The sequence below is a fragment of the Aminobacter carboxidus genome (assembly GCF_014863355.1).
GTDB lineage: Bacteria > Pseudomonadota > Alphaproteobacteria > Rhizobiales > Rhizobiaceae > Aminobacter > Aminobacter carboxidus.
Window position 1 is genome coordinate 1 of the sequence record NZ_JACZEP010000011.1, and the last position, 113,806, is coordinate 113,806.

100 protein-coding genes and 13 pseudogenes are annotated in these 113,806 nt (G+C 61.6%); 35 read left to right on the forward strand and 78 right to left on the reverse strand.

Annotation, left to right across the window (positions count from 1 at the left end; genetic code table 11):
- From IHE39_RS24545 to IHE39_RS24555, 3 genes and pseudogenes are all read right to left on the reverse strand, one after another.
- Positions 1-294 (reverse strand): annotated as a pseudogene (locus IHE39_RS24545) (hypothetical protein); the annotation flags it as partial.
- A gap of 247 nt (positions 295-541) precedes the next feature.
- Entirely contained in the window at positions 542-1,600 is a 1,059-nt protein-coding gene (locus IHE39_RS24550; protein ID WP_192568305.1) for a DUF7146 domain-containing protein, read from the reverse strand.
- On the reverse strand, positions 1,597-6,069 hold the full coding sequence (locus tag IHE39_RS24555; RefSeq protein ID WP_192568408.1) for a strawberry notch-like NTP hydrolase domain-containing protein: 4,473 nt from the start codon (positions 6,067-6,069) through the stop codon (positions 1,597-1,599). Before IHE39_RS24555 ends, IHE39_RS24550 begins: the two co-directional genes overlap by 4 nt.
- Positions 6,070-6,420: 351 nt before the next feature.
- Between IHE39_RS24555 and IHE39_RS24560 the strand changes: the two genes are divergently transcribed.
- The gene (locus IHE39_RS24560; RefSeq protein WP_192568306.1) at positions 6,421-6,807 is read left to right on the forward strand and encodes a hypothetical protein; all 387 of its coding nucleotides are present in this window, start codon (positions 6,421-6,423) and stop codon (positions 6,805-6,807) included.
- Positions 6,808-6,877: 70 nt separating this feature from the next.
- Here the strand turns inward: IHE39_RS24560 and IHE39_RS24565 are convergent, their stop codons facing one another.
- The 17 genes and pseudogenes from IHE39_RS24565 to IHE39_RS24635 form a co-directional block, all read right to left on the reverse strand.
- Positions 6,878-7,300, reverse strand: coding sequence for a hypothetical protein (locus IHE39_RS24565; RefSeq protein ID WP_192568307.1), 423 nt, complete (start codon positions 7,298-7,300; stop codon positions 6,878-6,880).
- Between the two features lie 116 nt (positions 7,301-7,416).
- Complete coding sequence (locus IHE39_RS30450; protein ID WP_210327681.1) at positions 7,417-7,812, reverse strand: hypothetical protein; 396 nt, start codon at positions 7,810-7,812, stop codon at positions 7,417-7,419.
- The gene (locus IHE39_RS30455) at positions 7,793-8,188 is read right to left on the reverse strand and encodes a hypothetical protein (protein WP_210327682.1); all 396 of its coding nucleotides are present in this window, start codon (positions 8,186-8,188) and stop codon (positions 7,793-7,795) included. Before IHE39_RS30455 ends, IHE39_RS30450 begins: the two co-directional genes overlap by 20 nt.
- Before the next feature lie 323 nt (positions 8,189-8,511).
- Positions 8,512-8,826, reverse strand: coding sequence for a hypothetical protein (locus tag IHE39_RS24575; protein WP_192568308.1), 315 nt, complete (start codon positions 8,824-8,826; stop codon positions 8,512-8,514).
- Positions 8,827-8,922: 96 nt separating this feature from the next.
- Positions 8,923-9,510: a hypothetical protein gene (locus tag IHE39_RS24580; RefSeq protein WP_192568309.1), complete on the reverse strand. Its 588-nt coding sequence runs from the start codon at positions 9,508-9,510 to the stop codon at positions 8,923-8,925.
- 204 nt (positions 9,511-9,714) lie between these two features.
- Entirely contained in the window at positions 9,715-10,140 is a 426-nt protein-coding gene (locus tag IHE39_RS24585; protein WP_192568310.1) for a hypothetical protein, read from the reverse strand.
- Positions 10,124-10,753 carry a DUF1419 domain-containing protein gene (locus IHE39_RS24590; protein WP_192568409.1) on the reverse strand — a complete coding sequence of 210 codons (630 nt, stop codon included), beginning with the start codon at positions 10,751-10,753 and terminating at the stop codon, positions 10,124-10,126. Before IHE39_RS24590 ends, IHE39_RS24585 begins: the two co-directional genes overlap by 17 nt.
- 85 nt (positions 10,754-10,838) lie before the next feature.
- Positions 10,839-11,219, reverse strand: coding sequence for a hypothetical protein (locus tag IHE39_RS24595; RefSeq protein WP_192568311.1), 381 nt, complete (start codon positions 11,217-11,219; stop codon positions 10,839-10,841).
- Positions 11,220-11,304: 85 nt separating this feature from the next.
- Entirely contained in the window at positions 11,305-11,781 is a 477-nt protein-coding gene (locus IHE39_RS24600) for a UCP036055 family protein (protein WP_192568312.1), read from the reverse strand.
- A 75-nt stretch (positions 11,782-11,856) separates the two neighbouring features.
- Positions 11,857-14,013 (reverse strand): ParB/RepB/Spo0J family partition protein, encoded by a 2,157-nt coding sequence (locus tag IHE39_RS24605; protein ID WP_192568313.1) that lies wholly within the window; start codon positions 14,011-14,013, stop codon positions 11,857-11,859.
- A 117-nt stretch (positions 14,014-14,130) separates the two neighbouring features.
- Entirely contained in the window at positions 14,131-14,331 is a 201-nt protein-coding gene (locus tag IHE39_RS24610; RefSeq protein WP_148914147.1) for a hypothetical protein, read from the reverse strand.
- Entirely contained in the window at positions 14,328-14,732 is a 405-nt protein-coding gene (locus IHE39_RS24615) for a hypothetical protein (protein WP_192568314.1), read from the reverse strand. Before IHE39_RS24615 ends, IHE39_RS24610 begins: the two co-directional genes overlap by 4 nt.
- A 126-nt stretch (positions 14,733-14,858) precedes the next feature.
- Entirely contained in the window at positions 14,859-15,200 is a 342-nt protein-coding gene (locus IHE39_RS24620) for a hypothetical protein (RefSeq protein ID WP_192568315.1), read from the reverse strand.
- Positions 15,184-15,513 (reverse strand): hypothetical protein, encoded by a 330-nt coding sequence (locus IHE39_RS30460; protein WP_210327683.1) that lies wholly within the window; start codon positions 15,511-15,513, stop codon positions 15,184-15,186. Before IHE39_RS30460 ends, IHE39_RS24620 begins: the two co-directional genes overlap by 17 nt.
- 85 nt (positions 15,514-15,598) lie before the next feature.
- Positions 15,599-15,862: a hypothetical protein gene (locus IHE39_RS30465; RefSeq protein ID WP_210327684.1), complete on the reverse strand. Its 264-nt coding sequence runs from the start codon at positions 15,860-15,862 to the stop codon at positions 15,599-15,601.
- A gap of 20 nt (positions 15,863-15,882) precedes the next feature.
- Positions 15,883-16,115, reverse strand: a pseudogene (locus IHE39_RS24630) (DUF2958 domain-containing protein); the annotation flags it as partial.
- A gap of 181 nt (positions 16,116-16,296) precedes the next feature.
- Positions 16,297-17,493 carry a DUF932 domain-containing protein gene (locus IHE39_RS24635; protein WP_192568410.1) on the reverse strand — a complete coding sequence of 399 codons (1,197 nt, stop codon included), beginning with the start codon at positions 17,491-17,493 and terminating at the stop codon, positions 16,297-16,299.
- A gap of 283 nt (positions 17,494-17,776) precedes the next feature.
- Here IHE39_RS24635 and IHE39_RS24640 point away from each other — a divergent pair, with 283 nt between their 5' ends.
- Positions 17,777-18,781, forward strand: a complete 1,005-nt coding sequence (locus IHE39_RS24640) for a DUF1173 domain-containing protein (RefSeq protein WP_192568316.1) — start codon at positions 17,777-17,779, stop codon at positions 18,779-18,781.
- 56 nt (positions 18,782-18,837) lie between these two features.
- Here IHE39_RS24640 and IHE39_RS24645 read toward each other — a convergent pair.
- From IHE39_RS24645 to IHE39_RS24655, 3 genes and pseudogenes are all read right to left on the reverse strand, one after another.
- Positions 18,838-21,612: pseudogene (locus IHE39_RS24645) on the reverse strand (Tn3 family transposase); the annotation flags it as partial.
- Between the two features lie 2 nt (positions 21,613-21,614).
- Positions 21,615-22,760: pseudogene (locus IHE39_RS24650) on the reverse strand (IS701 family transposase); the annotation flags it as partial.
- Positions 22,761-22,889: 129 nt separating this feature from the next.
- A complete protein-coding gene (locus tag IHE39_RS24655; RefSeq protein WP_192568317.1) occupies positions 22,890-23,762 on the reverse strand; it encodes a LysR family transcriptional regulator in 873 nt (290 codons plus the stop codon).
- Positions 23,763-23,921: 159 nt separating this feature from the next.
- On the opposite strand from IHE39_RS24655, the gene IHE39_RS24660 reads away from it, so the two are divergent.
- Positions 23,922-24,641 (forward strand): hypothetical protein, encoded by a 720-nt coding sequence (locus tag IHE39_RS24660; protein ID WP_192568318.1) that lies wholly within the window; start codon positions 23,922-23,924, stop codon positions 24,639-24,641.
- Between the two features lie 278 nt (positions 24,642-24,919).
- Here the strand turns inward: IHE39_RS24660 and IHE39_RS31165 are convergent.
- Positions 24,920-25,105: pseudogene (locus IHE39_RS31165) on the reverse strand (helix-turn-helix domain-containing protein); the annotation flags it as partial.
- A 72-nt stretch (positions 25,106-25,177) separates the two neighbouring features.
- Positions 25,178-25,681 carry a hypothetical protein gene (locus tag IHE39_RS24665; RefSeq protein ID WP_192568319.1) on the reverse strand — a complete coding sequence of 168 codons (504 nt, stop codon included), beginning with the start codon at positions 25,679-25,681 and terminating at the stop codon, positions 25,178-25,180.
- 304 nt (positions 25,682-25,985) lie between these two features.
- On the opposite strand from IHE39_RS24665, the gene IHE39_RS24670 reads away from it, so the two are divergent.
- Positions 25,986-26,240, forward strand: a complete 255-nt coding sequence (locus IHE39_RS24670) for a type II toxin-antitoxin system RelE/ParE family toxin (RefSeq protein ID WP_246485632.1) — start codon at positions 25,986-25,988, stop codon at positions 26,238-26,240.
- Between the two features lie 335 nt (positions 26,241-26,575).
- Here the strand turns inward: IHE39_RS24670 and IHE39_RS24675 are convergent, their stop codons facing one another.
- From IHE39_RS24675 to IHE39_RS24710, 8 genes are all read right to left on the reverse strand, one after another.
- Positions 26,576-27,745 (reverse strand): Gfo/Idh/MocA family protein, encoded by a 1,170-nt coding sequence (locus tag IHE39_RS24675; protein WP_192568321.1) that lies wholly within the window; start codon positions 27,743-27,745, stop codon positions 26,576-26,578.
- 11 nt (positions 27,746-27,756) lie between these two features.
- Positions 27,757-28,809, reverse strand: coding sequence for a sugar phosphate isomerase/epimerase family protein (locus tag IHE39_RS24680; RefSeq protein WP_192568322.1), 1,053 nt, complete (start codon positions 28,807-28,809; stop codon positions 27,757-27,759).
- Positions 28,810-28,867: 58 nt separating this feature from the next.
- Positions 28,868-29,167, reverse strand: a complete 300-nt coding sequence (locus tag IHE39_RS24685; RefSeq protein WP_133036892.1) for a putative quinol monooxygenase — start codon at positions 29,165-29,167, stop codon at positions 28,868-28,870.
- A 4-nt stretch (positions 29,168-29,171) separates the two neighbouring features.
- A complete protein-coding gene (locus IHE39_RS24690) occupies positions 29,172-30,107 on the reverse strand; it encodes an ABC transporter permease (RefSeq protein WP_192568323.1) in 936 nt (311 codons plus the stop codon).
- On the reverse strand, positions 30,100-31,674 hold the full coding sequence (locus IHE39_RS24695) for a sugar ABC transporter ATP-binding protein (RefSeq protein ID WP_192568324.1): 1,575 nt from the start codon (positions 31,672-31,674) through the stop codon (positions 30,100-30,102). Before IHE39_RS24695 ends, IHE39_RS24690 begins: the two co-directional genes overlap by 8 nt.
- Entirely contained in the window at positions 31,671-32,837 is a 1,167-nt protein-coding gene (locus IHE39_RS24700) for a levoglucosan dehydrogenase (RefSeq protein ID WP_192568325.1), read from the reverse strand. Before IHE39_RS24700 ends, IHE39_RS24695 begins: the two co-directional genes overlap by 4 nt.
- Before the next feature lie 107 nt (positions 32,838-32,944).
- Positions 32,945-34,066 (reverse strand): substrate-binding domain-containing protein, encoded by a 1,122-nt coding sequence (locus IHE39_RS24705; RefSeq protein WP_192568326.1) that lies wholly within the window; start codon positions 34,064-34,066, stop codon positions 32,945-32,947.
- A 45-nt stretch (positions 34,067-34,111) separates the two neighbouring features.
- A complete protein-coding gene (locus IHE39_RS24710) occupies positions 34,112-34,924 on the reverse strand; it encodes a sugar phosphate isomerase/epimerase family protein (RefSeq protein ID WP_192568327.1) in 813 nt (270 codons plus the stop codon).
- A 187-nt stretch (positions 34,925-35,111) separates the two neighbouring features.
- On the opposite strand from IHE39_RS24710, the gene IHE39_RS24715 reads away from it, so the two are divergent.
- The 9 genes from IHE39_RS24715 to IHE39_RS24755 all read left to right on the forward strand — a co-directional run bounded on the left by IHE39_RS24715 (position 35,112) and on the right by IHE39_RS24755 (position 46,514).
- Positions 35,112-36,464 (forward strand): ROK family protein, encoded by a 1,353-nt coding sequence (locus tag IHE39_RS24715; RefSeq protein ID WP_192568328.1) that lies wholly within the window; start codon positions 35,112-35,114, stop codon positions 36,462-36,464.
- Between the two features lie 10 nt (positions 36,465-36,474).
- Complete coding sequence (locus IHE39_RS24720) at positions 36,475-37,506, forward strand: substrate-binding domain-containing protein (protein ID WP_192568329.1); 1,032 nt, start codon at positions 36,475-36,477, stop codon at positions 37,504-37,506.
- 55 nt (positions 37,507-37,561) lie between these two features.
- On the forward strand, positions 37,562-38,428 hold the full coding sequence (locus IHE39_RS24725; RefSeq protein WP_192568330.1) for a helix-turn-helix transcriptional regulator: 867 nt from the start codon (positions 37,562-37,564) through the stop codon (positions 38,426-38,428).
- Positions 38,429-38,519: 91 nt separating this feature from the next.
- Positions 38,520-41,495, forward strand: a complete 2,976-nt coding sequence (locus IHE39_RS24730; RefSeq protein WP_192568331.1) for a xanthine dehydrogenase family protein molybdopterin-binding subunit — start codon at positions 38,520-38,522, stop codon at positions 41,493-41,495.
- Positions 41,492-42,319: an FAD binding domain-containing protein gene (locus IHE39_RS24735; protein ID WP_192568332.1), complete on the forward strand. Its 828-nt coding sequence runs from the start codon at positions 41,492-41,494 to the stop codon at positions 42,317-42,319. The genes IHE39_RS24730 and IHE39_RS24735 overlap by 4 nt, the downstream gene beginning before the upstream one ends.
- The gene (locus IHE39_RS24740) at positions 42,307-42,819 is read left to right on the forward strand and encodes a (2Fe-2S)-binding protein (protein ID WP_192568333.1); all 513 of its coding nucleotides are present in this window, start codon (positions 42,307-42,309) and stop codon (positions 42,817-42,819) included. Before IHE39_RS24735 ends, IHE39_RS24740 begins: the two co-directional genes overlap by 13 nt.
- Positions 42,812-44,329 carry an AMP-binding protein gene (locus tag IHE39_RS24745; RefSeq protein WP_192568334.1) on the forward strand — a complete coding sequence of 506 codons (1,518 nt, stop codon included), beginning with the start codon at positions 42,812-42,814 and terminating at the stop codon, positions 44,327-44,329. The genes IHE39_RS24740 and IHE39_RS24745 overlap by 8 nt, the downstream gene beginning before the upstream one ends.
- Positions 44,330-44,367: 38 nt before the next feature.
- Positions 44,368-45,174, forward strand: a complete 807-nt coding sequence (locus IHE39_RS24750; RefSeq protein WP_192568335.1) for an enoyl-CoA hydratase/isomerase family protein — start codon at positions 44,368-44,370, stop codon at positions 45,172-45,174.
- A 77-nt stretch (positions 45,175-45,251) separates the two neighbouring features.
- Complete coding sequence (locus tag IHE39_RS24755) at positions 45,252-46,514, forward strand: benzoate/H(+) symporter BenE family transporter (RefSeq protein WP_192568336.1); 1,263 nt, start codon at positions 45,252-45,254, stop codon at positions 46,512-46,514.
- Between the two features lie 626 nt (positions 46,515-47,140).
- Here IHE39_RS24755 and IHE39_RS24760 read toward each other — a convergent pair.
- Positions 47,141-48,034: an IS110 family RNA-guided transposase gene (locus tag IHE39_RS24760; protein ID WP_343070129.1), complete on the reverse strand. Its 894-nt coding sequence runs from the start codon at positions 48,032-48,034 to the stop codon at positions 47,141-47,143.
- Between the two features lie 153 nt (positions 48,035-48,187).
- On the opposite strand from IHE39_RS24760, the pseudogene istA reads away from it, so the two are divergent.
- From istA to IHE39_RS24775, 3 genes and pseudogenes are all read left to right on the forward strand, one after another.
- Positions 48,188-49,713: pseudogene (istA, locus tag IHE39_RS24765) on the forward strand (IS21 family transposase).
- A gap of 12 nt (positions 49,714-49,725) precedes the next feature.
- Positions 49,726-50,463 carry an IS21-like element helper ATPase IstB gene (gene istB, locus IHE39_RS24770; protein WP_056567484.1) on the forward strand — a complete coding sequence of 246 codons (738 nt, stop codon included), beginning with the start codon at positions 49,726-49,728 and terminating at the stop codon, positions 50,461-50,463.
- Positions 50,464-50,596: 133 nt separating this feature from the next.
- Positions 50,597-51,259 (forward strand): annotated as a pseudogene (locus IHE39_RS24775) (IS1380 family transposase); the annotation flags it as partial.
- Positions 51,260-51,474: 215 nt separating this feature from the next.
- On the opposite strand, the gene IHE39_RS24780 reads toward IHE39_RS24775, so the two are convergent.
- The 19 genes and pseudogenes from IHE39_RS24780 to IHE39_RS24860 all read right to left on the reverse strand — a co-directional run bounded on the left by IHE39_RS24780 (position 51,475) and on the right by IHE39_RS24860 (position 68,948).
- Complete coding sequence (locus IHE39_RS24780; RefSeq protein WP_192568337.1) at positions 51,475-53,085, reverse strand: NTP transferase domain-containing protein; 1,611 nt, start codon at positions 53,083-53,085, stop codon at positions 51,475-51,477.
- On the reverse strand, positions 53,082-53,792 hold the full coding sequence (locus IHE39_RS24785) for an XdhC family protein (protein WP_192568338.1): 711 nt from the start codon (positions 53,790-53,792) through the stop codon (positions 53,082-53,084). Before IHE39_RS24785 ends, IHE39_RS24780 begins: the two co-directional genes overlap by 4 nt.
- Positions 53,793-53,797: 5 nt before the next feature.
- On the reverse strand, positions 53,798-54,136 hold the full coding sequence (locus IHE39_RS24790; protein WP_192568339.1) for an XdhC family protein: 339 nt from the start codon (positions 54,134-54,136) through the stop codon (positions 53,798-53,800).
- Positions 54,137-54,198: 62 nt separating this feature from the next.
- Positions 54,199-54,663 (reverse strand): SRPBCC family protein, encoded by a 465-nt coding sequence (locus IHE39_RS24795; protein WP_192568340.1) that lies wholly within the window; start codon positions 54,661-54,663, stop codon positions 54,199-54,201.
- 2 nt (positions 54,664-54,665) lie between these two features.
- The gene (locus tag IHE39_RS24800; protein ID WP_192568341.1) at positions 54,666-55,514 is read right to left on the reverse strand and encodes an XdhC family protein; all 849 of its coding nucleotides are present in this window, start codon (positions 55,512-55,514) and stop codon (positions 54,666-54,668) included.
- Between the two features lie 11 nt (positions 55,515-55,525).
- Positions 55,526-56,734 carry a vWA domain-containing protein gene (locus IHE39_RS24805; RefSeq protein ID WP_192568342.1) on the reverse strand — a complete coding sequence of 403 codons (1,209 nt, stop codon included), beginning with the start codon at positions 56,732-56,734 and terminating at the stop codon, positions 55,526-55,528.
- The gene (locus IHE39_RS24810) at positions 56,734-57,612 is read right to left on the reverse strand and encodes an AAA family ATPase (protein WP_148914114.1); all 879 of its coding nucleotides are present in this window, start codon (positions 57,610-57,612) and stop codon (positions 56,734-56,736) included. The genes IHE39_RS24805 and IHE39_RS24810 overlap by 1 nt, the downstream gene beginning before the upstream one ends.
- Positions 57,613-57,621: 9 nt before the next feature.
- Complete coding sequence (locus tag IHE39_RS24815; protein WP_192568343.1) at positions 57,622-60,042, reverse strand: aerobic carbon-monoxide dehydrogenase large subunit; 2,421 nt, start codon at positions 60,040-60,042, stop codon at positions 57,622-57,624.
- Positions 60,039-60,551 carry a (2Fe-2S)-binding protein gene (locus tag IHE39_RS24820; RefSeq protein ID WP_192568344.1) on the reverse strand — a complete coding sequence of 171 codons (513 nt, stop codon included), beginning with the start codon at positions 60,549-60,551 and terminating at the stop codon, positions 60,039-60,041. Before IHE39_RS24820 ends, IHE39_RS24815 begins: the two co-directional genes overlap by 4 nt.
- Positions 60,552-60,564: 13 nt before the next feature.
- A complete protein-coding gene (locus tag IHE39_RS24825) occupies positions 60,565-61,428 on the reverse strand; it encodes an FAD binding domain-containing protein (protein WP_192568345.1) in 864 nt (287 codons plus the stop codon).
- 172 nt (positions 61,429-61,600) lie between these two features.
- Positions 61,601-62,830, reverse strand: coding sequence for an MHYT domain-containing protein (locus IHE39_RS24830; protein ID WP_192568412.1), 1,230 nt, complete (start codon positions 62,828-62,830; stop codon positions 61,601-61,603).
- Between the two features lie 298 nt (positions 62,831-63,128).
- Positions 63,129-63,884 (reverse strand): HAD family hydrolase, encoded by a 756-nt coding sequence (locus IHE39_RS24835; protein WP_192568346.1) that lies wholly within the window; start codon positions 63,882-63,884, stop codon positions 63,129-63,131.
- Positions 63,881-64,438, reverse strand: a complete 558-nt coding sequence (locus tag IHE39_RS24840) for a thioredoxin family protein (protein WP_192568347.1) — start codon at positions 64,436-64,438, stop codon at positions 63,881-63,883. Before IHE39_RS24840 ends, IHE39_RS24835 begins: the two co-directional genes overlap by 4 nt.
- Before the next feature lie 23 nt (positions 64,439-64,461).
- A pseudogene (locus IHE39_RS24845) lies at positions 64,462-64,722 on the reverse strand (ribulose-phosphate 3-epimerase); the annotation flags it as partial.
- Positions 64,723-64,891: 169 nt separating this feature from the next.
- Positions 64,892-65,152, reverse strand: a pseudogene (locus IHE39_RS31170) (GIY-YIG nuclease family protein); the annotation flags it as partial.
- Positions 65,153-65,242: 90 nt separating this feature from the next.
- Positions 65,243-66,112: a nucleotidyl transferase AbiEii/AbiGii toxin family protein gene (locus IHE39_RS24850; RefSeq protein WP_192568348.1), complete on the reverse strand. Its 870-nt coding sequence runs from the start codon at positions 66,110-66,112 to the stop codon at positions 65,243-65,245.
- Positions 66,100-67,161 (reverse strand): type IV toxin-antitoxin system AbiEi family antitoxin, encoded by a 1,062-nt coding sequence (locus IHE39_RS24855; RefSeq protein ID WP_246485626.1) that lies wholly within the window; start codon positions 67,159-67,161, stop codon positions 66,100-66,102. Before IHE39_RS24855 ends, IHE39_RS24850 begins: the two co-directional genes overlap by 13 nt.
- 232 nt (positions 67,162-67,393) lie before the next feature.
- Positions 67,394-67,882, reverse strand: coding sequence for a PIN domain-containing protein (locus IHE39_RS31285; protein WP_491844520.1), 489 nt, complete (start codon positions 67,880-67,882; stop codon positions 67,394-67,396).
- A 4-nt stretch (positions 67,883-67,886) separates the two neighbouring features.
- Positions 67,887-68,948, reverse strand: a complete 1,062-nt coding sequence (locus tag IHE39_RS24860; protein WP_192568350.1) for a helix-turn-helix domain-containing protein — start codon at positions 68,946-68,948, stop codon at positions 67,887-67,889.
- Between the two features lie 172 nt (positions 68,949-69,120).
- On the opposite strand from IHE39_RS24860, the gene mblB reads away from it, so the two are divergent.
- The 3 genes from mblB to IHE39_RS24875 are packed head-to-tail and all read left to right on the forward strand — an operon-like array spanning position 69,121 to position 73,251.
- Positions 69,121-70,308, forward strand: coding sequence for an anti-phage 6A-MBL system MBL-fold protein (gene mblB / locus IHE39_RS24865; RefSeq protein ID WP_192568351.1), 1,188 nt, complete (start codon positions 69,121-69,123; stop codon positions 70,306-70,308).
- Between the two features lie 10 nt (positions 70,309-70,318).
- Positions 70,319-72,589, forward strand: a complete 2,271-nt coding sequence (gene cap2-3 / locus IHE39_RS24870; protein WP_192568352.1) for an anti-phage 6A-MBL system cap2_3 protein — start codon at positions 70,319-70,321, stop codon at positions 72,587-72,589.
- Positions 72,586-73,251 carry a hypothetical protein gene (locus tag IHE39_RS24875; protein ID WP_192568353.1) on the forward strand — a complete coding sequence of 222 codons (666 nt, stop codon included), beginning with the start codon at positions 72,586-72,588 and terminating at the stop codon, positions 73,249-73,251. Before cap2-3 ends, IHE39_RS24875 begins: the two co-directional genes overlap by 4 nt.
- Before the next feature lie 69 nt (positions 73,252-73,320).
- Here IHE39_RS24875 and IHE39_RS24880 read toward each other — a convergent pair whose 3' ends face one another.
- Entirely contained in the window at positions 73,321-73,563 is a 243-nt protein-coding gene (locus tag IHE39_RS24880; protein ID WP_343070127.1) for a helix-turn-helix domain-containing protein, read from the reverse strand.
- A gap of 159 nt (positions 73,564-73,722) precedes the next feature.
- On the opposite strand from IHE39_RS24880, the gene IHE39_RS24885 reads away from it, so the two are divergent.
- Together IHE39_RS24885 and IHE39_RS24890 are read left to right on the forward strand one after the other, a co-directional pair.
- Complete coding sequence (locus tag IHE39_RS24885) at positions 73,723-75,324, forward strand: TnsB C-terminal domain-containing protein (protein ID WP_192568354.1); 1,602 nt, start codon at positions 73,723-73,725, stop codon at positions 75,322-75,324.
- A complete protein-coding gene (locus IHE39_RS24890; protein ID WP_192568355.1) occupies positions 75,321-76,199 on the forward strand; it encodes a TniB family NTP-binding protein in 879 nt (292 codons plus the stop codon). Before IHE39_RS24885 ends, IHE39_RS24890 begins: the two co-directional genes overlap by 4 nt.
- 11 nt (positions 76,200-76,210) lie before the next feature.
- Here the strand turns inward: IHE39_RS24890 and IHE39_RS24895 are convergent, their stop codons facing one another.
- From IHE39_RS24895 to IHE39_RS24955, 13 genes are all read right to left on the reverse strand, one after another.
- Positions 76,211-76,807 (reverse strand): response regulator, encoded by a 597-nt coding sequence (locus IHE39_RS24895; protein WP_192568356.1) that lies wholly within the window; start codon positions 76,805-76,807, stop codon positions 76,211-76,213.
- Positions 76,808-76,999: 192 nt separating this feature from the next.
- Complete coding sequence (locus tag IHE39_RS24900; RefSeq protein WP_192568357.1) at positions 77,000-77,740, reverse strand: HAD-IA family hydrolase; 741 nt, start codon at positions 77,738-77,740, stop codon at positions 77,000-77,002.
- Entirely contained in the window at positions 77,737-78,438 is a 702-nt protein-coding gene (gene gph / locus IHE39_RS24905; protein ID WP_192568358.1) for a phosphoglycolate phosphatase, read from the reverse strand. The genes IHE39_RS24900 and gph overlap by 4 nt, the downstream gene beginning before the upstream one ends.
- On the reverse strand, positions 78,435-79,124 hold the full coding sequence (rpe, locus tag IHE39_RS24910) for a ribulose-phosphate 3-epimerase (protein ID WP_192568359.1): 690 nt from the start codon (positions 79,122-79,124) through the stop codon (positions 78,435-78,437). The genes gph and rpe overlap by 4 nt, the downstream gene beginning before the upstream one ends.
- 29 nt (positions 79,125-79,153) lie before the next feature.
- Entirely contained in the window at positions 79,154-80,083 is a 930-nt protein-coding gene (gene cbbX, locus IHE39_RS24915) for a CbbX protein (RefSeq protein ID WP_192568360.1), read from the reverse strand.
- Positions 80,084-80,165: 82 nt separating this feature from the next.
- Positions 80,166-80,600 carry a ribulose bisphosphate carboxylase small subunit gene (locus IHE39_RS24920; RefSeq protein WP_192568361.1) on the reverse strand — a complete coding sequence of 145 codons (435 nt, stop codon included), beginning with the start codon at positions 80,598-80,600 and terminating at the stop codon, positions 80,166-80,168.
- Positions 80,601-80,611: 11 nt separating this feature from the next.
- Positions 80,612-82,090, reverse strand: coding sequence for a ribulose-bisphosphate carboxylase large subunit (locus IHE39_RS24925; RefSeq protein WP_192568362.1), 1,479 nt, complete (start codon positions 82,088-82,090; stop codon positions 80,612-80,614).
- Between the two features lie 32 nt (positions 82,091-82,122).
- Positions 82,123-83,202: a class II fructose-bisphosphate aldolase gene (gene fba / locus IHE39_RS24930; RefSeq protein WP_192568363.1), complete on the reverse strand. Its 1,080-nt coding sequence runs from the start codon at positions 83,200-83,202 to the stop codon at positions 82,123-82,125.
- Between the two features lies 1 nt (position 83,203).
- Positions 83,204-84,421: a phosphoglycerate kinase gene (locus IHE39_RS24935; protein ID WP_192568364.1), complete on the reverse strand. Its 1,218-nt coding sequence runs from the start codon at positions 84,419-84,421 to the stop codon at positions 83,204-83,206.
- The gene (gene gap, locus IHE39_RS24940) at positions 84,418-85,428 is read right to left on the reverse strand and encodes a type I glyceraldehyde-3-phosphate dehydrogenase (protein ID WP_192568365.1); all 1,011 of its coding nucleotides are present in this window, start codon (positions 85,426-85,428) and stop codon (positions 84,418-84,420) included. The genes IHE39_RS24935 and gap overlap by 4 nt, the downstream gene beginning before the upstream one ends.
- A gap of 4 nt (positions 85,429-85,432) precedes the next feature.
- On the reverse strand, positions 85,433-87,448 hold the full coding sequence (gene tkt, locus IHE39_RS24945) for a transketolase (RefSeq protein WP_192568366.1): 2,016 nt from the start codon (positions 87,446-87,448) through the stop codon (positions 85,433-85,435).
- Between the two features lie 12 nt (positions 87,449-87,460).
- Positions 87,461-88,336 carry a phosphoribulokinase gene (locus IHE39_RS24950; protein ID WP_192568367.1) on the reverse strand — a complete coding sequence of 292 codons (876 nt, stop codon included), beginning with the start codon at positions 88,334-88,336 and terminating at the stop codon, positions 87,461-87,463.
- A gap of 12 nt (positions 88,337-88,348) precedes the next feature.
- Positions 88,349-89,392 carry a class 1 fructose-bisphosphatase gene (locus IHE39_RS24955; protein ID WP_192568368.1) on the reverse strand — a complete coding sequence of 348 codons (1,044 nt, stop codon included), beginning with the start codon at positions 89,390-89,392 and terminating at the stop codon, positions 88,349-88,351.
- Positions 89,393-89,511: 119 nt separating this feature from the next.
- Here IHE39_RS24955 and IHE39_RS24960 point away from each other — a divergent pair, with 119 nt between their 5' ends.
- Complete coding sequence (locus IHE39_RS24960) at positions 89,512-90,447, forward strand: LysR family transcriptional regulator (protein ID WP_192568369.1); 936 nt, start codon at positions 89,512-89,514, stop codon at positions 90,445-90,447.
- A gap of 209 nt (positions 90,448-90,656) precedes the next feature.
- Here IHE39_RS24960 and IHE39_RS24965 read toward each other — a convergent pair.
- Positions 90,657-90,842, reverse strand: a pseudogene (locus tag IHE39_RS24965) (RES domain-containing protein); the annotation flags it as partial.
- A 528-nt stretch (positions 90,843-91,370) separates the two neighbouring features.
- Between IHE39_RS24965 and IHE39_RS24970 the strand changes: the two are divergent.
- The 4 genes and pseudogenes from IHE39_RS24970 to IHE39_RS24985 form a co-directional block, all read left to right on the forward strand.
- Positions 91,371-92,925: pseudogene (locus IHE39_RS24970) on the forward strand (ISL3 family transposase).
- 116 nt (positions 92,926-93,041) lie between these two features.
- On the forward strand, positions 93,042-93,392 hold the full coding sequence (locus IHE39_RS24975; RefSeq protein WP_192568371.1) for a transposase: 351 nt from the start codon (positions 93,042-93,044) through the stop codon (positions 93,390-93,392).
- Positions 93,290-94,186, forward strand: coding sequence for an IS3 family transposase (locus tag IHE39_RS24980; RefSeq protein WP_192568413.1), 897 nt, complete (start codon positions 93,290-93,292; stop codon positions 94,184-94,186). The genes IHE39_RS24975 and IHE39_RS24980 overlap by 103 nt, the downstream gene beginning before the upstream one ends.
- Before the next feature lie 62 nt (positions 94,187-94,248).
- Positions 94,249-94,932: pseudogene (locus tag IHE39_RS24985) on the forward strand (AAA family ATPase); the annotation flags it as partial.
- 124 nt (positions 94,933-95,056) lie between these two features.
- Here the strand turns inward: IHE39_RS24985 and IHE39_RS24990 are convergent.
- A complete protein-coding gene (locus IHE39_RS24990; RefSeq protein ID WP_192568372.1) occupies positions 95,057-96,181 on the reverse strand; it encodes an RHE_PE00001 family protein in 1,125 nt (374 codons plus the stop codon).
- 285 nt (positions 96,182-96,466) lie between these two features.
- Here IHE39_RS24990 and IHE39_RS24995 point away from each other — a divergent pair, with 285 nt between their 5' ends.
- The gene (locus IHE39_RS24995; protein ID WP_192568373.1) at positions 96,467-97,417 is read left to right on the forward strand and encodes a recombinase family protein; all 951 of its coding nucleotides are present in this window, start codon (positions 96,467-96,469) and stop codon (positions 97,415-97,417) included.
- A gap of 11 nt (positions 97,418-97,428) precedes the next feature.
- Here IHE39_RS24995 and repC read toward each other — a convergent pair whose 3' ends face one another.
- From repC to repA, 3 genes are all read right to left on the reverse strand, one after another.
- Complete coding sequence (gene repC / locus IHE39_RS25000; RefSeq protein ID WP_192568374.1) at positions 97,429-98,769, reverse strand: plasmid replication protein RepC; 1,341 nt, start codon at positions 98,767-98,769, stop codon at positions 97,429-97,431.
- Positions 98,770-98,926: 157 nt separating this feature from the next.
- Positions 98,927-99,937 (reverse strand): plasmid partitioning protein RepB, encoded by a 1,011-nt coding sequence (gene repB, locus IHE39_RS25005; RefSeq protein WP_192568375.1) that lies wholly within the window; start codon positions 99,935-99,937, stop codon positions 98,927-98,929.
- A 179-nt stretch (positions 99,938-100,116) separates the two neighbouring features.
- Entirely contained in the window at positions 100,117-101,301 is a 1,185-nt protein-coding gene (repA, locus tag IHE39_RS25010) for a plasmid partitioning protein RepA (RefSeq protein ID WP_192568376.1), read from the reverse strand.
- A gap of 478 nt (positions 101,302-101,779) precedes the next feature.
- Here repA and IHE39_RS31175 point away from each other — a divergent pair.
- A pseudogene (locus tag IHE39_RS31175) lies at positions 101,780-102,025 on the forward strand (acyl-homoserine-lactone synthase); the annotation flags it as partial.
- 286 nt (positions 102,026-102,311) lie between these two features.
- Here IHE39_RS31175 and IHE39_RS25015 read toward each other — a convergent pair.
- Together IHE39_RS25015 and IHE39_RS25020 are read right to left on the reverse strand one after the other, a co-directional pair.
- Positions 102,312-103,337, reverse strand: a complete 1,026-nt coding sequence (locus IHE39_RS25015) for an RcgR family putative quorum lactone hydrolase (protein ID WP_192568377.1) — start codon at positions 103,335-103,337, stop codon at positions 102,312-102,314.
- Entirely contained in the window at positions 103,327-104,940 is a 1,614-nt protein-coding gene (locus IHE39_RS25020) for an RcgA family putative transporter (RefSeq protein WP_192568378.1), read from the reverse strand. The genes IHE39_RS25015 and IHE39_RS25020 overlap by 11 nt, the downstream gene beginning before the upstream one ends.
- A gap of 150 nt (positions 104,941-105,090) precedes the next feature.
- Here IHE39_RS25020 and IHE39_RS25025 point away from each other — a divergent pair, with 150 nt between their 5' ends.
- On the forward strand, positions 105,091-105,519 hold the full coding sequence (locus IHE39_RS25025; RefSeq protein WP_192568379.1) for a hypothetical protein: 429 nt from the start codon (positions 105,091-105,093) through the stop codon (positions 105,517-105,519).
- Positions 105,520-105,576: 57 nt separating this feature from the next.
- On the opposite strand, the gene IHE39_RS25030 is transcribed toward IHE39_RS25025, so the two are convergent.
- Genes IHE39_RS25030 through IHE39_RS25045 form a run of 4 tightly spaced genes read right to left on the reverse strand, consistent with a single transcriptional unit; the run spans position 105,577 to position 107,945 of the window.
- On the reverse strand, positions 105,577-106,062 hold the full coding sequence (locus IHE39_RS25030; protein ID WP_192568380.1) for a hypothetical protein: 486 nt from the start codon (positions 106,060-106,062) through the stop codon (positions 105,577-105,579).
- 22 nt (positions 106,063-106,084) lie between these two features.
- The gene (locus tag IHE39_RS25035) at positions 106,085-106,738 is read right to left on the reverse strand and encodes a thermonuclease family protein (RefSeq protein WP_192568381.1); all 654 of its coding nucleotides are present in this window, start codon (positions 106,736-106,738) and stop codon (positions 106,085-106,087) included.
- Between the two features lie 35 nt (positions 106,739-106,773).
- Positions 106,774-107,310, reverse strand: a complete 537-nt coding sequence (locus IHE39_RS25040) for a thermonuclease family protein (protein ID WP_192568382.1) — start codon at positions 107,308-107,310, stop codon at positions 106,774-106,776.
- On the reverse strand, positions 107,307-107,945 hold the full coding sequence (locus IHE39_RS25045) for a hypothetical protein (RefSeq protein ID WP_246485628.1): 639 nt from the start codon (positions 107,943-107,945) through the stop codon (positions 107,307-107,309). The genes IHE39_RS25040 and IHE39_RS25045 overlap by 4 nt, the downstream gene beginning before the upstream one ends.
- Positions 107,946-108,054: 109 nt before the next feature.
- Between IHE39_RS25045 and IHE39_RS25050 the strand changes: the two genes are divergently transcribed.
- From IHE39_RS25050 to IHE39_RS25075, 6 genes are read left to right on the forward strand one after another with little or no spacing between them, the layout of a single operon-like run.
- Positions 108,055-108,936 carry a lytic transglycosylase domain-containing protein gene (locus IHE39_RS25050; RefSeq protein WP_246485629.1) on the forward strand — a complete coding sequence of 294 codons (882 nt, stop codon included), beginning with the start codon at positions 108,055-108,057 and terminating at the stop codon, positions 108,934-108,936.
- Positions 108,937-108,990: 54 nt separating this feature from the next.
- The gene (locus IHE39_RS25055) at positions 108,991-109,284 is read left to right on the forward strand and encodes a TrbC/VirB2 family type IV secretion system protein (RefSeq protein ID WP_246485633.1); all 294 of its coding nucleotides are present in this window, start codon (positions 108,991-108,993) and stop codon (positions 109,282-109,284) included.
- Positions 109,285-109,287: 3 nt separating this feature from the next.
- The gene (locus IHE39_RS25060) at positions 109,288-109,587 is read left to right on the forward strand and encodes a VirB3 family type IV secretion system protein (RefSeq protein WP_106573224.1); all 300 of its coding nucleotides are present in this window, start codon (positions 109,288-109,290) and stop codon (positions 109,585-109,587) included.
- A gap of 2 nt (positions 109,588-109,589) precedes the next feature.
- A complete protein-coding gene (locus IHE39_RS25065) occupies positions 109,590-112,004 on the forward strand; it encodes a VirB4 family type IV secretion/conjugal transfer ATPase (protein WP_192568384.1) in 2,415 nt (804 codons plus the stop codon).
- Entirely contained in the window at positions 112,001-113,065 is a 1,065-nt protein-coding gene (locus IHE39_RS25070; RefSeq protein WP_192568385.1) for a lytic transglycosylase domain-containing protein, read from the forward strand. Before IHE39_RS25065 ends, IHE39_RS25070 begins: the two co-directional genes overlap by 4 nt.
- 11 nt (positions 113,066-113,076) lie before the next feature.
- A complete protein-coding gene (locus IHE39_RS25075) occupies positions 113,077-113,775 on the forward strand; it encodes a type IV secretion system protein (protein ID WP_192568386.1) in 699 nt (232 codons plus the stop codon).
- The last annotated feature ends 31 nt before the right edge of the window (positions 113,776-113,806 follow it).

The following is a 113,806-nucleotide window of genomic DNA, read 5'->3' on the forward strand; positions in this document are numbered from 1 at the left end:
GCGGTCGAGGTTGCGGGCGACACGCTCGGCCGCGCGATGGAAGACGTTCACGAAGGACCAGAGCAGGTCGTCGAGGTCGGGTTCGAGCCTGGTGTTGCCGAGCATGCCGGCGAAGGTCTCGACGATTCCCGCAAGCCCGGCGCGGATCACCTCATCGTCGGGCAGCGGCCGGGGGTCCGGCTCGTCCTGATGCGGTCGGTGGCCGTACATCTGCAGCTCGAGGATGACGCGGTCGATCGGCGAGGAGGCGTGGTAGGGCTCGTAGGCGTCGTCGAAGGGAAGCTCGTAGGTCATGGAGTGTCTCCGTCGGTTGTGGCCGCGCCCATCGCGGCCTGACAGCGCATCCCGGCCGCGCCCCGGGCGCGGCCGCACCGAAGGCCGGAGCGAAGCGGAGGACGGCGCAGCCGTTGCGGCCGAGACCGGGGGGTGGCAGGGATCACCTCTCAGGCAGGCCGCGGGCGCGGCCTCTCCGGCAGACTGCCGCCATGGCCGTGAAGCTTCCGGTGACGCCGGCTCTGCCCGCCTGCCGGCTCGGGGCTGCTCATCCGGACGGCAGGAAGCGGCGGGCATCCCCCGGGACGAGCTGATCGCCGAGCCATGCGGCGAGATGAGTGGCGCCGAGATGGCGCAGATCGTCGTTGAAGTCGCCAAGCTGCGGTCCCAGCGCCAGAGCGAGTATCCCGGCCTCGCCCGCGCGCTGGCTGAGACGCTCGATGCCGTGCCGGCCGGCGGCGTCCGCATCGGCGGCGATGTAGAGGCGACGGCAGCCAGGCGGGAATGTCAGGCCGGCGAGGTGATTGGCCGAGGTGGCCGCGGCGACCGGAAGCGCCGGCATCACCGTGCGCAGCGACGCCATCGTCTCAAAACCCTCGCCGGCTGCCATTACCGGAACGGGCGTGCCGGGATCGAGGCCGAGCCAGATGCCGTTGCCTAGGAGATGACCGAGCGAGTGACGGGGGTCGGCGATCGGCGCCTTGCCAACCTTGCCGCTCGGATCGAGCCCAGAGGACAGATAAGTACGCTGCAGGCCGGTGATGCGTCCGTCCAGACTGGTGACGGCGGCGATCAATGCGGGCAGGGTCTGCATCTCGCCGGTCACGAGATCGCGGTAATAGCAGCCGGGGTGGAAGCGCAGGGCTGGCTCGTGTCCGGCGAGCAGGATGCCGCGACCGGCCAGATAGCGTTCGGCCAGCGTGCCGGCGATCGGCCGCGACATGCCGAACAGGCGACGCGCCGCTTCGGGGGAGCCGCGTGCCGCGGCAGGCTGGCGCTGCGCGCCGGGATCTTGGGCCTGCGGTCGCGGCATGGCGAGGAAACGACGTGCTTCATCGGCGACATCGCGGAACTCGATGAGCCCGCAGCTTTCGCGGATGACATCGAGCAGATCACCATGTTCCCCGCTTTGCTCGTCGACCCACTTCCCCGGCGGGCCCTTGGCATTGGCTTTCAGCCGCACATGCATGGAGCGACCGCGCGTGTTGCGGACATCACCGACGATCCAGTGGTTGCCGGAGCGATGGCCATTGGAGAGATATTCGCGGCACACCGCCTCGGCATGTTCGCCCAGACGGCGCGCCAGCTCGGAGGCCGAGCCGGTCATGGTCGCCTCTGTTCACGCTGCGCCGTGCGGTCGGTGACCCCGACCAGCGTGTGGCGATCGAGAAGCGAGGCGAGCATGGCGCAGCCTTGCCCACCCGTTGGAATGAACAGCCTCAATTTCCAGGAGATGATTTCTGAATTCAGGCCCAGCGCCTTCAGGCGCGGCACCATCGCGTCGGTGAAACCGATCAGCTCGACGCGGTAGTCGTTCATGACGCGACTGCGACGCAGGACCAGGCCTTCGGCCAGCTGCAACCCGATCCGCCCCTCGACCAGGCCGGTCCAAGCCTCGTCCGGCGTGAGGGTCGGCACATTGTCGACCCCGAGATTGCGCAACATGGTCGCGACCAGCGTCGGCGCGATGTGGCGGCCGATAATGCGTTCGCCGGTATCGGTCTGGATGCGGTAGACTTGGCAATCATGGTCAGGCAGACGCCGCCAGATCGGCAGAAGCAGGCCGGTGACGATATGGAAGGTGCTGGTGGTGAATTCCGGAACGGCAGCGACTTCCGTCTGCCACTGCTCGCAGAACAGTTTCCGGTCGGCGGGCTGCCAGTGGGTTTCGGCGAGGGCGTCGAGACCGAAGCGCAGCTCGTCGGTGGGCCGAAGCAGGCGCACGCGGTGCTCTATCGCGCCGTCATCGAGCATCAGGCTGGCGGTCGGCAACTGGATCGCCGCGCGGTTCGATCGCGTGTTGGCCAGCAAGACCGATTGCGGCTCCGCGCGGGCGATGGCCAGAGCGTCGGCCAGGCCGAGCGGGCGTATGCGGTCCTTTCGCGCGACGGTCAGCACATGCGACTGCGCGCCCGACACCGGATGCGTGTAGACGGTGCGACGATCGGTGACGACGATGCTCTCCGCCGTGATTGTCTCCAGACCCTTGTCGTAGCTGCCGGCGGCAATAGCGCCCTCGACCTTCGCCGCCATCAGCTGCTCGAACACTTCGAACAGCAGATTCTGGGTTTCGATGCGTAGCGCCAGCAGCCGGTTGAGCCATGTCGTGATCGGCGGCAACTCGTCGCGCAAACCGCCCTCGTCGGTGGTGAGCGACAGGCCGGTGACCGCCTCGAACGCCGTCAGCGAGCAGCCCTCGATCTTGCCCTGGTGCAGCAGCATGTAGAACTGCCGCAGTGCGGCGCGGGCATAGGGGCTTTCCAGATTGTCCTCGGACCGGAACAGTCCTGCTCCGCCGGTCTGGCGCTGGCCGCGCGTGATCGCACCCAGCGTGTCGAGCCGCCGAGCAATCGTCGACAGGAAGCGTTTTCCCGCTTTGACATTGGCGGCCATGGGTCGAAACAGAGGCGGCTGCGCTTGGTTGGTGCGGTGGGTGCGGCCGAGACCCTGGATGGCGTTGTCGGCGCGCCAGCCGGCTTCCAACAGATAGTGCTTGCGCAGCCTCTGGTTCCTGGCCCCGAGATCGGCGTGATACGAGCGGCCGGTCCCGCCGGCGTCTGAAAAAATCAGCACGCTCTTGTCGTCATCCATGAAGCTTTGAGTCTCGGCAAGATTGGCCGAGCCCGGACGGTTCTCGACGGCGAGCCGGTCGACGCCGTCGCGGCCGGTCTTCCTGACGATGCGGCGCGAGCGGCCGGTCACCTCGGCAACGGTGTCCGTGCCGAAATGATGGAGGATCTGGTCGAGCGCGCTGCCGACCGGCGGCAGCGAGGCCAGCTTTTCGATCATCTCGTCGCGCCGGCGCACGGCCTCCCGGCATTGGACGGGATTGCCGTCGGCGTCATGCACGGGTCGTGAGTAGGTGTTGCCTTCCGCGTCCGAGTACTCCTCGAACAGCTGCGTGGGGAAGGAGTGCATCAGGTAACCACCGACATACTCCCGCGGCGTCACATCGACGTGGAGGTCTGACCATTCCTCTGTCGGGATCTCGGCCAGCCGCCGTTCCATCAGCGCTTCGCCGGTCGAGACGATCTGCACGACGGATGAATAACCGTCGGCGCGGTCCTGCTCGATCGCGCCGATCAAGGTCGGCGTCATCATCGAGGTGATGAGGTGGGAAAAGAACCGCTGCTTGGTGCTCTCGAACGCCGAGCGGGCCGCTGCCTTCGCGTTGCGGTTCAGCGTGCCGGCCTCGCTTGTGATGTTAGCCGCCTCCAGTGCGGCGTTCAGGTTGTTGTGGATCACCTGGAAGGCGTCCGCATACGCGTTGTAGATGCGGATCTGCTCCTCGATCAGTTCGTGCTCGAGCAGATCGTATTCGACGCCGTCATAGGAGAGCGAGCGCGACGTGTAGAGCCCGAGCGACTTGAGGTCGCGGGCGAGCACTTCCATCGCCGCCACACCGCCGTCCTCGATCGCCGCGACAAACTCGGCACGGTTGGCGAACGGAAAATCCTCGCTGCCCCAGATGCCGAGGCGCTGCGCATAGGCGAGGTTCTCGACGGCGGTGGCGCCGGTCGCCGAGACGTAGACGATACGGGCGTCGGGCAGCGCATGCTGCAGGCGCAGGCCCGCCCTGCCCTGCTGCGATGGCGAGACGTCGCCGCGCTCGCTTTTGCCGCCGGCGGCATTGGCCATCGCGTGGGCTTCGTCGAAGACGATCACGCCATCAAAATCCTTCCTCACCCAATCCAGAATCTGGGCGATCCGGGACTTCTTGCCCTCGCGCTCCTGCGAGCGCAACGTCGCGTAGGTGGTGAAGAGGATGCCTTCGGCAAGGCGGATCGGCGTGCCCTGCCGATAGCGCGAGAGCAGCTGGACGAGAAGACGCTCCTGGCCGAGTGCTGCCCAGTCGCGCTGGGCATCTTCGAGCAGCTTGTCCGATTTCGATATCCAGATCGCCCGGCGTCGGCCCTGTAGCCAGTTGTCCAGAATGATACCGGCAACCTGTCGCCCCTTGCCGCAGCCGGTGCCGTCGCCGAGGAACCACCCACGGCGGAAACGAACCGCGTTCTCGGCGCCTTGGGGGGCGGCCGACACGACATCGCAGGTCTCGTCGACCGCCCAAGCTCCGGCGAGATGGCCGGAATGCGCCTCCCCGGCATAGATCACACTTTCGATCTGGGCGTCGGACAGCAGACCCTCGTCGATGATCGCATCCGGCAGCAGGGGCCGGTAGGACGGCTTCGGCGGCGCGACCGCGGCCATGGCGGCTGACTGCACGAGCGGTGTCGGATGCGGTTTGGCCCGCGGAATGTCGATCGACTGCAACGCATAGGGCTCATAGATCGTGTCGGTCAGCCGGCCGCCCTCCTCCGGCATCCAGTCACGCAGCTCGTAGACGAGCGGAACGGCAGGTGTGCTGGCGGCGACGTACGGACGGGCGGGCTTCGCCCGGACAAGGGGAGGGACCGGCCGGATCGTCTTCGCAACCGACGCCTGAGCTACGATGGGCGCAGTTTCCGTCGCTGAGCGTGCAGCCATCTGCGTGGTGGCGTTGCGCACAATCCCGTTCGACAGCGCGCCGATCGAGTCGGGGAAGCTGCCCGGGATCCGCGGCGGTAGGTCGGATATCCAGGAGAGCAGTGTCTCGACATCCGGGGCCTTACCCGGCGAAGCCGCGAATGCGGACGGATGGGACGCTGGCGTCTTGTCGATGATGGTGAGGCGGGTTTCGGCCGTCGTGCCATGGCGAGCATAGACACGGCCGTCAATCGCAGCGGTGAAGACGACCCTGCCCTGCTGCTGAAGCCGCTCGAAGGCGGGCCGCCATTTGGGATTTTCCGGGGAAAGCCCGGTGCCGGTGATGGCGACAAGTCGCCCGCCGGGACGCAGACGGGCAAAGGCCGAAGACACGTGCCGCCATGCCGCATCGGCAACATGGCCGTCGACATAGGCGCCGACGGTGAAGGGTGGATTCATCAGAACGACGGAGGGCTCGATGGCGGCGTCGAGATGATCGTCGATATGAGCGGCGTCGTACCGGAAGACCGGAGCGCGCGGGAACAGCAGGCCGAGCAGATCGGCCCGTGTGGCGGCGAACTCGTTGAGGGCGAGTGAAGCCCGGGCAATTTTGGCATGGACGGCGAGAAAGCCGGTGCCGGCCGAGGGTTCAAGAACGAGATCCGAAGATGAGATCGCGGCGGCGCGGGCGGTGACGAAGGCGAGCGGCAGCGGCGTCGACAGTTGCTGCATGGCCTGGCTCTCTTCGGAGCGCCGTGTGTGGGTGGGAACAAGGTCGGCGATGCGTTTCATCATCGCCAGTGTCCCCTCGGGCGAGGCCGACCGGGACAGGATCGCCGAGCCGAAGCGGTGCAGAAACAGGACCTGGGCGGCTTCGAGCGCCTCATAGGCGGCCTTCCAGAGCCAGAAACCTTGTGCATCGGTTCCGCCGAAGCTGTTGCTCATGGCCGTGCGCAGTGCCGCGGTCGTGATTGGCGTACCCTGTTCGAGAAAGGGCAAGAGCGACGCTGCCCCCTGGTGGATCGCCCGGGCGGTGTCGATGACGTGGGATGCCGGCGCGGTAAGGGGAGCGACCGTCCGGGCGACGGTCGACGTGGTCGTGACAATGTTCATGGAGCTGTCCTTCGAGAAAGAGGGCCGCCCCGCCGGCGCGCTCTCTGCGCCCCGGCAAGGCCGCACTCCTCCCGGCCCCGCTCTCCCTCCAGCGACGTGGACGAAGAGGAGCCAAAGGAATCTCTTGAGGGATTTGTCACATGAGGGCTCGGTCAGGCGAGCTTGTCAGTAGGACATCGCGGTTGATGTCTCGCGCCTCAACCAAGAAGCCATCGAGGTGAGGGCATGAACCATACTCACCTCGAACCCGTTTGACCTGGAGCTGATCGCGAGGTGGACGGTTGCGCGGGACCGAAGTAAACGACCTCTGGATTCCCGCAAACGGATCGATACTTACCGAGGAACGTGACTATGAAGCGGCCCACGCGACCTTTCGTCGTGGAAGTGAAGAAGAAGCGCGGAAGTCCTGCAAAATCGCGGTCGATCTGGGGCGATTTGGACCTTTCGGCTTTGGCGGCCGAACCTTTGGCCGCTACCGGGTTGACCTCTGAGCCGGTCGGGAACGATCCCAATCCGGCTGTCAAGGTCGAGCGCGCGCGCAATGCCGGCTCCGCCATCGAGTCGCCATCGGAAGACCATGATGCGTATGCCATTGCCGATGCAAACCATGCAGAAGCGCAACGCGCTGAGGTCGAGACGGAAGGCGCTGTAGAGGAGCCTACGCGGTCGCCTCGAAACGTGTCGGACGTCGCGACGAACTTTTTTTGCCACGTGGGCAGCGTTGGCAACGTCGACTGACAAAAGCGCTTCGTCGCTGAACTGACGAACTGTTTGCTCCGCAAGGATTCTGGTCCTGCGTTGGTGCTGATCATGACCCTGGCGGCTCTGTCTGCACATCGGGATCGCGGCGTTCCTCGATGATCGCCTTTGCCTTCTCGACCGTCGCAATCGCTTTTGGCAGCCAACGATCGAAGTCCGCCCTGGATAGACCTGCTGGTTGGGCGACATAGACCAACTGATCGAACAGCGCCTGGAAGTGTTCGGCCTTGCGCTGGATCGTCTCATGAAACTGCGATGGCACGGTTGTTGACTCGACGCGGTAAGCGGTATCCGTCCCGGACCAGATGCCGGTGATGTATGTCTCACCAGCCGTTTCGTAGTCGCATTTCCCGGCGGTCCAGTCGTCATCCCCGATGGCCTTGCGACAGGCGTCGGCAGGCGTCGCGGCATCGTAGGTGCGATGCCGATATACGGGCAGACGGTAGGTGGTTTCGACAGTGAATTTGGGCATTGCAATTCCTCCTGGCATAGACGTGCGATATCCGCGCGCTAGAGCGCCGGACGTGGGTGAGATGTGTTGAGGGCGCTCGATCGCGTGGACGACCTGGCTTGCCTTAGCGTCGCTAGTCAGGCGACAGAGCGGACGTCGAGCGCATTGTCTTCGCCCCGAAGTTGATTTGCCATAGCGCGAAAGCGGGCGCGCTCGTCGGCCCCGCGCTTCACGTGGAAGGCATCGTCGACGACGCCATTGACCCGCGCCCACTGGTTCCGTGCAAAGCTGCGTCCGAGACCGACCGTGGTCGAAGAGCTCGGGAAGCGATCGGCAGTGCGGACGAGTTCGTCCCAGGAGCCGCCGAACTCGACTTCATCGAAACGGCTGTGACGTCCGGTTAGCGCATTACGTTCAAGAATCAAGGCGCGCTCGAGGAGATCGGGATGGTGTGCGGCCAGCCCAGGTACAGTTCCCAGATCTTTGATGCCGGGCAAAAAACGCAGGCCGATTTTATCGGACCATGTCGACACCGAGCGCATCGGTGATGGCGCGCACGCAATCTGTGCGGTTCCAGCCTAGAATCTGGAGCGGATAGGCGTAGTCGAAATCCGCAACGGCTTCCGGCAGGTTCCGAGAACGACGCAGATCCGCGCGGCCGCAGTCGTATCCGATCAGCTTGACGATCCGAACGCCGCGCCGCTGTGCCTCTGTCCAGACGGGATGGGGCGGCGCAGCGTTGGGTCCCGATCTGGCGCCCTTGATCGCATGGTCCTGCGGCTTCTGTTTCCATTTGATCGAGCACGATTTGAGGCCGAAGGCCAGTGACGGCAGCGTCTCGTTGGCAATGCAGTTGCCGTAGAGGTCCGAATAGCCTGTTCCGGGAAGCGTCTCTTTCCGGCACCGCACGATGGTAGGGCCATGACCATTCGGCGAGAACACGGTCCATGCGACCGAGATGCCCGAGCGTGGGCGGCTTCTCGGCAGACAAGTCCGCGAAGGTGATGACGTCGGGGCGCAAGCCGGCCTGTTTCAGGGCGACCAGCATCGCGGTGGAATCAACGCCGGCGCCGTAGCAGACGGCCATGAGACGGTCCCCCCAAGTGCGGCCTGCAGCCGATGGCGTTGTCGGCGGGTTAGCGACATAAAGGACCTCGTTACCAGCAGTCGACGCCGACGAGCATCGGATGGGAAGTCTCGGCAGCATCGCGGATCATGGCGCGCTCCCCTCATCAGCGTCGGTTGTGTCGGGAGCGGCGTCGGCGTGCGCGCGTTTGCCGGGCAACTTCCGGCAGCTTCCGCGTGGGAACCTCGGCGAGCCGATCGGCGGCGGCTTCGATGGAGCTGAGACTGAGATAACGCTGGAGATTGGCAGCGAGCCGGGCATTCTTGCGGGAACGTCTCAAGATCACCGTCGCCACCTCGTCGCCATCATGGTTTTCGAAGCAATTGTCGAAGGCGCGGGTCGGGCGTCGTCCGTAGGCGATAACCTTTGCCGCATAGTTGACGCGGCCCTGGAAGTTTTCCGGATCATTCAGGCGTGACATGTGGTTTCTCCCTGTCTGGGGCTGGATATGCAGCCAAAAAATGCAAAAGCCCGGCGAGGCCGGGCGTTGAGAGGCGGGGCGGAGAAGGGCGGGCGGTCAGATCCGCTGATTGTTCGAGGACTGGTTGATCATGTCGTCGAGCCAGTCGGCCACAGACCGTGCCGTCATGTCGACATCGGTATTATTCTGGGCTTGGGTGAGATTCTCCGTCTTGATCGCGTTGCACACCGCAGCGGGAATGGCCAAGATCGCGTTCATCACCTCGTGCGCGGCATCTTTGGAGACAAAATCGCCGATCGCCATGGTGGCGCCTCTGTCGACGCCGTAGAGGGACCAGAAGGCACGAAACTCCCTGCCGGATTTCTGCGCCCTGGCAAGATCGTCGGTAAACTCATCCTCAACGCGGTAGGACCTCACCTGATGATCGGCTTCGATGCAGGGCCTCACCTCGAAATACTCGAAGGCAAGCGTCTCACGCATCGTGGGCGAAAGGTGGTCGCGGAATGATGGGCCGATTGTGGAAGGTGATACCGCCACCTTCGACACGTTGAGATCGGTCCCGCAGTCGTCGCAGATGCCTTGATCGGATTCATCGCCGACCAGATAGTCGACCGTGATCGGATCACGCTGTCGATGATCGGCAATCATATGCTCGGCGGATTCCCAGACGATGAAGTTCGACACGCCGGACTGCTCGCCAAAACTCGATTGTGCGAGATCGGCAACGACAAAGTGGCAATCCACCGGACCGGGTTCGGGCGTGTATGCTTCTTCGTCAATGACGAAGGCGGCGAAGAAGGCTTTCTGGCCATGGTGAGTTCCTTTCGAAGAACGGATGGAGCACAGGCCCGCGGTCGCCGACCTTTCGGCGTCAAGGTCCCTATGTGATCAGTATGGTTCTGGACGATTGGCTGTCGGCCGTCGCATTCGGTCGACCACGAAGACTTCGTCCGAATTTACCTCGAAGAGCACCAGGATACGGTCGCCGACGGCGACGCACTCGTTGATCCAGTGATGATCGCAATCGCGGTATTTTGCAGCGCGATCGGGCGGGACATAGACGATGGTGAAATGCGACATCGTCTCGCCGGTCGGCGCGGCATAAAAGTATTCCTTTACCTCGATCACGACGCCGCCGGTGCTGTAGGAGGTCGACACCATGTCGCCGGGTCTGACCAGATCGGCGACGGTCGGGGAACCCGGTGGCGTGCGCCGGTATCGGCGGCGATCGGGCACACCGAGTTCGGCCGTATAGGTCGAGTGCGCCTCCCAGACGGGCTTGGCCGTCGCGGACTGCTTATGATGGCTCCGCATCGCTCGCCCCTCCCCTTCTCGACCGTGCGCGGACGTCCGGCATGCGGCTGTCGATTTCTTCGTCGGACAGGTCCTCCAGCAGCTTCAGAGCGGTGCCCTGCGCGGCGGCATAAACAAGGATGGTCCGCTTGCCGTGATGTTCGACGGGCCAGGCGTCCGGGTTTGCCTCGCCGGCGATGCCCTTGAAGTCGGCATGGGTCGCGGACCAGATCGCCTCGAGCTTTTCCTCGCGGGTCATGCTGTCGACGGCGTCCGTCTCATGGGCAACGATCGCCGCGCGCATGGCGTCTGGACTGCGTTTGTCTGAGAGGTCGCAAAAGCCGTGGAACCACCGTTCGCGACCGCGGATCCTGATCGCGAAAAACACGCTGGTGACGTTGCCGGCCTTGAATTCCGACATGCCGAACATGCCGGTTCGCTGGAATAGCGGCGGCAGGAGCGCGAGCATGAAGTGGTATTGCTCGGCCGCAATCTCGAAATACTCCCCGGCATAGGGCGTGCCGGCAATTGGATCGATACCCGGGGTGTCTTTGTGCCGGTTGAAGAGCTGGAACATTTGCTCGCGCGTTGCGACGCCGTCGAACACCTTTCGGAATGGGGGATGAGTGGACATGGCTGCTCTCCGGAAATGGCCGGTCGCCGCCACAGCAGCGCTGTGGCGGGCGACTGTTGGCGGTGACGGGATCGGTGGACCGGATTCACGCAGCCCGGCGTTCGGCATCGCGTCCGATGGCGGTGATGGCGCGGACAGCCGCTGCGAGCGCCGGAATGTCGTCGAGCATGGTCAGCGCAACGAAGTGGTTGGGCCCGCCGGTATAGTCCTTGCGGCCCTTGCAGGTCCGGATCAGGATGCCGTGTCCCGAGGACATACCGAACTGCCCGACTTGAATGTATGCTCGGTCATGGTGCAGGGTGACTTCACCGGATACGGCGATGCCCGCCCTGTTCGAGCGGACTTCGAAGCTGCCGGGCGGCAGCGCCAATTCGGCGGCAAGTTTCTTCAGCCGCGAACGGGCTGTGGCGTGAAAACGTCTCTTCTGCTGCTCGTCGTAGGAGCAGCTTCTGTTCCAGTCGAACATGTCGATCTCCATGAAACGGAACAGGCCCGGCGATCGCTTTGCGCGACACCAGGCCCGTCATCGGTTGGTTTATGCAGTGAGGAAGTCAGGCGGCCGTGCGGCCCTCGATGGCGTCGGCGCCGACTTCGTCAGCCGAGACCTCCTCAAGAAAGGCCCGACTGTACGAGTTGCTGGCGAGCCAGCGTTCCGCGGCCCCGCGATCCCTGGCGAGATGCAGGAGTTCCGGGCTGTCGCCGAGATCCTGCAGAACGCGGACCATGCCGATTTTGGGACGCTCGACGATCTCGAAGCGCAGATCACTTTCGACGGACCAGGTGCGCCGGACCGAGACGACGATGATGCCGCCTTGGCCGAAATCACCTTCATGCAAGGTGAAACAGACTGGAGAGCTGTAGGTCGCCCGCGACCGCGGCGACTCCTTCTTGACCAATCGGCCGGTGCCGTTGCGTTTTTCCCAGTCGGCAACCTTCCTCGTGAACCGGGCTGGCGGTTTCGGGGTGCCGTCGAAGTAGCGGATAATGCTCCCCAACGGGGCGGAATCGTAGACGATATGTGCGGACATGCTGTATGTCTCCATGTCGGAAAACTAAAAAGGGCCCGGCGGAGATGCCGGGCCCGGTGCGGAGCGGGAGGCCGATTACTCGGCCGCCTGGAGGTGGTCGGGTTCCTCGCCGGCGTCGGGCGCCAGTTCATCGGAGGAGGTGCCGGTATCGTTGGCGAGGTAGGCAGGCAACTCGGCGGTTTCGCCGTCGAGCGCCGTCTCGTCCGTCACGTCGGGGGCGACCGCTTCGGCGCCTTCACCAACTGCGTCGTCGCCCTCGAGGCGCAACGGCTCGGGCAGCCAGTTCGACCCCTCGAGAAGACGAGCGGCTTCACGTGCCATCAAGTCCTTCTTCATATGGTCGATTAGCTGCGCGGAGTCCTCGCCACGTGCTTCCCGGACTGCCTGAACGATCCGGGCCTTGGTGACGCGGCCAAGATAGTTGTCCACCGTGGGCGACCAGCCAGCCTCGACCATGTCGAAGCCGAGCGTAGCGGCCAGCTCATCGGCATGAGCAAGCGCGCCCGGCCGCTTGTTCCAGGGCTCGACCACGGCGTTGAGCGAGAGCGACGCGCAGTGTGCGAACAGCGCCTTGCGGCTCGCCTCGTCGAGACCGAGCAGGAATTCCCACAGCTTGTCGCTGTCTGGCATATCCCTGTCCCAGGCCTCGTGCCGCTCGGCGATCTCCTTCGCCCAAGGTGTCTCGGCGAGACCCTGGACCTGACCGAAGCTGTTGCTGGTCATGGTGATCTCGAGGCAGCTGTCCTTGGCGAAACGGTAAAACACCTGCAGCACGAGGGCATGGAGAACGGTAACGAAGGCGATGTCCACGTCGTTCGCGAGCGCGTTGCGCAGCGCCAGCGTCTTTTGCGCGGTGAGATCGAAGACGAGCCGTTCCGGCAGAGGCTTGATGCCTTCTTCCTCGGGCTCCTCGGCTGCATCGGATCCGCCGTTCGTCGACCGGCCGTTCACGACGACGGCGTTGGCGCCGCCTTCTTCGGATTGCGATGGGTGGTGATCCTCGCGGTCGGCCCCACCGTCATCATCGACGACCTCGGCCCGGGGCTCGTCCTCGGGACGGACAAAGCCGGCGTCAACCTGAAGCTGGCCATTGGCGCCGAGGGTCACGAACGCTCCGGCGATGGCCTTCTGCCCCGGATCGTAGACCTGGGGACGATCGCTGAACGCGTCGAGTTCGGCGCCAAGTTGATCGAGCTTGTCCTCGATCTCCTGGTCGGCCTCCTCCATCTCCGCATACTTGGCGTCGAGCGCGTCATACTCGGCCTTCGCGGCGTCGTAGCGGGCGATCTCCTCGGCGCTCAGCTCCGCGGGCTCGGCATAGACACGCCGCATGCTGGAGGTGTGGCCATAGGGAAAGCTGATGGCCGCCTCGACCCACTTCCAACCGTCGGCGCGAACGGCCTCGGCATCGACCTTCAGCTTTTCGAAGACCAGTTGCTCGAGGAGAGCGGCGTCCTGGAACCAGCCACCGGAATCCTGCTCGAACAGGTCGCGCAGGATGACGCCGCCGGCAGCCTCATAAGCTTCGGCGCCGACATAGACTGCGCGGCGATCGTCGGCACGCACCGTGGTCTCCGTCAGCAGGCGCCTGATGTAATAGGGCTCCTGCATATTCGGGTTGCCGGTGATGCGATCCCAGACCTGCTCCTGGCGGACATGGTCGTCGGAGATAGAAAACGCCATGATCTGCTCGAGACGGATTTCATCCTGCTCGTAGAGTTCGAGCAGTTGAGGCGACACCGAAGCGAGCCTCAGCCGCTGCTTGACGGTCGCAGCAGACACGAAGAAGCGTGCTGCGATCTCTTCCACGTCAAGACCCTGCTCCTTCAGTGTCTTGAATGCACGGAATTGGTCGAGCGGGTGTAGGTTCTCGCGATGCACGTTCTCGGCGAGCGAGTCCTCTTCGGCCGAGGTCGTTCCGCTGCGATTGACGATGCAGGGGATCGGTTCGTTCTTCGCCAGACGCTTCTGCTTGACGAGAATGCCGAGCGCGAGATAGCGGCGACCGCCAGCGGGCACTTCGTATGTGCCGGTCTCCTCGCCGTTTCCGTCGAGGACGGGACGGACGTTCAGGCTCTGCAAGAGCTTGCGCCGGCCGATGTCGGCGGCGAGCTGCTCGATGGTGATGCCGTCCTTTACCCGGCGGACATTTTCCTGCGACAAGACAAGCTTGTCGTAGGCGATGTTCTCGGCAGCGTTCATTGCGATCTTCTGAATGGCGCTTTTTGCCATGGTCAGGGTCTCCATGACGGGCGGCGCGGGGCCTCTCCCCGAACCTCCAAACCCGTCAGAAACCCTCCCCTCCCCCCTCTGCCTCTCGCCGCGCCGCGCCGGCGCAGGCCGGCGGCCTCAATGCGGTTCGGCGACATCGACCCGACCTGCCTTGCGCAAAGCTTCGAGCATGCGGGCATGGTCCATGAGAATGTGGACGAGTGCTTGTCGGTCTACTGTGACCGTCTTGCTGGTGCTGCGTGTGCGATCGTGCCGCTCATGCAGGGCCTCGAACTCGGCAAAAGTGGTATAGAGTTGCAGGAGAGGCCGACCGCTCATGGCCCAGTCCTCCGCTCGGCGGGCGCGGGCAACTTTTCGACTTCGGGGATGTTCCAGATCTCGGCGCCGGCGGCAGCGTAGCGAATGGCGACCGCGTGCAACGGCGCGTAGGAGAGGCCATGCCAGGGGGCCGGCTCGGGCGCACGGCCGACGGCCACCAACGGGCCGCCCAGCGTCAGTTGCACCACGACATCGAACCCCATACACCGGCTGTCGATCACCGGGAGACCGGCGGCGATAGATTGAGTCTTGATCGAGTCGCAGTCATAGCCCGAAAGCATGGCACCGTAGCCGTAGTGGAGGATGAAGCCGCCGCGGCCGAGGGAGAGGTGACCTCCCGGCGTCTCCAGAGCGGCGGCAATGTCGGCGGAATAGTCTGTGGTGAAGTGCTGTTGCAGCATGAGGAGGTCTCCGCGACGGCTGGCGGGAGAAGTCCCGCCTGGAAAGCCGTCAGGAGGAAAGCCATCCCCTCGACCGAGGGGATGGCGGGAAACCCGTATGGTGGCTGACCATGGCGATGCTGTTGCCTACAGGGGTGTGAAGATTGGCCGTTCGGCATTGACCCTATACTTTCGGCGCAGCGCCTCGATGGCCGTATCCTGGCGTTCGATCTTGCGCCGCAACCGATCGAGATCGGCCGCGGCACTGTCGGTCAGCCGATCAAGGACCTGGAGATAGGCTTCCTCATCCTTGCCGGTCCAGTTGGACATGCGGCGGCTGTAGCGACGCATTTTCGGGCGTGCACGAATGGTCTCCTCTTCGGCATGATCTCGCAGCGATCGTTCGAGTTCGAACAGATTGTGCCGCGTATCTCGCAGGCTTGCTTCCATTCTGGTCAACGCCGTGCAAGCCTCAGGATGGCTCATCATGGCCTGCCTCCTGTCGTCCGGCAGAAGTCAGCTTTGCGACGTGGCGCACCACGACGGGCCGCGTATCCGCCTCCTGGGCGAGGCGGCGGATCAACTCGAGGTCGGTATCCGAGCAGTCGCCGCGTACCTCGAGATCGATCCAATGACCGGCCCGGCCGACATGCGAGTCGCGCAGCCGGTGGCCGGATGAGGTGTAGTAAGTCACGTGTGGATCGTTGAGCCGAACGCTGGTGCGCAGAAACAGGATGCCTGAACCGAGATTGCCGCAGAACAAAAACTCGTCGGCCGGCGTAGTCTTGGGGGCCGCCGCCAATTTTTCGATGACCGATCTGGCGGAAGGCTTCGTCGAATTTTTCGGGGTTCGGCGTCGTGCGCGCCGTGAGCTTGCCGTCGAAAACCTAAGGCGGCCGATGCGGGTCGACCCGACCCACCGCGATCTGGTGCAGCAGGTCGAGCAGATAGACGGGATCCGCCGGATAGGGGCAACCCCGCCAGAGCTGTCGGACCGTGCGACGCAGTTCGGCGGGCAGCGCGAACAGACGATCGCGGGCTTTTCGCCATTGCGCGGTGCGTTGGGCGCGCTGCTCGCGTTCGCGCTCCTCCCACCAGACGTGCCGGCGCGCCATCTCTTCGTCGACGCTGTGCTGACCCTGGGCGATCATGTCCGCGAACAGCGGCAGTGCATGCCGAACGGCAGCTCAAGCGTAGCGAGTTCTTCGAGGCTGAACGACCCGAGTTCCGGAAAGCCTAGGTCGGCGAGGCCGAAGCAAGTGTCGTTGTCTGCGTCAGCTCGGTCGCGAGCCAGGTGCCGATGCAGACTGGATTGAAGAACTTGACCACCGGCACATGGTCGCGGCCGCTCTGGCGGCCATTGGCGCGAAGTTGATCGCGCAGATCAGGTGTCAGCAGCGGCATTGGGGTTTTGGCGGTATCGTGCATGGGTTGAGCTCCATAGCGGGTGACCGAAAGACCATCTTCGATCTTGCAGCCCGTCATGACGAAAAGCGCCACCCTCCTGGCAAGGAGGACGGCGCCTTGAAGTGGCGGTGATCGAAAGCCGCACAGTGCGATGTGCGAAATCGCTGTCAGGGCAGGATCAGTGGACGAGATCGAGAAGCTTCTTTGCCTTGCCTTCCAGCTCGAGCCGGACATCCTGATGCTGCTTGTCGCGGGCGACACGCGTGATGCCCTGAACGAAGTCGAACACCGACTCTGGCGGGTGGCCTTCGTCGATGAGCACGGCGTCGATGATCTTCGTGGTCTCGGCCTTCGAGAAGCCACGCTTGCGCAGGAAGCTGGTTCGATCGTCATCGTCGCGTGCAACGATTCGCTGGCGCGCCGCCTTGATGCCGTTGATGAAGGGCATGGGCGAGGAGTCGGCGAACTGGATCAGCGCCGGCTCGGCTTCGAGAGCAAAGCGTGACGCGGCATATTTGGAGTGGCGGATGGTGATTTCCTGGAAATCCTCGACCCCCCACAGATTCCTATTGCAACACACGGCACGTAGGTAAAAGCTTGCAATCCCAAGGGTTTTCGAGCCGACCTCGCTATTCCAAGCGTAGAATCCGCGGAAGTAAAGATCAGGTTCGCCGTTCGGTAGCCGACCGGCTTCGATCGGGTTGAGATCGTCGACCAGGAAGACAAAGATATCGCGGTCGGAGGCATAAAGTGTCGTCGTGTCCTTCGAGATATCGACGTTCGGGTTGTAGATGTGGGTCGACCAGTCCAGTACGCCCGGTACCTTCCATCGCGTGTCGCCGGTGCCGTTCCCGGCGATCTTCTGTACGGCTTCCACGAGTTCATGGTCGAAAATTCTCCCGTAATCCGGGCCGGTCACGGCTCGGAGCTCGAAACGACCGTTCTCGATTTCAAGCGTCTTCACCTGCTCGGCGCGGTGCGTGGAAAGCCCATACTGCAGATTGATGCCAGCGAGCGCGGCCGGAAGCTGGCGCAGATAGGTCGCTGGCGCGCCGACCAGGCTGGCGAGCTGCCCGAAACTCCAATGCGTCGGGGCGACAGGCGCGTGCGCGTCCGGCAGCATCAACGTCAGCCGTTCAGGGTTGTCGCGAGAGGCTTCCACGCGGATTGCTTCGCTTTCCACGATCCGGGTCTTGCTTCGTGCCGATCGCCTTTTCACCGAGTGGTGGAGATCGGCGAGGGACAGGTAGCGTTCGTCGTCTGGCCGGTTGAACCATTCCGACGACACGCGGCCGATGCGCTGACCTCGGCTGACGTCGACCTTGTAGCCGTTGGGTGCGGCGCGCGTCCGCGCCTGAATTTCCATATGGGTCATGATCGTTCTCCGCGACGGGTGCCGGGAGCCTCTCTCCCGGCCTCCACCCGCCACCGCATCCCGGCCTTCCCTCTGCCTCTAGCCACGCCCAGCCGGCGCGTGAAGCGCGCGGGCGATGCGGCAGCGCGCCCGGGCCAAATATCGTTCGCAGGGAAGGAGGGCAGCTCAGGCCTGGCCGCAGCAAATCAGTGATTGCGCGCGAAGATCCTCAGGGTTGCTTCGCTGGTGAAATCGTGAATCAATGAAATCAGGGGATGCGGCGGCGTCCGGAGCGACGGAGGCGATGCGACGTTTCAGGCTGGGTGACCGGTTTATCGAGGAAACAGAACAGGATCTACAGGATGCGCTTGCCAATGCGTATCGGCATCGCATTCGGCCCTTGTGCCTGTGCAAGGGAACCGGCCTTGCGATGTACATCGCACAGGTCGGCGACCAGTATATCGTCAAACGGATGCCGCTTTCGGGAAGCGAACATGATACCGTCTGCCCGTCTTACGATCCGCCCAGCGAATTGTCCGGGCTCGGCGTGCTCATGGGCAGCGCCATTCAGGTCGATCCAGAGAGCGGCCTGTCGGCACTCAAGGTCGGTTTCAGCCTAACGAAAGTGGGCGCACGCGCAACGCCTGTTGCTGGCGCGATGAGCGAGGAAAGCGTGGCCGGCGACACGAAGAAATTATCGCTGCGCAGCCTGCTGCACTATCTCTGGCATCAGGCCGAATTGACAGCCTGGATGTCTCGATGGGCAGGCAAACGTCATTGGTGGATTGTTCGATGGCACCTTATGGAGGCGGCCCGTCAGATGACCGTAAAGGGCGGGGCATTGGATCACGTCCTTTACGTGCCGGAACCTTTCCGATTATCGGACAAAGCTGCGATCGAGCAGCGGCGGGCCGCCGCGCTCGCGCTAGCCCAGCCGCCGAAGATCGGTGCGAGGAAGCTGATGATCCTGGTTGGAGAGGTCAAGGACTTCGTCGCGACACGCATCGGCTACCGCCTGATCGTCAAGCACATGCCCGACTTCCCGTTCTTGCTCGACGAAGGTCTGTATCGGCGTCTGCAAGAGCGCTTCGACAACGAACTGGCACTGTGGGGCGCGGATGAGACTTCTCACCTGATCGCGATCGCCACGTTCGGGCTCACGCCTGCCGGTCTCGCGGTTGTCGAGGACATGGCGCTGATGGTCGTGGCTGAGAATTGGGTTCCCTACGAGTCTGCATACGAGAAGAAACTGGTCGATGCACTGGCCAAGGTGGGGCGAGAACAAGAACTGTTCCCGCAGACACGCTAAGACGAACAGACCACGAACACTGACTTGGCTCAGCCCGAATGTCGACACGTCCAGCCTTATGCCGCTCGTGCAAACCCCCTCGGCAGGCGTAGCGGCATATATCCATCGACGAGATCGCGAGGTTCGCCCCAGGAATAGATGCCGGTGAGGTTGATATGCTCCCAACCAAGAGGCGAGACGTGTTTCAGCACATTGTCTGGGATAGTTCGTCCCCGTTGGCGGAGATGTTCGACGGCGCGGCTGAGGTACACCGTGTTCCAATGGACGATCGCACTGACCACCAGGTTGAGGCCGGACGCGCGGAAGGCCTGGCTGTCAAAGGAGCGGTCGCGGATCTCGCCGCGTTCGTGGAAGAAGACGGCGCGCTTGAGCTTGTGCGCGGCCTCGCCCTTGTTGAGCCCGGCCTGGCATCGGCGGCGCAAGGCCGGGCTCGAATACCATTCGATCATAAACAGCGTGCGCTCGAGACGGCCGAGTTCCCGCAATGCCTTGGCAAGTTGGCTCGGATTCGGTGACGCGGCCAGCCTCTTGAGGATGGTTGAAGGAGCGACGGTCTTGGCTTTGATAGAAGCCGCCAAGCGTAGCATCTCATCCCAGTATTCGAGAATAAGGCCGGTGTTGATTGGGACCCCGACGTGCTCCTTGAGGACAGGGTAGACATCGGCCTTCTCGAAGGTGTGGAACTTGCGGTCCTTGAGATTGCGCAGCCGCGGCGCAAACCGTCTTCCGATCAGAGCGAACAGGGCAAAGACGTGATCACTGGCGCCGCCAGTGTCCGTAAAGAGCTCCTCGATGTCGAGGATGCTGTCATGATCGAACAATCCGTCGAGCACATAGGCCGCCTCGCTCTCGGTCGGGCTGATAGGCAGGATGCTGAAATACCCGTACTGATCCGAGAGATGGCTGTAGAATTTGGAGCCCGGTTCGCTGCCGTAATGCAGATTTACGTCGCCGAGCTTGGCTGCACGGTCGCTTGCTCGGAAGAACTGCCCATCGGCTGATGCCGTGGTTCCGTCGCCCCACAGGCGGGCGTAGGAGTGAAGGGCATGGGCATTAGTGATGCAGGCCTGCGCCGCCCGGTAGGTCTCCGGCCGTGCGTGAAAAATACGCATCCAGCTGATCTGGTGAGGGGTGATACCCTTGGAGGCGGTGGCCATGCGCTTAGGGCCGAGATTGGTGGCATCCGCGAGAACGCCGGCAAGCATCGCAGGAATATTGCGCGGCGGCTCGGTCGTGCGAACATGGGTAAAGTGATCCGCAAAGCCGCTCCATGCATGCATGTCGGTCAGAAGGTCGGGGACTTCGACCAGCGGATACATGCTGTTCAATTCCCAATTCAACTCCTCGGCTTCCGCGGGCACGCCGCTTAAAAGCGGCGCCACAATGAGCTTTCCGGCGACCAGCCGCACGCCCTCCAGTTTTCCGTTGCGGGCACGGTACGCCAGCCGTTTGAGATTGAAGTCGAGGAATTGCCGGATTTCGGCAAGGTAGGTGGCGCCGTCATTCTGCACGCCGAGATCGAGCCCGTCCGCACCCTTCAGGGCAACGAACTCTGGCTGAGGCATCAGATGCGCGTCGATCGGGCGGAATGCACGACTGCCCTCGACCCAGATGTCGCCGGAGCGCAAGCGATCGCGCAGAACAGCCAGCGTGGCGATTTCATAGAGGCGCCGGTCGGGCCTGCCTTCACTGAAGATCAGTTTGCGGGTCTGCTCGCCGAGGTGAGCGACCGGCACGCGATCAGGAAGCACGCGCCGACCGTCTTCATTCAGCGATTTCAACAACTCGATTGCGGCAAGCAATGGATCGTGCCGTCGTGATGAGCGGAAACTGAAGGTTCGCAGGAAATGGGCAGCGTATTTGCGCACATTGGCATAGCGCTCGGCGGCCAGGATCAGTGGATCGGGATCGGCATCCTTGACCATGGCTTCGATCATCGGCTTTGCCTGCAACAGCTTGTACCAGCCGACTTCCCGATCGAGGACGTCAATCGCATCCTTTCCGGTTTCATTGGCAGCGACCAGGGCACGCAACGTGTCGCGGAAAAGCCGAAGCGCCTTGGCGGTATCACGGCGGGCTTCGCCATGACGCTGCTTTTTCTGATTGTTGGCCTGCGAAAAGAGGCGGCCGATCAGCTTGCTGAACATTGTGACCGCGGCGTCGGTGAGCTCGTGGCCCAGCTTGACAAGTTGCGCGACGATCGTGGCTCTGCGCCGGCCCGCATTGAAGTCCGCCGCCAGCCAGGCAGGCGTCGCATCGCCCTCTCGCACCAACTGGTTCCAGCGCTCAGCGTGGATGCGGCCTTGCAAGCGGGGATCTACCGCCAGGGTACGCAGGAATTCCAGACGGTCCATCAGGCCCAACAGGTTGTCGGCGCCTGGAGCCTCCGGTGCCGATCGCAGCCAGTTGAACCGGGTTTGACCGATGACCGGATCAACTTTCAGGAGGCGATCGAATGTCTCAAGTTGGTCGACCGAAAATCCCGCAAGCAAGGCTGTTTCCGCCTGCCGCCTGGCGATGGCGCGTCCTGCCAGTCCGATTTTTTCGATCGCGTGAACTGATGGCAGCAGCGCGTTGCGCTTGCGGAATTCATTTGTGACAGCGGTTGCGATCGGCAAGCCCTTATCCGCCACCATGGCGGCTTCGATCGCAGCAAGGAGGGCGGCGCGGCGGTCCTCGCGGGTTGCAGCCCTCATACCGAGATATTCCGCCAGATGGCGGCTGTGTTCGAAGCGGGTCTGAGATCGTCGCGAATAAAGGGCAAATTCCCGGGGGTCTATGCCCAATTGCTCGGCCACGTAGGCGAGCACGGCTGCTGGTGGATGCTCGTCTAGGCGATCATCGTCATCAGAGCATGCCGGTGCAGTCCTTGCCACGATCGGCCTTCGAAGTGATCGAGGCCAAGTTCCTCTTTCATCTGCTGATGTGCCTGCTCGCAGACCCATCGCGCCTTGATGGCGGCCGCTAGCACTTTCAATGTCGCATCGGCCGGCAAGTTGGACAGGTAGTATTTGCGCTCGTCATTTGATCGCCATTCGCCGACCAGCCAAGCTTCCTCGCCCGGCATGTGCTGCTGTCCCTTATCAAGAATGCGTTGCGGCGTGCCGTCGGCGATCCGGATGCGCAGTGCGGCGAAGCGTGCGGTCAGACGTCCTTTTGTGCCGCGGCGCCAACTGACCTTATTCCAGCTCGCAGGTGCCAACATCGTTTCGGCGGCAACCGACAGGGTGTTGGGGATCGAATGCTTGCGGGGACGACCATGACCAGAGACGGGAAAGATCAATCCGACATCATCGGGATAGACCTTCTGATGCTTAGGGATACCGACCGCCCAGGTGAGGCCACGTCCACTTAGCCCCTGCCGGAAAGCGGCTGACAGGCCGTAACCTGCGTCAGCCAGCACTGTGCCAAACCGGACACCAGTCACGATCAACCGATCGATCTCGGCAAGGGCAATCTCCGGCTTCGTGCGAGATATCCGCATGCCGTCCGGAACCCCAGCCTTGGCCATGCGCTCCTGATCGCCGATCCAGCTCTCTGGTAGGAACAGACGCAAGCCAACCGGAACAGGAACCTCGTCTCGCGCAAGCGTCACCGACACCAGCGTCTGGCAATTTGCTCTCTTGCCCAGCGTCGAGGCGTATTGCGGCGCGACCCCGACCGAGTGATCGCCCTTCTTCGGAAGGCCGGTATCATCGACCACCAAAAACGCATCGGATGCACCAACAATCCTGTCAGCCTGCAGGGCAAGCTCGGTCTCAAGAGGCGCTGCATCCCAAACGCCATCGGAAATAAAGTGGTGGAGGCGGTCGTACTGGCCTGGAGCGAACCGTTCCGCCATTGGCTCGATGCTCTTGCGGTCACCGGGACCGATGAGCCCCGATACATAAAGCGGGCACATCTGCCGTCGCTTCTTGTGTCCAAGCTTCTCCAAAAATGGCCGCAAAAACTCTGAAAGCTCTGTCTCCCAATCTGTCATGTCGCGCCCTCGCTGAAAGAGAGCTTGGATCATCTCAAACTAGCCTTGCCCGAATCTGCCAAAGTAGTGCTAGTCTGAGCCCTAAGTGCAGAATGATACACGATGGGCGACTGTCGATTGCCGAACTCACTACGCTTGCGTTCGCATCATCTCGCGGATCAGATCGTTTGTTTCTGCTCTCGTCGCTTGGTGCCGATATCGAAGGGCCCAAACAGTTCTAGATATTTCAAGGCCATCGATGGGTTTCGACACCAAGCCGATGTCTGAAGGAATAGCTGTGACTGGCAGGATCACCGCACCCGATCCCTGCCGGGCAAGATCGACTAACCAATCCACGCGATTTGACCGATAGGCCGCGTAAAGTTCGTGACCATGATCCGCGCAGGCTCCATGCAAAGTATCCCGCATTTCGCAATTCAGTCGGTCAAGCATGTCAGTTTCAGCAAGTGTCGAAAGAGAAATCGTCTTTAGTTCAGACAACGGATGCGACTTTGACACGACGACCCTATAGTCCTCTTCATAGAGATGATCTATACGATAGAGGTCTTCACTGACCTTGTCCGAGGTGACGACAACGTCAAGGTCACCATCTCGCAACGCGGCAAGAAGCCCGGAGGATGACGCAACGATCAATTCGATTTCGGCTTGCGGCACTCGCTTGCGCATACGCTCCATAGCTGCCGAAATTCTGCTGTGGCCAATCGTTTCGCCGACACCGACAGAGAGTGGCACCCGCTCCAAACGCATATGACGGACCGCCTCGGCCTTCGCCCGTCGCGTCTCGTCGTATATCTTCTGGAGCCTCGGCCGCATGAGTTTTCCGAGGGCCGTCAGCCTGCAGCCCGCACGGTCTCTGACAAACAGCTCACCTCCAAGTTCGCCTTCAAGTTTCTTGATCGCCGTCGTTAAGGAAGGCTGGGAGACATTGGAAGCACTGGCTGCGTGGGTGAAGTTTCGGTGCTCGCAGACAGCAAGAAAATACCTGATCTGGTTCATTTCCATTGCCGCATTCTCCGTCACATCTCCGGCACTACCTCATACCAACTTCGATAGTCCATGTCTATCGAAGAATAGAATTTCGGAATTGGAATGTGATGTATCCGGCATGGGACAAGAGTGCATCGAGAACAAGCACGATGCACTTCAAAGCAGACGCCGACCATGAAAACGCGAATTCTTCAGGCACTCGGCGCACTGGCTCTAATCACAACTTCTTCAACTGCACAGGACAGCCCAATGGAAAATCATGCTGCCAGCTACATCACCATGCCCGCCGCCGAAGGCCAGACCGGAGCCTTCGCGGAGTTTCTGACTAGCGCCGCGCCCATCGTGGGGGAAACAGAGCCGGGCACTGTACTTTGGTTTGCTTTGCAAGCCGACGATACGCTCGCAATCTTTGACATCTTCGCAGATGAAGAAGCACGCGACGCTCACTTCTCAGGAGCGGTTGCTGCGGCTCTGAACCAAAACGCCGACGCGTTGGTCGACGGAGGATGGGACGACGGTGTTGTCGCGAATATCAACAACTCCGATGTCCTGTCGGCAAAGGCGCCGGTTGATCTCTACACGGCAACGACCGCAACTTACATCAAGCTCGAAGCCGCTCCAGGTAAAGGCCCCGAATTGGCAGCCTTGCTGACCGCCGCCGGCCCCATCGTCGCAGATACCGAACCCAAGACATTGTTCTGGGCGGCGCTGCAGATTGACGAGAGCAACTTTGCCATCTTCGACATCTTTGCCGACAACTCTGGCCGCGAAGCGCACTTTGCCGGACAGGTCGCCGGACTCCTGAATGCAAAGGCTTCAGAGTTGGTCTCAGGCGGATGGGACGACGGTGTGGTGGCAAACGTCCGCAATTTCGACATCCTCGCTGCCAAGTAATCTTGAGTTGCTTTGAGAAAGAAGTACCCGGTGCAACCCATCGGGCGCTTCGCTGTTTTAATTGAGATCACGCCAAAGCTGCCGACTGCGACGGCCTGTCGGGCGGCGATAAAGACCATATCGGCATTTTCTGGTACCGAAAGAGAGGCTGCTGCGTGTTCCGGGATAGAGATCTCGTCACAAAGGAAGGCAAATTCAGTGGCGACATCCGTCTGCCGCTCGAAACCGTTAGACCAACGCAGAACATGAGGACCGACAACGAAAGTCTGGTCTGCCCGCCGGACAAGCAAACCTAGCTGTACCATCGTACCACAGAGGCCGTGCACGGTGCTCTTGGGGAGGTTCGTCTCTCTGGAGAGCTCCGAAACGGTAAGGAACCGCCTTGAGGAACTCACAAGATCCAAAATCTCGGCAGCCCTTTCGACCGCCGGGACCAGCTTTTGCACCGACTTGTCTTGATCCATGTCACACCAGCATCCGTTTTACCCAGCTATAGGTATCAACGGCACTGAACACAACCGGTAGAAATGCTCTGCCTAGGCTGGAAGCAACCATGCTGGCGCTTCGTCTTGAACAAGAAGCGAACGAGGAGCGGAATCGACCGAGCTGCTGTCGGAACTTTCCAGATTTCCGAACAGGTTCTGGGGCAGATAAAGATGGAGCATTTCCAAGGAGCCGGAGTGGATATGGAGATATTTGACTGCCACACCCCGCGGGCAGATGCAGGCGGATCCTGGCCGGGAAAGGAACTTCTGTTCCGGTCCATCCGCCCGCCTTCTGATCTTGGCGAAGCCCGAAAGCGCTATGATGACTTCGTTCACCTGCTGTACGAAGGCGGTGCAGTGGAGATCTTCGTGCCGCCGAACTTCCGCTGTAACCGAACTACCCCACCCCCGGTCAACAGATGAGGCAATCAACCTGCTGCCGCCCAGTTCATATTTGCTGCCGAGCATGACTCCAGTTTTGTTCGCCGACCCGAGAAATCCGGTTTCGCGCGCAGGGTTTGGCGCGATGTAGCTGGTATGGGGGTTAGTCGGCATCTGCAATTATCCTCCCCGCTCGTCTGCCTTCACGGACGGCAACCACTCCTCCCCGAGCGAAACCACTGCCGACGTGCCTGTGTGAAAACTTCGTAACATACCTGCATCGAAGCGTACAGTGACTAGCATTCAGGCGGGGTAGCGGAAGAGAACCGGTTTCCGGCGGGAGGTGAACTGAGGGGTTGTCTAATTGTTGATTTCCACTGAGAGCTGATGGAGTGGATGCTCCCTCCCGACGGCATCGCAATGTGCCAGAGTGATGTTCGCCAAAACGTCACTTAGAGGAGAGAGCATCTACACCGAAATGGGTAAAGTGCAGCCGCGGAGCGCGGAGCGATACTTCGCCAATCTTCGCCGTAAGGCAGAATTGCTGCTCGAGCACCCGGGTATAGGCGAGCGCCACCCTGAAGTATTCCGAACCGCTCGGATGTTGGTCAAAGCACCCTATGTTATCCTCTATGAGACAAGGCCCGACGCAGATGACGGCCCCATTCATACCGTCGAGATCGTCCGAGTGGTAGACGGACGGCGTGACCTCTCCGCGCTGTTTAAGATCTGATGGGTTGAAGGCAAAGTTTCAAACGCACTTGAACGGACACGAGCCTGCGCCCCATTCATCAGCCCCCCCCGAAATAGCTGAAACTGCTAGTACTGGCGTCCAGATCGGTGGTCCGGCGTAAGATTTAATTATGGAACTTTAAACTCTCAGTAGCAAAGACTCAATTTGAGCCCTGAATGAGAATGCGCCCCTGCCGTAGCCGCGGCTTTGATGCGACACAAGCGTAGGAATCCCTCGTCGTCGACTTGCATGACATCGCTCTCGCATATGGATCAAGACGATATGAGTCTAGGGCCGAGCTCCCTAAACGTCTCACACTTTGGGGTTTACTCGAATCAAGCCTTGACCCAGGCGCCATTGCGCTTGGACGAGTCTATGCAGGCCTCGACGAAAGCCACGCCCTTCACGCCGTCCTGGACGCTCGGATAGAGCACGTCCGGTTCCACTTTCTCGCCCTTGCGCTTGGCGATAATGGCGCGGGCGGCTTCGGTGTAGATGGTGGCGAAGCCTTCGAGATAGCCTTCCGGGTGGCCGCCCGGAATGCGGCTGACGCGGCCGGCGGCGGCATTGGCGCCGGCGCCGTTGCGGGTGATCAGTTGCTTCGGCTTGCCGAGTTCGGCGACCCAGAGATAGTTGGGGTCCTGCTGCGACCATTCGATGCCGGCCTTGGTGCCGTAGACGCGGACCTTTAGCGCATTTTCATTGCCTGTCGCCACCTGGCTGCACCAGAGCATACCCTTGGCGCCGCCCTTGAAGCGCATCATCACATGGGCATTGTCGTCGAGCGCGCGGCCGGGCACGAAAGTGTGGACGTCGGCGGCGAGTTCTTCGAGTTCGAGGCCCGAGACGAAGCAGCCGAGATTATAGGCGTGGGTGCCGATATCGCCGGTGGAGCCGCCCGCGCCGGACTGCTTGGGATCCGTGCGCCAGGCCGCCTGCTTCTGGCCGGACTCTTCGATCGGCTCGGCCAGCCAGTCCTGCGGATATTCCATCTGCACCAGCCGGATCTCGCCCAGTTCGCCCGACTTCACCATTTCCCGCGCATGCCGGATCATTGGGTAGCCGGTATAATTGTGGGTGAGGATGAACAGCGCGTCCGATTCCTGGGCGACCTTCAGGAGCTTCTTGGCGTCGGAGAGGTTGGAGGTGAGCGGCTTGTCGCATATCACATGAATGCCGCGGCGCAGGAATTCCTTGGCCGCCGGGTAGTGCAAGTGATTGGGCGTGACGATTGAGACGGCCTCGATGCCCTTCTTGATCTTGGCCTCGCGGATCGCCATCGACCGGAAGTCATCATAGATGCGGTCCGATGCGAGGCCGAGTTCGGCGCCCGACTGGCGGGATTTTTCCGGCGTCGAGGACAGGGCCCCGGCCACCAGTTCGTAATGATCGTCGATGCGGGCGGCGATGCGATGCACCGCGCCGATAAAGGCGCCCGACCCGCCGCCGACCATGCCCAAGCGAATGCGGGCTTTGCGCTTTTCCGTACTTCCTTCGATAGCCATGCCTTATCCCCTCAGATGCCCAGCATGCGGCGGTTAGCGGCATCATCCGTGCCGGCGCCGGCGAAATCGTCGAACGCCTTCTCGGTGACGCGGATGATATGGGCTTTGACGAATTCCGCGCCTTCGCGGGCGCCGTCTTCGGGATGCTTCAGCGCGCATTCCCATTCGACTACCGCCCAGCCGGCGAAATCATTGGCGGCCATCTTGGAGAAGACAGCGCCGAAATCGACCTGGCCATCGCCCAGCGACCGGAAGCGGCCTGCGCGGTTCACCCAGCCCTGATAGCCGCCATAAACACCCTGGCGACCGGTCGGATTGAACTCCGCGTCCTTGACGTGGAACATCCGAATGCGCTCTTTGTAAATGTCGATGTTATCCAGATAGTCCAGGCATTGCAGCACGTAATGCGAGGGATCGTAGAGCATGTTGGCGCGCGCATGGTTCTTCACACGCTCCAGGAACATCTCGAAAGTGATCCCGTCATGCAGGTCTTCGCCGGGATGGATCTCGTAGCAGACATCGACGCCCTGCTCATCGGCAAAATCCAGGATCGGCGTCCAGCGGCGGGCCAGCTCGTCGAAGGCGGTTTCAACCAAGCCGGCCGGGCGCTGCGGCCAGGGATAGAGGAAGGGCCACGCGAGAGCGCCCGAGAAGGTCGCCATCGCGTCGAGGCCGAGATTTCTCGAAGCGGTTAGGCAGAGCTTGACCTGCTCGACGGCCCATTCCTGGCGCGCCTTGGGAGTGCCCCGCACCTCCGGTGCGGCGAAGCCGTCGAAGGGTTCGTCATAAGCGGGATGGACCGCCACCAACTGACCCTGGAGATGCGTGGAGAGTTCGGTGATCTCGACGCCGTTTTCCCGGGCGATGCCTGCGAATTCGTCGCAGTAGTCCTTCGAGGTCGCGGCCTTCTTGAGGTCGATCAGCCGAGCATCCCAGGAGGGAACCTGCACGCCCTGGTAGCCGATGTCGGCTGCCCATTTGGTAATGGACTTCCAGGAATTGTACGGCACCGCGTCGCCGGCGAACTGCGCGAGAAACAGGGCTGGGCCCTTGATCGTCTTCATCTCACTGGTCTCCATACCATGTGTTCAAGTCTATCTCGCACTTCGAGATGCGCGAGGTTCAGCGTCGATCGCTCAACCTGAGCAGTCGCTGTATCTCGATGGGCCTAGATAACAACGTGTCCGATTGACTTAACAACGGCTGCAAATGCGGCATTTGAAGATGTGCTTGAAAAGCATCCTCATCTATCCAGTTCTCGTAGAAAACGAAGATGCAGGGATCGCTGGCATCGATATGCAGGTTGTAGTCCATGCAGCCATGTTCGGCGCGCGTGGGCCCGACCTGATCGGTGAGAAGGCGTAAAAGCTCCTCTCGCATTTCCGGGCGGGCCGTCAGCGTTGCGATGAGAGAGACGACCATGGCCTCAGCTCCGCTTCTGGCTAAGGGCGACGGCCAGGATGATGATGCCACCGCGGGCGATCAGTTGTTGGCTGAATTCGAGCCCCATTAGGATGAGGCCGTTGTTGATGAGGCCGATCATCAAGGCGCCAACGATGGTGCCTATGACGGTCCCCTTCCCGCCGAAGAGGCTGGTGCCGCCAAGCACCGCTGCAGCGATGACCGAGAGTTCATCCCCCTCCCCGAGCTGGAAGCGGCCGGATTGAAGACGCCCCGCATAGAGCATCCCGGCGAGCGCTGCCGCGAGTGAAGAAATGACCAGTACCTTGAACTTGATCGCCTTCGTGTCGATGCCGGAATAGCGTGCGGCCGTCTCGCCTCCGCCGGTTGCCAGCACGCGTCGGCCAAAGCCCGAGCGTCGCAACACGATATGTCCGATACCACCGAGGACTGCCATCCACAGAAGCAGCACAGGGAGAGGGCCAAGGTTGCCGCCGCCAAAGAGCCACGAATAGCCGGGCGACAGGATAGGCACAGCGGCCGTCGCCGATATCCACATGGCGACGCCCTTGGCTATGCCCATCATGGCGAGCGTGGTGAGGAAGGACGGAATACCGATGCGTGTGGTGAGCCAGCCATTGAACATGCCGACGGCAAGCCCCGTGGCGATGCCTGCACCGACGCCTACGATCGGCCCGCCTGCCGCAATGCCCATCGCGACGGTAACCGTGGCAAGACCCGCGACCGCCCCAACCGAAAGATCGATCTCGCCCGCCGAGAGCACGAAGGTCATGGCGATCGCCATGACCGCGATCATCGCGGTCTGCCGCACGATGTTGAGCAGGTTGTTGGGGTTGAGGAACCCCTTGTCTGCCAGTGTTACCGCGAAGACGAGAAAGATGACGACAAAGCCGATATAGATGATGTTCTGGCGCCAGTTGGCGAAGAAGGCGTTAGCCATGGGAAACCTCCTGAACCGCAAGGGCCTTTTGGATTTCGATCTGAAGCCGCTGTTCGGCGGCCTGGAGACGATGGGCAAGGTCATCGGCGGGCACGGATGGATCTTCCAGCGCATCGCGCGGCAGATCCTGGTGCACGCGCCCGTCAGCCATGACGAGAATGCGATCACAGGCGGTCAGCAGTTCGGACAGCTCGGACGAGATCATGATGATGCCTTTGCCGGCGGCGGCGAGTTCCCGCACCAAACGGATAATTTCGGATTTGGAACCGATATCGATGCCTGCGGTCGGCTCGTCGAGGATGAGGATGTCGGGGTCGGTGGCAAGCCACTTGCCGATGACGACCTTCTGCTGGTTGCCGCCCGAAAGCGTCGAGACCGCATGGTCACGGCTCGTCGTCTTGACGCGCAGGCGCTCGATCTGTGCGTCCGTCAGGTCGTTGCCTACCTTGGTGTCGACAAGGCCACCCTTGGACAGCCTGTCGATGACGGCAAGGATCATGTTGGACGCGACCGAATGGTCGGGGATGATGCCCTGAGTGGCGCGCGCTTCCGGCACCAGGGCGACACCGGCGGCAATCGCATCGCCCGGCTTTCGGATTGTGACGGCGCGGCCCTGGATACGGATTTCGCCCCTGGCCACCGGGTCGATCCCGGCCATGACCCGCGCCAGCGACGAGCGGCCCGATCCGAGCAGGCCCGCGAGCCCCAGCACTTCGCCACGATGCAGCGTCAGGGACACGTTCTCCGGCTTGTGGCGGCCACTGACATTGTCGAGTTCCAGCAGCACGTCGCCCTTCACGGCTAAGCCGCGCTCGACGTCCGACAGTCCCTTCGAGCGCCGGCCGACGATGTGCTCGATCATCGTGTCGATCGGCAACTCACTGAGCGGTGCGGTTATGACATGCCGGCCATCGCGCAGGATCGTCGCGCGGTCAGCAATGCGGGCGATCTCGTCCATGCGGTGGCTGACATAGATGATGGCCACGCCCTTTGCCTTCAGCTTGCGCAGGAAGACGAAGAGCCGCTCGACATCGGACACGGCAAGCGCCGTCGATGGTTCGTCCAACACCAGCACGGTCGCATCCTGCGATATGGCCTTGGCGATCTCCGTCAGTTGCTTCTGGCCAGCACCGAGATCGCCAACCAGGGCCTTCGGATCGACAAAGACGTCGAGCATGGCGAATATGCCCGCCGCATGCTTTTCCGCCTCATGATCGTCGATGAGCCCCGTGCCGGCACGGTACTCTCGCGTCAGGAAGATGTTCTGCGCCACCGTCAGCGTCGGGACGAGGCTCATTTCCTGGTAGTTCATGGCGATTCCGGCAGCCCGGGATGCCTCCGGTGAATGGCTCGACAGGGCCACACCGCCGACCTCGATCGTCCCCTTGTCGGGACGATGCACTCCGTTCAGCACCTTGAGGATCGTCGACTTGCCGGCGCCGTTGCCGCCCAGCAGCGCATGGACCTCGCCGGGCATGACCTCGAAGGACACGTCGTCCAGCGCACGCACGCCGCCAAAGGTCTTTGATATGCCGGTCATCCGGACGGCAGCGACGTTGGCAGTCATCCCACCTTCTCCCACAGCCCGGTCTCACCGGAGCGAATGAGGGCGTCGGCGACGAGTTCCGTCAACAAGCCGTCCTCGAAATTGGGGCTCGGCTGCCGGTTCTTCGCGATGGCCGAGAAGAAATCATAGCATTCGACGATCTTCGTTTCCGAATAGCCGATACCGAGGCCGGGAATCGGCCACAAGCCGTTGCCATAGGGATGGGCAGGACCTGTATAGACGGTGCGGAAGCCGCGCGCATCCGCCGGGTCGTCGGCAAACATCACCTGAAGCTCGTCACGGCGTTCGTAGTTAAAGTGGATCGAGCCTTTGGTGCCATGGATTTCCAGGGTGATGAAATTGTTGCGGCCATAGGCGTTGCGGGTGGCTTCCAGGCTGCCGATTGCGCCGCCCTCGAATCTCAGCATCGAGATGACCTCGTCATCGACATCCACCTCGCCGCGTTCGGCATCTGTTGCCTTTTCCGCCGCACCGAGCTTGTCGACGCCGCCCTGCTGCAGGGGTCGGGTCTTGTTGTAGGTCGTCGTGATCGCGTTCACCTCGGCGATCGGGCCCACGAGATAATGGGCGAGATCGACGACATGGGTGGCGATGTCACCGACCGTGCCGGAGCCGGCGATTTTCTTCTGGAAGCGCCAGGAGAGGGGCGAATCCGGGTCGGCCGACCAGTCCTGCAGATAGGTGCCGCGGAAATTCAGGATCCGGCCGATGCGCCCCTCGTCGATATACTTCTTTGCGAGCGCCACGGCCGGCGTGCGGCGATAATTGAAGGCCACCATGTGAATGACGCCGGCGGCTTTCACCGCGTCATGCATCGCCCTCGCTTCCTCAACGGTGCGAGCGAGCGGCTTTTCGCAAATGATGTGCTTGCCGGCCTTGGCGGCTGCAATGGCGATCTCCGCATGCACGTTGTTCGGCGTGCAGATATCGACGACGTCAATATCCGGCCGGTTGACGACGGCGCGCCAGTCAGACGACGCTTCGTCGAAACCGTAGCGAAGGCGCGCCTCCTCGGCCATGCCGTCGGTCACGTCGACGACAACCTTGCGGTGGGGAATGGCCGGTGCGGGCCAAAAGAACATTGGCATGGAGGCATAGGCCATGGCATGCGCCTTGCCCATGAAGCCGCCACCGATCATGGCGACGTTCATCACTTTGGTCATCGGTTTTCTCCTGAAAAACGCTCGCCCCTTGGGCGCCAAGTTCGATTACCGGCAAAAGCCGGATCGTGTCGGATACGGGGCGCGAGAGGCACCCCGTATCCAGCGGATCACTGTCCGAGGCTCGTCTTGATGTTGTCGGTCGCCTCGGTGGAATAGACCGCCTTCCATCCGTCCAGCAGCGTGTCGCGCGTCACCGGAAGGGCGGGCAATGCGACAAAGGCCGGCGCGTCCTTGCCGAGCAGCGCATAGCCGGCCAGCTTGGCTTCGACGACACCGGCATCATAAGGCCGCTGCGCACCGAGCCCCTTGACGAAGCCGCCCTGGGCCATCGAGATCGCCACGTTTTCCCCGAGGTCGATGGTGGTGATGACGAGATCGTCACGGCCCGCGACGCGTGCTGCCGACATCACGCCTTCGGCCGGCACGTCCCAGACTGCCCAGATACCCTTGATGGTCGGATTGGAGGTGAGGATTGCAGATGCCGCTTTTTCCGCATCGCCCGAGAAATCGGGTCCGCCGATGCCCTGCTCTGCCACGATCTTGATATTGGGATAGTCGGAGGCAAGCGTCGCCTTGAAGGCATCATAACGCTGCTTGGTGACGAAGAAGTCAGCGGCATGGAACACGAGACCGATATCACCTTCCCCGTTCAGCGCCTTCGCCATCAGATGCGCCGAGGCCACTCCATTGCCATAGTTGTCGGCAGATACGACCGACACATAGTCCTTGCCGGCTTCAAAGCCTGTCGGCACATTGTCCATGAAGACGAGTTTTGTGCCAGCCTCTGCGGCCGCCTTGTAGGCCGCGGCCGTCGCTGTCGGATCTGTCGGGATCGAGACGATGATATCAGGCTTCTGCGCCATGATGGTCTCAAGGTCGGAGACCTGTTTTTCCGGCTTGAAGCCGGCATCGGTCACCGCAAGCACCTTGATGCCCATCGCGGCGAACTGGGTCTGAAGACCGTTGATCTGGGCGCGGGACCAGTCGTTGCCGCCGTAGTGCATGACGATCGCGGCCGTCGCATTCATGGCCTTGATCTTCGCCAGTTCCTCGTCGGTCAGGGTGACGTCGGCGGCTGGCGAGGGATCTTCGCCCGACGGCCCCTTTGACAGGACCGTCTGCTGGAGCGCGGCCAGGGCGCTGTCAGGATCGGCGAAGGCCGGCGCTGCATAGGTGCAGGCAAGCGCCAACACGGCGGCAGTGCCTAACAGGGTTCTTCTCTTCATCATCACTTTCTCCTCCCGAAAGTGGGGCATTCGCCCCGGTCGCGGCCATCAGGCCGATTTGAGATAGGTCATGCTCGCCTTCGCACCTTCGAGGGGGTCAGACCACGAGTCGAGCTCGGTGCAGACCCAGCCATCGAAGCCAACCTCCCGAAGGGCTGCGATGATGTCGTCCGTCGGCACGTCGCCGCGATCGATCGGTGTGAAGGCGAAGGGCTCCTTCTGGAAACCCTTGAGATGGACATAGGAAATGCGGGCCGCATGCTCGCGGATGAGTGCGGCGGGATCCCCTCCGGCGGCGGCGAGATGGGCCGTGTCCGGGCAGAAATGAATGCCGGTAAGCCCAAAGATCTTGCGAACCTCGGCCGGCCCCTCAACGATTGTCGAAAGATGCGGGTGGTAGTGGGCGGTGAGGCCGCGCGCCTCGGCGATTTCCGTCACGCGGTCGAGCGCGGCTGCGAGCTTGTGATAGTCGGCCTCCCGAATGCCGTCGAAGCGCTTCGCGCCGCCACCGACAACGAGGTGCGGGGCGCCGAGTTCGGCGGCGCGATCCGCTGCGCGGGTCACCCGGGCCAGCTCCTCCGGCAGGATATCGTCGAAGATGAAATTGCCGCCGGCATAGGTGGCCACAAGCGTCAGCCCGTTGTCGCCAAGCAGGGCCCGCATCTCCTTCACGGTGAAATCGAGAAGGTTGCCGTCGAAGAGCTCGACGCCCTCATAACCTGCCGACGCGATATCCGCGAAGGCCCGGCGCATGTCGCCAAAGGTGCGGTAGGCGAGATTGGTGATCGACGTGACGCCGACCGCATCTCCGCCAAGACTGCCCCAGCAGTTCGCATGATAGGCGAGCTTGAAGTTCGACATCGGCGCCTCCTCCCAGTGACCGTGTTGATGTGCGAGCTGTCTTACGTCCAAAAAAAGTGTATGTCAATTATTTAACTGCACAACTATGCATACTTTTGCTGATTTAATGCAAAAGATCGATGTTGCCAGCCGGAAGCCTCAGCCTTAATAAGGATGGAGAGGGCGAATCCGCCGGAAGGAAGAAGTCATGGCGACGATGGCAACTGCGGCGAATGACGCCGCTCCCCGCCGCAAAGGCCGGCCGCGCGTCACCGAGACCGCGGCGCCGAGCCTTGTCGAAATTCTCAATCTGGTGCGGACAGAACAGGCCACCACACGCCAGGAAATCGAGCGCCAGAGTGAACTCGGCCGCGCGGTCGTTGCAGACCGCTTGGGTACGCTTGGCGAACTCGGCCTGGTCGATGAAAGCGAACTCGGGGCCGCATCCGGTGGGCGGGCGCCGCGCCTGGTGCGTTTTGCCGCAGATCGTGGCCGCATCCTCGTTGCCACGCTCGATCAAACCGCGCTCGGCGTCGGGATTGCCGATCTTGGTGGCTCCCTGCTCATGGAGCATCACGAATCGACCGAACTCAGCCAACCGGTGTCCGCCCTCGCCGATCGTCTGATCACGCTTTTTCGCTGGATCCTGGAACGGCATTCGGACATCCAGCTCTACGGCATCTCCATCTCGGTTCCAGGCGCCGTCTCTGATGGTGCCGAGAACCTTTTCCAACGCGCCACGCCCGGCGTCCTGCCGGGCTGGGAGAGTTTTCCGCTGGTCGAAACACTCGTTGCGGCCTTCGATGCACCCGTCTGGCTCCGTTCCAGCGTCGAGACCATGACGATGGGCGAACTGCATGCCGGAGCCGGGCGCAATCAGCGCACCATGATGTTCGTCAAGGTCGGCAAACGCATCGGGGCCGGGCTGGCAAGCGACGGAGTTCTCTTTCGCGGCGCACAGGGGGCCGTCGGCCTCATCGGTTCTGTTCCCGTCACTGTCGGCGACAGGACGGGCACTCTCGAGGCGATGGCGGGGTCGGACCACATTGCCCAGGATGGGAGGCTTGCAGGAGAGAACGGCACCAGCCCGATACTTGCCGAGCTCGTTCGACGCGGCGCCGACATCACGGCGCTGGAAGTTGCCCAGGCCGCACAGATGGGAGATGCCGCTGCCATCGACATCCTGGCTCAGAGCGGCCGGCTGATCGGCCAGGTGGTCGCGACGCTCGCCAACATGCTGAACCCCGCGCTCATCGTGCTGTCCGGCTCGATCGCGCAGACGAATGACATTCTTCTCGCCTCCGCGCGGGAGGCCATCTACGGTGCCTGCCATCCGCTTGTCAGCCGCGACATGCAGATTATCCGCTCCCAGATGGGCAGCTCTTCAGGTCTTGTGGGGGCTGCGATTGTTGCGTCCGAGGGGCTGTTCGCACCACCGATGCTGAAAGACTGGATCATGGCCGGGCACCCTCGAGCGCATCCGCTTTTCCAGGAGATGAAAAAAGAAATTGCCCGGCGAAAGGTCATCAAGGGGGATATGGTCCGGCCGCCGGATATGTGAGGAGGATTGAATGACGATTGCGGGTCTCGGCCCTCATGGGGAGCGGGCATCGGCGCCCGAGCGGGTTCTGCTGCTGCCGGAGGACATGGAGCGGGCGCGAGCCAGCGGCTTGCGGGTCGCGGTAGTGCTGCACACGCTTGAGAGCGACTGGGCCAAACAGCAGCTTTCCGGCATCATCGGCATGCTCGGCAATTGCGGGGTCGCTGTCATTGACGTGATTGACTGCGCCTTCACGCCGGAGGTCCAGATCGAGGCGCTCGGGCGGCTGATCGAAGAAACACCGGATGCCATCATATCCCTGCCCGTCGCCAATTCGGAAGTGGCAGCGGCGCATGCGCGCGTGTCTGCAACGGGCATCAAGCTCATCCTGCTCGACAACGCACCGACCGGGCTTCTTCCAGGAAAGGACTACATCTCCCTCGTCTCGGCAGATAATTTCGGCCTTGGCAAGATCGCGGCTGAAGGCTTGTCGCCGCATCTGCCTGATGGCGCGGAGGTCGGCGTGCTCGGCTACGACGCTGATTTCTTCGCGACCAACGAGCGGGAAATCGCCTTCGTGAAATGGATGCAGATCCACCGTCCGGACGTCACGCTGCGAGTCCAGCGGTTTCCGGCCCTGTCGGCAGTTGCCGCAACCACGCGCACGCTTGCCGAAGCCCATCCGGATCTCGCCGGCCTCTTTGTCGTCTGGGACACGCCGGCAATAATGGCCGCCGGCGTTCTCAAAACGCTCGGGCGCAAGATTCCAATGACGACCGTAGATCTCGGCCATGCGGCGGCGATCGGGCTTGCTGCCAGCGATCCCCTCGTCGCGATTGCCGCCCAGCAGCCGTTCCGCCAGGGTGAGAGCGCAGCCTCCATTACCGTAACCGCGCTTCTCGGCAGGCCGGCCCCCGACTGGGTCGCGCTTCCCGGCCTTGCAGTCACCGCAAGCAATGTAGTGGAGTGCTTCCAGACCGTGTGGCGGGCGCCGGCACCCCAGGAAGTTCTCCGAAGGCTCAGGCTCGTCGGCCTGAAGGCTTCCGATCAACACCCGTCTTGAGCGGGCAAGCTCTTTCAAACTTGTAGTTTCTGCGGAACAACCTAATATTTAAGCAATGTCGAATGCCTTACGCATCGCACGTGGTCGCTTCGGGAGAGTGGCGCTGCTGCATATGGATCGGCCCCTGGTGCGACACGCGCATCCGCATTGCCATGTGCTGTTGAAGGTCGAGGGTGCAGACACGCAGTTTTCGGTGCGCGACCGGCTCGCGCCTCTCACGGACGAAAGCGCCGTTCTGATCAACGCCTGGGAGCCGCATGCCTATGCGCATGACCAGGCGCGACCGAAGACGGTGATCCTCGCGCTCTATATCGAGCCGCAATGGCTCGGCCATTTCCGGCCGAATTGGGCGGCGAGCCACGCCCCCGACTTCTTCGCCTCGAATGTTGGCTCGATCACTCCCGACATCCATTCGCGCACACGCACGCTGGCGGAGGCCATGGTGAAGGACCCGAACAGCGCCGAAGTGCATGAGGTGCTTCTCGGCGAGCTGATGGTCGCCGTCATCGAGCGCTTCGCCGACTGGCGGGCCATGCCCCATTCGATTCGCGATCTCGCAGCACGCCCACTGCTCGACTTTCGTATCCGCAAGGCCGTCGAGCGCATGAAGGCGGCACCTGGCGAGATCGCCGATCTCGATCTTCTTGCGACCGATATCGGCCTGTCACGGGCACATTTCTTCCGGCTGTTCGAGACCTCGATGGGTGTGACGCCTCGGGTCTTTCTCAATGTGCAGCGCCTGGAACGGGCGGTGTCCGCCGTTGCCGACGGAACGGAGAGCTTCGCGGCGATCGGCGACCAGCTCGGTTTTTCCGTGCCGGCCCACTTCTCGCGGTTCTTCCACGATCACGCCGGCTCCTCGCCGAGCAACTTTCGCACCGTAAGCCGCCTCTCAGGCGACGATTTTGAGACTCCTCGGTAAGGTCTGATACGCGACGGTATCGCCCGACTGCGGTCCCTTCTTCACCTTTCTCCCCACGGCACCCCGAAACCAACGGGTGCGGGAGGAGCACATGAAGAGTTTGGAGACGGCGGGCGGCCTGATCGGTCGGACCGTGGAACGTGTCGAGGATGCCGGACTTCTGACCGGCCGCGGCCGCTATATCGACGACCTGCCCGTCCGGCGCGACACCGCCCATCTGGCGATCCTGCGCTCACCGCATGGCCATGCCGAAATCCGTGCGATCAATACGTCTGCTGCCAGTGCCCTGCCCGGCGTCTCCGCCGTGCTGACCGGGGACGACGTTGGGCGGCTCACCCGCAGCATGACCGTGGGGGTCAAGGCGAATGTCGAATGCTGGCCGATCGCCCGGGACCGGGTACGCTATGTCGGCGAACCCGTGGCCCTCGTCGTTGCCGAGAACCGCTATGTCGCAGAGGATGCGCTCGATCTGATCGAGGTCGAGTACGAGACGCTGGCCGCCATTGTCGATCCCGAGAAGGCACTCGCAACAGACGCACCGGTCTTGCATCCCTCGCTCGGCACCAATCTCATCAACGAGCGCAGCTTTCGCTATGGCGATCCGGAAGCAGCGTTTGCGACTGCCGACCACCGCATTGCCATCCGTATAGCCTATCCCCGCAATTCCTGCACGCCGATCGAGACCTACGGTGTCATCGCTGAATACGATCCCGGTGAGGACGCCTATGACGTCACGGCGAATTTTCAGGGACCGTTCTCGATCCATGCCGTGATTTCCCGCGCGCTGAACGTGCCCGGCAACCGCATGCGGCTGCGCACGCCGCCCGATTCCGGCGGCTCCTTCGGCATCAAGCAGGGCGTCTTTCCCTATGTGATCCTCGCGGCCGTCGCCGCCCGCGTTGCAGGACGGCCGGTGAAATGGATCGAGGACCGGCTCGAACACCTGACGGCCTCCGTTTCGGCGACCAACCGTGTCACGACGCTCGAGGCAGCCGTTGCCGCCGACGGCCGCATCACAGCACTTTGCTGGGATCAACTGGAAGATTGCGGCGCGCATCTGCGCGCACCGGAGCCGGCGACCCTCTACCGCATGCATGGCAACATGACCGGCGCCTATGCGATCGAGAACGTCGCCATCCGCAACCGCGTCGTGCTGACCAACAAGACGCCGACCGGGCTCAACCGCGGCTTCGGCGGACCGCAGGTCTATTTCGCGCTCGAGCGGCTCGTGCACAAGATCGCCGACGAACTTGGCCTCGACAGGCTTCAAGTTATCCGCCGCAACCTCGTGCCGGCCGACGCCTTTCCCTATCGCACAGCGACCGGCGGGCTTCTGGATTCGGGCGACTATCAAACCGCAATCGACCGCGCCTGTGCCGAAGGCGGTCTCGATGCTCTGCGGCTGCGAAGGGATCAAGCGCGTGCCGAAGGGCGCCTTTACGGCATCGGCTATGCGACGGTTGTCGAGCCGAGCGTCTCCAACATGGGTTATATCACGACGGTGCTCACGCCGGAGGAAAGAGCGAAAGCGGGTCCGAAGAACGGCGCCCAGTCCGTTGCAACGGTGGCCATCGATCCACTCGGCTCCATCACCGTCAAGGTCGCGTCAGTACCGCAGGGCCAGGGCCATCGCACCGTTCTGGCGCAGGTCGTCGCCGAGCGGCTCGGCCTTCCCCTGGAGGCCGTGCGCGTCAATACCGAACTCGACACGGCGCGCGACGCCTGGTCGATTGCCTCGGGCAACTATGCAAGCCGGTTTGCTGCAGCCGTCGCCGGCGCTGCGGCCCTTGCCGCCGACCGTATCAGGGAGCGTCTTGCAGCGATCGCTGCAAGCCAGCTCAATGTCACGGCGGATCGCATAGACTTCAAAGCCGGAAAGCTTTTCGATCGCGACAATCCGGACAATGCCATCTCCTTCGGGCGTGTGGCGGCTGCAAGCCACTGGGCGCCAGGCACCCTGCCTGATGGAACCGGCCAGACCATCCGCGAGACGGTTTTCTGGACGCCGGAGCAACTCGAGGCGCCGACCGCTACGGACGGCATCAACTCCTCACTTTGCCATGGCTTCATCTTCGACATATGCGGCGCGGAAATCGACAGGACGACCGGCCAGGTGCGCATAGACCGCTACGTGACGATGCACGACTGCGGCCGCATCCTGCATCCCGGCATGGTCGACGGCCAGGTCCGCGGCGGCTTCGCCCAGGCTATAGGCGCCGCACTCTACGAGGAATATGCCTATGGCGGCGACGGCAGTTTCCTGACTGGTACGCTCGCCGACTACCTCATCCCGACCGTCATGGAGACGCCGGAGCCGCTGATCCTTCATCACGAGACGCCATCGCCCTTCACGCCGCTTGGCGCAAAGGGCGTCGGCGAGGGCAATTGCATGTCAACGCCGGTCTGCATCGCCAATGCCGTCGCCGATGCGCTCGGGGTCGAGGACATCCGGCTGCCGCTCTCACCGAGCCAAGTCAGCGAATGGCTCTATGGCGAGGAGCGCCCGCCGTCGAAACCTCAGGATTCGACCCCCGTCGCCACCGGCGCTTCCGGAGAACGTTTGCTGACCGGCTCGGGCTCGGCCGACGTCGTGGCCACGCGTGAGTCCGTCTGGACGATGCTGCTCGACCCGAACACGCTGAAGGCCATCATTCCAGGCGCACATGAGGTCCGAAAGGTCTCCGACACGCATTTTCGCGCCGAGGTCACGCTCGGCATCGGTCCGGTCAAGGGTCGATACCACGCCGACATCCGCCTCTCCGACATGGTGGCACCTCAAGCGGTCACGCTGTCCGGTGGCACGGAGGGCGCACTCGGTTCCGGTCGCGGCACGGGCCGCGTCACGCTGACGGAAACAGCGACCGGCACCCGCATCGACTATCGATATGAGGCCGCGATCGGCGGCAAGGTCGCCTCTGTGGGTGGCCGACTTCTCGACGGCGCGGCGCGCGTGGTGATCGGACAGTTCTTCCAGGCGCTCGCCCGTCATGCCGGCGGCGGAGGGCCTCCCAGCGCCGCCGCCGGCTTCACTCAGCGGCTTTTGAGCCTTTTCAGGAGGCGCAGATGAAGCCCGCATCTTTCGATTTCCTCTGCCCGGACACGCTGGAGGAAGCACTTGCCGCGCTCGCCGAGGGCGGCGGTGAAGCGCGCGTCATCGCCGGTGGGCAGTCTCTGGTGCCGATGCTCAACATGCGGCTCGCCCGTCCTGGCCTGCTGGTCGACATCATGCGGCTCGAGGCATTGCGCCGGATCGAAACGTCAGGCGAAGAGATCACCGTTGGCGCCGGCGTGCGGCAGGCCGAACTGGAAGCCTGGACAAATCTCTCGCGCGACCTGCCGCTTCTGGCCGCCGCCTTCCCCTGGCTCGGCCATGTCCAGACCCGGGCGCGCGGCACGGTCTGCGGCTCTGTTGCCCATGCCGACCCGAGCGCAGAGTTGCCGCTGTCCCTGGTGACGCTTGGCGGTGCCGTGAGCCTGCGCAGCCGCAAGCAGAAGCGCAAGGTCAAGGCGGACGACTTCTTTATCGGCATGATGGCGACCGATCTCGCCGAGGGCGAGATGATTGAAGCCGTGCATTTCCCGAAAGCCCGGCCCGGCAGCGGTTATGCCTTCCGCGAGATTGGCCGGAGGCATGGCGATTTCGCCATCGTCGCCTGCGCTGCCGTCGCCGACGACAAGGGATTGCGGCTCGGCATTGCCGGGGTCGATGACCGGCCGCGCGTCTTCGCCCTGCCCGCGCTCAACGACGACCAGTTCGACGATGCCCTCAACGATATCGCCTGGTCGCTGAACGCCCGCGACGACATTCACGCCAGCGCCCGCTACCGGCGCGAACTGGTCCGCAATCTCGGTCGCGAGACCCTGAAGGAGGCAAGCCGATGCCGCGCATGAACGCTGCCCAGAGGCATGTGGTCGATTTCACGCTGAACGGCCAGAAGATCCGTGCAGAAGCCGAAAACCGCATGCTGCTTTCGGACCTGCTGCGCCACGAAGTCGGGCTGACCGGCACCCATGTCGGCTGCGAGCACGGCGTCTGCGGCGCCTGCACCGTGCAGATCGACGGAAAGCCGGCACGCGCCTGCCTGACGCTTGCCCAGCAGGTGCGCGGCAGCGATGTGCGGACCGTAGAAGCGCTGGCCCCCGGTGCGGCCGAACTTTCCCCGCTTCAGGCGGCCTTTCGCCGCCATCACGGCCTGCAATGCGGCTTCTGTACGCCCGGCATCTTGATGTCGCTCGACGCGCTCTTGCGCGAGCAGCCGGACGCCGGCCGGGAAGAGATACGCGAACACCTCTCCGGCCATCTCTGCCGGTGCACGGGCTACGCGACCATCGTCGAGGCGGCGCTCGCCGCCGCGGAGGAACAACGGAAGGAGGAGACACCCAATGCTTGATCTAGGAACGAGCTTCCTGGCGAGCGTGGAGCGCGACCCGGACGCGCTCGCGATCGTCGATGAGGAGATGCGACTGAGCTATCGCCAATGGTACGACAAGATTTCGGCGCTTGCCGCGGCCCTTGACGAGACTGGCCTGAAGCGCGGAGATCATGTGCTGACTGCCATGCAGAACCGTTGGGAGAACGCGTCGCTGCACTGGGCCTGCCAGTTTCTCGGCCTGGTCGTCACGCCGCTCAATTGGCGGGCGAAGGCCGATGAAATCGATTTCGGCATCGAGGATGCCGACGCGAAGGCCGTGTTCTACGAGGCGTCGACGGAAGAGGCCGTGCGCCTGTCGCGGCTGGCGGAGGACTTGCCACAATTCTCTGCCGACGCGCTCGCCGATATCATGCAAAGAATGGCCCCCGATGTGGTGCCTGTCGCCGACCCTGCCGACTGGTCGCTGATGCTCTACACATCGGGGACGACATCGAAGCCGAAGGGCGTGCCGCGTCGCCACCGTGCCGAACGCGCCGGCGCTGTCGCCCATGTGGCGCAGAACCTTTACCGGCATGGGGAGCGCACGCTCGGCGTCATGCCGCTCTACCACACGATGGGCGTGCGCTCCCTGATCGCATCCTCGCTGATCGGTGGCACCTTCGTCTGCCTGCCGCGCTTCGACGTGGCAAAGGCGCTGGACCTGATCGAAGAGGAGAAGATCACCAATCTGTACCTAGTACCGACGCTCTACCACGACCTCGTGCATCACGAGGCATTCTCGCCTGAGCGCGTCGCCTCCGTGACCAAGCTCGGCTATGCCGGCGCCTCGATGACCGATGGATTGCTGAAGCGGCTGGACCAGACCTTCCGGCCGGACCTCTTCGTCAACCACTATGGCTCGTCGGAAATCTACACCTTCACGATCGAGCAGACGGCGACTGCGAAACCCGGCTCCGCCGGCCGCGCCGGCATCAACCAGACGATCCGCGTCGTGAAGCTCGGCAGTCGCAATCCGGACGAGCGGGCAGCCTTCGGCGAAGAAGGTGAAATCATCGCGCTGATGAAAAGTGACGAGGCCTTTGAGGGCTACTGGAAGCGGCCGGATGCGGACGCCAAGGCACTTCACGGCGGCTGGTACTTCACCGGCGACACCGGTTTCGTCGACCGGGACGGCGATCTCTTCGTCACCGGCCGGGCCGACGACATGATCATCACCGGCGGCGAGAACGTATCGCCGGTCGAGGTGGAAAGCTGCCTGTCGCTGCATGAGGGCGTCGCCGAAGTCGCCGTCGTCGGACTGCCCGACGAGCGCTGGGGCAAGATCGTCGTCGCCTTCGTCAAGCGGCGGGGGGATGTCACGGCCGAGGACCTCGACCGCCATTGCCGCGATTCCGGACTTGCCAATTTCCGCCGCCCGCGTCGCTTCGTCTTCGTCGATGCGATCCCGAAATCCCCCGTCGGCAAGCTGCTGCGCCGCCTTCTGGTGGCCGGAGAATACACCGAAGAACGCATGCCCGAACACCAGTGAGCGGCCAGACCGCCTCAAGACCCATGAAAGGACATTCCATGCCCGAACAGGCCACATTCCAGGACCCGCGTCTCGCAGAACTCGACGGCTTCACCGTCACGATCGATGCGGCTCGCCAGCGCGCTGACATCACGCTCGACCGTCCGCCTTACAACGTCGTCTCCATGCTGGCGCGCGACCAATTGCGTCTCGTCTTCGAGGCCCTCGACGAGGACGACCGCGTGCGCATCATCGTCGTTGCCGGCAAGGGCGAGCACTTCTCGTCCGGCGGCAACATCAAGGGCTTCCTCGAGGCGAGCCCGGAGCATGTCTCGCACCTCGCCTGGAACATCGCGGCTCCCACGCGTTGTTCAAAGCCGGTCATCGCCGCCAATCGCGGCTTTTGCTTCGGCGTCGGCTTCGAACTGTCGCTAGCCTGCGACTTCCGCATCGCGACCGAAACCACCCGCTACGCCTTGCCCGAGCAGAAGCTCGGCCAGATCCCGGGCTCCGGCGGCTCGGCCCGTCTTCAGAAGATGGTCGGCGTCACCCGCACCAAGAACATCGTGATGCGCTCGAAGCGGGTTACCGGCCAGGAAGCCTATGACTGGGGCATCGCATCGGAGATCGTTGCTGATGCCGATCTGGAAAAGGCCGTCGATGCACTGGTCGAGGAACTGATCGGCTTCTCGCCGCTGGCCCAGCGGACGGCGAAGAAGCTTTTGAACGATACCGACGACGCTCCGCTTTCAACGGCCATCGAGCTCGAGGGCCATTGCTACAGCCGGCTTCGCACATCAGAGGATTTCCGCGAAGGCGTGCTCGCCTTCCACGAAAAGCGCGCACCGGCCTTCGTCGGACGCTGACCACTGGCCGGGCGGGAACCCGGCTTCATTTTCCAGGAGGAGGAAGCGGCCTCGTCACCGCTTCGGGAGGATTGAGAATGGATACCACACAGCAGATGACACAGGAAAAGCGCCTTATCGAACGGGGACCCGGCATCGTGTCGGGTCTCCGCGACCTGCCGAAACATCTCGGCATCAAGACGATGAGCGCCGGGCTCGTCGCAGCCATCTTCGGCTGCTCCGGCCCGGCTCTCATCGTCATCGGCGCCGCCGAAGCAGGCAAATTGACCAATGGGCAAACCGTCGCCTGGCTGTTTGCGATCTATGTGCTCGGCGGGTTTATCAGCATGCTGCTGGCACTACACTACAAGCAGCCGATCAACGGCGCCTATTCGATCCCGGGTGCTGCCCTCGTCGCCGGCTCGCTTGCGACCATTCCGTTCAACGAAGCCGTCGGCGCTTTCATCCTGGCGGGGCTGTTGGTTCTGCTGCTCGGCGTCACCGGGCTCATCGGCAAGGTCATGCGCTGGCTGCCGATGCCGATCGTCATGGCGATGATCGCCGGTGCGCTGATCCGTTTTGCAACAGGCGCCGTGACGGCGCTTGGCACGGCACCGCTGATCGCCGGTGCCGCGATCCTGGCCTTCTTCGTCTCGATGCGGCTGACCAGGAGCATTCCGCCGGTACTGGCCGCCCTCGTCGCCGGCCTGATCGCGGCAGTCGTCACCGGTGCGGTCGGAGGCGGAGCCGCCAACATCGCCTTTGCGGCACCGGAATTCACGATGCCGGTATTCACCATTGATGCATTCTTCGCGATCGCCATCCCACTCGCCCTTCTGGTGATCGGCGCCGAGAACGCGCAGGCGACCGGAGTCCTTATGGCCGAAGGCTATCGCCCTCCGGTCAACGCGATGACGATCATTTCCGGCATCGGCGGCGTCGCGGCCGGTTTCCTCGGCGGCCACAATGCCAATATCGCCGGCCCGATGACGGCCATATGCTCGTCCGAACAAGCTGGTGAGAACAAGGAAGGGCGCTATGCCGCGACGGTCGTCAACGGCCTGCTCTTCGCCGCCTTCGGCCTTATTGCGGGTGCTGCCGTTCCGATCGTGCTCAGCCTGCCGCCCGCTCTCATCGGCACGGTCGCGGGTCTCGCCATGATCAGCGTGCTCCTGTCGGCCTTCCAGAACGCCTTCGGCAAGTCGCTCAGCAATCAAACCGGCGCCTTCGTCGCCCTTGCCGTCGCTATGTCGAACGTCTCGCTCCTCGGCATCAGCGCACCCTTCTGGGCCCTGGTTGCCGGCGTGATCGTCTCTGCCCTTGTTGAGGCCGGAAGCTTCGGGAAAAAACAGGCCGCGTAAGCGCGGGTTACCCTTTACCGAGGTAGCGGTCGAAGTCGCTCCCATTGCGGATCTATATGACCTGAATGGGGGCGTCAGTTGTCGCAGCATGCAAGATAGCGCACTTAAAACCGGAGGTTGAGGAGCGGAAATAATTGCCGCTCCTCCCATGTTTATGTCGGCCGAAAACCAGGGCACAAAGATGGCACCCACGGTCGCCCGCGGCGGAAAAACAGAGGAAATTCAAAGAAGATTGCCTACCCCATTGAAGAAATGGGCGAATCCAGGTTCTCCATGCAAGCCATTTTAGGTCGATTTTCGACTGAGAATCAGCGACTATTTCTCACAGAAAAAAAGACGTCTTCTCAACGACTTGAGCCATCGTAGCGATCGTGTCCCAAGAGGTTCTCTAATCGCGGTTGTCAAGCTGGTTGCAGCGGGCATCGCAGGTCAGGCTCATGGTTCTCTTCGAGGTCGGCACTTTGACCGCCTCATCATGGCGTTGGATAGGCTCAGTCGACCAATGTGGTGTTCGCGGTTATCTGGACGAACCAGCACTCGCATTCCCGGGATCGGCCTTGACTGCGCCATCGTCCTGGCCGGACGATTTCGCTGGTATCAGCTCATTATGGGGGTGTTGGCATAAATCATGCCGGCTCACTCGGCTCTTGCAATGACCAGCGGAAGGGTTCCCCGGAGACCCACATCGCGTGAAGGATCACGGCGAGCTTTCGCGCGACCGCCACCTTTGCTTTTCGATAGCCGCCACGCCGGGCGATGCGCAGTCCCCAGCTCTTCAAAGCGGAGAACCGTGGGATACGCGTCAACAGCGCATTGGCTGCCTCGTAAAGGCTGCGTCGAAGAAAGTCGTCGCCTCGTTTAGACACGCGTCCTGATCTCATCGTTTCACCTGAAGCGTAGATGCGCGGTGTCAGTCCAAGATAGGCTCCGGCGCTGGACGATCGTTTGAATCGTCCCGGATCATCAATCGTTGCAACGAAGCCGAGCGCAGTGATAACGCCGACACCAGGGACCGACATCAGCCGTCTGACGACATTGTTCTGCCGCGCTATCGAGCGAACCTTCGCCTCGAGATGACGGATTTGCTCAAGGATGTTGGCACGTGCCCGCATCAGTGCTTCGACGACGGCCTGGATAGTCGGCGACGCATGGAGTTCGCCGTCGATGATTTCCTCGGCACGCTTGGCGAACCCACCAACCCGTTTGCCAAACAGGATGCCGAAGGTGCGAAGGACGCCTCTGATCTGGTTCTCCAGGTCGCAGCGGGTCCGCACGAGTTGGCTACGAGTGGCAAGGAGCGCCCGAGCTTCGTGGCTTGCCGTAGATTTTACATGGACACTCTTGCACCAGCCCGTACGAACGATCTGCGCCAGGCCGATGGCGTCGTTGCGGTCCGTCTTGGCAGGCATCATCTTCAAGGCCGCATTGGCGTGCCGAGCATCCATGCAGACGATGGGAACGCCGCGTTCCTTCAATCCATGCAAATTCCGAGTGATGTCGCCCCCCGATTCCGAAATGATCTCGCCCCCTCGTTCCGAGAATTAGTCGCCCCCTGATTCCGAGATGATGCCGCCCCTTGGAGGCGGTGTTTGGGCCGGGTGCTCTGCTGGTGAATGGTTCCTTCTTTTGGATTGTCCAGGGGAAGGAACGAAATGCCTGCGGAGAGAGTGACCATGCGGCGTGTCCGCGAGATTTTGAGATATCGATTTGAAGAGAGCCTTGGCCACAAGGCGATCTCATACAGGGTCGGGGCTGCGCCCTCGACGGTGCGCGAGACGCTCAGGCGCGTCACGGCCGCTGGGCTGACATGGCCGCTCGGCGAGGCGGTCACGGACACGGTTCTGGAGGCAGCGCTCTACAAGGCTTCCGGAAAGAAGACGGGGCACCGCCGCAGCGTCGAGCCGGATTGGGCGGAGATCCATCGCGAGCTGAAGCGCAAGCATGTGACGCTGCAGATCCTGTGGGACGAATACATCGAGCATCACCCCGATGGTTACCGCTATAGCCGTTTTTGTGATCTCTACAGGGGCTGGGCATCCAACCTGCCGGTGACGATGCGGCAGAACCACGCCGCCGGCGACAAACTCTTCGTCGACTATGCCGGCGACACCGTGACCGTGGTCGTCGACCGGCTCAAGGGCAAGACGCGGCAAGCGCATCTGTTCGTGGCCGTGTTGGGTGCGTCGAGCCTATCTTATGCGGAGGCGCGCTGGACCGAAACGCTGCCGGACTGGCTGGGGTGTCACGTCAATGCGCTGGAAGCGTTCGGCGGCGCGCCGGCTCTGTTGGTTCCCGACAATGCCAAGGTCGCCGTGATCAAGGCCTGCCGCTACGATCCCCAGGTCAACCGCAGCTATGCGGGGATGGCCGACCATTATGGCAGTTCGGTGCTGCCGACCCGACCACGGCGGCCGCGCGACAAGGCGAAAGTCGAGGCGGCGGTGAGGATTGTCGAGCGCTGGCTTCTGGGCCGCCTGCGCTATCGCGTCTTCCATAGCCTGGCCGAGGTCAACACGGCGATCGGTGAATTGCTTGCCGATCTGAACGATCGCCGGATGCTGCGTCGTGTCGGCTGCACGCGGCGGCAACTGTTTGAAGAGATCGATCGTCCAGCACTGCGACCCTTGCCTGCCGATCGCTATGTCTTTGCCGAATGGCGCATTCGGCGCGCCGGCCTCGACTACCATGTCGAGATCGATCGGCACTATTACTCGGTGCCATACCGCTTTGCGCGTGAGCAGGTCGAGACGCGCATCACGGCGACCACCATCGAACTGTTCCGCAAGGGCGAGCGGATCGCCGCCCATATGCGCTCCAGCGGCAATGGCCGGCACACGACGGTGCCGGATCACATGCTTCCGCCCATCGGCCATTTGCCGATTGGACGATCGAGCGGATTACCCGGGAAGCCTCTGCGGTCGGCCCCGATGCGGCCTTGCTGTGCCAGAAGATATTGGCGGACCGGCCGCATCCCGAGCAGGGCTTCCGCGCCTGTCTCGGCGTCATCCGGCTCGTCAAGGGCTTCGGCCGCGAGCGCGTCAATGCCGCTTGCGGCCGGGCGCTGGAGATCGGCGCCCGGACTTATGGCTCCGTCCGCTCAATCCTCGACAACCATCTCGACCGGGCGTCGTCGCCCCAGGCGACGCCTCGCGAGCCCATCGACCACCCCAATATCCGCGGCTCCCGCTATTACCACTGAAAGGAAAACGACATGCTTGCACATCCTACCCTCGACCGGCTCAACGCCATGGGCTTGACCGGTATGGCCAAGGCATTCGATGAACTGGCTACAAATGCCGAGGCCGAACAGTTATCGCATGCCGAATGGCTGGGGCTGCTTCTCGAGCGGGAATGGAGTTCACGCTACGATCGCAAACTCGGTGCGCGCCTGCGCTTTGCAAAGCTGCGCCATCAGGCGACGCCTGAGGACGTGGACTATCGCGGGGAGCGCGGCCTCGATCGAACCCTGTTCCTCAAGCTCATCGCCGGCGACTGGATCGATGCCCACGACAATCTCGCCATTTGCGGCCCATCGGGCGTCGGCAAAAGTTGGCTGGCCTGTGCGCTCGGCCACAAGGCCTGCCGGGATGACCGGTCCGTTCTATACCAACGTGTCCCACGTCTGTTCGCCAATCTGGCCCTCGCCAGAGGCGACGGCCGTTATGCACGCTTGCAGCGAACCCTGGGCCGCGTTCAGCTGCTCATCCTCGATGATTGGGGCCTGGAGCCTCTCGACGATCAGGCCCGCCATGATCTCCTCGAAATCCTCGAGGATCGCTACGGCCGCCGTTCCACCATCATCACCAGTCAGCTTCCCGTGTCGGCATGGCATGACGTCATTGGAAATCCAACCTATGCCGACGCCATCCTGGACCGCCTCGTTCACAATGCTCATCGCGTCGATCTGACGGGGGAAAGCCTGCGGCGAAAACAGACGCAAAAAACTTGACACACGACACATACGAAATGACAACAATCAATGCCAGCAGAGCCCTAGCCCCAGGGGGCGAGATCATCTCGGAATCCGGGGGCGCAATCATGTCGGAACAAAGGGGCGGCTTCGTCGGAATCGGCACATCCGGATCCTGATCCGGGCCGACGGTCACTATTCTAGCCCGCAGATCATCGACTGGTGCCGCGCCAACGATGTCGACTTCATCCTCGGTGTGGCGCCCACCACGACCCTGCGCAAGCATGTCGCGGACCTGGAAGCCCGCACGACGGCGCGCTTTGAAGCGTCACCGAAGACGAACAAGGTCCGCAGGTTCAAGGAGTTCCTGGAGGGGGCCGCCAGTTGGAGCCGCGTCGAGCGCATCATCGCGCGGGTCGAGGTCGGCGCCCAAGGTGCTGACACTCGCTTCATCGTCACCAACCTCGCCGGTGGCAAGGCCAAGGCGCTCTACGAGGATGTCTACTGCCGGCGCGGAGCGGCCGAGAACCACATCAAGTCCTGGAAGACGCATCTCGCCGCCGACCGCACCTCCTGCACAAGAGCGACGGCCAACCAGTTCCGGCTGTTCCTGCATGCCGGCGCCTACTGGCTCATGTGGGGCCTGCGCGCTGCGATGCCGAAACGCTCCAGCTTCGCTGTCGCGCAATTCGACACGCTGCGTTTGCGCCTCATCAAGATCGCTGCGCGGGTGGTCGAGATGAAGACGCAAATCCGCCTGCACCTGCCGACATCCTGCCCCGACCAACGCATCCTGCGCATCGTCCTCGATCGCATTCCGCGGCTCGCTACATAACCATGGGGCGCAGACGCCCCGAAACGAACCCGCCGACCTCAACTCGCAAACCCCCGCCTGCCATCACGACGGATCACCGCCGGCGCCTGATGAGCATTGTGAAAACGCACCCAACGGCGACCACATCGCCGATACAGGCCGCCAAAAAACTCATCGCCGTGCATCAACGCGGCTAGCTGGCGGTACCCTTTTTCTTCAACTCGAACATGTTCGGTTCAGTCGACCAAGACCCCGCCGGCTCGTAGCATCGCTTCCGGCGTATCGACATCGATCCCCGCGCCGGCGCCAATCTCGATATTGACTATATCGACCAGACCAGACTCAACCACGTGACGTGCGCCGATGTCGCCGGTCAGCTTGCGTATCTCGGGGAAGAGGACTCGTGGCAGCAAGACCGGATTTCCTCGCTTGCCGCCATGTGTTGCGCGAACAACCGTCCTGCCTTCATGCTTGTGAAAGCTTGCGATCAGTCGATCGATGTCGGCCGCAGACACGCTCGGCATGTCGGCCAGCATGATCAACACACCATCTGCATCGTCGGGCAACGCGGCAAACCCGGCCTTGATCGAACTGGCAAGCCCATCGGCATGATGCGGATTTTCGACAAGCTCCATGTCCACGCCTTCAAGTGCCTGTCGCACCCTTTCCGACATGTGACCAACAACGCCGAAAACACCCGAAACCTTGCTTGCACATACGAGCGACGCCATGCGGCGGACCAGGGGAACGCCGTCGAAATCCGCGAGCAGCTTGTTCTTCGCTCCCATGCGGCTCGACCGGCCCGCCGCGAGCAGGATCGCATAGACCTTTCTTTGCCGCGACGGCACCGCCGGTTCGCGCGGCTGCGGCCGCGCGGGGATTTCCATGAGAAGACCCCCAACACCCATGCCGGCGATCATGTCATTGTCGACGTCGATGCCGGCTATCAGCCGATCGAGCACCCAGTCGAAGCCGTTGAGCTTGGGGCTTCGCGCGCATCCTGGCGCGCCAAGCACCGGCTTTTCGCCGAGCCGGCCGGTGACGATGAGATTTCCGGGATCGACGGGCATGCCGGCGCGATGCACTTCGCCGCCGGCGAACCGGATGGCGGCGGGAATGACATCGTCGAAATCGCACATCGCGGAAGCGCCGAATACGATGAGCATGTCGCTGTGGACCGAGAGGTTCCCGATCGCTTCCGCCACCGCATGGCTGTTGTGCGGCACGCGCTTCTCGGCAACGATGCGGCTCGCGGAGCGTGCAAGTCGCTCCTGGGTTATCCGTGCCGTCTTGTCGAGCACGCTATCCTTCGTCCCCGGCAGCACGGTCTGCACAAGTGCAACTTTCTTCGGTTGAAACGCATGGACGGCGAAGGCTTCACGGTCTCGTAGCTGCGACCGCGCCTCTCGGATCAATGGCGCGGATACCGCGAAGGGAATGATCTTCACGGTCGCGACCATCCGGCTCTTTTCGACTGCGGTATAGTCGGCCAGCGTCGCGATGGTGATCGACGGGTCGATGCGGTTGAGCGTGTCGATCAGAGTCTTGTCGACGGTGAAGACCCCATCCCGGCTGGCGTGCAGGTTGACGCGGCCCGTCGCCGCGGGTTTGGCCTCGACGCCGGAGGTCTCCAACGCCATGACGATGGCCGACGCGGCTGCGTCTTCGTCGAGGTCATCCCGATCGAGCACCGCGGCGATGACCTCTTCCACACCGGCTTCACCGAGCATGGCGATGTCGCAGGCCGTCAGGCGATGCGCCTTGCGCAGACGGACCGCACCGGCGACGATCGCATGGGCCAGGATCGCGCCCTCGGCGTCGATGACGCAAACCGGGCCGAACTTCACGCCGCTTTCTCCCTTTCCCCGTCGCATCCTCGCGAACGCAACGCCTTGATCACCTGTGCGAGCACCGCGACCGCGATCTCGGCCGGGCTCGCGGCTCCGATATCGAGGCCGATCGGTGCGTGAATCCGCCTTACCTGATCGGATGACGCACCAAGTGTTCGCAGACGCTCGACGCGCCTGGCGTGGGTTTTGGTGCTTCCCAGCGCACCGATGTAGAAGCAGCCCGCGTCCAGCGCCGCCATCAGCGGGAAGTCATCGATCTTGGGATCATGCGTCAGCGCCGCGACTGCGGTGAAGGCGTCCAACGGCTGCGTCTTCACAACGTCCTCCGGCCATTCGGCGTGAAGCGGGACACCGGGAAAACGATCCGGCGTGGCGAAAGCCGTGCGTGGATCGATGATTTCCACGTCATATCCGGCGACCTTGGCGATCGGGGCCAGAGCCTGGCTGATATGCACCGCGCCAATGACGACCAGGCGCGGCGCCGGGACATGGACGTTGAGGAAGTACTTCCGGCCAACGGCCTCAACTACGCCCGACCTGCCGGTCCGAACGGCGGTTTCGATGGCTTCGCCCAGCACATGGTCGGCGACAATGTCGCCGCTGCACACCAGGCGATTGCCTCCATCTCCGAGATCGGTCACAAGGACGACCGCCCGGCGTTGGCGGCGTTCGCGGTTCAGACGCTCGAGGACAAGCTGGTCCATGGCGCTCAGCCCAGTGGCTCCACGTACACCTTGATCCGGCCTCCGCAGGATAGTCCGACCTGCCAGGCCGTCTCATCGGCCACCCCGAATTCCAGCATGCGTGGCTTGCTGCTGGCGATGACGTCGGCCGCCTCGGAAACCACCGTGCCTTCGACGCAACCGCCCGAAACCGAACCGTGGAAATTGCCATCGGCATCGATCACGAGATGGCTGCCGACGGGACGCGGGGCGGAGCCCCACGTTTCGACAACGGTGGCAAGGGCGACGTGCCGCCCTTCCTTCATCCAGCTTTCCGCGATCGACAACGGATCGCGGTGCTGATTGATCAGTTGGGCGTTTTCCATGATGGAACTTTCTCCAAACCGAGTTGCCTGGGTGGCGACGGGTGTCGGTTCGGCGGAAACCTTCAGCTTTCCGGTGCCAGAGTCGGAGAGCGCAATTTCTCGCCGAAATTGTTGAAGAATTGCGTCGCGAGCTTGCGCGCGGTCGAATCGATCAGCCGCCCCCCGAGCTGGGCGATCTTGCCGCCAACGTCCGCCTTGACTGTATAGGACAAGATGGTCGCGTCCGGCCCGTCTTCCGCCAGCGAGACGTCGGCGCCGCCCTTGGCGAAGCCGGCAATCCCGCCCTTGCCCTCGCCTTGGATCGTATAGGAATGCGGCGGATTGAGATTGATCAGCTCCACCGCCCCCTCGAAGCGGGCCTTGATCGGGCCGATCCTCAGCACCACTGTGGCGGCCATCTCAGTATCGGAACTCTTGTCGAGGGTCTCGCATCCCGGTATGGCCTGGCGCAGGATTTCCGCGTCGTTCAGTGCGAGCCAGACTGTTCCGATCGGAGCTTCGATGCGCTCCGTGCCTGTCATGTCCATGATTAGTTCCCCTTTCTGGTGAGTGATTCTGTTCCTTGGGCACGTTGCCCTTGGCGACGGGCAAGCGTGATTTCCGCGAGGATCGAGAGTGCGATCTCCTCCGGCGTAATCGCGCCGAGATCGAGCCCGGCCGGCGCCTTCACGCTATCAACCACCGTTCCGGCGATGCCCTCGCCGAGGAGCTTTTCGCGCAACGAAGCCATCTTGCGGCGGCTGCCGACGAAGCCGCGATAGTCGGCCTCGAACGCGAGGGCCGCTTTCAACGCCGCTTCATCGCCCTTGCCTTGTGTGGAGATGACGACAAAGCGGCGTACAGTCTGCGGTACGTCGAATGCAAAGCCGTCCACCAGCCGATCGACCTCTGGGGCAGTCAACAAGTCGCCAAGCGGCGCTGCAAGCATGACGTGGAAGCCGAGCGGCTTGGCTTGCTCGGCGAGCGCAAGCGCGACGGGGCTGGCTCCTAGCACCAGCAGGGCCGGGCGCGGCATCACCGGCTCGACGAAAATGTCCATGGTTCCCTGGCTCGGGCACATGTTCTTTGCGAACTTCACGCCGTCGCGATCGTCGCCTGGCTTGACGCCAAGCTCTGCGAGAAGATCCTCCGGCTGGATCGAGATCAGTCGCGACTGACCGTCGGCCAGCGCCTCGCGGGCGGCCTTCAGCGTGGCGCCGCGCGCACAGCCGCCGCCGATCCAGCCGGCCTCGATCCTGCCATCCGGCCGGATGATGGCCTTGGCGCCCGCTTTTGCCGCCGTGACCGAGACGGTACGCACCACCGTCGCCAGCGCAAATGGCTCCTCCGCCGCCTTCAGGCGGGAGACGAGGTCAAGAACATCGACATGGGCGTTCATGGTCGCCTCCGTCACAGTTTCGCCAGATAGGGTTCGAGCGCCGCCAGGCTTTTCAGCGTATGCGCCGGCGCGAACAGGTCGACATGAGGCATTGCCGCCTTGATGCCGGCGGCCTCCGGCGCGTAGCCATCCCAGCCCATCATCGGGTTGAGCCAGACGATGCGGCGGCAGCGGCGGCCGAGCTGCTCCATCTCGCGGCCAAGAAGGGCCGCGTCACCGGTCTCGTAGCCGTCCGAGACGATCATCACGCAGGTGCGCGAATGGATGACGCGCGCCGCATGCCAGCGGTTGAAAGTGGCGAGGCTCTCGCCGATCTTCGTGCCGCCGCCGGCACCCTGCGCCATCATCGACAGCCGGTCGAGCGCGCGCTGCGCGTCGCGTTCCTTCATCGCGTCGGAGACATGGACGAGACGCGTGTGGAACAGGAACGCCTCAGCCTCGCGGAATTCGTCGAGCACGCCGTGGATGAAGCGCAGGAAGACGCCCGTATACATGTTCATCGAGCCGGACGCGTCGAGCAGCATGACGAGGCGAAGCGGCTTTTCCTTTCGCTGCCGATGCACCAGCGCGATCGGCACGCCGCCATTGCTGATATTGCTATGAATCGTGCGGCGCAGATCGAGGCGGTATCCCCGGCGCCGGGCCAGATCGCGACGGGTCAATCGCGTGCGCATCGTCTTCGCCAGCCTGGCCGCGATGGCGTGGGCTTCCTCCATCTGTGCGCGGTCGGCGATTTTTCGGAAGTCCGTTTCCGCGAGGTTTTCAGTGCGGGAAGCGCCTTCCGCGCGGCCCTCTCCGGATCGTTCGCTCTCGTCCGCCCCGCCGCCTGAGGGAAGCTGGTCGAGCACAGGACGTCCGTTCGAGTTGGCCGCCTTGCCTTGAAGCTCGGCGACGTTCGGGTCTGCGCCCGCCTTGGCAGAACCAGCGGCCGCCGAGCGCGAGCGGACATGTTTGCCCAGCCAGAACGCATCGAACAGACCGTCAAACTTTTCCCAGTCGGACTTTTGGGTCGAGAAGAGGTGCTTGAATGCGGAGCGCAGCAGTCCCGGCTTTTGCGCGTAGCCGGACGCCATCAACGTGGTGGCGTCCTGCCCTTCACGCAGACCTACCGCGAACGCGTTGTCGCGCAAGGTCTTCAGGAACGCGGCAAGCTTGGTGGAAACGAGACGGGAGACCTCGTTCAGCTCATCGAGAGGGGGAGGCGTGCCGCAGCAGCTCATCAGGCGACCTTTCCCAGCAGGCGGTCGGTGACTTCGCGGGCCATGCGCATCTTGTCTTCATGGGTCTTCAGGAGACACATCAGCGTCGCATGCACGATCTCGGGCCGGTCGTGCAGATCGGCGACGTCGAGACCGACAAGAGCCGCCGCCCAGTCGAGCGTTTCCGCCACGCCCGGCACCTTGCGCAGATCCTCCTTGCGAATCTTCTCTACCATCCTCGCGATCTGCAACGACAGCGAGGCGGTCGCGCCGGGAATCCGCGACGCGACGATGCGCGCCTCGCGGTCGACGTCGGGGTAGTCGACATAGTGGTAGAGGCAGCGACGCCGCAACGCGTCGGAAAGCTCGCGCGTGCCGTTCGAGGTCAGCACCACATGGGGAATGCTCTTCGCCTCCACGGTGCCGAGCTCGGGGATCGACACCTGCCAGTCGGAAAGCAGCTCCAGGAGAAAAGCCTCGAACTCCTCGTCGGCGCGGTCGACCTCGTCGATCAGCAGCACCGGCGGCGTCTTGCGCCGGATGGCAGCCAGCAGCGGCCGCTCCAGCAGGTATTTTTCGGAGAAGATGCGTTCTTCGATGTCGTCCGGCGCGCGGCCCTGATGCGCCTGGATGGCGAGAAGCTGGCGCTGGTAGTTCCACTCATAGAGCGCGGCCGACTGGTCGAGCCCTTCATAGCATTGCAGGCGGATCAACTCCGTGCCGTGGACGGCGGCCAGCGCCTTGGCCACCTCGGTCTTGCCGACGCCTGCTTCGCCTTCCAGCAGAAGCGGGCGCTTCAGCAACTGCATGATCGAGATTGCAGTCGCCAGATCCGGGTCGGCGATGTAGCCGGCATCGGCGAGGCGGGCGGCGATCTCGTCACGGGAAAGAGCGGTCATCGATCGTTCCTATCCTACGACGCCCAGCGCCTTGGCCGCCTGCCAGTTGCGCCAGTAATCGTGCGGCATCTGGATGTGCGTCGAGCCGAGGAAGGAGAAGGCGTCGTTGACGGCGTTGGAGAAGCAGGGCACGCCGCCGACATTCGGGCTCTCGCCGACGCCCTTGGCGCCGATCGGATGGTGCGGCGACGGCGTGACGGTGAAGTCGGTCTCCCATTTCGGCGTCTCCACCGCAGTCGGGATGAAGAAGTCCACGAACGAGCCGGACATCACATTGCCGGTGTCGTCGTAGCGGATTTCCTGCCCCATCGCGATCGCGAAGGCTTCCGTCAACCCGCCATGCACCTGCCCCTCGATGATCATCGGGTTGATGCGGGTCCCGCAATCGTCGAGCGCATAGAAGCGCCGGACCTTGTAGACACCCGTGTCGACGTCGATGTCCATCACGCAGAGATAGGCCCCGAACGGATAGGTCATGTTGGGCGGGTCGTAGTAGCTGACCGCCTCCAGTCCCGGCTCCATGCCGGGCGGCGGCGCGTTGTAGGCGATCCAGCAGATGTCCTTCATGCCGAGGACCTTTTCCGGCAGGCCCTTCACGCGGAAACCGTCGATGTCCCATTCGAGATCGTCCTCGTGAACTTCGAGCTTGTAGGCCGCGATCATCTGCGCCTTGGCCTTGATCTTGCGCGCGGCCATGGCGATGGCCGCACCCGCAACCGGCGTCGAGCGCGAGCCGTAAGTTCCCAAACCATAGGGAGCCGTATCGGTGTTGCCTTCCTCCACCGTGATGTCGTCGGCCGGAATGCCTATCTCGGTGGCGATGATCTGTGCCCAGGTCGTCTCATGGCCCTGGCCCTGGCTCTTGGTGCCGACGCGTGCGACGCCGGACCCGGTCGGATGCAGCCTGATCTCGCAGCTGTCGAACATGGCGATGCCAAGAATGTCGCAGTTCTTCGACGGCCCGGCGCCGACGATCTCGGTGAAGAAGGAGACGCCGAGCCCCATGATCTCCCGCGTCTCGCCGCGCCTGAAGGCCTCGCGCTTCTCGGCCTGCTCTTTCCTCAGCCCGGCATAGTCGACCTTCTCCATCATCTGCTTCATGGCGGTGTGGTAGTCGCCAGAATCATATTCCCAGCCGAGTGCCGACTGGTACGGGAACTGCTCTGCCTTGATGAAGTTCTTCAGCCTGAGTTCGGCCGGGTCCATGCCGAGCTTCTGAGCGAGGATGTCCATCGCCCGCTCGATGCAGTAGGCCGCCTCCGTCACCCGGAACGAGCAGCGATAGGCAACGCCGCCCGGCGCCTTGTTGGTGTAGACGCCGTCGACAGCGAGATGCGCGACGGGGAAATCGTACGAGCCGGTGACGATGTTCATGAAGCCGGCCGGCCATTTCGACGGATCGGCGCAGGCGTCGAACGCGCCGTGGTCGGCCAGCACATGCACACGCAGGCCGGTGACCTTGCCTTCCTTCGTGGCGGCGATCTCGGTCGTCATGTGATAGTCGCGGGCGAACGACGTCGACGTCAGGTTCTCGATGCGGTCCTCGACCCATTTCACAGGCTTGCCGGTAACGATCGAGGCCACCGCCGAACAAACATAACCTGGATAGACCCCAACCTTGTTACCAAAGCCACCGCCGATGTCGGGCGCGATGACATGAATCTTGTGCTCGGGGATCTTGGCGATTAGCGCCACCACGGTGCGCACGACATGTGGCGCCTGGAACGTGCCATAGATGGTCAATTCACCCTTGATCTTGTCGAAGGAGCAGAGGGACTGACAGGTCTCCAGCGGCGACGGATGCGTGCGGTGGTAGGAGATCATCTCCTTGATTGTCACGTCCGCTTTACGGAAGGCGGCGTCGGTCAAGTCCTTATCGCCGACCGTCCACTCGAAGATGTGGTTGTGATGTTTGCGCGGGCCGTGCGCCCCGGTGTTCTTGCCGGTCAGATCCTCGCGCAATACCGGCGCGCCGGGATCCATCGCCGTGAACGGGTCGATCTGCGGCTCCAGCTGTTCGTATTCCACCTCGACGGCGTTGATGCCGTCGTCGGCCGTATAGCGGTCGGTGGCGACGACGAAGGCGACCTCCTGGTTCTGGAACAGCACCTTGCCGTCGGCCAGCACCATCTGCACGTCGCCGGCCAGCGTCGGCATCCAGGCGAGGTTGACGGTCTTCAGGGTCTCGGCCGTGATGACAGCCAGCACGCCCGGTACCTTCAGCGCCTTCTCGGTGTTGATCGATTTCACCCGCGCATGGGCGTAGGGCGAGCGGACGAAGTCGCCGTGCAGCATGCCGGGCAGCTTCACATCATCGACGTATTGGCCCCGCCCTTGCGTGAAGCGGATGTCCTCGACTCGCTTCCTCTTGCAGCCCATGCCTTCCAGTTTTGCTTCGCGCTGTTCCCGCGTGGGAGTCATGTCGTTCATTCCGCTGCCTCCTGGAATTCCGTGCCGTTGATCTTGGCGGCCGCGTACTGGATCGCCCTGACAATGTTCTGGTAGCCGGTGCAGCGGCAGAGATTGCCGGCGATACCGAAGCGGATCTCCTCCTCGGTCGGGTCAGGGTTCTCCTGCAGCAGCCGGTGCGCGCGGGTGATCATGCCTGGCGTGCAGAAGCCGCATTGCAGCCCATGCATCTGCCGGAAGCCCTCCTGCAGCGCCGACAGGGTGCCGTCGGCATTGGCGATGCCCTCGATCGTGGTGATCTCGGAGCCGTCGGCCTGCACGGCGAACATCGTGCAGCTCTTCACTGACAATCCGTCGATGTCGACGGTGCAGGCGCCGCAATGCGTCGTCTCGCAACCGATATGGGTGCCGGTTAGCTGCAAATTCTCGCGGATGAAGTGGACGAGCAGGGTGCGCGGCTCGACAAGGCCGTCGACCTCTACGCCGTTGACCTTCATGCTCACCTGGGTCTTTTTTGCCTGGGTTGCCATCTGGATTTCCTCCTTAGGCCGCTCTGGCCGCGGCACGTTTCAGCGCTCGCTCGACCATGATGCCGCCGACATGTTTGCGGTATTCAACCGGACCTCGCCCGTCGCCTGCCGGCGACATGATCGTGATGGCGGCTTCCGCCGCCCGCTTCAGGGACGCGTCGTCCAGTACCGTACCGATCACGGCCCGCGCAGCGTCCTCGGCGAGTAGCGGCGTTTCGGACAGGTTGGTGAGACCGATCGAGCAGGTGGCCACCTTGCCGCCGCTCATGGTCAGCACGACGGCCGCAGCGGCGGTTGCATAGTCGCCGATCTTGCGCTTCAGTTTTTCATACGCGTAGCCATGGCCGGGAGGCTGCGCTGGCACGGAAACCGCGGTGAGGATTTCGCCCGGCTCCAGCGACGTGAAATAGGCGCCCTGATAGAAGTCGCCTGCAGCCTCCTCTCGCACGCCGTCTGGTCCTTCGAGGCGATAGGTTGCGCCCAGCGTCATCATCAGCGCCGGCATGTCGTTGCCGGGATCGCCATTCGCCACATTGCCACCGATCGTGCCGCGATAGCGCACCTGCGGGTCGGCGATAAGCAGTGCCGTCTCTCGCAGGATGGGCAGGGAGGATGCGATCACGTCGGAGGCAAGCAGTTCGTGCTGTGTGGTCATCGCGCCGATGACGATGTTGTCGCCTTCCTGGCGAATGCCTTTCAGTCCCTCGACGGCGTGAAGGTCGATCAGATGCTCGGGTGTCGCCAGCCGCAGCTTCATCATCGGGATGAGGCTGTGACCGCCCGCGAGCGGACGTGCTTCTTCGCCAAGGTCCGAGAGCAGCTTGATGGCGTCGGCCATCGAAGCCGGACGATGATAGGTAAAGTGTCCCGGTATCATGCTTCCTCCCTTCATCCTTGCGTCTTACAGGCACGGATGTTGGGTGGATGCTGTCGCGGTCATCCTATGTCAGGCAAGCAGATGGACGGCTAAGTCTCACCAATGCTGGGCTTTCGCACTAAACACCGGTATTCACGCACGAATTGTGACAGCAATCCTGACCTGTCGGCGATCATGCCGGATCGACGTTCCGACGGGTAAGGCCCAACCGGGCTCTGAGCTCCGCTGTTCTGGCACGGCTTACGGGAACCAGGTGCCGAACCGGCCCATCCAGTTCGACCACCGCTCCCTCGCCTTCCTTGCGGACGAAAGCGACATGCGAGATGGCAATGATGTGGCTGCGGTGAACCCGCATGAAGAAGGCCGGATCGAGATTCGCTTCCGCTTCCGAAATGGACCAGGGCGACATGCGTTCGCGGCTGCCATCATGGACCATCGAGTAGTGGGTATTGGCCGTCACGCTCCTGATATCCGCCATGTCGATGAAGTGTACTCCGTCGGCGCCTTCAAGGGGTATGCGTGGCGAAGGCACGGGCCGCGGCTGGCCCAGTCCGGCGAGGGGCAGTGGCCTGCGGCGCAACGGGATTGTCGTATCGTGGTCAGAGGCGGCGTCTTCTACGGCGATCGCGGTGGCTGCGTCCTGCCCTGGAGCCGCGGGAATCGCTCCCGAAAGCGCCAGACCATCGTGCGGGCGCGATTCCGGAATCAGGAAAAGCAGGAAGCCGGCGGCGATCAGGAAGCACAACAGAGACACCACCAGTGCGAGTGCCTGTGGAGAGGCGACAAATCCGTCCGCGCCATGATGAGCCAGCTCCAGTGCCGGTTGAAAACGCATCCCGTACATTGCGGTGTAGTGCATGCCGGAGACAGCGATGCCGAAGGCAACAGCGCTCAACGCCAGTCGGGTTCCGACCTGCCGCGCCAGGAAGATGCGGAGCCCTCCATAGGCCGTTCCAACCGCGATCAGGGCTGCAAGCATGATCATGGAGTGCTGGTGCTCGATATGAAACGCGCCAGCCAATCCGTGTATTCCGACATAGTGCATCGAGACGATGCCCACGCCTAAAAGCAGCGCTGAGACAGTCACTCGTCCTTCGGAGGGCTCACCTATGCTGACGAAAAAAAGCGAAATGCCGACCACCAATGCGCAGATCAGGAACGATATGATTGTCGGAAGCACGAGGTAGGTGGTGTCATCGGGGATCGGCGCGGCAAGCATGCCGACGAAATGCATCGTCCATATGCCGATCGCCAGAAAGCCGGCGGCCCAGGCAAGAAGTTTGCGACGATTCACGCCCTGCGCGGTGCGAACTCGCGCGGCCAGACCGAAGCCAGTATATCCTCCCGCGATCGCGATCACCACCGAGAGCGCGACCAGGTAGGGGTTGTGCCCTACAAACATATCGGTACCGGCGCGCGAGACGTCCTCCCGGCCGCGCGCTCTCTCCCTGCCGGGTATTTTACATGTGGTTCGTGTGGATTGACAATGCGCAGCCTGAAGGCCCCGGCGATGCGCGCTGTCATAGCCAACGAAAGAAGAGATTTCCTCGCGGCGGCGCGCGCCCGAAGGAAGTTGTGATCTCGAGCGAACGCCATGTGCCACAACGTCGACGTACGAACCGCCGCGGATACGGCGGTAGTCGGTCCGGTCTTCCATCGCGACAGTCGCTTCGACGGCACCATGGGAAGAACCATTGTCTTCAATCGCGTGTCGGCCGCTGAGGCCGGGCAAGCTGCGGCAGGCGTTCTCGGCCGAACATCCATATCGCTCCGACAGCCGCGGGGCATTCTTCGAGGCTGGCGATTGTGACGGCGGCCTTCGCGGCCTCCTCCGAGCTTCGCATATATCCGTTGAGAACGATGACAGCCGGCAGGCCGGCATTGTGCGCTGCCTCGACGTCGATACCGCTGTCGCCGACCATCACGGCGTCGCCGGGCTCCACGCCGAGCCGGTCGAGGGCGCGCAGAAGCATGTCGGGCGCCGGCTTGGGATTCATCCCGGGACTGCCGCCGATCACCGCGCCGAGAAAGGGTGTCAGCGCGAAATGATCGAGAATGCGCTCGGTAGCGGCCTGCTGCTTGTTGGTCACGACGCCCATGCGAAAGCCTTTCGCGTGGAGCAACCGGATTGCCGCGCGCGCTCCCGGCATCGGCCTGGTGAACGTCGTGAGGTGACCGCTGTAAATATCGAGCATCGCGGCATAGCCCGCATCGAGCTCTTCGCCGACAAGCGGATGCCCGCAACTGTCGAAGGCGCGTTCGACAAGCATTTTGATGCCGTTGCCGATCATTCCCCGTACCCGCTCCAGGGAGAGTGACCCTAGCTCGTATTGTCGAAGCAGGATGTTGATCGACGCTCGCAGATCAGGCGCTGAATCAATCAGCGTGCCGTCGAGGTCGAACAGCACGGCGCGGGGGCGTTCCGGGACATTTCCGAGCGGACGGGCCGGCGTCATGCCCGCTCTTTCCATTTTATCGAGCAGCCTATCGAGCCGATCTGACCGTCCGGTCCATGCCCGCAATTGGCGATCTGGGCCATCGCTTGGTAGAGATCGCGACGAAGATCCGACGGACCTTCCTCCTTTCGCGAAGCGTCGAGCCGGCCGCGATACTGCAGGCTGAGCGAGGCGTTGAAACCGAAGAAGTCCGGCGTGCAGACGGCGTTGTAGGCGCGTGCAACAGACTGGTCCGCGTCGTGCAGATATGGGAAATCAAACTGCCGCTCCTGCGCGAAACGCACCATGTTCGCGAACGAATCGTCCGGATGGCTGGAGGCATCGTTCGGATTGATTGCGACGAAACCGATACCGTATTGCCTGAGGTCGCGGGCGTCGCGCACGACGCGGCCGATCACCGCCTTCACATAGGGACAGTGGTTGCAAATGAAGGCGACGACGAGCCCGCGCGGCCCGGCGTTGTCCAGGATGCGGTGCTTCCGTCGGTCTACGCCGATCAGGATGGCGTCCGCTGCGGGCCATCCGAAATCGCAAATAAGAGCTGTCGCCGACATATCCGGTCCCTTTGCCCGAAGGGTTATGCAATCTTCCGCACCGCCAAGTCGGCGGCGTCACGGATGGCAGCGATGTTCTTCGTGTAGACGTCCGGCGTGCCGCCTTTAAATACCGCCGAGCCAGCCACCAGCACGTTCGCGCCCGCAGCAGCGACCAGCGGTGCGGTCTCGGGCGTCACCCCGCCGTCGATCTCGATCTCGATCGGCCGGTCGCCGATCATCGACTTGACGCGCCGCACCTTTTCCACCACGGCGGGGATGAAGGCCTGACCGCCGAAGCCGGGTGTAGGCCCAGCCACCCGCCCACCCGCAGTTGGGGCAGAATTCATAGCAGTCGAGCTCGCCCCATAGCCATGGACTAGCATATTCCGGAACCGCGTCCCTATCATAGGAAATGATCTCGAAGGCATCTTGTCCGACAGAGATGTAAGCCCTCGATGAAAAGAGCTTCAGGGCAGAAATAACGTCGTCTGCCGACAGGAAAAACCATTCTCCCGAATCTGCTTTGTGGTCGAATATGAGGCGCAACCGCCGTTCGATCACGCGGTCTTCGGAAATCGATCCGGTCCGAATTTCTCCCATCAACGCAATTCTACGGCGATTGCCAGTCTGCAGGTTGGCTATGCGGCGATCGACCGCCTGCGAGCGTCCGCCCTTCACATAAAGGCGGCCGGCAAGGCTGTTGTCCAATTCAGTGATAAAATAGACGGTCATTGTAGCGTTCAGGATATTCAGCTACGCGCTTCAACCCGCTGCACTCCCAAAAGAAAAATTGCTAGCGAGGAACGGCAGCAGCGCGGCCACCTACCCTCTCCAGCCAAGTGCACGGAGCCACGCATCGACCTGACCAAATGCATCCTGCTGCCATTGGTCGGCGGTACGTTCCCCGAGAATTTGCGTGTCCTGCACGAACTGGCGGACGCTAGTGGGGCCAAAACTATCAACCGCCTCGAACTTGCCGGCAATAAACCCGAAGCCCTCTTTGCCTTCCTTGTGAGCGAGAACCGGCTCGCAATCCGCAGCAAGTGCATCGGGGCCACCTGGATAGTTTCGAACGCAGTAATAGATGTCGTACGCATCCTTCCTCTTCAGGCGGTTCTCGATTGCGTACCCCTTCATTGCGAGGAGGGCGGGGATCGATGCGACGGCGATGTTGACGTGGTTCGCGCCTCCATTCGGCATCTCGCCCGAAATCGCAACGAGGTTGTAGAACCGTAAGGCCAATTCGGCACCCGATGCACGCTGCACGGCAAAATGCTCGATCAGCGGCGGTTTGTTCTTTGTGAAGACGGCGTCGAAAGGACGCAAGAAGTCGACAACCACATCGATCGGACCTCCACCATCATCGACAGGCACTGTCCGAACAAGCTGGAACAGACGATGATCGTCACGCTGCTCATACCCATTCCCCATAAGTGCCTCGACAAGTCGGGCGTATTCGCCATCTCCAAGTGCCTCGGTATCGAGGCCCAGATCGACGTCGAGAGTTCCGACATGCGGCATTTCTTCGTTTTCTAGGAGGAGCCAAGGCACCGCGCCGCCAATCACGGCGAACTTGCCTTTGAAGCTGCCGAGTATCTGACCAATTTCCAGCAGAACCGATTTCACGGCTGCGGTGGTGCGGTCGTCGTAGTCGGCAGCCGATTGCGGATCGGGCGGTACTACTGGAGCCATTGTAATTTCTCCTGCCGCAGATGGTCAGCAGCCTCCTGTCCCCTCTCCCCGGATATCGCCAAATCAAGGTAAGTTTGAACAGGACTTGTGCAAACGACGCCGGGCGCCGGCTCGCTTGTATCAAGCAGTGGCCCTTCATCCTTCAAGATCGTGACCACAACGTTTTCACCCTTCGCCGCAGACGACAGCTTGAGGGCATGCCGTAGACGGTCGAGACCTCCACTATCTGCGTAGAAGAACTGGCTGGCTACCCGAGCATATGGCGCAATCCATTGCGCTGCCGAGAACGATGCGAGGATCGCTCGGTCAATTCGATTCGACGCACCAAGCACATCGCGAACGACCTGGTCGAACGCTTTGCCGTGCAAGGTAGTGTAGAAGGTTTGGCGATCACCCGCTGGCGGCTCATAAGAGTTCCGCCAAGCGTCCAGAACCGCCGCCGGCCGAAAAAGCGACATGCCATCGTCGCCGATTTTCGCCCACTCCCGATCCACAAGCGCAGCGCGGACATTGCTGACGTGGCCGAGACTGACACCGGCTGCTTCCGCAAGCTCGGTGACGCGCCAGGCATGGTGTGGATCGCGCAACATCACTCTCAGAACCTGCGCGGATTTCGGTTTGAAGATCGACTTCAACTCGCGGCGTTCGATTGCGGGTCGGGTCGGAACCTTACGCTCAATAAATATGCCGTCGAAAGCGAGCCGGCAATTTCCCTCGAAATCGAGGAAGCCCACATTTTCTTCTTGGCAAAGAGCCTGTGCTTCTGGAGAAAGAAAGGGCGCAATGAACACAGGAATTGCGCCTTTTCCTATGTGGTTTACCGCCCTTCGCACCTGGAGCAGGCCCGAGTGAACGTGGCGCGGCTGTCCGCTCGACTTGACCTCACAGACGAGAATATGTGTGCGCCCGAAGGCGCTGATATGCGCAAGAATATCGATTTCGCGATCGAAAGCGTCGGTTCCAACCTCTACACTCTCGATGGAAACGTGCGGAATATCGTTGAAGACGGTCCGCAGGGCGTCCGCAGCTTGATGCTCAATGCTTTTCAATGAGTCGCCCGATTTCAGCATCCGCTGAAAATGGCTGATCTGCTGAAATATGTCAACCGCAATTTCACAAAATGTGGCGGTTTCAGCGGACGTTGAAATTCGACCAAGAGTGAAAATCTCAAGTTAGTTTCGCCCTTCCCCAATCAAGAAACCTGTTCACCAGGATCCATCTTATGTCGATGGCCGCGACCTGAGTATCGAAAGGCGTCAACTATAGGCGCCTTCACCAAAATCATCGATAGCGCGCCAGACGCCTGCGAACCTCGGGAACAGGCAATCGACATCGTGGGTGGGACGCGATTGACGAGAGGCAAACGTGAAGCTCGACAGATGATAAATGTCTACCCGCCTCCATCTGGTCCAGAAGCCACAGTACTCCATGCACCTCCAGCCGCTCCGCGATCGCCAGACGTCTCAGACCGCCGTCTCCTGTCAGGAGGAGCCAGCCCCGCATCTCAGCCAAGGAAAAGGCAAACGCATCTGCAAAAGATAGCGTAGGATTTCGGCGCTGTACGGTGGTCGCGCGCGTCACCTCGTGCGAGGAAAGCTCTTCAATGCGGAGACCGCGGGCGACAAGGCCGTCGCCTGTGGGTCCTTTGAGTTCACGATGGAAGAGAAGGTCCGGAACCGCGAATTCGAACGGCAATCGAAATATATGCTCGAGCAGGTTGCCTCGCTCTAAGTCAATAATAACCGAGGTGTCAGAGACAAGAACGCGCACGAGGTCACAGCGCCCCCTGATCAAGGCGTGCCCCAAGCTCGCGGACCGAGATGCCTAACAATTCAGCCGCTCGCGCCTCCCCAATCACTTTCTCCGCTAGCGCCCTATAGCAGAGCCGCTCGAAACGCTTTGGTTCCTCCACTTGTGGCGGGATCGTTCCCGGTTCTTGGTACGGAGGGGAGCGCCAGCCGCGACTCGCGAAAACGCGATAGAGACTCGAGAAGGCCGGCCCACTGATAATGCCAAGATCCTTGCAGCGATAAGCAATTGCCTGAATGCTCGCGCCAAAGCGTTGCTTGAGTGCTACGAGTTCACCAATGCTGATAGAAGACCGCTTGGCGCCAACCTCAGCACGCAATGCGTCCGCCGGTATCAGGAAGGCTCCGGCAAAGCGATGTGCTGCCTTCTCCGGATCGACACCTGGACCTGGGGCCATGACCATGTGTCCGAGTTCATGGGCAAGATTGAACCGTTTTCGCTCGGACCACGTATCTTTCTTTACGACGATCACACGGGCAGCCTCACGGTCCTTCCTGCGAACCTTCGCAGCCAGGCCATCGATATCGTCCAGATCCAAAGAGAGGACTTTGACACCCCGCTCTTCGAGAAGCTCGGCGAGCTTAGGGATCGGGTTATTTCCTAGTCCCCAATCGTCACGGACAGACCGAGCAGCATCTTCCGCATCGCGGATATCCGAGACAGGGTGCGGCGCGCTTCGCGGCTTTTCCCAATCGACACTGCGCAAGTGAAGCAGATCTTCCACTGCGAGATAGCGCTCGAGAAGATGAAGCGTGCGCGCCTCGATCGTTGCCACTTCACGTGACGACGCGGATTTCTTCCGGAACTCTATGCCTTCAAGCACAAGTTCATCATCATTGAGAAGATAGTCCTCGGTCACGTCGAGCGCGCCTGCCAGCGCGATCAAAACACGTGAGCTTGGCATGTCCTCGTCGCGTTCGTACTTTCCAATCGCCTGCGCCGTGACGAGCCCGTCGATTCGGGCCGCCAGCTCCCGCAGTGACAGACCGGACGCAAGGCGGGCGAGCTTCAGCTTCTGTCCGATCATGTTTCTTTCCCCACAATTCACAGCGGTTTACACATTTGGGATTGGATAGGCAAATTGTAAACCGATAACCCTTGCAAAAGTTCCGTGTTTTCCCATCTAATGTGGCACAGACTCAACAAGGAGCTGACGTTTGTAAACCGACGCCGGCACACACTCCGAGGAATACTTGACCATGACGGCCAGCTCCACCCACTTCAAAGTCGACAACGGCGACATGCATTTTCTGACGACAGCGTCGGAAAAAACCATTCTCATTGACTGCAACATTCGCTCCGATGCCGACGATCCGGATGGGGACGCTCCAGATGTCGCCCAGCAGCTTCGCTCCCGGCTGAAGAGAGATCCCGCCGGCTATCTCTATGTAGACGCGTTCCTGTTGACGCATCCCGACCAGGACCATTGCCGCGGCTTTTGGAAGCACTTTCACCTTGGCCCCGTCTCGGAGTGGAGTGCCAAAGCCGATAAGATCGTGATCCGTGAGATGTGGTCGTCGCCCATCGTCTTCCGGCGCGCATCGAAGAAGCAACACACATTGTGCGACGACGCGAACGCATGGGCCACGGAAGCGCGCCGTCGCGTCAAGCGGTTCCGCGATTTCGGCTACCTCAGCGATGGTGATCGCATTCTAATTCTTGGCGAGGACATCAACGGGAAAACGGACGGTTTGGGAGCGATCCTGGTCCGCACAGACAGCGTTTTTCAGAGCATTTGCGGCTCGTACCAAATTGACTTCCGTGCCCGTCTCATTGCGCCGATTCCGCCGCAGGATGACGAGCAGGAAGAGGAGGAGCTGAGCAAGAATGATTCCAGCGTCGTCGTGAACATCGAGCTCGGTACGTTCACGCTCTCTGGAGCCAGCCGCTATCTGTTTGGCGGCGATGCCGAAGTCGGCATTTGGGAGCGCCTCTGGCAGCGCAACAAGGATGCACCGGAGAATCTCCAATACGACCTGTTGGCCGCACCCCATCATTGCTCGTGGCACAGCCTGTCGTGGGACAGCTGGTCGGACTGGAAGGAATTGGCTGAAGTTTCGCCCGACGCACGAAAGGCTCTCGGTCAGGCCTTGTCGGGCGCCTATGTGATTTCGAGCTCCAAACCTATCAAGGATGACGATGTGGACCCACCCTGCATCAGAGCCAAGCGCGAATACAAGGAGATCCTCAGCGACGTCAACGGGACGTTCGAATGCCTTGGTGAGCTCAAAGGCGATGAGCCGCTGGAGTTCGAGGTCACCGGCGATGGCCTGAAGATCAAGACGAGGACGACCGCTCTGGCCGCGCCATCGATCATCGGCGGTCTGGCAGGCGCGGCGGCGGGAAGCTCATCTGCCTACGGCGCTCAGCCGTTCAAGCACGGTTAAGGGATGGCCCTTGACCGGCGTAACCAAGGCGATCCGTCGCGCGCTTGACGTTGTCTCGGGGCATCCTCTTGTCCGCGAGATCCGTACGTTGGACGAACATGGCAGTAAGGTGGCTGTCGACTTCGTTGTGCCGATGCCGAGCCGCTGGATCGGTGCTGGCCAGAGCCCGGCTGGCGTTCGACCCGTCGAGACCGTGACGTTCACGTTCGATGATTCCTTCCCCTTGGCAGTGCCCCTCATCGAGCTTCGCCAGGATTTTAATAGATCCCATCCCCATGTGCAGCCTGGTCGGACTGAGGACCCTCCCCGGCCCTGCTATTTCGAGGGCGATCCCCAGGACCTGCTCCGATACCGCGGGATGGATGGCATCATGGTCCAGGTCGCCGACTGGCTAGAGAAGGCTGCGGCGGCTGCCCTCATGGATTTCAGCCAAGGATGGGAGCCGGTTCGCCGCGACCTCATCAACGATTGGGTGGAAGTGGACCCAAACTTCGTCCGGGGGTTTGTCAACCGCGATGGGGGCTCCGCGTTCGCGGTCTCGCAGCATCTTGGTCTCGAACTTCGTAGCGGCGGGCACGCCTATGCGATTTCAGTTGAAGCTCAACGGCAGAGCCTCGGACCTGACGTCTTCAGGAAGGTGATCGAAAACGCCGCGGGGGTCGGCCTTTCGGTTATCGTCTGGGGCGGAAAAACCCCTTCTGGGGACCCCGTTGTTTCGGACAGGTATCTTCCCGAAACAGTCCGGACGATGGCTGAGCTCACCGATCGCGCAGCGCATTACGGTCTCCAGGGGCAATTGCGCGCTGCATTCGGGCTTCTCCAGACGCGATTTGGGAAATCGGCATACAAGCTTCCCCTCATCCTGACCCTGCTACTCGTGGTTCGGCGACCCGCCCATGTGATAGGGCAAGGATCGCCGCTTGAGATCGTGCCCTACGTCATTGAGGTACGCTCGGCCTCGGATTTCAGCGGCAGCAGCGAGGTGCCGGTACGGCCCGCGGCGGTGCGTGACGCGATCAGCCGGAAACTGCTCGCGTCCGTATCTGGATCCCGGCCACTTGAAGAAGCACAATGGACGCTAATCGGCTGTGGAAGCGTCGGCGCCAAGCTTGCGATTCACTTAGCAAGGGAAGGACGGGCGCCAACCACGTTGGTCGATCGATCTCTGATGGCTCCCCACAACTATGCTCGTCATGGTCTGGTGCCGATACCGCAGTTTCCAGTGCCTGATTGGAAGGCCGATGCCGTAGCGAGAGCTATTCAGGGTCTCGGCCAGTCTGCGACGCCGCTGCACGAAGATCTCGCGGTCGCGCTCGCCTCGTCGCCGCCTCCGAAGCAGATATGGCCCAAAGCGACCCAGCTCCTTGTCGACGCGACCGGGTCTCCAACCGTTACTGACGCTCTGTGCCTCCCTCAAGTGGAGGCCAAGCGTCCAAGGGTGGTTGAGACTTCGCTATTGGGCCGCGGCTCAGTGAGCTATATGGCCATTGAAGGACCGAAGGCCAATCCGAGCGTCCAGGATCTTCAAGCCGAGTCTTACAGATTGATGGCCGACGACGACACGCTGCGCGAACTTGCACTGGCTAGCGCCAGCGACGTCGTTGTCGTGGGTCAGGGATGCTCGACACGGACGGCGCAGATGACAGATGCCAGGCTCTCGAGCTTCGTCCCAGGCATGGCACGCTATCTCTCCACTGCCCTCGAACGCGGACTTCCGGTGCAAGACGGAGAGTTGGCCATTGGACGGGTGGATGATGATCTGATGAACCAGTCGTGGCAGCGGTTCCCTGTCCCCGCCTTTCGGAGGCTGCGCAGCTCGACTGGCCGCAGGGCGTCGATCTCTCACAGGGTTGTTGAGCTTATCGACTCCGCAATTGCCGACCGTCCTCATGTTGAGACGGGAGGCATCCTGATTGGACGCTTCAATGAGGCGACCGACAGCTTCCATATCGTCGATATCGTCGAGCCTCCGCCAGACAGTCGGTTCTCCGCGGCCGAGTTTACCTTGGGGGTTGAGGGTATCCGGGATCGACTGAAAGCGTACAACGATCGAACCCGCGGTACACTTTACCCGGTGGGTACTTGGCACAACCACCTTGCGAATACGCCAGCCTCGCTCACCGATCTCGCAACGGCCGCTGCGCTTGCGCTTGGCCAACGCTTTCCGGTCGTGCTGATGATCCGGACGCCGGGGTCGATCCGCGGCGTTATTGCGGATTCGGATCGCTCGGGCGCCACGCCTGCCGTGACGATCGAATCCCTTGAGGAAACGCTGCCATGAAGCTTGATCCATATGAATATGTTAGCCTGGTAGTGCCGGGCTCAGTCGTCGCCCTCGTTCTCACTCTTTTGTCGCCCGACGTTCGAGACGTGATCGCAAAGGATGGCATCGATCTCGGCGGGTTTGGCGTCATCGTTCTGGTGGCGTTGGTCTCGGGTTTCCTCTTGCAGTCAATCGGAAACGTGGTTGAAGCGCTCGAAACGAAGCTCGGCCTCAATCCGTCCGAGCTTCTCAGGAAACGCGGGTCCGGTCCCGTAAGCGCAGCGCAGTTTCAACGGATAAGCCGTTTGCTCAAAGAGAAGGGCTTGGGCGACATAGCAGAAATGTCCGCCTCCGATTGGCGAGCGGCGCGAGGCGAGATGGCGGCCGAGGTGCGAGCGCACGACAGCAACAGCAGGCTAGACATCATGCTAAGGATGTACGGCCTGGGACGAGGACTGGTGTCTGCGTTTATCCTTTCGATTGGATTGACCCTGCTGTTCCCCGACGCGGGAGCGATCAGATGGAAGTATCTCGCGGTCCTCGGTATCGGCCTGGTCCTGTCGTACGCGCGGACGCGACGTTTCAGCCAAAACTACCTGCGAGAATTGGTGATCGGATATATGCGCTCGGCCGGGACGCCAAAGCCAACGGCGCAGGCCGAAGCAGCTTCCGACGATTGAAAGGAGGTAAAACGCCAGGTTGGTGGCACAGGATATCTGAGCAATTTGCGTTGTGAAAACCCGGTGCCTTCACACGATCCCCCACGCCCGGAACCGCCCCCTGCCCGTCATTTCACGTAGGTGGAGCTCCCCAACAAGATTGAGCGCGCCTTGCTTCGACACTTTCAGCGTCGCTTGGATCATCCCGGTCGAAACCAGCGGTCGCGAGAGCACCATTTCCACCAAGTCAGGCAGCTTTGAGCTCGCGCGTCTCTCGCGAAGCCGCCGCTCCATCTGGTTCTTCGCCAGCGCTAGCCGATCGTGGTCCTTCATGTCGATTTACGTTTGAAACTGGGACTCACGCATTGAGTGATTTCAATGGTTTGTGTGAGACTGAAGTATAAGACCTTACGCTTCAAAAGAGAGTCTAGGGGGCAGTTATTACACTCAAAATGAGATTGATCGACCGGTCGATCGACCGTAGTGTCACGCATGATCTCCCCAGATTACCCCGATCACGATGATTGTCCGGAGGAATTCCTTCGATATCTGCTCCGCCATACAGGTGGGCAAGTAACCGCTGAGGTTGTCGCGGCTGCGCGCAAAAAGTTTGGCATCCCGCGATCAACACTGTTTCGGCTGGCCGCACGGTTCAGAAAGACGCAACGCACATCCAGTCTGCGCCCTAGGAAACGTGGCACACAAGTAGGAGCAGTCCGGCTTGACCCGAGAACCGAGCGTGTCATTGCCGAGCAAGTGGATGGCTTCTGGCTCAAAAAAGAAAAGCCAAGCTTTGCTGCACTCTTGCGGCGTATTCGGGAAGTCTGCCTCACCGAAGGCCTGTCCCCTCCTCACCGGAGCACCGTGCAACGTAGAGTATCGGAACTGGTACCGATTTCAGCGGCACGCAAACGCGGGGAGCGCGAGATTGAAGCCGCCTCTACACCGAGTCCTGGCCAGTTCAATGTCGCCAAACCGAACGCGCTTTGGCAGGTCGATCACACAATCGTCGATGTCGTTGTTGTCGATGAACAGTTTCGCCGACCCATCGGTCGACCAGTTCTGACGATTGCCATTGACGTTTGCACGAGGATGGTCGCGGGTTTCCATTTATCATTGGAAGCGCCATCAAGCACGTCCGTTGGCCTCTGCCTTCTGCATGCGGTGTACGACAAGACTGCCTGGCTGGATGAACGGGGGATTGATATCCCCTGGCCCGTCGCCGGATTACCTGAGGTTCTTCACTGCGACAATGGCGCAGATTTCAGGTCACGGGCGCTGGCCGATGCCTGCAAAGAATACGGCATGAAACTCCAGTTCAGACCGCCGGCCACACCCCGCTTCGGGGGCCATATCGAACGGTTGATCGGAACAATGATGGGGGCAGTGCACCTGCTGCCCGGCACGACGTTCAGCAATGTGAAGATCAGAGGCGACTACAATTCGGAGGGACGCGCGAATCTTACATTGCGCGAGTTGGAAAAATGGATCGCGCTGGAAATCGTTGGCAAATACCATCAGCGCATCCACTCATCACTGTTGCGCCCTCCCCTGGCGATTTGGCGCGAGCGGCAAGGTGAAGTCGACTTCAATCTGCCATCTGATCGAATGGCATTCTGGACCAGTTTCCTGCCTGGTGACCGGCGGCGCTTGCTGAAGGACGGCATTCATCTGGAAAAGATCCGGTACTGGTCTGACGCACTATCACGCGATGTTGGTCGTGGCGCCGAACTCGAGATCAAATATGACCCACGAGACCTTTCCCGAATATTCGTTCGCCAATCCGATGGCCGGTTTATTGAAGCGCGATACCGCAATCTCGCATTCCCGCCTGTTTCCTGGTGGGAGTGGAAGCACGCCAAGAAGACACTTCGGGACCAGGGACGAATTGAATTGCATGAGGGCGTTATCTTTGCGGCCATCGCGCAGCAGAGGCAGATCGAGGATATAGCTGCATCTTCAAGCGCAAAAGCTCGCCGGAGTGTTACCCGGCGACCAATTGAACCGAGCAGTGAAAAACACAGTACCGTTCAATCTATCGATTTGGCAAAACCAACCCATTCAGACGACGATACGGAATTCTGGGATCAATGATCGAACTCCCGCACCTGGCGCCCAGCGCTGCCACACTGGCAAATGGACCGAACCATACAAGGATACGCGCCATTCGATCCGATCGCTGGGTCGGCTTCGATCGCGCTCGCCGGGTATTGCGGCATCTTGATGCATTGTGCGACCATCCGCCAACAACACGTCCACCCGGTCTGGCGATTTATGGTCATAGCGGCATGGGCAAGACAATGCTCGTGGAGAAGTTCAAGCGCGATCATCCGCCGACTATCAACTATAGCACCGGCGTGGAGAGCATGCCGGTGCTGGCAATCACGTTGACATCGCGCCCGACAGAACGCCGAATCTATGGGCAGTTGCTGATGGCCATGGGAGCCAGCATCAACGAACGCCTGACCCTCATGGAACTTGAGATAAGAACCGTCCTCTTGCTGAAAAGCAACAATGTACGCGTTCTGGTGTTTGACGAGGTCCATAACCTTCTCGCTGGGACCCCAAGGGAACAGCGCGTGATCCTCCAGCTTCTGCGATATCTGAGCAACGAGATCAAAGCCTCGCTTGTCTGCCTTGGCGTGTCGGAAGCGCGCGACGCAATTGCCGGCGACACCCAACTGGCTCGGCGTCTGGATCAGTTTGTGCTGCCCAGATGGAAGGCAGATGAGGAATTCCAGGAGTTGGTGACGGCGATCCTGCGCAGCCTGCCGCTGAGACTTCCGTCGGCTTTATCGAGCCAAAGCTTACGACATCTTTCTCGTCTCGGAGACGGCGTCACAGCACGCGTCTTCGGAATACTCAACGAACTCGCAATCGAAGCCATACAGGACGGTACCGAACGTATTACCGATGACAGCATCGAATCTTGGAGGCCAGCCTTGGAAAAGGAAGCAGCGTTCGCATAGCCGTCCATGCGTTACACTCCAATTGAGACTCCCCTGCTCTGAGTCTCAATTGGAGTGTAACTCTTTCGCAAAAGCTGCCCGAGTCCCACTTTGAAGTGTAAATCGACAACATAGATCAGCTTTTCGAATCTCTGACTTTCCTGGCGAAAGGTTGGCCCGCTACGATCGCCGAAGATGGATGAACCACCAGAGATCTTGAATTCCCGCGAGAGGATGCGGTGCCGGCGCGCAAGCTCGCGGGTCTCTAATGCGCGTTCGACGACTAGGCCAAGCTGGACTACGTCAAGCGGCGCCAGGATAAACTGATAGATGGCAGCCTGTGATAGCGCCTGCTCGGAAGCGAAGGCCGAGCCGGGAGTGACATAGACTCGCATGATTTCGGGATGGGAAACCCTCAACCGCGTGAGAAAATCCAGACCTGTCGCCTCCCCCGCACAATCTTCGGCAATCGCTAAGTCGACATGGATGCTGCCCAGGGTGGTGAGGGCTTCGGCGACCGAGCCTGCAGAGATAACGCGATAGGCATAGCGCTCCGATAGCACGTCGAGAGCCGAGGACCAGTCGCTTCCTGCCCATGGAAGGACAATAATCGTGCTTGCATGTTCCATAAAGTGTGTTTCCACTCTGCTTATCTAGTTAGCAGGGTAGAACACTCGCTTCAACCGCGCCCCGCTCAGGCATGCCAGGATTCCGCGTTGCGAAGGTCTTTGCCGGCCGCTGGCGTATTGTCGAGATGGATTATTGGCACAGTGACTTCCTCGACCTCGTCGGGGAAGCGAGGATCGAAGGCGTCCGATTGGTCACCCCCCAGATCGAGCGGCGTGCATCAGCAAGCGGGATACGTCAAGCGGCTGGTTGATCAGTGAAGTGTATGGATTGAACTCGGGCGACGACCACGGTTGGCCAAGGTTTCGCAGGATCAGATCAGCCCCGGCGAAGTCGTCGCCGCTGGTATAAATGCTGGGAGTAATCACGGTCCGCATGCCAACCGCCCGGGCAGCGATGAGGCCGTTGCAGGAATCCTCTACGCAAAGGCAGGACGGTCCGTCGAGTTTCAGATCGGCGAGCACGAGTTCGTACACCTCCGGGTCGGGCTTCTTCCTCTTCACATCCTCGCCTGCCCGGATGCTGGCAAACAGGTTCCCGGCCTCTTGTCCGAGTGTCGCCTCTAGCAGCGAATACACGTTCGCCCGACTGGTCGTCGTGCCAATCGCCACTACCAGCCCGTTCTCCCGACAGTGCCGGATCAGGTCGGCGACGCCTGGACGCAGCTCGACGCTGCCGGACCTGATCTTGTTGTTGTAGATATCATTCTTGTGAGCATGCAGTGTGGCAGTGTCGACCTCTACGCCCTGCGAATGCGCAAACGCGGCAATCCGTTCTCGCCCCCCGGTCACGTTCAGTAGCGCTCGGTAGAGAGCACGATCCCACACCCAGTCGAGGCCGTGTTCCTTAAATGCTTGATTGAACGCCTGGCGGTGGGTTTCCTCGGTTTCTGCCAGAGTGCCGTCGACGTCGAACACCACGGCCCGCAGCGTCATCGTACACCACTCATCAAAAGAAGAAGATCCGGAAGATCTTTGAAACCGTCAATCACGAAGTCCGCACCGAGCTTGTCTGCCGGCGTTTCGGTGTAGCCACCGCGCAGCAGGACAGCGCGCATTCCGGCCGCCCGCGAGCTTGCCACGTCGGCCCCGCTGTCGCCAACCATCACCGCATCCCCCGGCTCACAGCGACAATGAGAACACGCGGCAAACAGCATCTCGGGCTCCGGCTTCAAAGCATAGCCGCTGTCGCCGCCGATGACGATGTCAAGGTGCGGCGAAAGGCCGAAATGATTGAGGATGACACGGGCGAATCCCTCCGGCTTGTTGGTCACTACACCAGTACCAATGCCGGCCTTGCGCAAGTCCCGCACGACGTCGCCAGCCTCCGGTCGTACCGTTGTGAGCCGGGTAAGGTTCTGCGCATAGATCTCAGTCATCTGCAGATACTTGTCGATCAGGTTTCGGTTGGTCAGGGTGATCCCGTGCGCGGCGAAAGCGCGCTCAACGAGCTTGGCGACACCGTGGCCGACCATCCCTCGAACTGCAGTCAGCGTGTGCGATGGCAAGTCATAGGCCGACATCAGGGTGTTGACCGCGACGGCAAGGTCTGGCGCGGAGTCAACGAGGGTGCCATCTAGATCGAAGAATACGGCGGCCGGGCGTCGTAGCCGTGTATGTCCGGCCTGCATCATGCCCCATCCCCCACAACAGCGCCCTCGGCGGCTTGGCGGATCGCGGCGATGTTTCGCCGGTAGCTGTCCTCCGAACCGCCCTTGAACACTGCTGAGCCTGCTACGAGCACATTGGCGCCCGCAGCCGCCACTAGTGGGGCTGTCTCGGCCGTCACGCCACCGTCGATCTCGATATCGATTGGCCGCTTACCGATCATGGCCTTGACCCTCTTGACCTTATCGACCACGACCGGAATGAAGGCCTGTCCGCCAAAGCCCGGGTTGACTGTCATCAGCAGGATCAAGTCGAGGCGGTCGAGCACATATTCGATGACGCTCTCCGGCGTTGACGGATTGAGCGACACGCCTGCCTTCTTGCCGAGGCTCCTGATCGCCTGCAGCGAGCGGTCGAGGTGCGGCCCTGATTCTGCGTGTACGGTGATGATGTCGCAGCCGGCGTCGGCGAACGCGGCAATGTAGGGGTCGGCGGGCGCAATCATCAGATGGCAATCGAAAATCTTGTCGGTGCGGTTGCGGATCGCCTTGACGACCGGCGGGCCGAAGGTGATGTTGGGCACGAAATGACCGTCCATCACATCGAGATGGATCCAGTCGGCACCGGCGGCGACGACCGTCTCGACTTCTTCGCCCAGCTTCGAAAAATCTGCCGACAATACAGAAGGCGCGATAGTCATCGGTCTGTGCATGCTTTTGCTCCCTCGCCGCTGTCCGATACTCACCCCGCCGGCGCGAACTCCGGTTCGCCCTCCAACCGGCCTTCGACGAAGATGCGGCTGCCACGAATGTCGGGCTCCTCGATAGTAATCAGGTCAAGCCGCGTCAGCGGCCGGTCGCGCTCCAAGAACAGCCTGTTTGCTTGGCGCAGCCTTGCGCGGTCGAGCGCGTTGCGCATCGAGCGCGCATTGGAGAAGTGCGGCAGCGTCATGCGCAGCGGGATGTATTCCTTAAGCGCCTGCGCCGCGCCGTCGCTGAACCGGTAGTTCTGTTCTGCGAGCATGAGCATGGCGATGTCCTGCAACTCGTCCGGACGATAGTCGGGAAAGTCGATGTGGTGGGCGATGCGTGAGCGCATGCCGGGATTGCTGAGGAAGAACCGGTCCATTTTGTCCTTGTAGCCGGCCAGGATCACCACGAGGTCGTCGCGGTGGCTCTCCATGCATTGCAGCAGGATCTCGATGGATTCCTGGCCGTAGTCGCGCTCGTTCTCGGGCTTGTAGAGGTAATAGGCCTCGTCAATAAACAGCACGCCGCCCATCGCCTTCTTGATGATCTCGCGCGTCTTTGGCGCCGTGTGGCCGACATATTGGCCGACCAGATCGTCGCGCGTCACAGAGACGAGGTGCCCCTCGCGCACATAGCCCAGGCGGTGCAGGATTTCCGCCATGCGCAGCGCCACCGTCGTCTTGCCCGTGCCGGGATTGCCAGTGAAATTCATGTGAAGCGTCGGCGTTCCGGTGGAGATGCCGAACTTCTTGCGCAGCCGGTCGACCAGCAGCAGCGCTGCGATCTCCCGTATCCGGGTCTTGACCGGCTTCAAGCCGACTAGCTCGCGATCGAGCTTGGTCATGACCTCGTCCATATTCGAGGCCTCGAACTCCGCTTGGAGGTCGACGACGGCGTCGTCGGAGAGAACTATGGTATCCATTGTTCATTCCCATATGCTCACCGCTTCCCGGTCACGCGCTCGCCTCGCAAGACCGGGAACGCATTCAATCAGCCAGCTTCCCTCAGCTCCGCTCGCCCTCGGGTCGATCGGTCGCATAGGGAATGATCGTGTAACCCTGGCTGCGTCCGTCGCGCTCTTGCCTCAGCAGACGGAATCCGGGTTCGTTCGGCGGCCGGTTGACGATGAACGACATGCGCGGCGCTTCCCACCCCTTGGTCGAATCGAAGGCGGTAACGCGGATGTACATGTGCGGCATCGCTTTGCGGCAGTTGTTGATCTCCATCAGGATACCCGCCGGATCCTTCAGGTCGAACATCGGGTTGCCATACATTTCCCAATAGGTATTGCGAGGGTGCGGGTCGTCGGAATACTCGACGCTCACGGCCCAGTTGTTCTTCAGCGCGTATTTGATCTGCGCCGATATCTGAGTGTCGGTCAGGTCGGGCAAGAACGAGAACTGCCCCTGCGTGACCTTGTTTCCGGGATTGGTCATCATGGCGTTGGTCCTCACATGCTCGGGGTTGCGGTCGGCACGAAATCGGCCGTGTCGGTGGATTCGTAGTTGAAAGTGACGTCCTTCCATACCTCCAGCGCCGCCTTCAGCGGCGAGCACCATTTTGCCGCCGCTTCGAGGATTTGTGGCCCTTCGCGCAGATAGTCGCGGCCCTCGTTGCGGGCGAGGATCATCGCCTCCAGCGCCACGCGGTTGGCGGTGGCGCCCGCCTGGATGCCGTCCGGATGGCCGATCGTGCCGCCGCCGAACTGCAGCACCACATCCTCGCCGAGATAGTGCAGGAGCTGGTGCATCTGTCCGGCGTGGATGCCACCCGAGGCGACCGGCATCACCTTGTTCAGCGACGCCCATTCCTGGTCGAAGAAAAGGCCGTTCTCGAGGTTCTGCGGCGTGCGCTCCTCACGCAGCGTGTCGTAGAATCCCTTGATCATCAGCGGGTCGCCTTCCAGCTTACCGACCACGGTGCCGGCATGGATGTGGTCGACGCCGGCCATGCGCATCCATTTGCAGATGACGCGAAAATTCATGCCGTGGTTCTTTTGGCGCGAATAAGTCGAGTTGCCGGCGCGGTGCAGGTGCAGGATCATGTCGTTGCGGCGCGCCCATTTGGCCATCGACTGGATCGCCGTATAACCGATGACGAGATCGATCATGACGATGCAGGAGCCCAGTTGCTTGGCGAATTCGGCGCGCTCGTACATCTCCTCCATCGTGCCGGCGGTGACGTTGAGATAATGGCCCTTGACTTCGCCGGTGGCGGCCGACGCCTTGTTCACAGCCTCCATGCAGTAGAGGAAGCGGTCGCGCCAGTGCATGAAGGGCTGAGAGTTGATGTTCTCGTCGTCCTTGACGAAGTCGAGGCCGCCCTTCAGCGCCTCGTAGACGACGCGGCCGTAGTTGCGGCCTGACAGGCCAAGCTTGGGCTTGGTCGTCGCGCCGAGCAGCGGCCGGCCGAACTTGTCGAGCCGCTCGCGCTCGACGACGATGCCGGTCGCCGGACCCTGGAAGGTCTTCAGGTAGGCGACGGGGATGCGCATATCCTCCAGGCGCAAGGCCTTGACTGCCTTGAAGCCGAACACGTTGCCGATTATCGATGCAGTCAGGTTGGCAATTGAGCCCGGCTCGAACAGGTCGAGGTCGTAGGCGATGTAGGCGAAGTACTGCTGCTCGGTCTTGGTGCCGGGACCTGTGTTCGGCACCGGCTCGGATTTGAACGCCTTGGCGCGGTAGAGCTCGCAGGCTGTCAGCCGGTCGGTCCAAACCACCGTCCAGGTCGCCGTCGAGCTCTCACCAGCGACGGCTGCCGCCGCCTCCTCGTGATCGACGCCGGGCTGTGGCGTGATGCGAAAGAGCGCGACGAGGTCGGTGTCCTTCGGCCGGTAGTCCGGGTCCCAGTACCCCATCTGTTTGTAGGGGATAACACCCGACTTGTAGCGCTCCTTGCCCTTCAGTTCTTTAGGTTCTGCATTCATTTGTGCATTCCTTTCTTCGGTAATAGGATGGCTCAGGCGGCGCGCGGAGCCAGAATCTTGGGATCTAGTTGGCCGTTGACGTACCGTTTTGACATGTCGTCCATCGGAATCACTTTGATGCGGCTGGCATTGCCAGCCGTGCCGAAGGCTTCGAAGCGGGCACGGCAGAGATCGCGCATCGCATCCATGGCTGGCTTCAGGAACTTGCGAGGATCGAACTCCGCGCGATTGGTGGCGGCGACCTTCCGGAACTGACCGGTCATTGCCATGCGGCAATCGGTGTCGATGTTGACCTTGCGCACGCCGTGGCGGATGCCGCGCACGATCTCTTCGACAGGAACGCCGAATGTCTGGGGCATCTCGCCGCCATGGGCGTTGATAAGATCCTGCAAATCCTGCGGCACCGAGGACGATCCATGCATGACCAGATGCGTGTTGGGGAGCTTCTGGTGAATCGCTTCGATAACGTGCATGGCGAGGATGTCGCCGTCGGGCTTGCGCGAGAACTTGTAGGCGCCGTGCGAGGTGCCGCAGGCGATCGCAAGCGCATCGACCTTCGTCCGCATCACGAAATCGACCGCCTGATCAGGGTCAGTAAGAAGTTGGTCGTGACTGAGCGCGCCTTCGGCGCCGTGGCCGTCCTCCGCCTCGCCATGGCCGCTCTCAAGCGAGCCCAACACGCCGAGTTCGCCTTCGACGGAAGCGCCAACAGCGTGCGCCATTTCTGCGACACTCGCCGTGATCTCGACGTTGTAGTCATAGCTTGCCGGCGTCTTGCCGTCGGCCATCAGCGACCCGTCCATCATGACCGACGTGAAGCCGTGGCGGATCGCAGTCAGGCAGGTCGCTTCATTGTTGCCATGGTCCTGATGAATGCAGAGCGGAATGTCTGGGTAGATTTCGGCCAACGCTTCCATCATCTTCGACAACATGATGTCATTGGCGTAGCTGCGTGCTCCGCGTGACGCCTGAATGATGACCGGTGCATCACAGGCCTTTGCGGCCTCCATGATGGCGAGGCCTTGTTCCATGTTGTTGATATTGAAGGCGGGCACCCCATAGCCGCGCTCGGCGGCATGGTCGAGTAGTTGGCGAAGCGTGATCTTGGCCATGTCAGGCGATCTCCGGATTTGGAACTCTGTTGCGTAGCACCTCGATGCCGGGCAGGCTGCGGCCTTCGAGCCATTCCAGAAAAGCGCCGCCTGCGGTCGAGAGGTAAGTGATCCGGTCGGCTACGCCGGCGGCTGAGAGCGCCGCGGCCGTATCGCCGCCGCCGGCAATCGTTACCATCGTGCCTGCTTGCGTCAGAGCGGCGGCGCGGCGCGCGACGGCGAATGTACCCGCAGCGAACGGCTCGACCTCAAAAGCTCCCAGGGGGCCATTCCACAGCAAAGTGCGGCACGAAGCCAGCAGGTCGTTTATGCGGGAGATCGTATTGGCTCCAACATCCAGCGCCATTCTATCCGGTGGGATGGCGTCAACGGAAACCTCGGCACGCGCGGCGCTACTGTCGAGACTGGTCGCTACAACTACGTCGTCGGGCAACAGGATCTTACAGTTGCTGGCCGCCGCCTTTGCCATGATGGTTTTGGCGATATCGACGCAGTCTGGCTCATAGAGAGAGCGCCCAACCTTCAAGCCTTGAGCAGCGAGAAAGGTGTTGGCCATGCCGCCACCGATAATCAGATGGTCCATCAGCGTGACCAGTTGGTCTAGGATGGCGATCTTCGAGGACACCTTGGCGCCGCCCACCAACGCCGCCACGGGCCGCGTCGGGCTCTCTAGCGCCGCCTGGAGAGCTGCAACCTCCGCCAACAGGGAAGGACCGGCATAGGCGGGCATCAGCTGCGCGATGGCATGCGTCGAAGCGTGAGCCCTGTGCGCACAGGAAAATGCGTCATTGACGTATATATCGCCGTTGATCGAAAGACGCAGCGCGAAGGACCGGCTGTTTTGCTCTTCGCCTTTGTGGAAGCGGAGGTTTTCCAGAAGCTGAATCGTGTCTTGCTCGTGGTGCGACGAGGCAAGTTCAGCGACCGTGCCGACGCAATCCGGTACGAAGGCTACCTTGCGCCCTGTCGCCGCGGCCAGTGCCGGCACCAGCGGTCGGGTGGAGTAGATTGGATTCGGCTCGCCGGCGGGGCGGCCGAGATGCGTCATCACCACAACCTTCGCGCCGCGGTCGATCAATGCATCGACGGTTGGCGCGAAGCGGTCGATGCGTGTCGTGTCCGCAACCTTGCCATCGCGCAACGGCACGTTTAGATCCGCGCGGATGAGGACGCGATGACCGGCGACGTCGGCCGTGCCGATGTCGACAAGCGCGCTCACAGGACACCGCCGATCGCGACCGCCGTGTCAGCCATTCGGTTGGAGAAACCCCATTCGTTGTCATACCAGGACATCACTCGTACGAACTGCCCGTCGATGACCTTCGTCTGGTCGAGCGCGAACGAAGAGGATGCAGGGCTGTGATTAAAATCCGATGAGACCAATGGCTCGTCGACAATCGCCAGGATGCCGGCCATCGAACCCCGCGCGGCGGTCTTCATCGCCTCGTTCACTTCCTCGACAGTCGTTGGGCGCACTGGCACGAACTTGAAGTCCACCACCGAGACGTTGGCTGTCGGAACACGAATGGCAACGCCGTCCAATCTGCCCTTCAGTTCCGGGAGCACCAAGCCGACCGCCTTGGCGGCGCCCGTCGAGGTCGGTATCTGAGACAGCGCGGCAGCGCGGGCGCGATAGAGATCCTTATGCAACGTGTCGAGCGTTGGCTGGTCGCCGGTGTAGGAATGGATCGTCGTCATGAACCCGCGTTCGATCCCGACGGACTCGTGCAGAACCTTGGCGATCGGCCCGAGACAGTTGGTTGTGCATGACGCGTTCGAAAGCACGATGTGCTCGGCCGCGATTCTGTCATGGTTGACGCCGTAGACGACGGTGAGATCGGCACCATCAGCCGGCGCAGAAACCAGCACACGTTTGGCACCGGCGGCCAGATGTGCGGAGGCCTTCTCTCGCGTAGTGAAAAGTCCTGTACATTCGAGCGCAATGTCGACGCTAAGTTCGGCATGTGGCAGCTCAGCAGGGTTGCGAATCGCGGTGACCCGGATCGGCGCATGGCCGTCGATCCGCATTGTATCGCCTTCGACAACGACCCGCGCCGGAAACCGGCCATGCACGCTGTCGTACCGCAACAGATGTGCATTGGTTTCCACTGGCCCGAGATCGTTGATGGCGACCACTTCAATGTCGGTCCGTCCCGATTCCAGGATGGCACGCAGGATGTTACGCCCGATGCGGCCGAAACCGTTTATTGCAACCCTGACCGGCAATGCCTCAATCCTTCTGAATGATTGCGAGAGCGGCTTCGGCGATCGCTTCGGCCGAGATACCAAAATGCCTGTAGAGATCGGCCGCGGGGGCGCTAGCGCCGAAGCCGGTCATACCGACGAATACGCCGCTCTCGCCGATCCAGCGGTCCCAACCATGCCGGGCAGCGGCCTCGATCGCGATGCGCGGTGCCTTGCCGAGGACCTCGGCGCGGTAGTTCTCGTCCTGCTCCTCGAACAACTCCCAGCAAGGCATCGAGACAAGCGCTGCGCGGACTTTATGTTGGTCGTGCAACAGGTCGGCGGCTGCGCGGGCTATTTCGACCTCCGATCCGGTGGCAATCAGCGTCACGTCACGCCGCCCGACCGACTCTCGCATGAGATAGGCGCCCCGAGCCGAGCGGTTGCCCTCGGGAACGATTGTGCGCAGCATCGGCAGGTTTTGCCGAGACAACACAAGTACGCTGGGACGCTTCTTTTCCCCTAGCGCCAGTTCCCAACATTCCGCCGTCTCAATGATATCAGCGGGTCGGAAAACATTCAGATTTGGCGTGGCGCGCAACATCGCCAAGTGCTCTATCGGTTGATGCGTCGGGCCGTCTTCGCCGAGCCCGATCGAGTCGTGGGTCATCACATAGATCACCCGCTGGCCCATCAGGGCCGAGAGCCGCATCGCGCCGCGTGCGTAGTCGGCGAAGCAAAGGAACGTGCCGCCGTACGGGATAAAACCGCCGTGCCGCGCGATGCCGTTCATCGCCGCCGCCATGCCGTGCTCGCGGATGCCGTAATGGATATAGCGACCGGAGAATTCGCTTGGCGCGATGCGCTCCATGCCGTTGGTGATCGTTAGGTTGGAGTGGGTCAGGTCGGCCGACCCACCGACTGTTAGCTCCGTGGCAGCGTTGATGACGGCAAGCGCCAGCTCCGACGCCTTCCGCGTAGCAACTTTCGTCGCCTTCTCGAAATGCTCCTTACGGAAAGCATCGAGATCTTCGAACACAGCGTCCGGAAGCTCGCCGGCCACTGCGCTTTCGAACTCTTGGCGGCGCGGCGATGTCGCCAGCTTGCTTTCCCATGCCACGCGAGCGGCTCGGCCCCGATCGGCAGCCGCGCGCCAGCTGCGCAAGATCTCGTCAGGAATTTGGAAAGGCGCGTGGGCCCAGCGGATGTTTTTGCGTGTTGCGGCGATCTCGACATCGCCGAGTGGCGCGCCGTGGGTCTTTTCCGAGCCGCCGAGATTGGGGGCGCCCTTGCCGATCGTCGTGCGGCAGGCGATCAGCGAGGGCTGTTCCGCGCGACGCGCCTTTTCGATCGCGTCGGCGACGGCCTCCATGTCGTGGCCGTCGATGCGCTGTACATGCCAGCCGGCTGCGGCAAAGCGCGCCGCCTGGTCCGTCGACGTGGAAAGCGAGGTCGGGCCGTCGATGGAAATCGAATTGTCGTCCCAAAAGACAATCAGGCGATCGAGCCGCAAATGGCCGGCCAGATCGATCGCCTCGTGGCTGATGCCTTCTTGCAGGCAGCCGTCGCCGGCGATCACATAGGTGTAATGGTCGACAAGTTCCGCGCCGAACCGAGCCGCCAGCATGCGCTCAGCCAACGCCATGCCGACAGCTGTCGCAATTCCCTGCCCAAGAGGACCGGTTGTGGTCTCAATGCCTCGGGCATGACCGTATTCGGGATGGCCAGCGGTTCGGCTGCCAAGTTGACGGAAGCGCTGCAGCTCCTCAACAGGCATATCCTCATAGCCAAGCAGGAAGTGCAGCGCGTACTGCAGCATGGAGCCGTGGCCGGCCGATAACACGAAGCGGTCACGGTCGGGCCATTCGGGTTGAGAGGGGTCAAGGGTTATAAAACGATTGAACAAGACGGTGGCGACATCGGCCATACCCATCGGCATGCCCGGATGGCCAGAACTGGCCTTCTGAACTGCATCCATTGCTAACGCACGGATGGCATTCGCCATGTCGACTTCGGAGACCGCCAGTTTGGCGACGGACGGGATGACGGTTTTGGTGTTCATGGGGCTCCCTCCTCAGGTAGCGACTCGGCGCCTGCGTTCGATCAGCTGTAGGATGAGCGGGGTCAGGATCAGTTGCATGGCCAGGTCGAGCTTGTTGCCCGGCACAACAATCGAGTTGGCGCGGGACATAAAACTGTCGTGGATCATCGACAGCAAATAGGGGAAGTCGATGCCGCGCGGATTGGCGAAGCGAATAACCAGCATCGACTCGTCCGGCGTAGGGATCCATCGCGCGATGAACGGGTTAGAGGTGTCGACGATCGGCACGCGTTGGAAATTGATGTTGGTCAGCGCGAACTGTGGAACGATGTAGCGGACATAGTCCGGCATGCGGCGCAGTATCACGTCTACCACCGCCTCCGTCGAATAGCCGCGGGTGGCGCGGTCGCGATGAATCTTTTGGATCCACTCTAGGTTGATAACTGGCACGACGCCGATCTTCAGGTCAGCGTGCTTGGCCAAATCCACCTTGTCGGTCACGGCGCAGCCATGCAGTCCTTCATAGAACAGCAGGTCGCTTGCCGGAAATTCGCGCCAGTCGGTAAAAGTGCCGGGTGGCGCGCCAAAGAGCTTGGCCTCGTCCTCGTCATGGATGTAGGTGCGGGTCTTGCCACTGCCGCGACGGCCATATTCCTCGAATACGCCTTCGAGGATCGCTAGTTCGTTGGCCTCCGCGTTGAAATGGGTGAAGTTGGGATTGCCCTTCTTCTCCTCCTCCGCGACCTTTTCTTTCATGCCGGCGCGGTCGTAGCGGTGGAAGGCGTCGCCCTCGATGAAGGCAGCTTCGATCTTCTCGCGCCGGAGTATCTGCTCGAAGATCCGCTTCACCGACGTCGTGCCAGCCCCTGACGAGCCTGTGATCGAGATGATGGGATGCTTGGCTGACATGGTTCTTCTCGCTCAAGCTCGGAAAAGGCCGCGATTGCCGAACAGCGGCGCCCGATCGGCAATCGTGCTGGGCTCAGTATGATAGCGGCTGATGCGTTCCACTTCCCTGGCGGAACCGAAGACGAACGGGACGCGCTGGTGAAGGCTGGTGGGGGTAATGTCGAGGATTGCACGCACGGAGTCAGTGGCACGGCCCCCAGCCTGCTCGATCAACAAGGCAATCGGGTTGGCCTCGTACACGAGCCGCAGGCGCCCGTTTCCATATCCTGGACGAGCGTCTCCAGGATAAAGAAAGATCCCGCCGCGCATCAGAATGCGATAGGCATCGGCAACCAGCGAGGCGATCCAGCGCATATTGAAGTTCTTGCCGCGCGGGCCATCTTCCCCCTTGAGACAATCGTCGACATAGAGCCGCACGGCTTCGTCCCAATGGCGATAGTTTGAAGCGTTGGTCGCGAACTCCTGTGTCCGCTCGGATATTGTTAAGCTTTCACGCGTCTGAACAAAGGTGCCGAGACTCTGCGAGAAAACGAAGACATGGGTGCCGCTGCCAACCGTCAGGACGAGTGCTAGTTGCGGACCGTAGATGAAGAAGCCCGCTGCGAGCTGTCGGTTACCGGACTGAAGAAAGAAGGCGGCCGGATCGGTATCCGGCGCGCCAGTCGCAGGGAGGAGCGAGAATATAGTGCCGATGGAGACATTGACGTCGATATTGGACGACCCATCGAGGGGGTCGATTGCGAGCGCGATGTGGGCTTCGGCGTTGATTGCGACCGGATCTGTTCGCTCTTCCGATGCGACGCTCCGTATCGGCGCGTGCCGCATGGCCTCGATGAACGTCTCGTCGGCATAGAGGTCAAGTTCCTTTTGCGCGTCGCCGTCCGCGTTGACGGTTCCCTTGCTGCCGCCGAAGGCACGATCGAGCGAACCCGTTCGAATTGCGTGGTTTATCTTGATTGCCGCATCGGCCAGCGCAGCCACGGTTGCGAGAACATCGGCGTTGTGGCCGCCACTTTCCTGCGACAACAGAAATGCGTTGAGTGTCGGCGCGCTCATACTTCTCCTCCCGATCAGCGATGGGTCACCGCCTAGATCGACGTCACCCAATCAGAGGAATTTTGATGAGTAAACTTTAATCCATTTACATCCGAAGTTAGTTTTGCTTACTATTCGGTATGCGCAACGTTACCCTTCGCCACTTCAGGATGGTCTCCGCCATACACATGGAAGGTAAAATCGTAAGCGCAGCCAAGGCGTTAGGGTTAACTGGGCCGGCGGTGACGTTGCAGCTCCAGCAGGTTGAAGAAGCGATTGGAATTCAACTTTTCGAGCGATCCGCGCACGGGATGCGTCCGACTGACGCAGGCCTCGTCTTCATTAAGGCCGCGCATGCTGTCGATGAAACAATGCGGCTGCTTCAGGAAGAGATTGATGCCGTTAAGGGTGTGAGAAAGGGGCATCTCATCATCGGTGCTGTCTCGACGGCAAAGTACTTCGCGCCACAAATTATCGCAGGTTTCAAGAAGGAGTATCCCAACATCGACCTTAAGCTGGTGATCGGAAACCGCGCAGAGACGATCGCCAAGCTAAAGGATCATGTCTTCGATATCGCGCTGATGGGACGGACCCCGCCGGACCTGCCGGTCGAAGCCCGGGTGTTCGGCGACCACCCCCTGGTGATTGTTGCGCCCCCGGACCATCCGCTAGTGGGCGCGAGGGACATACCAAAGGCGAGAATCGCGGAAGAGCACTTCATCGTGCGCGAGGCGGGCTCGGGCACGCGCCTGTCGTTCGAGCGGTTTCTCGCCGACATTCCGGGGCTGGTGGAGGAGCCGGGGACGGAGATGGATTCCAATGAAACAATCAAACAGGCGGTCATGGCTGGCCTGGGCGTTGCGTTCATATCGGCACATACCGTCGCATTCGAGGTAGAAGCGGGACGAATGGCCGTTCTGGACGTTGTCGGCGTCCCAGTTCGCCGACAATGGTTCTCAGTAATCCGGAGCGATCGCATCGTGACGCCCGCCATAAGCGCCTTCCGCGACTTCCTGGCGCTCAAAGGAGCCAGGTTCCTGCCTGTTCTGGGTAAACTCTATCCCGCAGTCAAATAGGGCTCGACGCCCTCGGGCGAGGTTTTAGGATGTCAACGGCCTGAGCGGTCAAGATGAAGGGTTTGGGGTCGGCATTGTGATGCTCCAAGTAGGCCTCGATGGCGGTCGTCAGATCGGTCACGCTTCAGAAGACGCCGCGCCGGATGGCGTACTCGCTACGCGTCGGTTTTGCAGAATGTCGACAACCTGACGGCGCTCCAGATCGACGATCATCGTGCCGTAGCCATTCGGTTGTCCTCGAAGAGATGGCTCTGCAACTCGATCAAATCTGACGACAGAACGCGATCGAACAGCGCATAGCAGATCTCCCCATTGTTGTGACGCGATCGGTAGGCCACGCCCTCGAGAGAGGGAAAATCGTTGTGGAGATCGAGCGCCAAGGCCCTTGAAGGAGCATAGTCGTCACTGGCACTTAGCTCTTTTCCATCCGTGGTCCGCTCGCCTCAATCAGAAGCATGGAAGCCGACCCCGGTTTTTTCTCCGCCGCGGAGGGCCGAGGAAGATGGACCGAGATTTGCAACGCTCGATCTGCTAGAACATAATATGAACATGCAGCATCGTCCATCGTACAGAAAGCAGCAGACATGGACCAAGCCCGTGACGACCTTATCGAGCGTCTCCGAGCTGACGAAGCGCGGCGCCTCGGCCGAGAAATTGGCCAGACAACTTATCGCTCCACGGATCACCCATCACTGCGAGATCATCGAGACTGGCAACGAGTCCTGGCGCTTCAAGAACCGATCTCAAAGCTAAAGCCGGGGCGCCCAACAAACGCGCCCGACCGGGCTGCGCAACCCCGACCAGCTCCACCCGGTCGGGCGCTCACCGTCGTGCTCTGCAAGGGGGGTCAAAATTGGGCTCTGACTCAGATTTGATGATTTTGCATGGCGGATTGGTGCTGTTTCACGAGGGGAATCAGCGCCATGGCGAACATATTGAGTTTGTCGTCCCTGATCCCGGCCGGATTGGTTGTCGAGCGTTCCGCCGAGGAGGAGGGGATGTTGGTGGTTTCGGCACGTTCGGTCGCCGCGTCGGCAATGCCCACTCTGTGGGCGCGTTTCCGTCCGCGTCCACAGCCGATACGTCAGGACCATCGCGGACCTGCCATGTGCCGGCAGGAAGGTCAGGCTTCGGCTGACCGCCCGCCGCTTCGTTTGCGAGGCGACGTTCTGTCGGCGACGCATCTTCGCGGAGCGGTTCGAAGACGATGTGGTCGCCGAACGCTCCAGGCGAACGTCGCGTCTCGAGTGTCTCGTTCATCATCTCGGGCTGGCGCTTGGCGGTAGGCCGGCCGCCGGCTTTGCCAGGCGGCTGATGGTGCCGGTCAGCAACGACACGCTGTTGCGGGTGGTGCGGCGTCGTGCCGGTCTGCCTTATGATCGTCTGAACGTCATCGGCATCGACGATTGGGCGTGGCGTCGAAATCATCGCTACGGAACCATAGTATGCGATCTGGAGCGGCGGCGCATCGTGACGCTCTTGCCCGATCGCGAGATCGCTACCGTGCAGGCGTGGATCGCCAATCATCCCGAAATCGCGATTGTCTCGCGCGACCGCGGCGGCGGTTATGGCGAAGCGGTGACGAAGACGTTGCCGGAGGCGATTCAGGTCGCCGACCGCTGGCATCTCATGGAGAATGCAAGTTCCGCCTTCCTGGACGCCGTGCGGAAATCGATGCGCCCGATCCGGGCCGCGATCGGCGCAGCCACGATTGATCCCGACTTGCTGACCTGCGCGGAGAGGCTGCAATACGAGGGATTCCTGCGACGCGAGGAAATTAATACCGCAATCATGAAGCTCGCAGGCGAAGGCATCGCAATCAAGGAGATCGTGCGCCGCACCGGCCACAGCCGGAAACTGGTCCGACAGGTGATGCGCGGCGAGAGGACGGATATCTTCCGGGTTCGGCAGAGCTCGCTTGAAGCGTACCTGCCGATGCTCGACGAGTGGTGGAGCGCGGGTTGCCGCAATGGCGCCGAGCTCTGGCGACGCCTGACGTCCAAGGGCTTTCGCGGCTCGCTCCGCGTAGTCGGCGAGTGGGCGACCCGCCGCCGCCGCGCCGAGCGGGCATCCGAACAGCAACTTCGCAAAGTGCCGTCGGCCAGAACCATCGCGCGATTGATGACAACGGCTCGCGATCACCTCAGCAAATCCGACTCGGTGACCATGGCCGCCGTCGGGGCGGGCGTGCCCATGCTGGTCGAGGCCCGCTGTCTCATCGACAGGTTCCAGGCGATGATCCGGACGAAGGCCGCGAGCGACCTGGACGCTTGGGTAACGGAGGCCACCACGAGCCTGATTGCGTCTTTCGCAAGCGGCATCACGCGCGACCGCGCAGCCGTCCGCGCCGCCATCATCGAACCCTGGTCGAACGGGCAGACCGAGGGTCAGATCACGAAACTCAAGCTGGTGAAGCGCCAGATGTATGGTCGTGGAAAGCTCGACCTCCTGCAAGCCAGACTGATCGGCGCGGCATGATCATCGGGATTGCGTCAGAGCCAAAATTGGACGCCGATCTGGAGTGGGCCCCTCGGGCCGGACGATTAGAGCGGAAATGATTTGACCCTGCGCCGGGCTTTCGAAGGATGGAAGCCATGGCAAGACACCGATCCCACAGCGTCGAATTCAAGCGGCAGGTTGTGCAGGAATATCTGGCCGGCGAGACCTTGCATGGCTTGGCGAAGCGCCACGACATCTCCCGCAACCTGATCCGGATCTGGGTCGACAAGTACGAGGCCGGCGCATTCGATGACGACGCACAGGCCGCTGACCTGGTCCAGGCCTACGAGGCGCGGATCGCCGCGCTCGAGCGCCTGGTCGGCAAGCAGGCGCTCGAGCTGGAATTTCTAAAGGGGGCTCAACGCTTCGGACCACGGCCGAGAAATGCACCCATGTCCGTCGTCGCCGGCCCCGCGGTCTCTCCGTCTCGGAAGGATGCCGTCTGATGGGGATCGCGCGCTCCACCTACTACGACAAGCCGAAGCGAGCCGTCGACGACACCGCCTTGGTCGAGGCGATGCACGCCCTCAAGGACGAGTTCGAAGTTTATGGATGGCGGCGGATGCAGGCGGCGCTCGGCCAGCAGGGATGGGTCGTGAACCACAAGAAGCTTAAGCGACTGATGCGCGAGCAAGGGCTCAATGCCCGGCGCCGGCGCCGCTACGTCACGACCACCGACAGCGACCACGACCAGCCGATCTTCCCGGACAGGACGAAAGACATGATCGTCGACGGTCCTGACCAGCTCTGGGTGGCCGACATCACCTACGTCGCCGTAGCCGTCGGCTTCGTCTACGTCGCCGTCATCATGGACGCCTGGTCCAGACGGATCATCGGCTACGCCATGAGCCGGCGGATCGACGCGCGGCTGACGCTGGCGGCGCTCGACGCGGCGATTGCCCTGCGCCAGCCGCCGCCCGGTTGCGTGCACCACGGCGACCGCGGGTCGCAATACGCAGCCGAGAAGTACCGCGACCGCCTTCGCGAGGCGAGGCTCGTCGGATCCATGGGGCGGCGCGGCAATCCGTACGACAACGCGATGATGGAGAGCCTGATGAAGACGCTGAAGGTCGAGGGCGTCTACCCGCTCGACTTCGAAACCGCCGAGGAGGTCGCCGAGCAGCTCCCGGCCTTTATCGAGAAATACAACGCCAGGCGCCTTCACTCATCGCTTGGCTACCTGAGCCCAGAACAGTACGAGAAGCAGCACGCCCGGCCGCCGGTCAAAAACGCCGCCTGAAATCGTCCGGCCCGAGGGGCCCACTCCAATCCGGGGTCAGTTTTGGGTGCCGATTGACAGGTCTGATAGACCTCAGGAAAGCCGGCGCGTTTCGGGGAAAGGGAACGCTGCTGCAGAAAGCAAATGAGGTGATGAAGGACGCATGGGAGACCGGGGATTCACACGCCGTCGTCGCCGCAATGGCGGAGTTCCGACGGCTCTATCAAAAGGACCTGCTGGATCATTCCCCGGTCGCGCACACTGACCAGACGGAATTCCGCGCCTGGTCGAAGCGCTTTGCGCAATGGCTGTTCAGCACCGATCATATCGCGATCCGCTATGGGATCGATTACGATGGTGTCGACATCCGCAAGCTGTCGCCGGGCACCCGCGGCATCGTGCTCCTGCTCCTCTATCTAGCGCTGGACGACAGCGATAACCGGCCGCTGGTGATCGACCAGCCCGAGGAGAACCTCGATCCCAAGTCGGTTTTCGATGAGCTGGTCCACCTTTTCATCGAGGCGAAGGTCCACCGCCAGGTCATCATGGTCACGCACAATGCAAACCTCGTGATCAACACCGACGCGGACCAGATCATCATCGCCGACGCGGGACCGCATCCGCACGGCTCCCTGCCGCCGATCTCATACAGGTCGGGCGGATTGGAGAATGCAGATATCAGAAGGGCGGTCTGCGACATCCTAGAGGGTGGCGAAGGCGCATTCCAGGAGCGAGCGCGAAGGCTGCGCGTGAGGTTGGAGCGATAAGGGTGGACGTCAACGATTTGGTTGTGCACCCACATTTCGAATCCGCTGGCAAGCGCTGTGGCGGCGACGGCGATCCTTGTCAGCGCGGAAGGGGTGCCGCCCGAAAGAGTGCACATTCACCATCTTAGACGATCCCCCATGCGCGAAAACTCCCCTTCCCCGTCAACTCACGCAGGTTGAACGCGCCGACGAGATCGAGCGCGCCTTGTCGCGAGACCTTCAGCTCCTCCTGGATCATGCTGGTCGACACCAACGGTCGCGACAGCACGAGGTCGAGCAGTGCGGGGAGTTTCGAGGTGGCGCGGCGACCGCGGAGCACGCGTTCCATCTGTTCCTTGGCGAGCAGGAGACGGTCGTGCTCCTTCAGCCCGGTGCTCGCCGCCTCGCATATGGCGTCGATCCAGGCAAGAAGCCGATCGGTTCGGTTGTGGGCGCGTCGGCGCTCGCGGGGAATCTTTTGCGCGCCGAGATGCAGGCATGGCAGATGATGGACGGCAGGGCCTTCCTGGCGCATCAGAGCAGCCACCAGAAGAGGTCCAATCCAGGCACCCCGCTGAAGTACCTCTATGTCGTTCCACGCATCGAGCAGCAGCGCGGCACGCAGCACGACGGGCAGATGCCGCGTCCGATCCAGCGCATCGCGCCATTCGGCGAGCCGGCCGCCCTCGTCCCAATCCTCGTCGAAAAACACCGACAGCCGGTTATCGTCTTGCGGAACCCGCCGCAGCGGCACGGCGGCGCCGCTGAGGATTTTGGACGAACGCGCCAGCAACGCATCGATCTCCGCGAATTCCCGGGTCAGCGCATCGTCTTCGGGCACCTCAGCCGCCGTCGCGGGCGCGGCTTTCGTCAGCACGCCCCCCTCCCCTTCCCGGCCATCTACCGATAGGTCCACGCCGGACCCATCCTGCCCCGTCAGCTCGCGCAGGCCTTCCCGCCCGAAGACCCAGTCGCAGGGCTGGGAGAGGATACGCCGTCGCTTGCGCAAGACGGCGTGTGCCCTGGTCAGTTCGTGGGTCGGTGAACGCTGATCCATCTGAGCGTCGTGGAAGACCAGATCTTCAAGGTGGACGAGCTCGCCTTCGATCCATAGAGCGGCGGTGGCGTCGTGGAAGTGCGAGCGCTCGATCCAACCCTCGCGCACGGGCGAGCGTGCCAGGCGCTCATCGAGGCGCACCAAAGTCGCGGTTGCCTCTCCGGTCGGCCGAATGAGGGCTTCCAGAGGCAGATTGCCGATTTCATAAGCCATTGTTTTGGCTGTATCTGATTTGCGATTGTCAAGCCAGTTCCCATTTAACTTGACCTGTCGGGGATTATTTCGACGACCACCACGTCATGCATTAAGGAGTTCCGCCGTGGTCTGTACAGCCACGCAGCCCAGACACGAGGGGAGCGCGAAAACCGCGCATTTCCGGCATCTGCCGGCCGGTAGCGATGGTGCAAAGTCCCTCAAGAGACGTTTACAAATGATCGGTTATCCTTATCCTCTGTGTTTGGAAAAGCTGCTCCGAAAACACACTCTCAGGCGCTCCGGATGGCCGCTGACACGCAAAATCGCGCTTCCCGTCGACCACAGGGCCGGCTTATCGGCTATGCGCGCGTCTCCACGGACGAACAGACCACCGAAGCGCAGGAGATGGAACTGCGTGCCGCCGGCTGCGAGACCATCGTCCAGGAGCATGGCTCCGGCGCCTCGCGCGCCCGCCCTGCCCTCGCCAGGCTCGTCCGCGAAATCCCCGCCGGCGATACCCTGGTCGTCGTGCGTCTCGACCGCTTGGCGCGCTCGGTCAGCCATTTGCTCGAGGTGATTGAGGATCTGACCGCCCGGAATGCCCATTTTCGCTCGCTGCGGGATCCGATCGACACCACAACGCCGCAGGGCATGTTTTCGCTGCAGGTCCTCGGCGCCGTCGCCCAACTCGAGCGCGCGCTGATCTCCGAACGCACCAAGGCTGGGATTCGCGCGGCGAAGGCGAAAGGCAAGCTTCCAGGCAATCCCGGAATCCGCGAGCGTCGGCCGGAGGCGCTGGCGAAGGTTACGGCCGCCCAAAGGGCCGCCTTTGGCGCGCGCATTCAAGCCACCGCCAGCCAGTGGCTTCCCACGGTGCGGCGGATGCGGCCCGACAACACGTGGGACGACATTGCGCGAGTGCTGAAGCAGCGCGGTCTTGACTGGACGCCGGAACGCCTCCGCCGCGCTGTGAAGTGGCTGGTCGCCGAGCATCTCGCCGATGCTCGCCTGCTCAGGAAGTCCCCTCCCCGCCTGCCCGAAGACCGGCTGATGACCCTGGTGGCCGGCATCCATGCCTCGAACCCGGCCCTGACGCTGCGCGAGATCGCCGGCCAGCTCGAGCGCTTGCATGAACGGACTCCCCGCGGCGGGTCGAAATGGTCGCCCTCCTCCGTCAAAAACCTCATCGACCGAGCGCGCCGATCGGGGCTCATCGCCGACGCGGCCGCGAACGTGGGCGCATCCGCCGGGTAGCTGGGACCTCGTCACCAGCCCTTTTTCTTCATGCTGTCACGCAGCGCGCTGCTGATCTCCAGCGAACCGGCGTCTCCCCTGGGTTCGGCGCCCTGCCCTGCAGGCGAGCCGCCAGCCGCGCCTGACGCGGCCGCCTTTTCCAGCTCGCTCATCCTGGCATTGAGCAACGCCGTAATCATCGGCCAGACTGAGAATTTCTGCTGGCGGGCACGCTCCACCAGATCGCGCAGATAACCGCCACGGCTGCGGATGTGCTCGGCCCGTTGCAGGATCGCGGCCAGCACGATCGCCGCATGCTGCGGACTCATGACCTCGGCCGCTTCCTGCCAGGCGCTTGGGCTGATCCCCATGCTCGGCCGGGCTCGATCGGCGGCGGCGCCAAGATCTCGCCAGGTCCGGATTTGCCCACCCTCGGCGTAGTGCACGATATCCGGGCAGGCGCTCAGCACCATTCCCAACGGCAGATCCCGTCTTGGCAGGCTGCGCACATTGTCGGCATGCTCGGCGCTGCCGCTCGCTTCATTCTTTTTTCGTAAGCCGCTTTTAATTTCACCGGTAGGATTAAAGTCTGGGTTTGAATTCTGTATGTGGCGCTCAGAATGAGACTCATTGGCGTTCGAATCTTCTGATTTGACGAATGTTTCCAACGTCTGGTGGACGTCGGCCCATAGATCTTCCAATTCATCGGCGAGCGCCTCGAGCGCCTGTCGTGGCGCTGTCCGCGGAAGCCGGGCAATGATTGCCTCATAGCGGCGCTGAAAGGCCCGCCAGTTGCCGGGCACGTTCTCGTTGATCCCGGCATCGATCATCTTGGTCACGTCGCGCCGGCAGATGGTCAGCCGCTCCTTGACCACCCGGAATGCTTTGCGCTCGGCAGCGACGGCTTCTGCTAGCTCCCGAAACTCCGCGGCACGCGCCAGGATCGGCGCGAGATCGAATCCGTAGGCCTGCTCGATCGCTCCGCCCTGCCCTTTCCGAGCGAAGCGTTTGCCGTTGGGGCTGTCCCTGCGGATGACAAGCCCCGAAGTCACCAGATTGGCGAGATGACGGCGCAACGTGGCCGGCGACATGCCGTTGGCCCTACGGATGAGCTGCTCGTTCGACGGGAAGACTATCAGGTTGCCCTCCCCGCTGAGTTCCTCGTCGCGATGGAACGTCAACAAGGCGTTGAGGATGGCGAGAGCGCGATCGGTAGCACCGAGCACCTCCTTGGCCTCGCGAATGTCCCTAAACACCCGCCATTTGGAAACCGTGGCGCCCTGATCTATCTTTTTGGCCGTTACCTGGCTTGAAATCAGGCCAAGCGTCATCGGCCGCCGCCCAAAGGGCGTCGTTGCGGTATGCGTCTGCATTCCCTTTACCTTTTGTTAGGCAAAAGAAATCCGCTCGCCGAAACGGCGCCGAGTCACGAAGACTCTTGACGGTGATTCTCGGAAATGCGATTCTCCAGTTGCGACACTATGAGAAGGGCTTCCGGAACCTGTTTCGGGGGCCTTTTTCTTTTGCGGGCTACTCTCCGTTGGTTCTCGTGTCGTCTTGCTGCCGGAACTCCTCGTAAAGTCGATCGAGGTGCTTCGTCAGGTAGTCTCCGAACGCTCGCGCGTCGGGTCCCCTTGCCTTCAGAGCAAGAGTGAACTTCTTTCCCTCAGCAACGGTCTCGGCTGCTAGGCGGCCATCTGCTGGCGTCCAGGCACTGCGGGCCACGGTGGGTTTTTTGCCCGTTTCAGCCCTGGTGGCTTTGAGATGAGTTGCTAGTGCCTCGAACCGTTGGTCGCTCGGCAACGCGGCGATGGACGTCGACGTGACGAATTGGAGCGCCTTGTCCAAGTTACTCGGTTTGTCGAGCAGCAGTTTGAGGTCGTACCAGCGGTCCCGGCCGATCCGGGCCGCGCGCCCAATGCCCTTCAAGAGTGGTTCGGGCAAACTGGCAACCGCGAGCATCTTTGACAGCGTAGATTTGTCGGCACCCAAGGCTGCCATGACCGTCGAATGGTCATCATCAAACTGGCGATTGACGATATCTGCGGCGAACACTGCCTTCTCAATGAATGAGGTGTTGGCGCGACCGTTGTTCTCTTGGCCTTGCGCGATGACATGTTCACGGTCAGTCATCTGCTTGACGACGGCCCGCACCTTGCGCCCGAGCCTGACGGCCGAGAGGCGCCGCAAATGGCCGAAGACCAGCATGTAGCGGCCTGGCTGTTGCGGATGTGGCCTGACCAGAACGGGCGTGTCCTGCCCGCGCTCACGCACGGCCGCCACGACGCGTTCAAGCTCGTCTCGATAGTCGTCGCCCTCAAGAGAGAAGCGGTCTTTGGCAAAGGAGTCGTCTATCAACGCAGGGTCTAGCTCGACGATTGTTTCGCCTTCGAGCAGCTTACCGGCGTAGGCTGCCATCTCGTCTATCGAACTCAACAGGGACCGGGTCGCACCCTTGGCTGCGTAGTCGAGAACCGCGCGGTTTTCGGGAGGCGTGTCATCGCTGGTGAGCAGGCTTGCAAACGGGTTCTTTCGTGCCATCTAGCACCCCCAATCCGTTAGTGCATTGATCCGCCATGCCTTTTTAGTGCTTTTTACGGCCGTCAACGCGGCCATTTTGGTTTCCACGCTGGCAACGGGCGCTCCATGATTGCTCTCACGTCGCGAAGCTAGCCCTTTGAAAGCTCTCGCCTTTTCTGGAGTTTTTACGGCCGACAACTTCATAGCCGTCCCCACGCCCGGTGAATCAGCCCCTGGATCTCGAAGTTGACCGCGTCGAGACTCTCGATCGCACGGTCATACGTGTCCCGATTGAAATTCGCGCGCTCGACTTCGTAGAGCGATTGCTTGGTGAGGCCGGCGTCCGAGATCGCCGTCGATTTGAGCATAGGGTTCTTGAGGATGTCCTCGGCGAGCATGGATTGCATGAAGCCAAGCATCTGCGCCTGCGGCACATCAGTCGGTTCGAAACGGGTAATGAGATATCGGAGCCAGTCCAGGTTGAAGTTAGCCCCGGCCTTCTTGATAGTCTTGGCGATGTTGCCGAGCATGAGCAGGAACTGGCTCATTGACATGAGATCCAGCATCTGGGGATGAACGGTGATCAGGACCGACGTCGCGGCGCTGAGCGCCGTGAGAGTCAGGTAGCCGAGCTGCGGCGGACAATCGATGATGACCACGTCATAGCGATCATCGACGGTCTCGAGGGCCTTTCCGAGTCGAGTGAAAAAGCGTTTGCCTTCCTGTGACGTCTGCATCGCAAGCGGCGTCTCGTACTCGTACTCCTGGAGTTCAAGGTTCGCGGGGACGATGTCGAGGAGCGGGAAATTTGTCGCTTGGATAACGTCGGTGAGCGGCCTTGGGTCGTCGTAGCGGATTGAGTCGTAGAGCGACGGATTCTTGTCGAGCTCCGGCTGGAAACCATGCAAGGCTGACAAGGAGGCCTGAGGGTCGAGGTCGACAGCAAGGATCCGATGCCCAGTGAGCGAGAGGTGTTGTGCGAGATGCGTCGCCGTGGTCGTTTTGCCGGAGCCGCCCTTGAAATTGACAACGGCAATGATTTGCAGCTTCTCTCCCGCCTTGCGGCCAGGCACGTATTTTTTGGCGTCAGATCTGCCGTTCTTGTCGAGATAGTGCCTCAGTTCGACAATTTGTTGTGCCGTGTACGAGCGCCGCCCGCCGCCGCCGATCTGTGGGGTAGGGCCCTTGCCCTCGAGATGCAGCCGTTTGAGATTGTTGGGGGTCACGCCGAGATAGTGAGCGGCTTCTGCCATGCCGAACGGACGCAACGTCTTCTCGGCATTTGGCGGAAACTTCTCCATGCGCAACTGATCGAGCTTGCGGGAGATCTCCGCGCCCTGGGCGAGAATCCTGTCGTCAAACTCAAAGGAGGGCAGCGCGTCCATCTCGTTTCCGTCGCAAGAGAAAATAGCGCCAACTTGAGACAACGCGCCGATTTAGCGCCAGTATGTGCGATTCCTACGATACGGCAAGAGAATTTGCGTTAACGAAACCTTAATGCCAACCCTACCCACTCCCGTGCCTGCACTCAGAAGGAACGCAATTTTCTAGAAATATCAATACGTTACTAAACTCAGGGGAACTGCTGCGGCGAAGTCCACACTCACACTTCTATTAGGGTACGCTCACCTGCCGCCGGTGCTCGGCCCGTCGAGTCACGACCAAACGCTGCAGAATCACTCATAGTTTCACTAGTCGCGAGGTTAGCCCAAATCGGGCCACTTGCCCCGGTTCCCAACCAAACCGGAGCAAAGCGGATGCGGGTATTAGCGATCTCGACGGCGGGATACAGAGGTGCCGACGACCTCATCGACTCGATGCACCTGTTGCGTGCGCGGATCTGGATCTCCCGAGGCCGGTCGAATGAGACATCGAAGTTTGGCAGGGGAGGGGGTCGACGAATTCGATCCCAAACGCCCCACATACATCCTAGCGACACCATCTCGTCACGTGGTGGGATACGCGTTTCTGCTGCCTGCGACTGGGCCGACCATGGTCTTGGTCCTGTTTCCCGATCTCGAGCGGACCGGGCCTGCTGCTCCCTCATGCAGCGATGGTCGAAAGTTCTCGCTTCTGCGCCTATACCTCGCTGGAAGCGGGGAGGGCAGGGGGGTTGCTGCACACCACGTGACGCTCGCTATGTTTGTGACGATCATCGATTGGTCGAATGGTCGACTAACGGTTATCGCGAAATCGTCACGGGCACCGATGTCCGTTTCGAGCGAATTCTCAAGCTGCCGGTTAGCGCATGACCCGACTCGGCGCTCCGCGCTCGCTCGGGAACACGATGGCAGTGGCTGGCTTGTTGCCGGCCGATCGCGACAGCTTCGAGCGGTTACGGCCCAGCGAGCTTGGGGCCCTCATCTACCCAATCAGTCGCGCCGCTGTCCCGACATTAGCGACCGGATCTTCCGAAATGCGCCCTCGACAGGAACCGTTTCAAGCTCAAACCAGCCAGCAAAATGTAGGGCGGAATGGCAAGCGAATAGTGACCACAGTTTAATTCAAGAATATTTGGCTGAGCGTCGGCGTCCTTCAGCCTTTGCATGAACCTCTGTGATAGCTCTGGCAACACCACTTTGTCTCTCTTAGCCAACACAACGTGAAGATCGAGACCAGGCCGTGCCAAACTATGCGCGTAATTCTCCAAGTTAAGTGAACCCCATGCTCTTCTCAGATCGGTAAGCTCAATCTCAGGCCCAAGGCTATCGCGTATCGTTCGTGTCGCGCGACCCGTCCAAACCATATCCGCTAGACTCCCCGCCGTCAGAAACAACGAGGCTTTTGACACAGCCAGGTCGTGTGCCGCGACTAGGGCCGCAACCCAGGAACCTAAGCTCATTCCGAGAACCGAAATCTCTCGATAGCCCTCGCTTTTCAACCAACGTATGAGTTTTCGCCCATCCAACACTGCCTGCCTTACAGATTGGATCGTTCGACCGAGATTAGGGCTAAGCATATAGTCGGCGTGCGCGGAGCCGGGACGGCTGCGCTCGAAGTGATAGGGCATAGCAATCTCGACAACCGTGATGCCACGCTGCGAGAAATAGCTGGCAATCTGACGATTCCAGGCGGTTGCATTCCAATGGTGAAAAATCACCATCGCCTGATTGAACGCGCCGCTTTCTGTGATTTTCGCCAAGACGACATTGTTCTGCTCTACATCAGTAGAGATGTCCGATGGAAATTTGAGCCACCCACCTTCCCTTTCAAAGCCCTGATCGCTCGCAGTGGGCTCATCGAAAAAGGTTGGATCAGCCACAGCCTGGTCCGCAAGGTCACAGAATTCCTCGATACTTGTTATCCTCTTCGCACCTGGAAAGGCGCGTTCCGCGTCAAGGACGAAATCCGTTGCTTTCTTCCCTTCCTCTCCGCGAAGGGCCCGGCGTTCGTCCCAACGATCGAGCCAACTATGAAACACTCTGATTGTTTCCTAACTCGCTCGCTCGCCAGCGACCAAATCCTGGATCGATCAGGCCGTATAGTGCGAGCAGCACTGTAATGGCGAGAAGGGTGGAAAAGCCGGCAAACGCGTCGATCAACAAGTAGCTGACAACAAGTAACGCCACGACCGCCGACATCTTCCACAAAGGCGCATGAAATCGACTTCCGACACCTAATCGGATGGAGCCATACAGAAATACAAAACAGGCCGATATGGCGACAAGGAGGCTACTGTAATGCGTCGGCATTCGATAGCGGAACCCGGTGCTCACATCATTGCGGCTTTGGAAGATCGAAGACATATCGCCGACCAACCACGCGACAATATTCTCACCATTGGATGCCAGATAAGAGCTTTGGACCTTCATCCATATGGCGACCAGAATCCCCAAAACAGCACACCGAAAAACCCCTCGCATCACTATGAGGCCGGCTTCACTCAACTCGTGCTGATGATCAACATCCGGCCGCTTCTTCAATCCGTTTCCAATTTTCCAAAGATCATGAACAATCGTATAGAGTAAAATGAGACCTACGAAGAAAAGATAAAACACCAGGCACATGTATAGGTAAGCTAGCCCGGTAAAAACGACCGTTGCCGGGACAGATATGACCTCAGGACGCACGAGAGCTATTTTCCCCCAATCCATGGCATAGTTGCCGCCGCCTTTCATCAACGGGATCAAGGACACGCCGACCCACTGGAAAAGACCCGCGAACAGCAAGCAAATCAAAAAAACCGACCAATACGTGTACGACGAAGCGTCAACGTTGCGCATCCAGGCGTCATCGCTATCCACCTCACCGCCAGGCGCTGCGAGTTTTTTGCGCCCATCACTTTTCCAGAAGGCCAGCAACTCTATGACGAAGAAGAAAAACAGCGGTAAAAACACCATGAAGTCGAGTGTCCAATTTGCCGCCCAAAGGAACCCAACCTGCTTAACGAGCCCGTCCGCCCGCTCGTAGGTTACGTTGTGGATACCATTGATGTACGACAAAAAGCCAAGGGCGGTCATGCCGGCAAACACCGACGCCGGTAAATTCAGGGGAGATCCGTGACTAAACAGCGCCTCCGATTTCCTTGCCAGACTAAAGCGCTGCCTCGGCCGATTGGCGCCAGTATCCCGTGCTAGCGCTGCCTGGTATCCGGAATCGTCATCAGAGGACGCGGTTCGGGGCATATCTGGAACCGCCAACGCAATGCCGCTACCGGCTCGCTTCCATTCTCGCCTCTTGGCCAACAACCTCGATTGCGCCGTACTAAGCTCCATCTGCCATTCGCTGGTTGCGATAGGATCATCGCATCCAAAAATCCTCGCTAGCCAGCGAATATTGGCAGTGCTTACTCCCTTCTCATTTTCTTGAAACCAAAGCTGCACCGTTCGCAGATCGACTCCAACCGGATTGGAATCAATCTGTGAAATCGCCTCTGCAAGAAGCTCGGGCGTCCATGGACCTGCAGGAAACCCGTCCTCGCCCGGCGGCCGACCAGCACCTGCCGCCGCCAACCGTTTGAACAACTCTTTGAAATCGCTCCCGTCGTTCGGCGGAGGAACAAATAACTTTCCGTTCCTAAACAACGACTTATTGGCCCTCTCTTCGTTTCGTTTCGCTGGGCTTCGTATCCTATCGTGCGCTCGTCCTCGATCAACGTTTTTATGAACCCGCGAAGGATCAGCGAAGCGCGACCGGGCTAAGCGAATTTGTCGAGGATGTCAGGAAGGGATGCAGTGCCGTTTCAGACCCGTGCCTGGAACCAGATCCGGTATCTTCCTGGAAGAATGAAGATGATGGGAAGTCTTTTTCGGCATCGCAGAACGATGTCATGGAGCATTGCGCGCCACAAGCGCGCGCGTCAGGGAAGGGTCACGGCCGAGGAACCGTCTTCATCGGCATGGAAGCTTGTGCGTTATCCAGCGCTGATCTTCTTTCGCTGGCGCGAGAAGCGCGCTCTTTCCAAACTGATCGTGCTTGCGCCGGCAAACGCCGATGAGGCCCGTCAGAAACTTGTCTATCTCATAGCCGCGATCGTGGCTGATCCGGCCACATCGGATGCAATCGGCATCGCAGACGCGATCAAGACGCTGAAGCCCTTTGAAGGAACACTGGCTCGCTGCCTGAATAGAAGGAGAAACCGTTTCAATGATTCGCCGTTGTGACGCACCGTGCCGAACCTGCAATTTCGGACGTGGTGGCAATTGAAAGCACAGACTTGTCTATTTGCGCAGATTGAACCAGTGGCGTGTCACCTTTCCATCGCCGGCCGTGATGTCGAAATAGTACGGATCTTCCCGCACAGGGCGCGGCATCGTTACGGTTTCCTGGCAACCATCGCGGCCGCCATAGCCTGACGGACACCTGTTGCGAACCTGAATACAGAGGTCGCTCTGACCACCGCCATGATCTTGGTTGCTGGATCCGACGCTCCATCCGGAAGGGCATTCGTCATAGGCTTCGTAGCCGGGCTTGCCGGTCCCGGCTTCAGGGCAAGTCGGCCAGGAAAATCCCCAGTTGCCCATTGCCGAAATCAGCCGCTGCATCGGTGGGTGACACGCCGGCACGCCGCGCCAGGCCGGGTTCGAGGATGATGCGCACAGGAGCACCTCACATCCCCATTCGCTCGCCGCAGTGCGATCGGTCAACGAAGCAAACGCCGCCGCGGAGAGTACCGTCGCCATTGAGATCATCCTGACAGGGTTCATGGGAACGTCTCCTTCGATCAGCCTATCGATCTGTTCGCTTCGGGCGCGTGCGGGCATCCTCGAACGGTGGGGAGATTTCGTTTTCGCGTTCGGCAAGCAGGTTGAAATCAGCGATCGGGCGTCTTGCAAGCGTCCGGTCCACCGCCTTGCGTCGCCACTCCGGCATGTCGAGCACATAGGTGGCCCACATGCCGTACCGGGCCGACATCGCGTGGTTTTCCCATGTGAGATATTCAGCTGGCGCCGGCGACATCACCCGAGCCCAACCGACGCGCAGCATCTCCAGGGCCAAATCGCGGCCGCGCACCGTGCAACGGCCGACAAGAGCGCCATCGGCATCGTACACCCGAACGCGGCAATCGACCGGTGCATTGCCAACCGTGCGTTTCAACCACCCCTTCGCCAGAGGACCGCATGGCACTGGCTTCGGGATCATGCTTTCGCCGTGGCGGCGAGGATCGTAGGACCATTGCGGGAGCTCGCAGACGTCGATCGATGCCAGCCGCACCTTGTGCCCACCCTTTGGGAACCAAAGTGTTCGCCCATCGATGACAGATGTCCGGCCGGAGATCCTTGTTGCCTCACCCAGTTTGGGAAGCGATCCAGCTTCGACGAAGGATCGTCTCTGATCGCGCAGGACGTCCGCCGAATGGACCGGAGAGGAAAGGGCGGTCATTAGCAGAGCCACGACGCTCGATGTGGCGGCTGACCTCACGGCGACGTGCCTCCGCCGGTTGCATTTTGACCGAGCAGGATCGCCGGATGCTGGACATCGTCGAATTGCCAGAGACCCACCTTCTTTTGCCGCGCGGCTTGTTCCATCACGGCGTAGGGTGGGTGATGGGGCAGGCCGCGTCCGTCGAGGGAGGCGAAGGCGAAGCCGGAGGAGATCATCAGATTGGCGAGGTCGAGCCGGTCTGTCCCGATCGTTGCATAGCAGGACACGAAGACCGTTCCGGCCGATCGCGCGACTTGCGCACAGACGGGATGCGTATCTGCGATGTAGGCGGCCAACACGGCCAAGGAGGCCTCCCCGCAGTCGCGACGAGCGGCGGACTTATCGGTATAGGCTGTGCCGCGCAGGCAGGCCTGCGCGCCGAAGAGGCGGAAGCGTCGGCCGTTGTCCTGCCAGCTGTCTCCGCTGTCGAGCGTCACGCCTGGTTTCAGCTCGAAGTAACCCTCTGGCGGTGCGGCCATCACCGGCATCGAACCGAACGTCAGCGCCAGGAGGAGGGCAGGGGACTTCATTGCTTCGCGATCCTTGGGTCGGCCCACATGCCATAGCCGCGGCGGCCAATATCCTCGGCCTCCTTCAGGTCGGCTCTTGCAGGTGTCCCGTCAGGTTTCCTTGTTATGCGGTGGCTGCCGAGCGAGACCAACTGCTCCTCGAACATGTCGACGCTGTCCAGACTGCCCGGGTAGTTGTAGTAGCCGTAGCAGGTTGCGTCCTGCGCCTGCGCGCCGGTCTCGCTGACAAAGGCGCGGCAGTAGATCACACGGGGCGACTGGAGCAGCGTTGCCAGACCCTGGCGAGCGTAGTCGTCACAGGACCCGGCAAATCCTTCCTTGCGATTGACCATGTCGCCCGCGCAAGGCTCGATCCCGTAGAGGTGCACCCTCAGATTCGCGTCGACGCGGAAGTCAGTAGGCGACACTGCCCTGAATCCGGAAGCCGACGCATAGCCCTTGCGCTCCGACACGTTCCCCTGGCCGTCGTAATATTCCATGACCAGGACGGTCTTCCCGGGTGCCGCGAGCGAACGAACATAGGTTTCGTCCACCGGCCCGGCCGCATAGGCCGGCAGGCATGCGCCGATCGCCGCCAGGCAACTGGCCGCTCGTCTCATTTGCAGTCGCCTCCAGGTTGTTGCCGTGCTCGACATTGACCTGCCTCCTTCCATTTTGCAAGAAAAATCACAATCAAATTGACATTGTTTTTTCTGTCGCCTAACCATTCGAGCATCTGTCGTGTCAAGGCTTGGATGCGGACCCATGGCGACGCAAGCAAAATCACCGTCGATAGCGCCGCTTCTGGCCGTGACAATCCTCACGAGCATATGCGTTAGCCCGGGCCGGGCCGCATTGGCGTCCGAACTGTCTGCGTCCACACTTCTCGAGCGCCAAAAGGCTCGAGAAAATGGACAACATGATGATGTTCCGTCGTCCGCTGACGCCGTAGCCGAAGCACGCTGGGCGCGGCTGCCTGACGACTACGTGCTGGGAGAGGGTGGTCAGATAGTAGTTCCCCAAAACCAGGCGCCGGAGCTGATCGGAGCGCCAGCAGCCGAGGTCGTCGGGCTCGAATCCGACGGCAGTCATTTTGATAGCGGTATTCAGCCTGGCACGCCGGAGTGCGGGCCGTCTCCGGCAACGCCTGCTGAGATCACCCGCCTCGTGATCGAGGCGGCAGAACGGCACGATGTCGATGCGGGATTCGCCGTTGCGGTTGTGACCGCCGAAAGCCGCCTCGATCGGCTGCGCAATTCGCCCAAAGGCGCGCGTGGACCCATGCAGCTCATGCCGGCGACGGCCGAGCGTTTCGGTGTGACCCATATCTGCGATCCCGAAGAAAACATTGATGGTGGGGTCCGCTACCTGCGCGAACTAGCCGACGAATTCCGCAATCCGCTTCTCGTCGCCGCTGCCTACAACGCCGGCGAGGAACGCGTGCGCGAGCATGGCGGCATTCCGCCTTTCAAGGAAACGATCGGGTATGTCGCCGAAGTCCTCAACATTCAGATGGGTCTTGAGGGAAGCGGTGCGACTGCGAGCAAGCCGCGTGACGTTGCTGATGAGCAGCGATCAAGCCCCGCCAGCGGAGTCATCACGTCGCGCGAACGCCGCCAATGGGTCGGCGGTGTCATGCATTTTTAGCCGGAGGCCACCATGAACGACGTTTCCTATTCGCCCGCTGCGGGGTCAGTGCCAATGCCGATTGCGTTCGCCACGATGCTGACCATCTGTCTGGTGTTTGCAGAGCCGGCATTGGCGCAATCCTCTGGCGCCTTTGCGCCGCTGGAAACCGCAGTCCAGATGATCGTGGACTTCATCACCGGGCCGTTCGGTCGGCTTCTCGCCATCATCGCGGTGATCGCGCTCGGCTTCCTTGCTTTCGCCGGCCGCCTTTCCTGGTTCACCGCCGGCGCAGTCGTGCTCGGCATTGGCCTCGTCTTTGGCGCGCCGGCGATCGTGGACGAGATGATCGCGGCCGTGGGGAACTGAGCCATGGGCGAGCTCACCGACGAACAACCCCATCTGACGCCGCTGGTGATCGGTCTGACACGGCCGCCAATGATGTGGGGCATCCCTCTCAATGCCTTCTACATCATCGTCGGTTTCACGCTGATCGCCTTCCTCGTGAGCACGAGCTTCTGGTCGGCGCTGATCGCGCCGCTGATCTATCTCGCGCTCTTCGCCTTCTGCAGCCGCGACATCCGGATTCTCGATCTCGCTCAGGTCGTCGGTCGCCGCACACCGCGCACGCCGAACCGGCTGTTCTGGCGCACGAACTCATACGGGCCCTGACCATGTTGAACGTCGTCGCCGAAGAGCTGGGATTTGGACGTGAGCGCCGGCGCGAGCGGCTTATGTCGACCCACATTCCGTATCTGCGCCATGTCGCCGACACCGTCATCCGGCTCGAAAGCAGTGCGATCCTGTCGGTGATCAAGCTAGATGGATTGTTTTTCCAGACGGAAGATCAGGCCGAGCTCAATATGCGTGCGGCTGTCCAGAACACGTTGATCCGAGCGCTCGGCTCGAGCCGCTATTCGCTCTGGTCGACGGTAATCCGCAAGGAGGTCAAGCCCTCGATCGGCGGAGCCTTCTCCGACCCGTTCTGCGAACTTCTGAACACGCGCTATATGGCATCGCTGCGCGACAAGCGCATGTTCACCAACGAACTCTATCTCACGATCGTCCGTTCCGGGATGCGTGGCGCGCTCGGCGCCGCCGAAGGTTTTTCGCGACTGCTCGACCGCTCCTCCGGAAAAGAGGTCCTCGAGCAGCGCCTGCACGAACGCATCAACGAACTCGAAGAGATCGTGGGCAACGTCACGCGCGAGCTGCAAAAGTACGGCGCGCGTCCGCTTGGCGTCGTTTACCGGGATGGCGAGCCCTATTCGGAACCCTGCGCCTTCATCAACACCCTGCTCACCTGCGGCATCTCGCGCGACATGCGCCTGCCGCGCATGGGCATCCGCAGCTATGTCGGCACGTCGCGCCTGCATTTTTCGAAGCGGACGCTGCAGGCGCAGGGTCCGACCGAGGCAGAGAACCGCTTCGGCGCGATGCTGTCGATCAAGGAATATCCGCCCTTCTCCGGACCTGGGATGCTCGACGGTCTCCTGCAGATGAATCACGAGTTCATCTGCACCCAGTCGTTCACGCTTGCCGACAAGCCAATCGCCCAGGAGCGCATTTCCCGGCTGCAGCGCCAGATCCACGCGTCAGATGAATCGGGCAGCACCGTCGAGACCGATATCGATTTCGCGCTGAACAGCCTGCTCAATCAGGAAGCCGTCTTCGGCTATCATCATTTCAGCCTTTTGTGCCTGTCGCGCGATCTCGCTGGACTCGACAAGGCCGTCGCCGAACTCGGCTCGTGTCTCACCGACATGAACATCAACTGGCTGCGCGAAGACCTCAACATGGAGGCTTCGTTCTGGGCGCAGCTGCCGGGCAACCACGCCTACATTGCGCGCTCCTGCATGCTGTCGAGCGCGAATTTTTCCGGCTTCTCCTCGCTGCACAATTTCGCGACCGGTTCGATTCGCGGCAACCACTGGGGACTGCCGATTTCGATCCTCGAAACGACGTCGCAGACGCCCTACTGGTTCAATTTCCATCAGCGCGACATCGGCCATTTTCTGGTGACCGGTCCGACCGGGTCGGGCAAGACCGTTGCGCTGACCTTCCTGCTTGCGCAAGCCTTCCGGATCTCGCCGGAACCCCGCGCCGTTTTCTTCGACAAGGACCGTGGCGCCGAGATCTTCATTCGTGCGGTTAGCGGGGACTATGAGGTGCTTCAGCCGGGCGTGGCGACCGGCTTCAATCCGCTGCAACTCGAGAACAACGCGACGAATCGCGAGTTCCTGCACCGCCTGCTCAAGGCCATGCTCGACCCAGCCGACGGCCACGGGTTCAGCCAGGAAGAAGAGGACACGCTTGAGCGGGCGATCGGGCGCATCTGCCAGGAGCCGGTCGAGCAGCGCACTCTAACCAATCTTTCCGGCCTGTTGATGGGCCGCGCACGCTCCGACGCCAACGATCTCCAGTCACGTCTGCGTCCATGGTTCGAGGGCGAGAAGGCCTGGCTCTTCAACGCGCCGCAGGACGTCTTGTCGTTCTCGGGCCGCCGAATTTTCGGCTTCGACATGACGCACATCCTCGACAATCAGGACGTGCGCACGCCGGCGCTCATGTACCTTTACCATCGGCTGGACGAGCTGCTCACCGGCGAGCCGGTTCTCATCTTCATGGATGAGGGCTGGAAGCTTCTGCAGGATCCGGTCTTCTCCAATTACATCGTCGACAAGATGAAGACGATCCGAAAGCTCAACGGAATCGTCGGGTTCGGGACGCAGTCGGCCGCTGACATCGCACGCTCGCCGCAATCGCACACGCTGATCGAGCAGTCTGCGACCAATCTACATTTCCCCAATCCACGCGCGGACGAGGAAAGCTACATCCGGCGCTTCGGACTGACCGCCAAGGAGTACGCCTTCATTCGCAACACTCCGCCCGAGCGGCGGACATTTTTGGTCAAACACGGCAACGACTCCGTCATCGCCAGGCTCGACCTCACCTCCATGCCGGATCTCGTTCGCGTGATGTCCGGCCGCAAGGAAACGATCGAGCAATGCGCAGCACTTCGCGCGCAACTCGGTGACGATCCGGCGAAGTGGCTGCCTGTTTTCTGCGGCTGGGAGGTTCCAGCATGATTCGGCCTGTTTCCATGCTTCTGGTGTTTGCAGCATCACCGGCACTTGCTGACATTCCGACCATCGACAATACGGTCCTCGACCAGCGCGAGGATCGCGACCGGAAAACCAGCGAGATCGAGAAGGTCGACGAGGAGCGCTACGTCAACAATCAGAGCGTGACCTGCTCAATGTACCGGCCAGGCCGAAAGGATGATCCGGTGGCAGCGGCGAATGCAAATCCTGCGATCGCCGGCCTCGTTCGTCGGATCGCGCGGGAAGAAGGCGTCGACGAAAACCAGTTCCTGGCGCTCGTTTACCAGGAAAGCCGTTTCAATCCTTGTGCAAAGTCCGGTGCCGGGGCGATCGGCCTCGCCCAGCTTATGCCGGGAACCGCCGGCGACCTTGGCGTCGATCCCTACAATATCGATCAGAACCTGCGCGGCGGCGCGCGTTACTACAAGCAGCAGCTTCGAAAGTACAACGGCAATGTCTCGCTGGCGCTTGCCGCATACAATGCCGGCGCGGGGAACGTGAACAAATATGGCGGCATCCCGCCGTTCAAGGAGACGCAGGGCTATGTCGCCAACATAACCCGGAAGTGGCTGCCTGCCTTCGGCGGCTCCGACAAATCGGGCATTCCGGTCAACTATGGCGGCGGCGGCGCCTATGCGGGCGCCCGGACCAGCACCATGATCGCAATGGGCCTGACCGCGGCGATCGGAGAGGGGTCCGGCGATGTCACGTCCTGGCTGACGCAACTTGGCGACATGAGTTCGGGCACGATCCAGGACAGCTGGGATCACAATTCGGGCGCGCGCAACGCGAACATCGAGCTCATCAATCGGCTGATCCTGCTCAGTACGGCCTTCGCCGATCTCACCAATTCCACCAACGCCATGACGCTAGGCGACCTGTCCGGCACAAACCGATCGACCCGGTATGAGACGGGCAACGAAGGCGACGATCGGCCAGTGGCTGGCTTCTGCGACGGGCGCGAAGGCTTTGTCTGGGACGCCGACGCGAAGGCATGTGTTCAACACATCGACGCGCAGGCGCAGCTGCTCCTCGATATTCAATGATGGAGATCGACATGAAACGCTCGTTGGCAATTCTGGCGTTCGTCGGCGCAGGCATAGCGCCGGCAGCAGCCGATATCCCGGTCATCGACAAGACCAACTACGCGGTCGCACGTGATACCGCTGAAAAGACCGGCAAGATTCTCGATACGAACAAGGAAATCCTCACAACGGTCGAGGAGACCCTGAAGGCGGTCACCGGCGACCGCGGGGGCGACGCTGGTCCCCTGAAGGATATCGCGATCGGCAACGGTTTTAGCGTCTCCTCCATGCCGTCCTTCGACAGCATCCTGAAGGGTGGGATCGCCGATTTCGGCTCACTCGATCCCAAAGTGGTCGAAGCTGCCACGCTTTTCATCAACGGCTTGCAACTCGTGCGCTCTCTTTCGGGCAAGGACAACAGCTCGCTGGCCAGCGACAAATCCTATGAGGAGCTCATGAAAACGGTGATGGGCGTGTCGGCTCTGATTACCGGTTCTCAAGCTGCGGTCGAAACCCGCCGCTCCGCACTCGAAACCGCCGGCGGCGACATCGGCAAGGCCGAGGATATCAAAGGCTCTATCGACCAGAACACGCAGCTCCAGGTCCAGACGGGCCTGACGTTGAACGAAATGATCGGCGTGCTGAACGCCGGCGTGCAGTCGTTGCACGCCGAGAACCAGCGCAAGCTGACCGACATGTCGAACACCAAAAAGGCGCTGCGGTACGAATGAGAGGGCGGCAGTGCATCTCGAACGCTCTGGT

Excerpts from the sequence above, each read along its gene's own strand:
- IHE39_RS24560 (WP_192568306.1), top strand. The coding sequence starts at position 6,421 with ATGAAGCGGCCCACGCGACCTTTCGTCGTGGAAGTGAAGAAGAAGCGC.
- cbbX (WP_192568360.1), bottom strand. The coding sequence starts at position 80,083 with ATGGATACCATAGTTCTCTCCGACGACGCCGTCGTCGACCTCCAAGCG.
- IHE39_RS24790 (WP_192568339.1), bottom strand. The coding sequence starts at position 54,136 with ATGGAAAACGCCCAACTGATCAATCAGCACCGCGATCCGTTGTCGATC.
- gph (WP_192568358.1), bottom strand. The coding sequence starts at position 78,438 with ATGATGCAGGCCGGACATACACGGCTACGACGCCCGGCCGCCGTATTC.
- IHE39_RS24690 (WP_192568323.1), bottom strand. The coding sequence starts at position 30,107 with ATGGCTAACGCCTTCTTCGCCAACTGGCGCCAGAACATCATCTATATC.
- IHE39_RS24635 (WP_192568410.1), bottom strand. The coding sequence starts at position 17,493 with ATGACCCATATGGAAATTCAGGCGCGGACGCGCGCCGCACCCAACGGC.
- IHE39_RS24715 (WP_192568328.1), top strand. The coding sequence starts at position 35,112 with ATGGCGACGATGGCAACTGCGGCGAATGACGCCGCTCCCCGCCGCAAA.
- IHE39_RS24565 (WP_192568307.1), bottom strand. The coding sequence starts at position 7,300 with ATGCCCAAATTCACTGTCGAAACCACCTACCGTCTGCCCGTATATCGG.
- IHE39_RS24960 (WP_192568369.1), top strand. The coding sequence starts at position 89,512 with ATGCGCAACGTTACCCTTCGCCACTTCAGGATGGTCTCCGCCATACAC.
- IHE39_RS24655 (WP_192568317.1), bottom strand. The coding sequence starts at position 23,762 with ATGGAAATGAACCAGATCAGGTATTTTCTTGCTGTCTGCGAGCACCGA.
- IHE39_RS24890 (WP_192568355.1), top strand. The coding sequence starts at position 75,321 with ATGATCGAACTCCCGCACCTGGCGCCCAGCGCTGCCACACTGGCAAAT.
- IHE39_RS24995 (WP_192568373.1), top strand. The coding sequence starts at position 96,467 with ATGGCCGCTGACACGCAAAATCGCGCTTCCCGTCGACCACAGGGCCGG.
- tkt (WP_192568366.1), bottom strand. The coding sequence starts at position 87,448 with ATGAACACCAAAACCGTCATCCCGTCCGTCGCCAAACTGGCGGTCTCC.
- IHE39_RS24585 (WP_192568310.1), bottom strand. The coding sequence starts at position 10,140 with ATGCGGAGCCATCATAAGCAGTCCGCGACGGCCAAGCCCGTCTGGGAG.
- IHE39_RS24710 (WP_192568327.1), bottom strand. The coding sequence starts at position 34,924 with ATGTCGAACTTCAAGCTCGCCTATCATGCGAACTGCTGGGGCAGTCTT.
- IHE39_RS24830 (WP_192568412.1), bottom strand. The coding sequence starts at position 62,830 with ATGTTTGTAGGGCACAACCCCTACCTGGTCGCGCTCTCGGTGGTGATC.
- IHE39_RS24725 (WP_192568330.1), top strand. The coding sequence starts at position 37,562 with ATGTCGAATGCCTTACGCATCGCACGTGGTCGCTTCGGGAGAGTGGCG.
- IHE39_RS24730 (WP_192568331.1), top strand. The coding sequence starts at position 38,520 with ATGAAGAGTTTGGAGACGGCGGGCGGCCTGATCGGTCGGACCGTGGAA.
- IHE39_RS25055 (WP_246485633.1), top strand. The coding sequence starts at position 108,991 with ATGCCGATTGCGTTCGCCACGATGCTGACCATCTGTCTGGTGTTTGCA.
- IHE39_RS24620 (WP_192568315.1), bottom strand. The coding sequence starts at position 15,200 with ATGATGAGCCATCCTGAGGCTTGCACGGCGTTGACCAGAATGGAAGCA.
- IHE39_RS24685 (WP_133036892.1), bottom strand. The coding sequence starts at position 29,167 with ATGGTCGTCTCTCTCATCGCAACGCTGACGGCCCGCCCGGAAATGCGA.
- IHE39_RS24920 (WP_192568361.1), bottom strand. The coding sequence starts at position 80,600 with ATGATGACCAATCCCGGAAACAAGGTCACGCAGGGGCAGTTCTCGTTC.
- IHE39_RS30465 (WP_210327684.1), bottom strand. The coding sequence starts at position 15,862 with ATGATCGCCCAGGGTCAGCACAGCGTCGACGAAGAGATGGCGCGCCGG.
- fba (WP_192568363.1), bottom strand. The coding sequence starts at position 83,202 with ATGGCCAAGATCACGCTTCGCCAACTACTCGACCATGCCGCCGAGCGC.
- IHE39_RS24670 (WP_246485632.1), top strand. The coding sequence starts at position 25,986 with ATGGGTAAAGTGCAGCCGCGGAGCGCGGAGCGATACTTCGCCAATCTT.
- IHE39_RS24550 (WP_192568305.1), bottom strand. The coding sequence starts at position 1,600 with ATGACCGGCTCGGCCTCCGAGCTGGCGCGCCGTCTGGGCGAACATGCC.
- IHE39_RS24850 (WP_192568348.1), bottom strand. The coding sequence starts at position 66,112 with ATGGCTCCAGTAGTACCGCCCGATCCGCAATCGGCTGCCGACTACGAC.
- IHE39_RS24810 (WP_148914114.1), bottom strand. The coding sequence starts at position 57,612 with ATGACCGCTCTTTCCCGTGACGAGATCGCCGCCCGCCTCGCCGATGCC.
- IHE39_RS24825 (WP_192568345.1), bottom strand. The coding sequence starts at position 61,428 with ATGATACCGGGACACTTTACCTATCATCGTCCGGCTTCGATGGCCGAC.
- IHE39_RS25050 (WP_246485629.1), top strand. The coding sequence starts at position 108,055 with ATGGCGACGCAAGCAAAATCACCGTCGATAGCGCCGCTTCTGGCCGTG.
- istB (WP_056567484.1), top strand. The coding sequence starts at position 49,726 with ATGCTTGCACATCCTACCCTCGACCGGCTCAACGCCATGGGCTTGACC.
- IHE39_RS24595 (WP_192568311.1), bottom strand. The coding sequence starts at position 11,219 with ATGTTCGACTGGAACAGAAGCTGCTCCTACGACGAGCAGCAGAAGAGA.
- IHE39_RS24785 (WP_192568338.1), bottom strand. The coding sequence starts at position 53,792 with ATGGACCAGCTTGTCCTCGAGCGTCTGAACCGCGAACGCCGCCAACGC.
- IHE39_RS24610 (WP_148914147.1), bottom strand. The coding sequence starts at position 14,331 with ATGAGCGGTCGGCCTCTCCTGCAACTCTATACCACTTTTGCCGAGTTC.
- IHE39_RS24660 (WP_192568318.1), top strand. The coding sequence starts at position 23,922 with ATGAAAACGCGAATTCTTCAGGCACTCGGCGCACTGGCTCTAATCACA.
- IHE39_RS25060 (WP_106573224.1), top strand. The coding sequence starts at position 109,288 with ATGGGCGAGCTCACCGACGAACAACCCCATCTGACGCCGCTGGTGATC.
- IHE39_RS24875 (WP_192568353.1), top strand. The coding sequence starts at position 72,586 with ATGAAGCTTGATCCATATGAATATGTTAGCCTGGTAGTGCCGGGCTCA.
- IHE39_RS24925 (WP_192568362.1), bottom strand. The coding sequence starts at position 82,090 with ATGAATGCAGAACCTAAAGAACTGAAGGGCAAGGAGCGCTACAAGTCG.
- IHE39_RS24880 (WP_343070127.1), bottom strand. The coding sequence starts at position 73,563 with ATGAAGGACCACGATCGGCTAGCGCTGGCGAAGAACCAGATGGAGCGG.
- IHE39_RS24900 (WP_192568357.1), bottom strand. The coding sequence starts at position 77,740 with ATGACGCTGCGGGCCGTGGTGTTCGACGTCGACGGCACTCTGGCAGAA.
- IHE39_RS25030 (WP_192568380.1), bottom strand. The coding sequence starts at position 106,062 with ATGAACCCTGTCAGGATGATCTCAATGGCGACGGTACTCTCCGCGGCG.
- IHE39_RS25045 (WP_246485628.1), bottom strand. The coding sequence starts at position 107,945 with ATGTCGAGCACGGCAACAACCTGGAGGCGACTGCAAATGAGACGAGCG.
- IHE39_RS25070 (WP_192568385.1), top strand. The coding sequence starts at position 112,001 with ATGATTCGGCCTGTTTCCATGCTTCTGGTGTTTGCAGCATCACCGGCA.
- IHE39_RS24740 (WP_192568333.1), top strand. The coding sequence starts at position 42,307 with ATGCCGCGCATGAACGCTGCCCAGAGGCATGTGGTCGATTTCACGCTG.
- IHE39_RS24820 (WP_192568344.1), bottom strand. The coding sequence starts at position 60,551 with ATGGCAACCCAGGCAAAAAAGACCCAGGTGAGCATGAAGGTCAACGGC.
- IHE39_RS24815 (WP_192568343.1), bottom strand. The coding sequence starts at position 60,042 with ATGAACGACATGACTCCCACGCGGGAACAGCGCGAAGCAAAACTGGAA.
- IHE39_RS24720 (WP_192568329.1), top strand. The coding sequence starts at position 36,475 with ATGACGATTGCGGGTCTCGGCCCTCATGGGGAGCGGGCATCGGCGCCC.
- IHE39_RS24665 (WP_192568319.1), bottom strand. The coding sequence starts at position 25,681 with ATGCCGACTAACCCCCATACCAGCTACATCGCGCCAAACCCTGCGCGC.
- IHE39_RS24895 (WP_192568356.1), bottom strand. The coding sequence starts at position 76,807 with ATGGAACATGCAAGCACGATTATTGTCCTTCCATGGGCAGGAAGCGAC.
- IHE39_RS24950 (WP_192568367.1), bottom strand. The coding sequence starts at position 88,336 with ATGTCAGCCAAGCATCCCATCATCTCGATCACAGGCTCGTCAGGGGCT.
- IHE39_RS24555 (WP_192568408.1), bottom strand. The coding sequence starts at position 6,069 with ATGAACATTGTCACGACCACGTCGACCGTCGCCCGGACGGTCGCTCCC.
- IHE39_RS24835 (WP_192568346.1), bottom strand. The coding sequence starts at position 63,884 with ATGACGCCGGCCCGTCCGCTCGGAAATGTCCCGGAACGCCCCCGCGCC.
- IHE39_RS24805 (WP_192568342.1), bottom strand. The coding sequence starts at position 56,734 with ATGAGCTGCTGCGGCACGCCTCCCCCTCTCGATGAGCTGAACGAGGTC.
- IHE39_RS24795 (WP_192568340.1), bottom strand. The coding sequence starts at position 54,663 with ATGGACATGACAGGCACGGAGCGCATCGAAGCTCCGATCGGAACAGTC.
- IHE39_RS24750 (WP_192568335.1), top strand. The coding sequence starts at position 44,368 with ATGCCCGAACAGGCCACATTCCAGGACCCGCGTCTCGCAGAACTCGAC.
- IHE39_RS24955 (WP_192568368.1), bottom strand. The coding sequence starts at position 89,392 with ATGAGCGCGCCGACACTCAACGCATTTCTGTTGTCGCAGGAAAGTGGC.
- IHE39_RS25065 (WP_192568384.1), top strand. The coding sequence starts at position 109,590 with ATGTTGAACGTCGTCGCCGAAGAGCTGGGATTTGGACGTGAGCGCCGG.
- IHE39_RS25075 (WP_192568386.1), top strand. The coding sequence starts at position 113,077 with ATGAAACGCTCGTTGGCAATTCTGGCGTTCGTCGGCGCAGGCATAGCG.
- repB (WP_192568375.1), bottom strand. The coding sequence starts at position 99,937 with ATGGCACGAAAGAACCCGTTTGCAAGCCTGCTCACCAGCGATGACACG.
- IHE39_RS24860 (WP_192568350.1), bottom strand. The coding sequence starts at position 68,948 with ATGATCGGACAGAAGCTGAAGCTCGCCCGCCTTGCGTCCGGTCTGTCA.
- IHE39_RS24590 (WP_192568409.1), bottom strand. The coding sequence starts at position 10,753 with ATGTCCACTCATCCCCCATTCCGAAAGGTGTTCGACGGCGTCGCAACG.
- IHE39_RS24615 (WP_192568314.1), bottom strand. The coding sequence starts at position 14,732 with ATGCTGCAACAGCACTTCACCACAGACTATTCCGCCGACATTGCCGCC.
- rpe (WP_192568359.1), bottom strand. The coding sequence starts at position 79,124 with ATGCACAGACCGATGACTATCGCGCCTTCTGTATTGTCGGCAGATTTT.
- IHE39_RS24990 (WP_192568372.1), bottom strand. The coding sequence starts at position 96,181 with ATGGCTTATGAAATCGGCAATCTGCCTCTGGAAGCCCTCATTCGGCCG.
- IHE39_RS24680 (WP_192568322.1), bottom strand. The coding sequence starts at position 28,809 with ATGAAGACGATCAAGGGCCCAGCCCTGTTTCTCGCGCAGTTCGCCGGC.
- IHE39_RS24885 (WP_192568354.1), top strand. The coding sequence starts at position 73,723 with ATGATCTCCCCAGATTACCCCGATCACGATGATTGTCCGGAGGAATTC.
- IHE39_RS25040 (WP_192568382.1), bottom strand. The coding sequence starts at position 107,310 with ATGAAGTCCCCTGCCCTCCTCCTGGCGCTGACGTTCGGTTCGATGCCG.
- IHE39_RS24975 (WP_192568371.1), top strand. The coding sequence starts at position 93,042 with ATGGCAAGACACCGATCCCACAGCGTCGAATTCAAGCGGCAGGTTGTG.
- IHE39_RS24840 (WP_192568347.1), bottom strand. The coding sequence starts at position 64,438 with ATGTCGGCGACAGCTCTTATTTGCGATTTCGGATGGCCCGCAGCGGAC.
- IHE39_RS24705 (WP_192568326.1), bottom strand. The coding sequence starts at position 34,066 with ATGATGAAGAGAAGAACCCTGTTAGGCACTGCCGCCGTGTTGGCGCTT.
- IHE39_RS25035 (WP_192568381.1), bottom strand. The coding sequence starts at position 106,738 with ATGACCGCCCTTTCCTCTCCGGTCCATTCGGCGGACGTCCTGCGCGAT.
- repC (WP_192568374.1), bottom strand. The coding sequence starts at position 98,769 with ATGCAGACGCATACCGCAACGACGCCCTTTGGGCGGCGGCCGATGACG.
- mblB (WP_192568351.1), top strand. The coding sequence starts at position 69,121 with ATGACGGCCAGCTCCACCCACTTCAAAGTCGACAACGGCGACATGCAT.
- repA (WP_192568376.1), bottom strand. The coding sequence starts at position 101,301 with ATGGACGCGCTGCCCTCCTTTGAGTTTGACGACAGGATTCTCGCCCAG.
- IHE39_RS24755 (WP_192568336.1), top strand. The coding sequence starts at position 45,252 with ATGGATACCACACAGCAGATGACACAGGAAAAGCGCCTTATCGAACGG.
- IHE39_RS24700 (WP_192568325.1), bottom strand. The coding sequence starts at position 32,837 with ATGACCAAAGTGATGAACGTCGCCATGATCGGTGGCGGCTTCATGGGC.
- IHE39_RS24605 (WP_192568313.1), bottom strand. The coding sequence starts at position 14,013 with ATGGCAAAAAGCGCCATTCAGAAGATCGCAATGAACGCTGCCGAGAAC.
- IHE39_RS24745 (WP_192568334.1), top strand. The coding sequence starts at position 42,812 with ATGCTTGATCTAGGAACGAGCTTCCTGGCGAGCGTGGAGCGCGACCCG.
- IHE39_RS24735 (WP_192568332.1), top strand. The coding sequence starts at position 41,492 with ATGAAGCCCGCATCTTTCGATTTCCTCTGCCCGGACACGCTGGAGGAA.
- IHE39_RS24675 (WP_192568321.1), bottom strand. The coding sequence starts at position 27,745 with ATGGCTATCGAAGGAAGTACGGAAAAGCGCAAAGCCCGCATTCGCTTG.
- IHE39_RS24575 (WP_192568308.1), bottom strand. The coding sequence starts at position 8,826 with ATGTCACGCCTGAATGATCCGGAAAACTTCCAGGGCCGCGTCAACTAT.
- IHE39_RS24800 (WP_192568341.1), bottom strand. The coding sequence starts at position 55,514 with ATGAACGCCCATGTCGATGTTCTTGACCTCGTCTCCCGCCTGAAGGCG.
- IHE39_RS24695 (WP_192568324.1), bottom strand. The coding sequence starts at position 31,674 with ATGACTGCCAACGTCGCTGCCGTCCGGATGACCGGCATATCAAAGACC.
- IHE39_RS24600 (WP_192568312.1), bottom strand. The coding sequence starts at position 11,781 with ATGTCCGCACATATCGTCTACGATTCCGCCCCGTTGGGGAGCATTATC.
- IHE39_RS24640 (WP_192568316.1), top strand. The coding sequence starts at position 17,777 with ATGCGACGTTTCAGGCTGGGTGACCGGTTTATCGAGGAAACAGAACAG.